79 protein-coding genes, 2 tRNA genes, 1 pseudogene and 1 riboswitch are annotated in these 81365 nt (G+C 60.9%); of the genes and pseudogenes, 42 read left to right on the top strand and 40 right to left on the bottom strand.

Features of this window, described 5'->3' with window-relative positions; translation table 11 throughout:
* Window positions 1-155: 155 nt before the first annotated feature.
* The 5 genes from B5G06_RS07080 (at window position 156) to B5G06_RS07060 (ending at window position 3765) form a co-directional block, all read left to right on the top strand.
* Window positions 156-590, top strand: coding sequence for a hypothetical protein (locus B5G06_RS07080; protein WP_087188385.1), 435 nt, complete (start codon window positions 156-158; stop codon window positions 588-590).
* Window positions 591-661: 71 nt separating this feature from the next.
* The gene (locus tag B5G06_RS07075; RefSeq protein ID WP_158094673.1) at window positions 662-1717 is read left to right on the top strand and encodes a helix-turn-helix transcriptional regulator; all 1056 of its coding nucleotides are present in this window, start codon (window positions 662-664) and stop codon (window positions 1715-1717) included.
* Between the two features lie 23 nt (window positions 1718-1740).
* The gene (locus B5G06_RS07070) at window positions 1741-2598 is read left to right on the top strand and encodes a hypothetical protein (RefSeq protein WP_087188383.1); all 858 of its coding nucleotides are present in this window, start codon (window positions 1741-1743) and stop codon (window positions 2596-2598) included.
* Window positions 2599-2661: 63 nt separating this feature from the next.
* The gene (locus tag B5G06_RS07065) at window positions 2662-3432 is read left to right on the top strand and encodes a hypothetical protein (protein ID WP_087188382.1); all 771 of its coding nucleotides are present in this window, start codon (window positions 2662-2664) and stop codon (window positions 3430-3432) included.
* Between the two features lie 132 nt (window positions 3433-3564).
* Complete coding sequence (locus B5G06_RS07060; RefSeq protein ID WP_242955390.1) at window positions 3565-3765, top strand: hypothetical protein; 201 nt, start codon at window positions 3565-3567, stop codon at window positions 3763-3765.
* 94 nt (window positions 3766-3859) lie between these two features.
* Here B5G06_RS07060 and B5G06_RS07055 read toward each other — a convergent pair whose 3' ends face one another.
* The 5 genes from B5G06_RS07055 to B5G06_RS07035 form a co-directional block, all read right to left on the bottom strand.
* Window positions 3860-5062, bottom strand: coding sequence for a leucine-rich repeat domain-containing protein (locus tag B5G06_RS07055; RefSeq protein WP_087188381.1), 1203 nt, complete (start codon window positions 5060-5062; stop codon window positions 3860-3862).
* Between the two features lie 8 nt (window positions 5063-5070).
* The gene (locus tag B5G06_RS07050) at window positions 5071-7002 is read right to left on the bottom strand and encodes an S-layer homology domain-containing protein (RefSeq protein ID WP_087188380.1); all 1932 of its coding nucleotides are present in this window, start codon (window positions 7000-7002) and stop codon (window positions 5071-5073) included.
* A gap of 309 nt (window positions 7003-7311) precedes the next feature.
* The gene (locus tag B5G06_RS07045; RefSeq protein WP_087188379.1) at window positions 7312-7638 is read right to left on the bottom strand and encodes a hypothetical protein; all 327 of its coding nucleotides are present in this window, start codon (window positions 7636-7638) and stop codon (window positions 7312-7314) included.
* A gap of 176 nt (window positions 7639-7814) precedes the next feature.
* Complete coding sequence (galU, locus tag B5G06_RS07040; protein ID WP_087188378.1) at window positions 7815-8687, bottom strand: UTP--glucose-1-phosphate uridylyltransferase GalU; 873 nt, start codon at window positions 8685-8687, stop codon at window positions 7815-7817.
* Window positions 8688-8729: 42 nt separating this feature from the next.
* Window positions 8730-9257: a QueT transporter family protein gene (locus B5G06_RS07035; RefSeq protein ID WP_087188377.1), complete on the bottom strand. Its 528-nt coding sequence runs from the start codon at window positions 9255-9257 to the stop codon at window positions 8730-8732.
* A gap of 215 nt (window positions 9258-9472) precedes the next feature.
* On the opposite strand from B5G06_RS07035, the gene B5G06_RS07030 reads away from it, so the two are divergent.
* The 3 genes from B5G06_RS07030 to B5G06_RS07020 all read left to right on the top strand — a co-directional run bounded on the left by B5G06_RS07030 (window position 9473) and on the right by B5G06_RS07020 (window position 13852).
* Entirely contained in the window at window positions 9473-9994 is a 522-nt protein-coding gene (locus B5G06_RS07030) for a transcription repressor NadR (protein ID WP_087188376.1), read from the top strand.
* A 140-nt stretch (window positions 9995-10134) separates the two neighbouring features.
* On the top strand, window positions 10135-11805 hold the full coding sequence (locus B5G06_RS07025) for a Na+/H+ antiporter NhaC family protein (protein ID WP_087188375.1): 1671 nt from the start codon (window positions 10135-10137) through the stop codon (window positions 11803-11805).
* Between the two features lie 382 nt (window positions 11806-12187).
* A complete protein-coding gene (locus B5G06_RS07020) occupies window positions 12188-13852 on the top strand; it encodes a Na+/H+ antiporter NhaC family protein (RefSeq protein WP_087188374.1) in 1665 nt (554 codons plus the stop codon).
* A gap of 69 nt (window positions 13853-13921) precedes the next feature.
* Here B5G06_RS07020 and B5G06_RS07015 read toward each other — a convergent pair whose 3' ends face one another.
* The 7 genes from B5G06_RS07015 to B5G06_RS06985 form a co-directional block, all read right to left on the bottom strand.
* Complete coding sequence (locus B5G06_RS07015; protein WP_087188373.1) at window positions 13922-15058, bottom strand: DHHW family protein; 1137 nt, start codon at window positions 15056-15058, stop codon at window positions 13922-13924.
* A gap of 15 nt (window positions 15059-15073) precedes the next feature.
* On the bottom strand, window positions 15074-16474 hold the full coding sequence (locus tag B5G06_RS07010) for an MBOAT family O-acyltransferase (RefSeq protein WP_087188372.1): 1401 nt from the start codon (window positions 16472-16474) through the stop codon (window positions 15074-15076).
* Window positions 16475-16597: 123 nt separating this feature from the next.
* Window positions 16598-17314, bottom strand: a complete 717-nt coding sequence (locus tag B5G06_RS07005) for a DUF4358 domain-containing protein (RefSeq protein WP_158094672.1) — start codon at window positions 17312-17314, stop codon at window positions 16598-16600.
* Window positions 17315-17434: 120 nt separating this feature from the next.
* Window positions 17435-18898: a sensor histidine kinase gene (locus tag B5G06_RS07000; RefSeq protein ID WP_087188370.1), complete on the bottom strand. Its 1464-nt coding sequence runs from the start codon at window positions 18896-18898 to the stop codon at window positions 17435-17437.
* A gap of 4 nt (window positions 18899-18902) precedes the next feature.
* Window positions 18903-19379, bottom strand: coding sequence for a hypothetical protein (locus tag B5G06_RS14030; protein ID WP_087188369.1), 477 nt, complete (start codon window positions 19377-19379; stop codon window positions 18903-18905).
* On the bottom strand, window positions 19376-20062 hold the full coding sequence (locus tag B5G06_RS06990; protein WP_087188368.1) for a response regulator transcription factor: 687 nt from the start codon (window positions 20060-20062) through the stop codon (window positions 19376-19378). Before B5G06_RS06990 ends, B5G06_RS14030 begins: the two co-directional genes overlap by 4 nt.
* Before the next feature lie 11 nt (window positions 20063-20073).
* Window positions 20074-20637, bottom strand: a complete 564-nt coding sequence (locus tag B5G06_RS06985; protein ID WP_087188367.1) for a hypothetical protein — start codon at window positions 20635-20637, stop codon at window positions 20074-20076.
* A 286-nt stretch (window positions 20638-20923) separates the two neighbouring features.
* Here B5G06_RS06985 and B5G06_RS06980 point away from each other — a divergent pair, with 286 nt between their 5' ends.
* The 3 genes from B5G06_RS06980 (at window position 20924) to B5G06_RS06970 (ending at window position 26073) form a co-directional block, all read left to right on the top strand.
* On the top strand, window positions 20924-22102 hold the full coding sequence (locus B5G06_RS06980) for a hypothetical protein (RefSeq protein WP_087188366.1): 1179 nt from the start codon (window positions 20924-20926) through the stop codon (window positions 22100-22102).
* Window positions 22103-22171: 69 nt separating this feature from the next.
* Entirely contained in the window at window positions 22172-23326 is a 1155-nt protein-coding gene (locus tag B5G06_RS06975; protein WP_087188365.1) for an aminotransferase class V-fold PLP-dependent enzyme, read from the top strand.
* A gap of 170 nt (window positions 23327-23496) precedes the next feature.
* Window positions 23497-26073 carry an S-layer homology domain-containing protein gene (locus B5G06_RS06970; protein WP_087188364.1) on the top strand — a complete coding sequence of 859 codons (2577 nt, stop codon included), beginning with the start codon at window positions 23497-23499 and terminating at the stop codon, window positions 26071-26073.
* A gap of 58 nt (window positions 26074-26131) precedes the next feature.
* Here B5G06_RS06970 and B5G06_RS06965 read toward each other — a convergent pair whose 3' ends face one another.
* The gene (locus B5G06_RS06965; RefSeq protein WP_087188363.1) at window positions 26132-26569 is read right to left on the bottom strand and encodes a hypothetical protein; all 438 of its coding nucleotides are present in this window, start codon (window positions 26567-26569) and stop codon (window positions 26132-26134) included.
* Window positions 26570-26770: 201 nt separating this feature from the next.
* Here B5G06_RS06965 and B5G06_RS06960 point away from each other — a divergent pair, with 201 nt between their 5' ends.
* Complete coding sequence (locus B5G06_RS06960) at window positions 26771-27865, top strand: aldose epimerase family protein (RefSeq protein WP_204220761.1); 1095 nt, start codon at window positions 26771-26773, stop codon at window positions 27863-27865.
* 60 nt (window positions 27866-27925) lie between these two features.
* On the opposite strand, the gene B5G06_RS06955 is transcribed toward B5G06_RS06960, so the two are convergent.
* Window positions 27926-28879, bottom strand: a complete 954-nt coding sequence (locus B5G06_RS06955; RefSeq protein ID WP_087188361.1) for a hypothetical protein — start codon at window positions 28877-28879, stop codon at window positions 27926-27928.
* Window positions 28880-29007: 128 nt separating this feature from the next.
* Between B5G06_RS06955 and B5G06_RS06950 the strand changes: the two genes are divergently transcribed.
* Window positions 29008-31179, top strand: coding sequence for a Tex family protein (locus tag B5G06_RS06950; protein ID WP_087188360.1), 2172 nt, complete (start codon window positions 29008-29010; stop codon window positions 31177-31179).
* Entirely contained in the window at window positions 31176-31544 is a 369-nt protein-coding gene (locus B5G06_RS06945; RefSeq protein ID WP_087188359.1) for a metallopeptidase family protein, read from the top strand. Before B5G06_RS06950 ends, B5G06_RS06945 begins: the two co-directional genes overlap by 4 nt.
* A 209-nt stretch (window positions 31545-31753) precedes the next feature.
* Here the strand turns inward: B5G06_RS06945 and B5G06_RS06940 are convergent, their stop codons facing one another.
* The 6 genes from B5G06_RS06940 to B5G06_RS06915 form a co-directional block, all read right to left on the bottom strand.
* Entirely contained in the window at window positions 31754-31942 is a 189-nt protein-coding gene (locus tag B5G06_RS06940; RefSeq protein WP_087188358.1) for a hypothetical protein, read from the bottom strand.
* 23 nt (window positions 31943-31965) lie between these two features.
* On the bottom strand, window positions 31966-32298 hold the full coding sequence (locus tag B5G06_RS06935; protein WP_087188357.1) for a cupin domain-containing protein: 333 nt from the start codon (window positions 32296-32298) through the stop codon (window positions 31966-31968).
* Window positions 32299-32311: 13 nt separating this feature from the next.
* Window positions 32312-32671, bottom strand: coding sequence for a DUF6483 family protein (locus B5G06_RS06930; protein ID WP_087188356.1), 360 nt, complete (start codon window positions 32669-32671; stop codon window positions 32312-32314).
* A gap of 15 nt (window positions 32672-32686) precedes the next feature.
* Window positions 32687-33316: a LexA family protein gene (locus tag B5G06_RS06925; RefSeq protein ID WP_087188355.1), complete on the bottom strand. Its 630-nt coding sequence runs from the start codon at window positions 33314-33316 to the stop codon at window positions 32687-32689.
* 278 nt (window positions 33317-33594) lie between these two features.
* Window positions 33595-33679 (bottom strand) — tRNA-Tyr (locus B5G06_RS06920).
* A 12-nt stretch (window positions 33680-33691) separates the two neighbouring features.
* Window positions 33692-33767, bottom strand: a tRNA-Thr gene (locus B5G06_RS06915).
* A gap of 257 nt (window positions 33768-34024) precedes the next feature.
* Here B5G06_RS06915 and B5G06_RS06910 point away from each other — a divergent pair.
* The 4 genes from B5G06_RS06910 to B5G06_RS06895 all read left to right on the top strand — a co-directional run bounded on the left by B5G06_RS06910 (window position 34025) and on the right by B5G06_RS06895 (window position 36689).
* Window positions 34025-34258, top strand: coding sequence for a hypothetical protein (locus B5G06_RS06910; protein ID WP_087188354.1), 234 nt, complete (start codon window positions 34025-34027; stop codon window positions 34256-34258).
* A complete protein-coding gene (locus B5G06_RS06905; RefSeq protein WP_242955389.1) occupies window positions 34239-34556 on the top strand; it encodes a sigma-70 family RNA polymerase sigma factor in 318 nt (105 codons plus the stop codon). Before B5G06_RS06910 ends, B5G06_RS06905 begins: the two co-directional genes overlap by 20 nt.
* A 97-nt stretch (window positions 34557-34653) precedes the next feature.
* Window positions 34654-36018: an RNA polymerase factor sigma-54 gene (rpoN, locus tag B5G06_RS06900; protein ID WP_087188352.1), complete on the top strand. Its 1365-nt coding sequence runs from the start codon at window positions 34654-34656 to the stop codon at window positions 36016-36018.
* Window positions 36015-36689 (top strand): HAD family hydrolase, encoded by a 675-nt coding sequence (locus B5G06_RS06895; protein WP_242955388.1) that lies wholly within the window; start codon window positions 36015-36017, stop codon window positions 36687-36689. Before rpoN ends, B5G06_RS06895 begins: the two co-directional genes overlap by 4 nt.
* Window positions 36690-36840: 151 nt before the next feature.
* Here the strand turns inward: B5G06_RS06895 and B5G06_RS06890 are convergent, their stop codons facing one another.
* The 8 genes from B5G06_RS06890 to rd all read right to left on the bottom strand — a co-directional run bounded on the left by B5G06_RS06890 (window position 36841) and on the right by rd (window position 46459).
* On the bottom strand, window positions 36841-37629 hold the full coding sequence (locus tag B5G06_RS06890; RefSeq protein WP_087188351.1) for an OAM dimerization domain-containing protein: 789 nt from the start codon (window positions 37627-37629) through the stop codon (window positions 36841-36843).
* Window positions 37626-39194, bottom strand: a complete 1569-nt coding sequence (locus B5G06_RS06885; RefSeq protein WP_087188350.1) for a lysine 5,6-aminomutase subunit alpha — start codon at window positions 39192-39194, stop codon at window positions 37626-37628. The genes B5G06_RS06890 and B5G06_RS06885 overlap by 4 nt, the downstream gene beginning before the upstream one ends.
* Window positions 39195-39277: 83 nt before the next feature.
* Window positions 39278-40531 (bottom strand): lysine 2,3-aminomutase, encoded by a 1254-nt coding sequence (ablA, locus tag B5G06_RS06880; protein WP_087188349.1) that lies wholly within the window; start codon window positions 40529-40531, stop codon window positions 39278-39280.
* 430 nt (window positions 40532-40961) lie between these two features.
* Window positions 40962-42002 carry an L-erythro-3,5-diaminohexanoate dehydrogenase gene (locus B5G06_RS06875; protein ID WP_087188348.1) on the bottom strand — a complete coding sequence of 347 codons (1041 nt, stop codon included), beginning with the start codon at window positions 42000-42002 and terminating at the stop codon, window positions 40962-40964.
* Window positions 42003-42081: 79 nt separating this feature from the next.
* Window positions 42082-42900, bottom strand: a complete 819-nt coding sequence (locus tag B5G06_RS06870; protein ID WP_087188347.1) for a 3-keto-5-aminohexanoate cleavage protein — start codon at window positions 42898-42900, stop codon at window positions 42082-42084.
* Between the two features lie 121 nt (window positions 42901-43021).
* Window positions 43022-43199, bottom strand: a riboswitch (Lysine riboswitch).
* Between the two features lie 204 nt (window positions 43200-43403).
* Window positions 43404-44900 carry a MutS-related protein gene (locus tag B5G06_RS06865; protein ID WP_087188346.1) on the bottom strand — a complete coding sequence of 499 codons (1497 nt, stop codon included), beginning with the start codon at window positions 44898-44900 and terminating at the stop codon, window positions 43404-43406.
* The gene (locus B5G06_RS06860) at window positions 44884-45900 is read right to left on the bottom strand and encodes a hypothetical protein (protein ID WP_087188345.1); all 1017 of its coding nucleotides are present in this window, start codon (window positions 45898-45900) and stop codon (window positions 44884-44886) included. Before B5G06_RS06860 ends, B5G06_RS06865 begins: the two co-directional genes overlap by 17 nt.
* 400 nt (window positions 45901-46300) lie before the next feature.
* Window positions 46301-46459 (bottom strand): rubredoxin, encoded by a 159-nt coding sequence (gene rd, locus B5G06_RS06855; RefSeq protein WP_087188344.1) that lies wholly within the window; start codon window positions 46457-46459, stop codon window positions 46301-46303.
* A gap of 132 nt (window positions 46460-46591) precedes the next feature.
* On the opposite strand from rd, the gene dusB reads away from it, so the two are divergent.
* From dusB to B5G06_RS14025, 6 genes are all read left to right on the top strand, one after another.
* A complete protein-coding gene (gene dusB, locus B5G06_RS06850; RefSeq protein ID WP_087188343.1) occupies window positions 46592-47590 on the top strand; it encodes a tRNA dihydrouridine synthase DusB in 999 nt (332 codons plus the stop codon).
* Between the two features lie 41 nt (window positions 47591-47631).
* Complete coding sequence (locus B5G06_RS06845; protein ID WP_087188342.1) at window positions 47632-48228, top strand: RNA polymerase sigma factor; 597 nt, start codon at window positions 47632-47634, stop codon at window positions 48226-48228.
* A gap of 41 nt (window positions 48229-48269) precedes the next feature.
* The gene (locus tag B5G06_RS06840) at window positions 48270-49229 is read left to right on the top strand and encodes an anti-sigma factor family protein (protein WP_087188341.1); all 960 of its coding nucleotides are present in this window, start codon (window positions 48270-48272) and stop codon (window positions 49227-49229) included.
* A gap of 120 nt (window positions 49230-49349) precedes the next feature.
* Entirely contained in the window at window positions 49350-49850 is a 501-nt protein-coding gene (locus tag B5G06_RS06835) for an RNA polymerase sigma factor (protein WP_242955387.1), read from the top strand.
* 319 nt (window positions 49851-50169) lie between these two features.
* Entirely contained in the window at window positions 50170-52248 is a 2079-nt protein-coding gene (locus tag B5G06_RS06830) for an elongation factor G (RefSeq protein ID WP_087188391.1), read from the top strand.
* Window positions 52249-52349: 101 nt separating this feature from the next.
* Complete coding sequence (locus tag B5G06_RS14025; protein WP_158094671.1) at window positions 52350-52493, top strand: hypothetical protein; 144 nt, start codon at window positions 52350-52352, stop codon at window positions 52491-52493.
* Window positions 52494-52574: 81 nt separating this feature from the next.
* Here B5G06_RS14025 and B5G06_RS06825 read toward each other — a convergent pair whose 3' ends face one another.
* Both B5G06_RS06825 and B5G06_RS06820 read right to left on the bottom strand, forming a co-directional pair.
* Window positions 52575-54047, bottom strand: a complete 1473-nt coding sequence (locus tag B5G06_RS06825) for a hypothetical protein (protein WP_087188340.1) — start codon at window positions 54045-54047, stop codon at window positions 52575-52577.
* Window positions 54034-54582 carry an RNA polymerase sigma factor gene (locus B5G06_RS06820; protein WP_087188339.1) on the bottom strand — a complete coding sequence of 183 codons (549 nt, stop codon included), beginning with the start codon at window positions 54580-54582 and terminating at the stop codon, window positions 54034-54036. The genes B5G06_RS06825 and B5G06_RS06820 overlap by 14 nt, the downstream gene beginning before the upstream one ends.
* Window positions 54583-54770: 188 nt before the next feature.
* Between B5G06_RS06820 and B5G06_RS06815 the strand changes: the two genes are divergently transcribed.
* Window positions 54771-55607: a DUF6612 family protein gene (locus B5G06_RS06815; RefSeq protein ID WP_087188338.1), complete on the top strand. Its 837-nt coding sequence runs from the start codon at window positions 54771-54773 to the stop codon at window positions 55605-55607.
* A 64-nt stretch (window positions 55608-55671) separates the two neighbouring features.
* On the opposite strand, the gene B5G06_RS06810 is transcribed toward B5G06_RS06815, so the two are convergent.
* The gene (locus B5G06_RS06810) at window positions 55672-57156 is read right to left on the bottom strand and encodes a DUF1846 domain-containing protein (protein WP_087188337.1); all 1485 of its coding nucleotides are present in this window, start codon (window positions 57154-57156) and stop codon (window positions 55672-55674) included.
* Between the two features lie 173 nt (window positions 57157-57329).
* On the opposite strand from B5G06_RS06810, the gene B5G06_RS06805 reads away from it, so the two are divergent.
* The 6 genes from B5G06_RS06805 to B5G06_RS14020 all read left to right on the top strand — a co-directional run bounded on the left by B5G06_RS06805 (window position 57330) and on the right by B5G06_RS14020 (window position 63524).
* Window positions 57330-57695, top strand: coding sequence for a BlaI/MecI/CopY family transcriptional regulator (locus tag B5G06_RS06805; RefSeq protein WP_087188336.1), 366 nt, complete (start codon window positions 57330-57332; stop codon window positions 57693-57695).
* A 3-nt stretch (window positions 57696-57698) separates the two neighbouring features.
* Window positions 57699-59633: a M56 family metallopeptidase gene (locus B5G06_RS06800; protein ID WP_087188335.1), complete on the top strand. Its 1935-nt coding sequence runs from the start codon at window positions 57699-57701 to the stop codon at window positions 59631-59633.
* Window positions 59630-60166, top strand: a complete 537-nt coding sequence (locus tag B5G06_RS06795) for a hypothetical protein (protein ID WP_087188334.1) — start codon at window positions 59630-59632, stop codon at window positions 60164-60166. Before B5G06_RS06800 ends, B5G06_RS06795 begins: the two co-directional genes overlap by 4 nt.
* Window positions 60167-60444: 278 nt before the next feature.
* On the top strand, window positions 60445-60804 hold the full coding sequence (locus B5G06_RS06790) for a BlaI/MecI/CopY family transcriptional regulator (protein WP_087188333.1): 360 nt from the start codon (window positions 60445-60447) through the stop codon (window positions 60802-60804).
* 6 nt (window positions 60805-60810) lie between these two features.
* A complete protein-coding gene (locus tag B5G06_RS06785; RefSeq protein WP_087188332.1) occupies window positions 60811-63366 on the top strand; it encodes a M56 family metallopeptidase in 2556 nt (851 codons plus the stop codon).
* Entirely contained in the window at window positions 63363-63524 is a 162-nt protein-coding gene (locus B5G06_RS14020) for a hypothetical protein (RefSeq protein ID WP_158094670.1), read from the top strand. The genes B5G06_RS06785 and B5G06_RS14020 overlap by 4 nt, the downstream gene beginning before the upstream one ends.
* Window positions 63525-63567: 43 nt before the next feature.
* On the opposite strand, the gene udk is transcribed toward B5G06_RS14020, so the two are convergent.
* The 5 genes from udk to selD form a co-directional block, all read right to left on the bottom strand.
* The gene (gene udk, locus B5G06_RS06780) at window positions 63568-64185 is read right to left on the bottom strand and encodes a uridine kinase (RefSeq protein WP_087188331.1); all 618 of its coding nucleotides are present in this window, start codon (window positions 64183-64185) and stop codon (window positions 63568-63570) included.
* Window positions 64186-64260: 75 nt separating this feature from the next.
* Window positions 64261-64521, bottom strand: a complete 261-nt coding sequence (locus tag B5G06_RS06775; RefSeq protein WP_087188330.1) for a DUF3343 domain-containing protein — start codon at window positions 64519-64521, stop codon at window positions 64261-64263.
* Window positions 64499-64702 carry a sulfurtransferase TusA family protein gene (locus B5G06_RS06770; protein ID WP_087188390.1) on the bottom strand — a complete coding sequence of 68 codons (204 nt, stop codon included), beginning with the start codon at window positions 64700-64702 and terminating at the stop codon, window positions 64499-64501. Before B5G06_RS06770 ends, B5G06_RS06775 begins: the two co-directional genes overlap by 23 nt.
* Before the next feature lie 10 nt (window positions 64703-64712).
* Window positions 64713-65786 carry a YedE family putative selenium transporter gene (gene yedE / locus B5G06_RS06765; protein ID WP_242955386.1) on the bottom strand — a complete coding sequence of 358 codons (1074 nt, stop codon included), beginning with the start codon at window positions 65784-65786 and terminating at the stop codon, window positions 64713-64715.
* Between the two features lie 198 nt (window positions 65787-65984).
* Window positions 65985-67028 (bottom strand): selenide, water dikinase SelD, encoded by a 1044-nt coding sequence (selD, locus tag B5G06_RS06760; RefSeq protein WP_087188329.1) that lies wholly within the window; start codon window positions 67026-67028, stop codon window positions 65985-65987.
* Between the two features lie 72 nt (window positions 67029-67100).
* Here selD and B5G06_RS06755 point away from each other — a divergent pair, with 72 nt between their 5' ends.
* Both B5G06_RS06755 and B5G06_RS06750 read left to right on the top strand, forming a co-directional pair.
* Entirely contained in the window at window positions 67101-68006 is a 906-nt protein-coding gene (locus B5G06_RS06755; protein WP_087269826.1) for a selenium metabolism-associated LysR family transcriptional regulator, read from the top strand.
* Between the two features lie 68 nt (window positions 68007-68074).
* Window positions 68075-69163 (top strand): hypothetical protein, encoded by a 1089-nt coding sequence (locus tag B5G06_RS06750; RefSeq protein ID WP_242955385.1) that lies wholly within the window; start codon window positions 68075-68077, stop codon window positions 69161-69163.
* Between the two features lie 36 nt (window positions 69164-69199).
* Here the strand turns inward: B5G06_RS06750 and B5G06_RS06745 are convergent, their stop codons facing one another.
* From B5G06_RS06745 to B5G06_RS06730, 4 genes are all read right to left on the bottom strand, one after another.
* Window positions 69200-69379: a hypothetical protein gene (locus B5G06_RS06745; RefSeq protein ID WP_087188327.1), complete on the bottom strand. Its 180-nt coding sequence runs from the start codon at window positions 69377-69379 to the stop codon at window positions 69200-69202.
* A 61-nt stretch (window positions 69380-69440) separates the two neighbouring features.
* Window positions 69441-69851, bottom strand: a complete 411-nt coding sequence (locus B5G06_RS06740) for a DUF3842 family protein (RefSeq protein WP_087188326.1) — start codon at window positions 69849-69851, stop codon at window positions 69441-69443.
* A 15-nt stretch (window positions 69852-69866) separates the two neighbouring features.
* Window positions 69867-70880: an aspartate--ammonia ligase gene (gene asnA / locus B5G06_RS06735; RefSeq protein WP_087188325.1), complete on the bottom strand. Its 1014-nt coding sequence runs from the start codon at window positions 70878-70880 to the stop codon at window positions 69867-69869.
* A gap of 75 nt (window positions 70881-70955) precedes the next feature.
* Window positions 70956-72275 carry an MATE family efflux transporter gene (locus B5G06_RS06730; RefSeq protein ID WP_087188324.1) on the bottom strand — a complete coding sequence of 440 codons (1320 nt, stop codon included), beginning with the start codon at window positions 72273-72275 and terminating at the stop codon, window positions 70956-70958.
* 171 nt (window positions 72276-72446) lie between these two features.
* Here B5G06_RS06730 and B5G06_RS06725 point away from each other — a divergent pair, with 171 nt between their 5' ends.
* The 9 genes and pseudogenes from B5G06_RS06725 to B5G06_RS14015 all read left to right on the top strand — a co-directional run.
* Window positions 72447-73661: an NADP-dependent isocitrate dehydrogenase gene (locus B5G06_RS06725; RefSeq protein ID WP_087188387.1), complete on the top strand. Its 1215-nt coding sequence runs from the start codon at window positions 72447-72449 to the stop codon at window positions 73659-73661.
* Window positions 73662-73754: 93 nt separating this feature from the next.
* On the top strand, window positions 73755-75158 hold the full coding sequence (locus B5G06_RS06720; protein ID WP_087188323.1) for a transglutaminase domain-containing protein: 1404 nt from the start codon (window positions 73755-73757) through the stop codon (window positions 75156-75158).
* Window positions 75159-75310: 152 nt separating this feature from the next.
* Window positions 75311-75508, top strand: a complete 198-nt coding sequence (gene thiS / locus B5G06_RS06715; RefSeq protein WP_087188322.1) for a sulfur carrier protein ThiS — start codon at window positions 75311-75313, stop codon at window positions 75506-75508.
* A 3-nt stretch (window positions 75509-75511) separates the two neighbouring features.
* Window positions 75512-76141 (top strand): sulfur carrier protein ThiS adenylyltransferase ThiF, encoded by a 630-nt coding sequence (gene thiF / locus B5G06_RS06710; protein ID WP_087188321.1) that lies wholly within the window; start codon window positions 75512-75514, stop codon window positions 76139-76141.
* A 26-nt stretch (window positions 76142-76167) separates the two neighbouring features.
* Window positions 76168-76932, top strand: coding sequence for a thiazole synthase (locus B5G06_RS06705; protein ID WP_087188320.1), 765 nt, complete (start codon window positions 76168-76170; stop codon window positions 76930-76932).
* Window positions 76933-76946: 14 nt separating this feature from the next.
* Window positions 76947-78134, top strand: a complete 1188-nt coding sequence (gene thiH, locus B5G06_RS06700; RefSeq protein WP_242955384.1) for a 2-iminoacetate synthase ThiH — start codon at window positions 76947-76949, stop codon at window positions 78132-78134.
* On the top strand, window positions 78121-78717 hold the full coding sequence (locus B5G06_RS06695) for a thiamine phosphate synthase (protein WP_242955383.1): 597 nt from the start codon (window positions 78121-78123) through the stop codon (window positions 78715-78717). Before thiH ends, B5G06_RS06695 begins: the two co-directional genes overlap by 14 nt.
* 165 nt (window positions 78718-78882) lie before the next feature.
* A complete protein-coding gene (locus B5G06_RS14575) occupies window positions 78883-81162 on the top strand; it encodes a VWA domain-containing protein (protein WP_087188318.1) in 2280 nt (759 codons plus the stop codon).
* 14 nt (window positions 81163-81176) lie between these two features.
* Window positions 81177-81365, top strand: a pseudogene (locus B5G06_RS14015) (hypothetical protein); the annotation flags it as partial.

The raw sequence follows: 81365 nt of genomic DNA, 5'->3' as shown, positions 1-81365 counted from the left end.
CCATTTCTTTCCAAAATAACACTCCTGTGGACTCGCGCCCGTGAACCTGGACCTGTTTCTCCCGTGAAGGTGGACTCACCCCTACCGTTTCCTTGGACTCAGAGGGGCGAAATATACACACAACATATTGTCTATGTCGAAAGAGGGGAGCATACTTGAATTTCCGGGGACTGAAAAAGGTTTGCCTGGTTCTGGAGAACTGTGAAGAGATCGTCCTGACACCGGATGAAGTTATAAGATTCCGGATCTGCGGTATCAAAAAGGAAGTCATCTATGCGTCTGGCAGCGTCATTGAACACCAGAGCTGCGAGGAACTGTTCCTGGAACTTTCCCCACGAGCAGACCGGCATTACGACTGGTACGGAGAGACAAGTGAGGAGCGTGCATTCCAGCGGTTGGCCCGTCCGGATCTGACAAATGTGGAACTTACCTATGAAGATGGTACCACCCTTTATGTGGCCATGCCCTGGGATAACGGTGAGAATGAGTGGACAAACCGCCTTCAGACCTCCTTCCGAACGAAAGCGGGAACAATGCAGATCTTGATAAGCAGGAGCGGCAATGTGTCTGAGCTCCTTCCGGAAGAATAAAGAATCATCCCAGCGCTCCCTTCTTGCCTGGGGCGAAGTAGTGTGTTATGCTGAGGCAAGGAGGGGTGGCTATGTATGCCAAACAGCCTAAAAAACTTCTGATTATAAATATTCTGGACATCCTGCAGAGGTATTCCGATGAGAAGCACCGACTCAGCCAGCGGGAGATCGGCGATCTGCTGCGCAGCCACTATGGGATGACGGCAGACCGCAAGGCCATCAAGCGCAACCTGATGGACCTTCTGGAGTATGGTTTCGGGATTGAATATACGGAGAAACCCCGCAGCCGCTTGAATCCCGGGACTGGACGGCTGGAGGAGAATGTGGTCCTGACGGACTTCTATCTGACGCGGGAATTTACAGACGCGGAATTGCGGTTGCTGATTGACAGCCTTCTGTTTTCCCAACATCTGCCCCGCAGTCAATGCAATGCGCTGGTAGAGAAGCTGAAAGGACTGTCCAGCCAGTATTTTCGCTCCCATATGAAGCATATGAGCAAAATACGGGAGGACCAGACTGATAACAGACAGTTATTTCTAAACATAGAATTACTGGACGAGGCAATTGAAAAGAGGAAAAAGGTCGCGTTTCATTATCTGGAGTATAGAACAGATAAGCGGCAGTATCCCCGTATCCGCTCTGACGGCAGTGTGAGAGAGTATGTGGTCAGCCCCTATCAGATGGCAGCCAAGGAGGGCAAATACTACCTCATTTGTAACTCCGACCAATATGATGATGTGGCCAATTACCGTATGGACCGCATCTGTGACCTGATCATTTTGGAGGAGAGCGCCCGAGCCTTTGAGACCCTGAAAGGTGCGGGCGGCTGTGCCCTGAATTTGGAAGACTATATGAAGCGCCACGTCTATATGTACGCCAGCGGTGACGGCATGGCCAGGCTGCGGATTGCCCCCTTCCTGGTCAGCGACGTGATCGATCTTTTCGGAAAGGATGTCACCTTCTCCGATGAAAATGATGACGGCATCACCGTCACGGTGTATGCCAATGAGATGTCGATAGAACAGTTCGCCAAGAGCTATGTTCCCCATGTGACCATCCTGGGCCCGGAGGCTCTGCGGGTAAAGGTAAAAGGGATGCTGGAACAGGCCCTGGAAGGGTATCGATAAAGTGCGGAAGAAGGGAAAGCAAAATGGATCTGGAGAAGTATTTTGATTGGGAAAAGATCAAAGAGGCAGAGCCTGCGCTGTGCCGTGACTGTGACAGTCTGGAAGAAGCCATTTCGAGGTGCGTCGAACTGCACGATCTGTTTTCCCTTTGGCGGTGGGCACAGGCGTATGAGCGGGGTGCTATGGAAGGTGCGGACGACCCCAGACATTCTACCTTCCCGGACTTGAAAAAATATCATGGAAGCTGTGTGCTTTCCAGCAAGAGCTACAACGGAAATCCCGCATTAAAAAAAGCCATGCGCGACCATTTCTGCCCGGATGGTTTTTTGGAAGGGGATGGATACGAGGCAGATACGCTCACCGTGCTGTTCGTGTTTCGGGAGTCCAACATCAGTGATGATGTAACATTGGAAGATGGTCAGATCACGCTAAAGCAAGCGGACGGCACTGATAAAGCCTGGTTGAAGAAACAATGGGACAAAGTCGAGGGATCTGAACGTAAAGATCCATATGTCAGTTTCATGGAACAATATGTCAGTTTCATAGAACAGCATATCCAATCAGCAAAAGCCGACTATACATCGATTGAACGCATCGCAGCCATGAACCTGAACAAACGAGGCGGATTCGGAACATGCGGGTATGCCCGCCTCCGTCACTACGCAGAAGTATATAAACTGTTCATCGGACGCGAGATTGCCATCATAGACCCCGGAGTCATCATCTGTGGCGGCACTTTTGGCACAGTCAAGGAGCTTTTGCCAAATGAACTGGCAAATCGCGTAAAAGTCTGGGACTGCTATCACCCCAGGTCCCGGAGGGATCAGGATGCAGGCCAGATCAAGAAATGGGTATTTGAGGGCAGCTGCAGAGACGCATAATAGGGAAAAATGCAGCATTTCCAAGAAATCTTAGAATAGTCCAAAGATGCAGGAGGCGTTTTTATGGATTGGGTGAATCAGTATTGGAGTCCGGAAGAGCGATATCTTGTTTCGTTGGACTGCCAAAACATCCCTGCATCGATTGCGCATGGATGGGTCGGGCATCAGTTTTCCTGTTATACGATCGATTGGGAACGCAAAGATTCTGTGGAGCTTTCGGTGGTTTTTACCGCACTCAATCAGGATAAACGACGTTCATGTGACTCCGGTATGTGCATACCAGTGCGTGTGGTCGGAAATCTGAATGTCACGGAAGAAACCATACCCAGTATCTTGGATCTCTGCCGGCAGTCTGAAGAATGTAAAGATTCGATATGGCTGGTCGTATGTGCCGATAGTCCCAGCACATTGGAGGATATATACCGCACTTGTTTTCTCTTCTATACCGGGACACTTAGTATCGCACCTTTTGATGCCATGGATATCCGTGAGGCTATGGGAGCCGCTCTTTCCTCCAAAATCCAAGTCCTCACTTCCGGACCATATTTAAGCTCAGAAAATGACCTGTCTCTTCCGGAAGATGGCCGCTTTGTTCTGTGCAATGCGCATACCGGAGATATCCCAGAGTCATGGGGACTGGAGGATCAGGGGAAACTCGTAGACACTCAGTACAGCAAGTTGGCTGTGGAACCTGCGTTTTTTCTCAATATGACGCTCTTTTGTTGTCCTTTTGAATATCATCGGATCATTTATACCAAAGAGATCCTTGGAGACGGGAGTGGTCTCTCCAACCAAGAGGATAAAGATCCTTCCGCTTTTGATGATATTTTCTGATACTTTCCATGGGCGCTCTGGATAGACAAGCAAGATTGAGCAGTGCAGTGTTAAACCAGCCTTGAAGCTGTTTGGGATGGTGACAGCCTGGACTGGAAGGAGATCCCGGCGGACGAGATCACCCAGCGGGTGGTGAGCCGGGTGTGCCCCGGGTCTATCGTGCTCTTCCACAATGCGGCCATCCACACGCCAGAGGCCCTGCCCGGGATCATCCAGTCCCTGCTTCAGGAGGGGTACACCTTTGTGCCCATCTCCCAGATCATCCTGCCGGGAACGTGCGGCACAGACTATACCATCGACCACACCGGCCGGCAGCAGCCCTGCCAGAGCTGAGCGGCGGATGGGCGGAACGTATGGGAGACAGAAAACAGGGGAGCTTGCTGCAATATGCAGCAAGCTCCCCTGTTTATAAACTGTGGGAGAGCTATTACGTCAAAGACCGGTCCATAATGTCTGATGAAATTTCAAACTGGATATCCTGGGCGGTCTGGCCGGCGGCGTTCTCAGTCTTGAGTTCAGGCGGAATCACAAGTCCCTCGTCAGGACCTCTTCCGTACAATTTATATGCCTCAAGGTTGGGGCATTGTGTCAAAGGCGTCAGGTCCAGGGGGCGGGACACGCCGTCCAGAGAGATGGCCCGCAGCTTGGAAAGGGTGCTGAGCGGGGTCAGATCTGCGCCGGCGGTATCCATAGACAGATATTCCAGATTGGGCAGATTGGTAATGGTGTCCAGGGAGGGGGAGAATGCTACGCCATCGCCGTCATAATCATGGAACTCCAACAATCTTAGGCTGGGCAGCGTGTTGTTGACCTCCAGAAGGGCGGTCCCATCGATGCTGACTACTCTGATCTCTTCCAGGTGCTTCAGCTGGGAGATGTCCAGAGTCATATTGCCCTGAGTGTAGAGGTTCAGAGAAACCAGAGATTCCTTTTGCTCCAGAAGGGTCAAGTCTGTGCCTGGAGCCACTTCTATATCCAAATACGTCAGATTGGGCATCTGATTTAAAAAGTCCACATGGTCCACAGAGGGAGAACTGTTTCCAAGATCATCAAAACTGAGCCACTGGAACTGGGAAGATGCTTCAAACGTATCCAGCAACGCGCCGTCCTCCACCACAGGCCCATCAGCGGTAGGGTCCCAGCTTTCGGAAATACCTTCTTCTGTTACATGGAGGAAGTGGATAAATTCCACATCGCTGGGGTGGATGGGGCCCTCCGGCTTGTCGATGATAATGCGGATATTCTGCTCAAAGACGGGGTCAATGAAGGTGAGGGTGGGCTCATGGAGGGCCAGTCCTACGCCGCCCACCAGCAGGCCGCCCGCCGCCAGCCCGGCAACCAGCTTGAGTTTGAAGGCCCCGGACGCAGCCGACTTGACGGCGGTCCCCGCCGCGGCCTTTCCGCCTGCTGCCGAGGCCGCCGCCGTTGTGCCTCCGGCTGTCTGGGTCCCGGCTGCCGCGGCGGCGGTGGCGCCTGCCGCCCCGGCGGTCCCCAACCCGGCGGTGACAGCCTGCCAGGTCTGGGAAAAGACGGTGGGGTCGGGCAGTTCCCCGGCAAGGCAGGGGAAGAGAAGTCCAATGGGGGCCAGGGTGTGGAGCCGGATGCCGTCCCGCTCCTCCAGCGCCAGCACGTCCTCCTTTATTTGGAAATATAGTGGTACAGCCGCATCAGGGTGGTGATGCACTGCTCCCGGCTGTAGGACAGGGAGGGGGCAAACCGTCCGCCGCCCACGCCGTTCATAACGCCGCACCCCTGAATGGCCCCTGTGGCCTCCAGTGCCCAGGGGGAGATCTCCGCCCGGTCGGTGAAGTTTGCTTCTGCCGCCGGCAGGTGTTTGGACATACTCTGAGCCAGTCGGGTGAGCATGACCGCCGCCTGCTCCCGGGTCAGCGGGTCATTGGGATGGAAGCTGCCGTCGCCCACGCCGTTTACAATGCCCAGGTAGGCGGCCTTCTCCACGTCCTCATCCTTGGTGTCGGAGAAGGAGACACGGCCCTGCACCGGGCTGCCGGTCACCGTCTCATAGAAGCGGACCACCAGGGCGCAGATCTCCTGACGGGTGGCAGTCTGGGTGTAGCCGGTCTGAAGCTCAAAGGGCACCACACCCAGCTGGATGGCCTCCTGGACAGAGGCTGCCGCCCAGTCGGATGGCTTGGAAGCGTTGTCGGGCTGGGAGAAAAAGTCCACCTGGTAGGTGAAGTCCACCGCCTTGCCGGAGCGGTCCTTCAGGCCGTCGATGGTGACCTGGTAAACACCCTCATACTTGGTCACCCCGTCGGGCCGGAAGATGATGCAGTTGCCCACGCCGGAGGTTTCCACATTGAGGTAGCGGCCGGAGGCGGCGGGGGTATAGCTGTCCTTGCCGTCCAGGGTCCAGGTCTTGCCGTCGCTCTGGCGCACCAGAGTGACTACAAGGCCGGATTGGGTGGGCACCTGATAATCATCGGGGTTAAGCACCACGCTCCAGGCGGTGTTGGCGTCAAAGCTGTCCAGGTAGTTGGGGAAGTTGCCCGAGGCGGGCCAGCCGATAAAGTCATAGTCGCAGCCGCTGCCGCTGGTGTCGGTGACCTTCTCGGTTACAAAGTCGCGGTAGATACTGTCCAGGTTCTGGGCGTAGCCGAAGCCCACCCGGCCCAGCTCGGGGTTGAGCTGCCAGCGGCGGTGTCCCACCCGGGCCACGTTGCTGGCATCGCTGTCCTGCATAAACATATCCACCGACTCCAGCAGATCCATGCCTGCCGCAATGTTGCTGGTGGAGGTGGCCTCATAGGCCTTTTGATAGAAGCTGTTGTCCATATCCGAAGGCTTGCTGGGGGTATGGTTCAGACTGCCCAGGTGGGCCAGCAGTACCGCGCCATACTGGGCGTTTTCGCTCAGACTGTCGTCCAGCTGAACCTGAGGTACACCGGCCAGCCGCCGCAGCACATTCAGACGCTGGGCAGCGGCCTCCAGGGCCTGGTGATCCACCGCGCCGGTGGCATAGGGAGCGTGGATGGAGGGTTCCTCCGTCAGAACGGGGTTGGGAAGAGTGCTGGAGGCCTGATTTAGCAGCTGGACGATCTCTTCCTTGCTCAGTTTTTCCAGCGTGGTGGAGCCGCTGTGCCGCAGTTCGGTCCGCTCCGGTTCCTCAGTGGGCTGGGAGACCGTTCCGTCAGGCAGCAGGACCTTTACCCCCTCCAGCCGGACCGGGGCCCACGCTTGATTGGCGTAGTCCATGTCCAGGCTGGTGTCGCCCCACACCCAGAGGGAGCCGTCCGACTGAATGGCGGCGCCGTTGTTGTTGAGGCCGCTGCTGACAAATACCACATTGTCCAGGATCTTCTCCGGAGTGCCGGTGGTGGAAGAGGTAGTGCCGTTGCCCACCCCTCCGGTCAGGCTATCCCCCCAGGACCACAGGCCGCCCTGGGCGTCAATGTAGGTAAAGACACCTGCGTTGGTGGCAATGCTCTGCTGCTGGATGGAAACTTGCTGAGTGCTTTCAGCTGCCAGCGCCCCGGGCATGGCCCCCACCAGGAGGGCTGCCGCGCAGAGGGCGGAGAGCAGCTTTTTGGGTAACTGGATCCGTTTCATCAAAATTCCTCTCTTTCTTTTTTAGGTAGCGCTGCGGTACAGGAAGGTGCCGGCGGCGGAGGGCAAGGCAGTCAGTTTGTTTGAATCTCCTGCCGGTCCGGCAACCAGATCCCATGGAAAGGAAGCGCCTGCGCCTCCGCCGCTCCAGCCTGTGCGAGCTTGCCGCTCACGACAGTAAGAGCATTGGGGGAGGGGCGCGGTTTTATTTTTTGCGATCTTTTTTTCAGAAAATTTGAAACCCGACTTTGCGCATAAAAAGAACCAGACTAGCGGATAACTGGCCTGGCTCTTAAGTTGAGAAAGGAAATTTTATTGCTGAATAGCGGCTCTCAGCTTTTCTATGGTTTTCTTGACGGATTTTTTGGGGATGGAGGCGGTGATGCCTTCCAGGTCCCGCTCCTTGCCGCCCACGGAGCCCACGCCGATCTGCACCCAGCCGGACACCACCAGGGTGCTGCCCTGGTACTCGATCTTGATGTAGTGCATGGCGGTCATGAGACCGGTTCCTTTTTTCCACACCACTTCCCGGTTGTAGTCGATCTCCCGGTAATCGTCGGCGATCAGGATATCGCGCACCATCTGGTCCACGACCTGAGGGGGCCGATGAAAGTCGATTCTCACAGTTGTTCTGGCCATACACGAAAACTCCTCTCTTTTTCCATTGCTTTTCGGCAGCAGCCGACAGACTTTCCATTATTATAGTACATCAGGAACAATGTGGCAAGGATGGAAGAGAGGACTAAATTAAAAACGGCCTGCGCCTCAGGGCGCAGGCCGAAGGAGTTGCGTACAGGAGCGGGGCAATCCACACATTACCGCAGGCTCTCTGCCTTTTCCTTAATAAAGTGGCTCAGCCAGGAAGCCGTCGCCTTGTTTTCCAGGGCGAAATCGATGGTGGCCTCCAGGAAGCCGCACAGGTTGCCGGTATCGTACCGGCGGCCCTCAAAGTCCACGGCTACCATCCGGCTCTTGCGGCAGAGCTCCCGCAGACCGTCGGTGAGCTGGATCTCGCCGCCGTAGCCCGGCTTCAGGTTCTCCAGAATGTCGAAGATCTGGGGGGTGAGCACATACCGGCCCAGGATGGCGTAATTGGAGAACATCTCCTGGGGGGTGGGCTTCTCGTTCATGTCGGACACGTCGAAGATCCGGTCCTCCAAAGCGGAGATCTTCACAGAGGAGTAGCGGGAGATGGCCTCGGTGGACACCTTCTGAACGCCCACGGCGGAGGCGCCATATTTCTCGGCTCCCTCGATCAGCTGGAGGGTCACCGGCTTTTTGGCCCGCATGATGTCGTCGCCCAGCAGCACGGCAAAGGGCTCGTCTCCCACAAAGCGCTTGGCCCGGTAAATGGCGTGGCCCAAACCCTTGGTCTCCTTCTGGCGGACATAGAAGATGTTGGCCAGATCGGCGGCCCGGCGGACCTCCACCAGCTCCCGCTCCTTGCCGGCCTGGAGCAGACGGGTCTCCAGTTCGGGATAGTAGTCGAAGTAATCGTCCATGGCGGACTTGGCCCGGTTGGTGACGATGAGGATGTCCTCGATACCGGAGGCCACCGCCTCCTCAATGATATACTGGATCACAGGTTTGTCCACCATGGGAAGCATTTCCTTGGGGACAGTCTTGGTGGCGGGGAGCATCCTTGTCCCCAGACCAGCGGCGGGGATGACGGCCTTGCGGACTTTCATGGGGAATCCTCCTTGTCTGTTTGTAAAACTGAGGGCGTCGCCTCAGCGGGCAGCCAGGCGGCGCTCCGGGATCATGGTGCGGAAGTAGCGGATCTTAGGCAGGGCCAGCAGCAGCACGGAGCCCAGCACATAGCAGGCCAGAGCCTCGCCCACCACAAAGGTCCACATATTGAAGGTATAGGCGGCCCAGAAAGCGCCGTTGAGGGCGCCCGCCTCCGCCCAGGCCCACATGGGTGGCAGCAGCAGGGCGTTCATCACGATGGGGGGCAGAGCGGCCAGATACCAGCGGGGCATCTTGGTGCTCAGAAAAGCGGCGATGGCAGTGGCCAGGGTGCCTACGATCATGTCAATGGGACCGTAGGGAGAGAGAATATTGGTCAGCAGACAGCCCAGCGCCAGACCCGGCGCGGTGGCCGGGAACAGGAACGGCAGCACGGTGAGGGCCTCTCCCAGACGGACCTGAACAGGCCCGAAGGTGAGCTGAAAGATGTTGCCGAAATAGCACAGGACGAAGTAGACGGCGGCCACCATAGCGGCCAGGGTAAGATCACGGGTGGTAGATTTGCGCATACTAAGTTGGAACCTCCATTTTCGTATTTAGAGAACGGCGGTGAGTCCCGCCGAACGAACGCGGCATTGCCGCGCTTGGACCGGGTGTGGAAACCAGTCGGTCACATTCTAGCACAATCCCTGTGGAAAGGCAAGGGAAGGCGGCCTTCCCGGCGCTGATTTACAGGACCGGAAGAACCTGCTATACTGGTCAAAAAGACAAAGGAGGAAGCAGAATGGAACGATCCGCCGCGCAGGACCGCCGGAAGGCGGTGGAGCAGATGCTGGAGGAAGCAGGAGGGCCGGTGAGCGCCACGGCGCTGGCCAGACGGTTCTCGGTGAGCCGCCAGATCATCGTGGGGGACGTGGCTCTGCTGCGGGCTGCCGGGGCGGATATCGTGGCCACCCCCCGGGGCTATGTGCTGGGACGCCGCCCTGCCGGAGTGGAACGGCGGGTAGCCTGCGTCCACGCTCCGGAGGAGATGGGGGCCGAACTCAACGCCATTGTGGACGCCGGGGGCGAGGTGGCCGACGTAATTGTGGAGCATCCGGTCTATGGCCAGCTCACAGGCATATTGGGGGTGCGTTCCCGATATGATGTACAGGAGTTTCTCCGCCGGGTGGCGGCGGACAGCGCCAGACCCCTGTCTGATCTGACGGGCGGTATCCATCTGCATACAATTCGGTGTAAGGATGAAAAAACGTTCCAAAGGATACAGAATTCCCTAGAAAAAGCGGGGTTTTTGCTGGATATGTAAATATAGAATAGATGTTAGACGAAAGTTATGTTAAATCTGCCGAAAAAGTATTGCCAAATTGTGAATAATGGTGTATCATAGGGTACGAATCCTAGGGTTGGGGAGGCTTTTGGGATTCGAAATTATAAGGGAGGGTTATTATGAACTCACCACGAATGCAACGCTTCGGAAGAATTCTGCTGGTCGTCTTTGCCTTGGCCTGTGTCCTGATGACGGTCGCCTGCGCAGAAGGCGAAGAGGTCCAGAGCAAATTCTTCGGCACCCCCTGGTCCCTGTTGCCGCCTGTTGTCGCAATTGTTCTGGCACTGATCACGAAGGAAGTCTACTCGTCCCTGTTCATCGGTATCGTGGTAGGTTTCCTGCTGCAGGCCGACTTCGATGTGGTGCTTACCATTGACCATCTGGTCAACGGATTTATTGGCAACATCGGCGGTAACGCAGGTATCCTCATCTTCCTGGTCATTCTGGGCACCATGGTGGCCCTGATGATCCGGGCCGGCGGCTCCAAGGCCTATGGCGACTGGGCCGTCAAGCACATCAAGACCAAATCCGGCGCTCTGTGGTCCACCTTCATCCTGGCCATCGTGCTGGGCGTGGACGACTACTTCAACAACCTGACCACCGGTAACGTGATGCGTCCCGTCGCCGATGGCCACCACATCTCCCGGGCCAAGCTGTCCTATATGTGCGACGCCACCGCCGCTCCCGTGTGTATCATGATGCCCGTCTCCTCCTGGGCCGCGGCTGTCACCGGCGTTATCAACAACGAGGAGCTGGGCTTCCAGATCTTCCTGCGGGCCATCCCCTACAACTACTATGCCATCCTTACCATGGTGTTTATCATCATGATGACCGCCCTGAATATCGACTACGGTCCCATGAAGAAGCATGAGGACAACGCCGCCAAGGGCGACCTGTATACCACCCCCGAGCGGCCCTATGCCGACACTGCCGAAATGAAGTTCAACCCCAACGGCATGGTGATTGACCTGGTGATCCCCGTGGTCATCCTCATCGTCTGCTGCGTGGGCGGCTTGCTTTATGCCGGCTGGCTGGGCGGCGGCGAGGGTATCTTGGATATGTTCGCCAACACCGATGCCTTCTTCGGCCTGCCCTTCGGCGCCACCATCGCTCTGGTCATCAATATGATCTACTTTGCTGTCCGCCGCTCCATGAAGTTTACCGAGTTGATGGACTGCCTGCCTGAAGGTTTCAAGCAGATGGTGCCTGCCATCCTGATCCTCTGCATGGCCTGGACCATCAGCGGCGTCACCCGGGATGGCCTGGGCGCCCCTGAGTTCGTGGCTGAGTTCGTGGAAACCCTTGGCCCCGGCCTGCATAACTTCCTGCCCGCCGTGGTCTTCCTCATTGCCTGCTTCCTGGGCTTCGCCACCGGCACCTCCTGGGGTACCTTCGGCATCCTGCTGCCCATCGTGCTGGAGATCTTCACCCCCGGCGGCTTCGACAACCTGACCGCCGAAACCCTGAACGAAGTGCCCATCCTGATGGTGGGCATCGGCGCCACTCTGGGCGGCGCGGTTATGGGCGACCACTGCTCTCCCATCTCCGACACCACCATTATGGCATCCACCGGTGCGCAGTGCTACCACCTGAATCACGTGGCTACCCAGATGCCTTACGCGGTCACCGTGGCCGCCATCGGCTTCGTCAACTACATTATCACCGGCCTGATTATCGATTATGTGCCTCAGGTCGTCTGCCTGCTCATTGCCGTGGCCTCCACTGTGGGCTTTATGCTGGTGGTAGGCAAGCTCAACCACTCCTTGAACCGTCACTCTCAGCGCGACTGAGCATGATGTCGGCAGACTAACTGAATCCGAAAAAATCACCCCCACCGTATGAGCGGCGGGGGTGATTTTTTGCTGCAAAAGACCAGAAAAACAAACCAAATAGGTTTAAAAGTGCAAACTGATGCGCGGTTCCGATCAAACACCCAAGAGGAAAGGATGTTTCTGCCCTTCAGAAAAGGATTTTATAGGAATAAAATGGAATAAAAAAGAAAAGTATATAGATTATATGCCCAAAAATACATACATCTTTCTGTGAGCCTCTACAAAAATATGCAAAATATCAAAAAAACATTGTCAATTTAATAACAATTTTGTTATGATACCTTTCGAGTCCTTGGGTTGGGGAGCTTTAGGATTCACCGATCTTATTAGGAGGGCTGATATGAATTCACCGCGTATCAAACGGTCTGGCAAGATTCTGCTGACCCTGTTTACCCTGATTTGCATCCTGGCAACGGCGGCTTTCGCCGAAGGCGATTCCACCGCTCAAATCGCGGCTTGGGGTACCATCGCATCCCTGCTGCCTCCCGTGGTAGCCATCATCCTGGCACTCATCACCAAGGAAGTGTATTCTTCTCTGTTCCTGGGCATCATCGTGGGCTGCCTGCTGTTCACCAACGGCAATCCCATTGACGCCATCCAGGATTTCGTGTCCCGCCTGTGCGGCAACGCCGGCGACAACATGGGTATCCTGATGTTCCTGGTCATCCTGGGCACCATGGTGGCCCTGATGATCCGGGCCGGCGGCTCCAAGGCCTACGGCGACTGGGCCGTCAAGCACATCAAGACGAAGTCGGGCGCTCTGTGGTCCACCTTCATCCTGGCCATCGTGCTGGGCGTGGACGACTACTTCAACAATCTGACTACCGGTAACGTGATGCGTCCCGTCACCGACGGCCACCACATCTCCCGGGCCAAGCTGTCCTATATGTGCGACGCCACTGCCGCTCCCGTGTGTATCATGATGCCCGTGTCCTCCTGGGCCGCGGCCGTCACCGGTATCATTGGCAACGACGAACTGGGCTTTCAGATTTTCCTGAAGGCCATTCCCTATAACTATTATGCCATTCTGACCCTGGTGTTTATCGTGGTTATGACCAGCCTGAACATCGACTACGGTCCCATGAAGAAGCACGAGGACAACGCCGCCAAGGGCGACCTGTACACCACCCCCGAGCGTCCTTTCGCCGGTGTGGAGGAAATGAAGTTCAATCCCAACGGAAAGGTCATCGACCTGGTGATCCCCGTGATCGTGCTGGTAGCCTGCTGCGTGGGCGCCATGATCTATGTGGGCTATCAGAGCGGCGGCACCGACCTTATCAGCGCTTTCGCCAACACCGATGCTTTCTCTGCTCTGCCTCTGGGTTCTCTGATTGCCCTGATCTTCACTATGATTTTCTTTATGGTGCGCCGCTCCATGAAGTTCACCGAACTGATGGACTGCCTGCCTGATGGCTTCAAGCAGATGGTGCCCGCCATCCTGATCCTCTGCCTGGCCTGGACCATCGGCGACGTGACCAAGGCTCTGGGCGCTCCCGACTTCGTGGCTGACATCGTCTCCGGCTTCGGCGACAGCCTGCACAACTTCCTGCCCGCCGTGGTGTTCATTATCGCCGCGTTCCTGGGCTTCGCTACCGGCACCTCCTGGGGTACCTTCACCATCCTGCTGCCCATCGTCATCCCGGTGTTCTCCGGCGGCGTGGCGGCTGCCGATCTAACTGCCGACCTGATCAACGGCAACGAGATGCTGATGATTGCCATCGCTGCCACTCTGGGCGGCGCGGTTATGGGCGACCACTGCTCTCCCATCTCCGATACCACCATCATGGCCTCCTCCGGTGCTCAGTGCTACCACCTGAATCACGTGGCCACTCAGCTGCCCTACGCGGTCACTGTGGCGGCGGTCTGCTTCGTCAACTATATCCTGGCTTCTTTCGTCCAGAACATGATCCTGAACCTGCTGATTGCTGTGGTTTCCATGGTGGTGGTGCTGGTCGTCATCGGCAAGGCCAACCACTCTATAAGTGTCCACTCTCAGCGCGACTGATTCCTTGCCAGTAGGCGGGAAGGAAGAAAAAAAGTCCGGCCCTCACAGAGGGCCGGACTTTTTGCTTACTTATCGGGTGATCCAGAAGAGATTGGAATCGGTGACAAAGTTGGGGACGCTGTAGAGGACCAGAGCCTGATCGATGCCGTTTTGCTGAATGTAGTCGGCAATGGACAGCTTGTAGTAACGCAGGTCGATCAGGTGGATCTCAGAGAAGTGGGGAGTCAGAAAGGGCACCAGGGAGTCGGCGTAGGAGTCCCGGATGATGAGCAGCTTAGGCTTGTCGGTATTGGGGGTCTTGACCACGCCAAGGGACTGGTTGCCGCCCAAAAACATAGAGTACTTGTCTTTGACGGAGAGGAAGGAGGTGTCGTACAGAGAGCGGGGCACCTCCACCTGATTGCCGGCGTTGTCATAGGTATAGCTGGTGACGGTAATACCGGTATCGGGCACATAGGTGGAGATGGTGTCGGGGCTCACCCAGCGCACGCCGGAGGAGGAGAATACCGTGCCGTAGAACTCAGTGGAGCGGATGGTCTCGGTGTAGGTGTCCAGGGGCACGGGAGTGAAGCCCAGGGCCTCTGCCAGGCCGGTGTAGCCGTAATAGGCGCCCAGGCTGGTCCAGTGGTGGTCAGTGCGGTAGAAGATGCTCTCATCCTTGTGCTCCCACAGGGGGCTGTACAGATCCGCCCAGGTGGCGCCGGGTACAGCCGCCTTGGCCTGGTCCAGCAGGTCGGTCTGGCTGGCATTGGGGGCCCCGTCGGGCAGCCGGCCGGCCCAGATGCAGGCCTGGGTGGGAATGAGAGAGAAAGTTACCGGGATATCCACATTTTCCACAAAGCTGTTCACATAATTTACATTCTCCGATACCTTGGCGGCGTCGGGCTGGTCAAGCCGGGTAATGAGGGTGTCCTGGTCGCAGAAATAGACATCGTTGTTCTCGTGCTTGCCCAGGATCCGCTCGCTGGAGGACTTCAGGGCAATCCACAGGTCCCGGCCCACAAACTGGTCGGTGGTGTAGGTCTCAAAGTCCTTCATGAACTGACCGCTCAACAAGCTGTCCACAGACAGCTTGGGCATCTGTTCCAGATTGCGGTTCTCCATTTCGGAGAACTCCCGGCTAGGAGTAGCGGCGTTGGCCACCAGGAACAGCCCGATAAAGGCACAGAACAGAGCGCTGATGAAGATGCAGTATTTTTTCGACATAATCAGAACCTCCAATCAGAAGCGGAAATAGAGGAAGGGATTGTAGGTGGCGTCCACCAGATAGGCGGTGGAAAGAATCAGACCGGCCAGCAACACCACCGGCAGCACCACTTTCATGGGCTTCTCCGGCAGCTTTTTCCACAGCTTGGTAGCCAGCGGAGTGGCGGCCACGGCGCCGATGATCAGCATGGGCAGGAAAGAGGTGAAGTAGTACGCCACGCTGGGGGAGGCCAGACCGGCTGGAGCAAAGCCAAACATGGCGGACAGGTAGGCGCCCATATGACCGAAATCCTCCACGGCAAAGATGGCCCAGCTGACCAGCACCAGGAACAGAGTGTAAATGTGCTGTACCACAGCGGGACACTTCTCCAGCAGCTTGCCCAGGAAGGCCTTCTCCAGAATGATGAGGGCGGCAAAGTAGAGGCCCCAGATCAGGAAATTCCAGCTGGCGCCGTGCCAGATGCCGGTGGCGGCCCAAACGACCAGCAGGTTGAAAAACAGCCGGGGCTTTTTCACCCGGTTGCCGCCCAGGGGGATATACAGGTACTCCCGGAACCAGGAGCCCAGGGAGATGTGCCACCGGCGCCAGAACTCGGTGACCGACTTGGAGATATAGGGGTAGTTGAAGTTCCGCAGGAACTCAAAGCCCAGCATCCGGCCCAGGCCCACGGCCATGTCGGAGTAGCCGGAGAAGTCAAAGTACAGCTGGAGGGAGAAGGCCACCACACCCAGCCAGGCGCCGGAGACGGTGAGCTGGTCGGTGGGCAGAGCCAGATAGACGTCCCACAGCTTGCCGATGTTGTTGGCCAGCAGCACCTTCTTGGCCAGACCCACCACAAACACCTGTACGCCGGAGGCAAACTGCTCCGGGGAGTGGGTGCGGTAGGTCATCTGGTCGGCCAGCTCTTTGTACTTGATAATGGGACCGGCAATGAGCTGGGGGAAGAGGGTAACGAAGGTACCGAAGCTGACAATGCTTTTCTGCACCTCCGCGTCTCCACGGTAGATGTCCACCGGGTAGGTCATGGTCTGGAAGGTGTAGAAGGAGATGCCGATGGGCAGCGTCAGGTTGAGCACCGGCATACCAACGCCGAAGTGCTGGAAGGTCGTGGCCACCAAATCCCAGTATTTAAAGAAAAACAGGATGGCCAGATTGAGGACCAGCGCCACCGCTACGGCGATCCGGGCGCCCTTGTCGTCGCCCTGCAATTTTCGCCGGGCCACGATCAGGCCGCAGAAGTAGTCCAGCACGATGGTGAAAATCATCAGCAGGATATACTTGGGTTCGCCCCAGCCGTAAAAGACCAGATTGACCACCAGCAGCCACAGGTTGCGCCATTTCAGAGGGGTAATGTAATAGACTAATAATACAATGGGTAGATATAGAAACAAGAAATACAAACTGGAAAAGACCAACTGCTCACCTTCTCTTTGTAGATTTCAGGAAAGACGCCCGGCAGGCTTGCCCTGCCGGGCGCTGAAATGATTATAATGGGTACGGCACCAGAGTGCAACTTCTATTCTACCCAAAAATGCGGATTATTTTGTGTAGCTGTTGAAAATGGTGACTGCGTCATCGGCGTACTCGCTGATGGCGAAGAGCACATAGTTGCCGTTGGTGACCAGCTTGTAGTTCTTCACCAGCTCATACTGCTCGGGCAGATACTGGGACCACTGGGCGTCCAGATCGGCCTGCCGCTTGGCAATACCGGCCTTCACGGTGTCCATCTTGCCGTCCTTCACCTCAGCGATAAAGAACTCGGTGGAGTGAACGCCCATCAGGGGCATCATGCACACATACTCCTCCAGGTCGGAGGCATTGATGCCGTACATGGCGAAGAGAGTGGCATCGTCCATGGCGGTCAGGTTGGGCAGGCTCAGCTTGGAGATGTCATTCCAGGTGGACTGGACGGCGCTGGTCTGGGGCTTGCTCTCCGGCGTGGGAGTGGGGTTCACCGTGGGCTTGGGGGTAGCGGTAGGCTTGGTGGTAGGCTTAGCAGTAGGCTGAGCAGAGGGCTCGGCGGAGGGCTCAGTGCTCTCCTCCACGGGAGCGGAGCTCTCGGGCAGAGCGTCGGGGCTCTCCTCGGTGACGGGGGCGGAGTCCTCGGGAGAGGGCATAACGCTCTCAGCCACGGGAGGGGTGGTGACGGTGTTGGGGGTCTCAGAAATGCCGTCGTTGCTGCCGCCGCCGCAGGCGGTCAGCATACCAAGGGTCAGCGTCCCGGCCAGAGCCAGGGCGAGAAAACGATGGTTCATAGGTGGATTCTCCTTTTCTGTTTTTTGTGATCGCTCTATTGGACGGCGGCGGCTGACAAAAAGTTCCCATGTTTCTGTAAAAAAACGCCCCCGCTCCGGCGGGGGCATTCGAGATTCCTTTCAGGCTGGGGCGGCGGGGGCGTCCATGGAATCCAGGGGCAGCACCAGCGTAAAGCGGGTGCCCACCCCCGGCCAGGACACCACCTCAAACCAGCCGCCGTGGCGGTCGGCGATCCACTTGGCAATGGACAGACCCAGCCCGGCGCCGCCGGTCTGCCGGGCCCGGCTCTCGTCGGTACGGTAGAAACGGTCAAAGATATGGGGCAGGCTTTGGGCGTCAATGCCCTGGCCCTGGTCGGCCACCGTCAGCCGGGCCAGGCCGTCCTTCCCCTGGACCGACAGGGTGATGCACCCCCCGGCGGGGGTGTATTTCAGTGCGTTGTCCACCAGGATGCGCAGGGCCTGCTTAATGAGCCCCTCGTCGGCCACCACCGGCACGGCACACAGCCATTTCCCCTCCAACTGATGGGTGTGGTCCAGCATCTGGGTCTCCCGCAGCACCTCGGCGGCCAGCTCGGACAGGTCGCACAGCTGGGGATGGAAGGGAACGGAGTCGTTGTCCCCCCGGGCCAGAAACAAAAGCTGTTCCACCAGCTGCTTCATGGAGTCAGCCTCCTGACGGATGGCATCGATGGCCTCCTGCCGGGTGGCAGGGTCGTCCTTGCCCCACCGGTCCAGCAGGCTGGCGTAGCCCTGGATCACGGCGATGGGGGTACGCAGCTCATGGCTGGCGTCGGAGACAAACCGGGTCTGGGAGCGGTAGGCCTCGTTGATCCGGTCCAGCATGGCGTTGATGGCCTGGGCCAGGGCTTTCAGCTCCTTTTGGGCGCCGGTCACCGGAATGCGCCGGTCCAGATGGCTGGCGTTGATTTCGTCCAGCTCTCCGGCCAGGGCCTGGAGCTCCTCCGGCGACATGGAGCCGCCCAGCCGGGTAGCTGCGGCGGCCAGATCCTGAATGGGCCGCAGGGTGCGGCGGATGGTGCCGGCGTTTTTGAACAGGTTGAGCACCAGGCTGACCAGCTGGCAGATCAGCACCACCCGCCCGGCAAAGACAAAGAGGGCGGCGGGGCGGGACAGATCCAGGGTGATAGCCAATTCCTGCCCCTGAACCTGGGTCACCAGGGTGTAGCTGGTGGGGCCGCCGGTGGAGAAAATCATCAGGGGAATGAGATGTACCGTTCCCGGATCAAACCAGCGCTGGTCCCCCTCAAGTGCCTGGGGGGAGGGAAGCCAGTGGGGGAGCAGGATACCGTTGGGGTCCCCTTCCGCTTCCGCTACGGAATAGCTGCCGGCGGACATCCATGCCGCGGCCTCCTCCGAGGGGGCGCCCTGCTCTTCCGCCAGAGCCTTCAGTTCCGCTGCCTGCCGGTCGGACCAGACAATGAGGCCGCCCCAGAACAACAGGATGAGCAGGATATCCAGCAGCAGATAGATCCCCAGCAGCCGGAAAAAGAGCCGGGCATTGAGCCGGGCCACGATGGAGGACTTGATGGGGCCGGTGGGCCGGGAAGTTCTGGCAGCCATGGCCTTAACCCCGGAGCCAGTTCAGCACTGGCTCCAGCTGGGGGGCGCTTACCCAGTCGGCGCCCCGTTTCATGGCCTCCAGGGCTTCACGGGACTGGGGATCGGTCTTTTTGGACAGAATGGCCTTCATCATGGCCATCATCATTTTATATTTTCCCCGGACTCGGGCGGGGGTATAGCCGCCCCGCAGATAGAAGAGAGGCAGTCCGTTACAGTGGTTGTCACCGGCCAGCTTGGCCGGATCGCACTCCGGCGCCATGCCCACAGCACAGACGGACTCCACCCGGAAGCGAGCGGCGGCCTTTTTCAGACCCTGGACCTTCCCGGCGCACAGCCAGCCCAAATAGAGTACCTGAGTCCCCTGGGGGAGCGTGCACGCCTTCAACTGGTGGAGGGGCAGGCCGGTCTGGTGGGAGAGCAGAGTGGCATACTGGGCGGTAAAGCCGGTGTTACTGGTATAGACGATGGCGGAAACCTTCATTCCAATCCCTCCCGAATGACATAGCCCACACCCCGGACGGTGTGGATCAGTTTAATGTGGAACGCTTCGTCCAGCTTAGTCCGCAGAAAGCGGATGTATACGTCCACGGTGTTGGTCTCGCCCATGAAGTCAAAGCCCCACACCTGCTCCAGCAGTTCCTCCCGGGAGAGGACCTTTTCCTTGTGCTCCAGCAGGCAGCGCAGCAGGTCAAACTCCCGGCGGGTGAGGGCCACGTTCTGGCCGTCCACGGCGACCAGATGCCGGTCCAGATCCATGACCAGAGGCCCGACAGACAGCCTGTTGTCCGGTTCGGTTCGAGCGGGCCGCTTCCGCAGGGCGGCCCGGATGCGGGCCAGCAGTTCCTCAGTGGCAAAGGGCTTGGTCACATAGTCATCCGCCCCCATGTCCAGGCCGGACACCTTGTCCACCACCGTGTCCCGGGCGGTGAGCATGATGACGGGCACCTGGCTCTCCCGGCGCAGGCGGCGGAGCACCTCCATGCCGGAGAGGGCGGGCAGCATGATGTCCAGCAGGATCAGGTCGAACCGCCCGGACAGAGCCAGCTCCAGTCCCCTCCGGCCGTCAAAGGCCTTTTCCACCTGGTAGCCCTCATAATTCAGCTCCAGCTCCACCATGCGGGCCAGCTTTTCTTCATCCTCTACCAGCAGGATGCGCTCCTCCATGGCCGTTCACCTCACTCTTTGGATTGCTTGCCGCGGGCGGCCTGTTCAGCCTGGGCCTTGGCCCGCCCCACCGCGTCGCTGACCGTGTCGGCGGCGTGGTTGACCGCCTGGCTCACCTCATTGCCGTCCAGATCGGGACCGGCAAACCGGTACCGGCAGCCCATAATGAGCCCTATAATAAGCAGGGGTACCGAGATCCAGAAGGCCAGCAGCACCAGAAGAATAAAAATCAGCAGCGGTATGGAGACGATGGGCTCTTCCCACCGCCATACCTCAAACCGGTTGGTGACGCAGCGCCGCAAGAAGCTGACAAAGGTCTCCCAGCCGCTTTGACCGGCGGCGGTTTCAGGCCGGGCGGGGCCCTCGTTGGGAGGGGGAGCGGCCTGCCCGCTGCCGGGCCGGGTGGAGTATCGGGCGCTCTGTCCGCCGTCCGAGCGGATCTTGCCCCGCTGCTCCAGCAGGATCAGAGCGGCCAGCAAATCGCCGCCCGTCTCCTCCAGCACCGCCCTGGCCTCCTCGTAGGACACATCGGCCCGTTTCCGCAGCTGTTCCACCAATTCCAATGTGACATCCATGGGAACACATCCTTTCAACAGTACCAGTATACCCCGGGGCCGGTAAAGAGGGTATTTAGGCTGTCTTAAAATCCCATTAAAACCGGCAACATTATACCAGCCCCGGCCTTTTGGCGCAAGCGGCGGCTTTACCGGGGGGAGAAACCATGTTATAATAAGCGCAAAAGCCGCAGGTGTGCGGCTGTGCATTTTATGCACCTGCCCTTTCTGCGGCGCGCAAGCCGGAGCGGCTTGCAGCCATGGTATAATGCCGTCAGAAGATACATACGGAAAGGAGGGGACGGACATGGGCTGGAAAAAGCGATTGCTTACCCTGCTGTGTGCGGCGGTACTGGTGCTGGGGCCGGGGCTGGTGAGCACCGCCAGGGCAGATACGGTGGAGATCTACCTGATGGCGGAGAACGACCAGATGCTTACCCTGCCGCTGGAGGCTATGCCCACCTGGATCGGCGGCTCCCTATACGTCCCCTATATCGCGTTTGACTGGACGGCCACCGGGGTCAACCTGGGGGTGTCCTACGGACAGATCCAGGGGGACAGTGGGAACAGCTTCATGCTGTACAGCCTCAGCGGTACCCTCACCTTTGACCTGAACGCCGGTACCTGCGTGGACCGGTCCGGCCAGCAGCTGGAGATGCGGGCTGTGTCCCGCAACGGCTGGATCTTTGTGCCGCTGGCGTCGGTGTGCTCCTACTTCGGCCTGCGCTACAGCTATACCCCCACCAATTACGGCACCCTGATCCGCATCACCAACGGACAGGAGCGGTTGGGCAGCGAGTTCATCCAGTATGCCCAGGACCCCATGCGCAGCCGATACAACGCCTATATGAAGCAGCTCTATCCCGATAACAATACCCCCCAGCCTTCTGTGCAGCCCACCCCCGCGCCAAGCCCCACTCCCAGTCCCGGGGAGGAGCCGGAGCGCGCACAGCTGACGGTGTATTTCGCCTTCCAGTGTACCGGAGGCGGCGGTGTGACCCAGATCCTGGACCAGTTGGATGGGGCGGGGGTGAAAGCCCTCTTCCTGTTCCGGCCTGAGGAGCTGGAGGCCAATGAGGAAAACCTCCGCCGTATCGTGGGCTCCGGCCACGCCGTGGGCCTGAGTGTGGAGGGGACCACTCTGAGCCAGGTGGAGGAGCAGCTGGATCAGGGCGAAGCCCTGCTGGACCGGCTGGTGCGGCTCAAGACCCACACCGTCTATCTGGAGCAGGCGGGACGGGATGTGTCCTCAGCGCTATCGGAGGAGGGCTGGGCCTGCTGGTCTCCCCAGCTGGATCAGACCGGGGATACCCGCTCAGCAGCCACCCGCAGCAATGCCCTGATGAACAGCTTTGACAGCCGTACCGGCTCGGTTCGGGTCATGCTGGATGACCGGCCCGGTACCGCCGATCTGCTGGACCGGCTGCTGCCACGGATGGAGCGGGAGGACTACCGGACCCGGCTGGCGCTGGAGACCTGGTTCTGAACCAAGGGGGCGGGCAGATGCCCGCCCCTTACCTTATATGTAATAATGTAGAGACAGGAGGAAACTGCCATGCGCAGCGTCTATCTGGACAACGGCGCCACGTCCTACCCCAAAGCCCCCGGTGTGGGGGAGGCCATGAGCGATTTTATCACCAACATCGGCTGCAATATCGCCCGGGGGGGCTATCAGCAGGCCTATGACGCCGCCGGCCGGGTGCTGGAGGTGCGGGAAAAACTCAATGCTCTGGTAAACGGCCCCGGCCCCCGCAATGTGGTCTTTACCTCCGGGGCCACCGCCGGCCTCAATCTGCTGCTCAAGGGTCTGCTCCGGCCGGGGGATAAGGTGCTCACCTCCCCCATGGAGCACAATGCGGTGCTTCGCCCCCTGGAGCAGCTGAAGAAGCAGGGCGTTGTGGTGGAGTACCTGCCCTGTACCCACCGGGGCGAACTGATCCTGGACGGACTGGCGGACAAGCTGACCCCCGACGTCCGGGCCGTCATGCTCTGTCACGGCTCCAACGTCTCGGGCACCCTCTTTCCTATTGATAAGGTGGGCCCCCTCTGCCGGGAGCGGGGGATCTTCTTCCTGGTGGATGGGGCCCAGACCCTGGGGGCCATCCCGGTGGATATGGCTTCCATGTGCATCGACGGCCTGGCCTTCCCCGGCCATAAGGGCCTGCTGGGGCCCCAGGGCATCGGCGGGGTGGTGGTGACCGACGCTCTGGCGGCGGAGCTGGACCCGCTGCTCTCCGGCGGCACCGGCAGTATGTCGGAATCTCTGGAGATGCCCGCGTTCCTGCCCGACCGCTTTGAGGCGGGCACCCTCAACCTGCCCGGCATCTTTGGTTTGGGTGCGGCCCTGGACTATCTGGAGCAGGAGGGGGAGACCCTCCGCGTCCGGGAGCACAGGCTGGCGGGACACCTGTGGGCCCGGCTTATGGAGCTGGAGGAGGACGGCATCCGGGTGCTGGGTACCGACGACCCCGCCAACCGCACCGGGGTGGTGTCCATTGACTTTCTGAAGGCGGACAATGGGGAAATGGCCTTCCGGCTGGAGCAGGAGTACGGCATCCAGACCCGCTGCGGCCTTCACTGTGCCCCGGTGGCCCACCAGACCCTGGGTACCTTCCCCCAGGGGGCGGTCCGCTTCTCCGTGGGCCCCTTTACCACCTTTGAAGAGATCGACTACGTCCAGGGAGCGGTATATGAGCTGCTGCTGGACTAACCCGCACCCCGTTCCTTTCCTCCGCCGGTACAGCCTGGCCGGAAGATTACGCTTGTGTTACAAAACCGTCAGGGGTGTTGACGGAACGGATTTGATGGATTATCATTATGCCAGACTCATGGAGAGGATGTCCCCTCCTCATGGTCAAATAAAATAAGGAGGAATTCCAAATGAGAAACCTCAAGCGTGTTCTCAGCCTGGGTCTGGCTTCCGTTATGCTCATGGGCATGATGGTCGTGGGCGCCGGCGCTGCGAGCAAGGATTTCACCGATGCGGATGAAATCAAGAATGTTGAGGCTGTCGACGTTATGGTCGCTCTGGGCGTGCTTCAGGGCGGCGATAAGGGCGACTTCCAGCCCAACTCCATCCTGACCCGTGAGCAGGCTGCTAAGATCATCTGCTACATGCTCCTGGGCACCGAGAACGCTGAGAAGCTGGCTGCCAGCGGCGCCATCTTCTCCGACGTGGCTGCCGACCGCTGGTCCGCTCCCTACATCGGCTACTGCGTGAACCTGGGCATCCTGGCCGGCGACGGTGCTGGCCACTTCTTCCCCGAGGGCAAGCTGACTGGCGCTGCCTTCGCCAAGATGCTGCTGGTTGCTCTGGGCTACGATCCCAAGATCGAGAACTACACCGGCAACTCCTGGACCATCAACGTGGCTTCCGACGCCATCGAGGCTGGCATCTCCCCCAAGGGTATGGTGCTGACCAACGAGCTGTCCCGTCAGGACGCCGCTCAGATGGCCTTCCAGACTCTGACCGCTGACATGGTCAAGTACGACAACAAGGGCATCGACATCGACTTCGGCACCGGCAGCGGTTCCGTCAGCGTGGGCGCCTCCACTGCTGAGGTTGTCCCTCAGGGCAGCTACGATGACAACATGAACGCTGATAACCTGCAGTTTGCTGAGAAGTACTTTGCCGATCTGAAGCTCATCGACACTGCCAGCACCATCGACAAGTATGGCCGTCCCGCTCATGCTTGGAAGAATGACAAGGATACCGTCGGTACCTATGCTGACAAGGCTGACGCTGTTTACACTGAGGACTTCGATAAGGCTGAGATCGCCAAGGACTACAACTTCGTCACTTCCGGCGACAATGCCACTCAGTTCTACAACAACGGTGTGATCGACGCTTCTCTGAACGCTGACGTTCTCACCAGCCGCGACTATAAGGGCACCGTGATCGAGCTGTACGCCGACAAGAACGACAACCTGACTCAGGTTGTTCTGGTTCAGGCTTACGCTGCTGAGGTCACCACTCTGACCAAGACCACCATCACCCTGAAGGTCTACAATCCCTGGCACGCCAGCAAGTATATCTCCGTTTCCTTCAAGGACGACACCGACAAGAAGGACGATACCTTCGACACCCTGACCGCTTCCTATGAGAAGGGCGACTACCTGCTGACCTACTTCAAGGGCTCCGATGTCAACGCTGCCAACTTCATCGAGGCTACCGACATTGATTCCTTTGATGCCACTGTCACCACCAAGAAGATTACTTCTGTTTCTGACGGCTACAATGGCTACTTCACCGTTGACGGCACCAAGTACACCCTGGCTTCCGCTTACAACGAGGTTGCCATCAACGCTGGCAGCGCCTACACCTTCTACACTGACGACAACGGCTACGTGATCGCCGCTGTTGCCGATACCGAGAAGGCTGCTACCATTGATGATGTGTACTACATCGCCAAGGTTTGGAAGAACACCGAAGCCAGCTATGGCGGCAGCGTTTACACCCAGTTTGCCCAGGTGGTTGCTCTGGACGGCACCGTTCAGGAAGTCGAGCTGGAGAGCAAGAACAATGGTCAGGCTCCCTATGACGCCGATGCTGTTGCCGGCAAGCTGGTCACCCTGTCCGACAAGGCTGTGAAGTCTGGCGACACCGTGGTCTGCAAGGCCAACAACGACAAGTTCAACGTCACCGAGTGGGCTCCCACCGAGGATTGGACCAAGGTTCCCAACGTGACCGGCACCTTCACCAAGGACGCCACCCGCATCACTGTTGGCGGCGAGACCTATCGTCTGAACAGCGACACCAAGTATGTGATGATCAGCGAGTCCGGTAAGGACCTGGCTGCCACCGTCAAGACTGGCGGCATCGCTTACACCGTGAAGACTTCCGGCACTCCCGACGTTGCCTACTTCATCACCGCTGAGGATTCCAGCGTTGTGAAGTATGTGGTGATCGGCTCTGCCAGCGAGATCTCTGAGGGCCAGACCTACAGCAAGGACACTGTGTACCTGGCTGATATCGATGCTTACGAAGAGGGCGACGGCTACTATGCCCGTAAGGTCTACTTCGCTGATGGCACCGAGGAGACCTGGCAGCTGGATTCCAACGCCTACGGCGCTGGCTTCTACACCTACGACAAGAACAGCGACGGCTACTACACCCTGAAGGATGCCAACGCCATGTCCACCAGCGTCACTGGCGTGTGGGATGAGCAGGAGGGTGTTGTCACCGGTAACTTCAAGTCCCTGTTCGAGAACCTGCTGACCATCGACGGTGTCCAGACTGGCAACCGTACCATCGAGGACATCAAGATCGGCGATGCTGTGGTGGTTGACGTTCACGATACCGATGCGGCTGGCAACTACGATGCTACCGTGTCCTCCATCGATGAGCTGAACTCCCTGAAGAAGGACAACGTCATTACCAATGCTGTTCTGACCATGAATGTGTCTAAGGACGGCGCTGTGGTGATCTTCATCACTGACATTGACGCCGCTCCCTAACGGATCAGCATTATCCAAACACTGAAGAAGGGTCCTGCCTCTGGCAGGACCCTTCTTTTTATCCGATTATAATATACTGATAGGTCTGACCGCTCTTGTTGAACTGATAAAAGGGACCGTCGCTGTGTGAGTCAGTATAGTACCAGGATACCGCGCTGTCACTCCAGGTCAATACATTAGAACCATTAGAGGTATCGTCCGGCATAAATTCTGCTGCCTGCCGGAACAAAAAGTAATATTCGGGTGTAGAATTAAAATTGTGGCAGGTAGATACATCCAACAAGACGATCTGGGCCGGGAACGGCAGCTGAATGGTATTGGGATGAGATTTACCGTATTCCCCTGTACCTGCATAGCTTCCGGTAGCGATCCGGCAGTTTCCTTTGTCCTCCAACGCAGCATCGATCTTCTCCAAATCCTCATTAAAATCTGTCCGCAGAAATGCGTCCCCCGGTTCCCACTGGTGAAGCTGATAATGTTCCGTATAGTTTGCCATGCACATTCCTCCTTGTTTTTGCTTGGACCGTTATGATCCATAAACAGCGCCAGATGGCGATCTGTTGCACAGGCAAAAAACAACTGGCAGACTGCCGGCAAGGAGTGCCCTTGCGGAGCGTCTGGCTATTGGCATGGGACGCAAAATATGTTATCATTTCCTGTAAGGCTGTCCCGGGAACGGGACCGGATATGGAGTGGAATGATCAGTCGGAGCGGGCTGTGCTCACAGGAAGGGGAGGCCCGCTTCGGCCGGGAGAAAGGTGGAACCATGGCAGACTGGACAAGAGAACCTTTCGGCGTCACCGCCGGGGGCAAGGAAGTGGAACAGTGGACCGCTCAGGCGGGCAGCTATACGGCCAAGATCCTCACCTATGGCGGCATCCTCCGCAGCTTTATGGTGGAGGACAGAGACGTGGTGCTGGGGTGCGACACGCTGGCCGACTATGAGAAGCAGGACAAATACTTCGGCGCCCTGGTGGGCCGGGTGGCCAACCGCATCGGCGGCGCCTCCTTTGACCTGAACGGGGTCCATTACCCCCTGGCCGCCAACAACGGCCCCAACTGCCTCCATGGCGGCGTTCACGGCTTTCATGAGGCCGTGTGGGAGGCGGCGGTCCGGGAGGGCAGGCTGGTGCTCTCCCACACCAGCCCCGACGGGGAGGAGGGCTTCCCCGGCACCCTGGAGGTGCGGGTGAGCTACGACCTCACCGCCGACGGCGTACTCTCCCTGGACTACTGGGCCAAGAGCGACAAGGATACCCTGTGTAACCTGACCAACCACAGCTACTTCAATTTGATGGGCCACAACTTTGGGTCCCTGGAGGGCCAGCGGGTCCAGGTGTATGCCAGCGCCATCACCGAAAACGACGCCGACAGCACCCCCACCGGGTCCCTGCTGGCGGTGGAGGGCACTCCCTTTGACCTCCGTTTCCCCCGGGCGTTCCTGCAGGGGCTGGCCATGCAGCATCCCCAGCTGACGGTGGGCAACGGCTACGACCACAACTTCGTGCTGCGGACCCAGCCCAATGCCCCTCTGGGGCTGGCGGCCCGGGTGATGGGCGGCGGGCTGTGCCTGGAGTGCTACACCACCCAGTGCGGCCTCCAGCTCTACACCGCCAACTATCTGGACGGCGTGCCCGGCAAGGATGGGGCGGTGTACGGGCCCCGGTCGGCCTTCTGCCTGGAGACCCAGGGCTGGCCCGACGCCATCCACCACCAGGGCTTCCCCAGCCCCATCCTGCGGGCGGGGGAGGAGTACCGCCACACCACCACCTACCGGCTGGCTACCATATAAGCCGGGCGAACGCAAGCAAAGAGCCGGCCTGCCCCATTGGCAGGCCGGCTCTTTTGCGCTTTAAGATGAGACCGAATCCAGCAGATCTTCCCGCTCCCGCTTTAGAGAAGCCTGCTGGTCGTTCAGGTCCTGGGAGGCGGCCTCCAGATCCCGGAGTGCGGCGGTCAGCTTCATGTGGACCTCCGATACCCCCTCCTGGGCCTTTTTGATGCTGGACTGGACGTACCAGTCGGAGAAAATGCCGTCAAAGAAGTAATCGGCAAAGGTGGCAAACTCCCCGATCTGGATGCTGGGCACCTGGAGCTGACTCACATCGGCCAGCTCGGTGCGGAAGTCGCTCAGGGCCCGCTGAGCCGCCCGGATGCTGGACTGGGCGCTGTCCAGCCGGTCGTACTTGGCCATGGTGGCGATCAGTCCGCCACCCAGCATATCCCAGGTGCCCCAGCTGCGGGCGCTGTCCAGATCGTCCTGGACCTGGCCCAGCAGCCGCTTGGCGTTCTCGCCGGCGGAGAGTGCCTCCTGCACCTCCTTTTGCTGGTGGGTCACGCCGGACAGCTGCCGGTCCAGCTCCACCAGCCGGGCCCCTGTCTGGCCGCCCATGGTCTTCACCAGCTCCGCCTTCTCCGTCCACAGTGCCTCCAGCTGCTCAGGGGCGTCCCGCAGGCCGTCCCGCTCCCGGATCAGGCCGTTGAGCTTGTTCTCCAGATATTCCAGGTCCGACCTGGCCTGGTCGTACTGGAGTTTGGCGGCCAGAGCCTCCCGGCGCTCCTTGTCCAGCCGCTCCTCCTTATGACCAATCAGGGTAAGGAGAAAGGCGTGCACGCCGCTCTTCTCCAGCTTGTCCACGTCGTCCTGCTCCTTGCGGAAGCTTTGGGCGGTCTCGTCCACTTTGGCCTGCCGCTCTCCACGCTGGCGGTGGAGCTCCTCGATCTGGGCATCCAGCTGCTTGCGGCGGGCCTGGGCGGCGGTCAGGGCATCGATGGCCTGGTCGATCTCATAAAGGCGTTGGTTCATAACATCTCTCCCCCTTCTTTCCCCTTGATTTTACACACAACGACGGGGGAAAGCAAGGAGATACCCTGGACTTGCGGTCCAAAACCGGGTAAAATATTGATTACAAGCCCGCTGCAAAGGAGAACACTATGGATACCATCATTCAGATCCTGGCCAGGGAACTGGGCCAGAAGGAGACATACATTCAGAACGTGGTGAACCTCATCGACGAGGGCAACACCATTCCCTTTATCGCCCGCTACCGCAAGGAGCTCCACGGCGCCATGGACGACACCACCCTGCGCACCCTGGCCGACCGGCTGCAATACCTGCGGAACCTGGACAAGCGGCGGGAGGAGGTCAAGGGAGCCATTGAGGCTCAGGGCAAGCTGACGGAGGAACTCTCCGCCGCCATTGACTCCGCCGCCACCCTGGCGGAGGTGGAGGACCTGTACCGCCCCTACAAGCAGAAGCGGCGCACCCGGGCCACCATGGCAAAGGAGAAGGGGCTGGAGCCCCTGGCCGATCTGCTCTTCGCTCAGGCCATGGACGGCCCTGTGCCGGAAGAAGCTGCCGCCGGGTATGTTGACCCGGAGAAGGGCGTGGAGACGGTACAGGACGCCCTCCAGGGCGCCAACGACATCATTGCAGAGCGGATCTCCGACGACGCCGACATCCGCAAGATGCTGCGGGAGCTGGTGTGGAAGAAGGGCTATCTGGTGTCCGCTGCCGCCGCCAAGGACCCGGAGGACACGGTGTACCGGCTGTACTATGAATTCCGATCTCCCATCCACCGGCTGCAGGGTCACCAGGTGCTGGCCATCAACCGGGGCGAGCGGGAAGAGGTGCTGAAGGTAAACGTGGAGATGGACCGGGAGGGAGCCCTCATCCCCATCCGGCGGCGGGTGCTCAACCCCGGCGCCCCCGCCATGGCCTTTGTGCGCGCCGCCGCCGAGGACGCCTACGACCGGCTTATCTTCCCCTCGGTGGAGCGGGAGATGCGCAACCTGCTCACCGAACAGGCCGACGAGGGAGCCATCAAAATGTTCGGCCTCAACCTGAAGCCCCTGCTGATGCAGCCGCCGGTGAAGGGCTTTGTCACCATGGGCCTGGACCCGGGCTACCGCAACGGCTGCAAGGTGGCGGTGGTGGACGCCACAGGCAAGGTGCTGGACACGGCGGTGGTCTATCCCACCTTCAATGAAAAGAAGAAGCAAGAGGCCATTGACATCCTGTCCAGGCTCATCCGCAAGCACGGTGTGGCCCACATCGCCATCGGCAACGGCACCGCCAGCCGGGAGACCGAGCAGATGGCAGTAGAGATGATCCGCAAGCTGGGGGGCGGGGTGAGCTATATGATCGTCAACGAGGCGGGCGCATCGGTATATTCCGCCTCCAAGCTGGCCGCCGAGGAGTTCCCCGACTACGACGTGAATCTGCGCTCCGCCGTGTCCATCGCCCGGCGGCTCCAGGACCCCCTGGCCGAGCTGGTGAAGATCGATCCCAAGTCCATCGGCGTGGGCCAGTACCAGCACGATATGCCCCAGGCCCGGCTGGACGAGACCCTGGGCGGCGTGGTGGAGGACTGCGTCAATGCGGTGGGCGTGGACCTGAACACCGCTTCGGCTCCTCTGCTGGCCTATGTGGCGGGCCTCAATAACACCACCGCCAAGAACATCGTCAAGTACCGGGAGGAGAATGGCGCCTTTACCACCCGGAAGGGGGTACTCAAGGTGCCCAAGCTGGGCCCCAAGGCCTTTGAGCAGTGCGCCGGCTTTTTGCGGGTGCCGGAGAGCAAGAACGTGCTGGACCACACCGGCGTCCACCCGGAGAGCTATGAGGCGGCCCAGAAGCTGCTGGAGCTGTGCGGCTACACCCTGAAGGATGTGGGGGCCGGGAACATCGCTGACCTGGACCAGCGGGTGCAGGCCTATGGCCGGGAGAAGGCGGCCCAGGACTGCAGCGTGGGCCTGCCCACCCTGGATGACATCGTGAAGGAGCTGCTCAAGCCGGGCCGGGACCCCCGTGACGAGCTGCCCAAGCCCATTCTGCGCACCGACGTGATGGAGATGAAGGACCTGAAGCCGGGGATGGAGCTCACCGGCACGGTGCGCAACGTTATCGACTTTGGTGTGTTTGTGGACATCGGCGTCCACCAGGACGGACTGGTCCACATCTCCCAGCTGTCCAACCGCCGGGTGCGCCACCCCAGCGAGGTGTGCGCCGTGGGGGACATCGTCACCGTCTGGGTGCTGGAGGTGGATGAGAAAAAGAAGCGCATCTCTCTCACCATGAAAAAGCCCAAGGAGGGAGCGGTATGATCCTCAGCTTTGACCAGGTGGGGGACCTGCTGGACGAAATGGCGGAGGAATTCCCGGAGGAGTTCTATCAGGACCTGAACGGGGGCATCTCCCTGCTGCCCGAGGCGGTGGAGGACCCGGCAGGGGAGGACCTCTACATCATGGGGGAGTACTGCAACGACATGATGGGGCGGTATATCAACCTCTACTACGGCTCCTTTGCCGCCCTGGCGGAGCAGGAGAACTGGACCGAGGAGGACTGGGAGGACGAGCTGTACACCACCCTGTCCCACGAATTTACCCACCATGTGGAGGGCCTGGCCGGAGAGCGGGGCCTGGAGATCAAGGATGAGCTGGAACTGGAGCAGTACCGGCGGGAGCAATAAGAAAAGGGCCTGTTGCAAAATGTGCAGCTCGTACAAAGACCCGTCATTCCGAGAAAAACGGCCGCCCACCGGGCGGCCGTTTTTCGTGGGAATCCGCCCCTTTTGCCGGGGAAACGGATTGCCACGCCAGTGTGCGCACTGGCTCGCAATGACAGGTTTGTGCAAAACAGCTATTTTGCAACAGGCCCTTTTGTAGATACGCTATCCTCTTATTTTTGTTGGTTTTCGCGTTGAATGAGGAAGCGGATGCTCAATGCTACACCGCATCCATACCCTAAAATAACGATCAGATAAATGGCCGTGCAGCTGCGTAATTGGGGGAAAAGCAACAGCAATAAATTACATACCACCGCAATCACTTGCGCAAGGAGCAGGATATAATTGATGGCTTTCTTCATGCCTCTATACCCCCTTTTTCTGCTCAGCCGTGCTGAGGCACCACGGCAAAGAAGACTAGGTCCTCAGTGCCGTCGTTGATCAGGGTATGGGAGTGGCCCTGAGGACAGTAGTGGCAGTCGCCGGGGCCCAGACGCTCCTCCACGCCGTCGCAGATGGCTTTTCCGGTGCCGGAAAGGATGTACATGACCTCGCTGTTGCCGATGTGGGTGTGCAGGCCGATGGAGGCGCCGGGCTCCAGACGGTTCACCATGATGCGGTTGACACAGTCGTCCACAAACCGGCTGTAGGTGGTCTTTTCGCCCCCCTTGAACTGAGGCATGGGGGTCTCTTCCATCTGGGAAAAACAGAGTTTCATAGGGGTATCCTCCTTACAGAATCACACCGTAACGGGCCGCCAGCTCCTGCAGGCCCTCCTGCAGCTCCTGCCGGTCAAAGCCGGCCTGGTCCAGCTGGTCGTCGGTGAGGGTGTTGGCGCGGGCATAGAAGTCCACTGCCACCTCCAGGTAGCGCAGGTCGTCCCAGTCGCTCTCCTGAAAGAGCAGATCTTCTCCGCCGCCCACATCGCCGGCGGCCAGCCGCTCCACCAGTCGGAGATGGAGGGCATCCAGCGCTGCGTCCTCCTCCGCACCGGTGGGCAGATAGTCGGCGGAGTCCTTCTTCAAAACCAGCTTGGCCAGGGAACGGGCCAGCCCGTCCACCTGCCGCAGCATCCAGTCGTCTGTCAGCATGGTATCGCTCCTTTGTTATAATTCCCGCACCAGTTTGACGGCTATGCCCACGATGCGGGCCAACCCCTGCTCGAAGTCCCGCAGGGGAATGATTTTGGGCTCATAGCAGGGATTTTCCGGCTGAAGGATTACCATACCCTTCTGGCAGCGGAACCGCTTCAGGGTGGCGTCCTCGCCGTCCACCAGACAGGCCACGATCTGACCGTTCTCCGCCGTGGATTGCCGCCGGATGAGCACCAGGTCGCCGTCCCTGATACCGGCGTTGATCATGCTGTCGCCGGCCACCCGAAGATAAAAGTGCTCCTCTGGGTCAGACACGTCGGCGGCAGCGTAGCCCTCGATCTGTTGACTGGCCAAAATAGGGGTGCCCGCCCGGATGACACCGAGTATGGGTACCACCGGCTCCCGGCGAGCAGGGCAGGGGGGCTGGCGGGGGACGTTGAAACCCTGCAGCCACAGCGGGTCCACCCCAAGGGAGCGGGCAATGGCGGCGGCGGTGCCGATTTTGGGCTCACGCTGGCCCAGGACATAGCGGTTCAGAGTCTGGGGATTCATATTCAGCCGGTCCCCCAGCTGTTCATAGCTGAGGCCGGACTCTTCCATCAGGCTGCGCAGACGGGCGCCGAAGGTGCTCTCCTGCTCCATACCATGTTCCCTCCTGTCCAATTTGTGGGTCTATTCTATCACATTTTATCACCAAACGCAATATACTTCGACAAAAAATGATTGACTTTTATCTCCGTTTGGTGTTATTATGGCTATGTGATGGAACGAAAGTTCCATATTTGGATAAGTTCATCACCAATCGGAGATTTATTTCGGAGAGGGGAGAAACGCAGGGGAAGAAAAAAGCCCCGCCGTCCGGCGAGGGATCCGATTGGGGAGGAAAATAAAAAATGCCCCGCCTTCTGGCGAGACATTTTTGGTGGAGGAGGGTGGATTCGAACCACCGAAGCGAATCGCAACAGATTTACAGTCTGCCCCCTTTGGCCACTCGGGAACTCCTCCATATGAACTTGTTGGAGCTGGTGGACGGACTCGAACCCCCGACCGGTTGATTACAAATCAACTGCTCTACCAACTGAGCTACACCAGCAGACCAGCTCGTCCACAGCGAATGTTATTTTATCAGGGAGAGGAGGATTTGTCAAGAGAAAGAACAAAATTTTTAAAAAATTTTTGGAGGAGGAATGGGTATCCGGCCACGGGTGTGGACAGACCCGCTGCGGGATGTGCAGCGGGTACCGCCGGCAGAGTGGTGCCGCCTTTGCGGCGCGGAGCTGTATGGCCAGGAGCGGGAGCTTTGCCCGCTCTGCCGGGCGGAGCTTATCGACAGAGAGAAGGGGACTAGGCATGACATTACAGGAGTTATCGATTCAATATCGGGCAGGTGCGGAGACCCTGCGGCAGCGGGTGCGGCTGCTGGAGAGCCGAAGGACGGCCGCGGTGGACGAGCACGGACGCCGGCTGCTGGAACAGCGCATTCGCCATCTGGAGGCCATGTGGCGAGAGGCCCGGGACCTGGCGGTCCTGTGTGAGCGCTATTACGACAGGGGGTATCACTGCAATGTCCGGTACACGATATAGGAGAGGGAAAGAGTTTGCCGCCGATATGGCAGTCTATGCTCAGGTCATGGCGGAGGATAACTCCGAGCAGATGGGGCGGCTGCGCCGCAATGTGATGCGGGCCCTCCAGGAGGATGTGACCCCCCGGCAGCGGGAGTGTATGCTGCTCTATTATGAAAAAGGGCTCAATATGCGGCAGATTGCCGAGCTGACCGGCGTGGATAAATCCACCGTGTCCCGCAACATCAAGCGGGGAGAGTCCCGGCTGCGCCGCTGCCTGCGCTATGGAGCCGAGCAGCTGCTGGCGCCTCGGGAGTGAAGTATTTTCTACCGGGCGAGATGTTGAAATGTGAGGGGGTTCCATGATATACTTTCTTCCGAAAAACCACGAAAATGGGCGAAGGGAGGAAGTTACCTTGGAATTGAACCTGACACAAAAGCAGACACAGACCCTCTCTCCCCAGATGATGCAGTCCATGGAGATCCTTCAGATGGGATCTCAGGAGCTGCTGGAATACATTGAGGAGGCCGTGCAGGAGAATCCGGTGCTGGAGCCGGAGGAGCGGTACGACAAGGCGGATGAGAGCGATCAGCTCCGCCGCAAGCTGGAGTGGCTGGAATCCACCGACCCTCAGAACCGTTACTATCACCAGCAGGATACCGAAGAGGAGGACGACCGGCTGGGCAATTACGGCACCATGGAGGACCGGGAGGACAACCTGTATTACTATGTGCTCTCCCAGCTCAAGGTGCTGGATCTGCCGCCGGAGGTCATGGAGGCCGGTACCTTCCTGGTGGAGAGCCTCAACGCCAACGGCTGGCTGGATGAGCCTCTGGATGCCCTGGCTGCCGATTACGGCTGCCCGGTGGAGGTGCTGGAGCAGGCGCTGGCCGCCGTCCAGTCTCTGGAGCCCGCCGGCGTGGTGGCCCGGGACCTGTCCGAATGCCTGCGGCTCCAGCTGGTGCGCCGTACGCCGGTGGACGAGCTGGCAGTGCGTATTGTGGAGAGCCAGCTGGACGCCCTGTCCAAGAGCCGCTACGGCCTCATTGCCCGGGAGCTGAAGGCAACCCCCGAGGAGGTGCGGGCCTCCTGCGAGTTGATCCGCACCCTGAATCCCCGGCCGGGCACCGGCTTTGCCGCCAGAGAGAACCTGACCTACATCAATCCCGATATCATCGTGGTCAGCTTTCCCGATCACTTCGAGCTGCTGACCAACGACTACTATTTCCCCACTCTGGGGATCAGCGGGTACTATACCCGTCTGCTGAAGGAGAGCGATGACCAGCAGGTGAAGGATTACCTCACCGGAAAGGTCAAGCAGGCCAAGTGGATGGTCCATGCCATTGAGCAGCGCCGATCCACCCTCATGTCCTGCGCCGGGTGCATCCTGGAATTGCAGGAGGCCTTCTTTCGGCAGGGACCGGGCCATCTGGTGCCCATGTCTCTGGCCGATGTGGCCGGGCGCATCGGGGTCCACGAGTCCACGGTGAGCCGGGCGGTAAAGGACAAGTACATCCAGTGCTCCATGGGGGTGTATCCCCTGAGCTACTTCTTCTCCCGCAGCCTGGGGACCAGCAGTGAGGACGCCGCCTCTCCCGACGCGGCCAAGGCCTTGCTGAAAAAGCTCATCGCCGGAGAGGACAAGAAAAAGCCTCTGTCCGACCAGAAGTTGTGTGAGATGATGACCGCCCAGGGCTGCCCTCTGTCCCGGCGCACCGTAGCCAAATACCGGGATGAGCTGCACATCCCCAGCACCACGGGGCGGAAGCAATACGAATGATTTTTGGAGGAACCATGGGTTTTCAAGGGGTATTTTTTGATTTTGACTATACACTGGGGGATGCCACCGAGGCCATTGTGGCCGGTTTCCGGTACGGCTTTGAGCAGATGGGTCTGCCGGAGCCGGAGCGGGAGGCGGTGCGCCGCACCATCGGTATGACTCTGGAGGACGGCTATACCACCCTCACCGGAGACCAGCGGCCCGAGCAGCGGGCCCTGTTTCGGAAGCTGTACACCGAGAAGGCCGCACCCCTCCAGGTGCAGGTGACCCGCCTTTTCCCCGGTGCGGCGGAGCTGCTTACCGCGCTCAGGGAGGCGGAAATCCCGGTGGGTGTGGTAAGTACCAAGCGCACCGACACACTGACGGCAGTGCTGGAGGCCAGAGGCGTACGGCAGAGCCTGGTTTCCATCACCGGCGGCGACAAGGTGGACCGGCCCAAGCCGGACCCCCAGGGGCTGCTGGCAGCCCTGGCAGAGCTGGGCCTGAAGCCGGAGAATGTGCTCTACTGCGGGGATACCCTCATTGATGCGGAGACCGCCCACCGGGCCGGGGCCCATTTCTGCGCCGTTCTCAACGGTACCACCACCCGGCAGGACTTTGAAGCCAGCGGCCTGCCGCTGGATCATGTGGCGGAGGACCTTGGGGATCTGAAGGCCTGGCTGGGGCTGTAATTCTATTAATATAAGGTAGCAAAAAACGCCGGGGCAGCAGCCCCGGCGTTTTTTTACGCAAAACGGACAACGGGGCCCCGTCTGGGGCCCCGTTGTCCTACAGAGAAAAAGAGGGGAAAAAGAGGAAAAATCGAAACAATAGAGATTTGGGTTACTTACCCAGGCGGCGGACCATTTCCTTGGCGCAGAAGGTGGCCACGTCGTCAGCATAGGTACCGGCACCGAAGCCAGCGTCATAGCCCAGCTCCTTGGCCAGAGCGTGGGTGATACGGGCGCCGCCGCAGCAGAAGATGTACTTCTCGCGGACACCCTCGGCCTCGGCCAGCTCGATGAGCTCGGTGAGGTTCTGGATGTGGACGTCCTTCTGGGTCACGGTCTGGGACACCAGCAGCACGTCGGCGTTGACCTCGGCAGCCTTCTTGAGGAACTCCTCGTTGGGCACCTGGGAACCCAGGTTGTAGGCCTCGATCATCTCATAGCGCTCCAGGCCGTAGTGGCCGGCAAAGCCCTTGCGGTTCATGATGGCGTCGATGCCCACGGTGTGAGCGTCGGTGCCGGTGGAGGCACCCACCACCACCAGCTTGCGGCCCAGCCGCTCCTTCAGGAACTCATCGGTCTCGTCCATGCTCATGGCCTCGTCAGCCACGGTCTGCACCACGATCTCGTTGTAGTTGATGGAGTGGGTGAGGGAGCCGTACACCACATAGAAGGTGAAGGCCTCGTCCAGCTTCTGGCGGAGAGCCACGTTGGGATCGGCCAGGCCCATCTTCTGAGCCATGAGCACGGCAGCCGCGGCGCCCTTGTCGTCGTCCTTAACGGGCAGGGTAAAGGAGAGCTGCACCTTGCCGTCGTTCATGGTGTCGCCATAGGGTTTCAGCCGGGTCAGGTCCAGCGTGGTGTCAAGGTCCTTATCGCGAATCTGATACAGTCCGGAACTCATTTGCCGGCACCCCCTTTCATCATGGGCTCAAGGAAGGGGTTGAAGTACCCGGCGGCCTTGGTCACAACGCCGTCCAGGCCCTTGCCGCCGTCGCGAGGACGCTTGATGTCGGCAAAGATGCCCCGCTCCAGGGTCTCGAAAATGCCCAGCTGCTCGATCTGGCCCAGCAGATCGGTAGCCTTGTGCAGCACGTCGGCAGCACGGTTCTGCATGATGCCGCCTTCCTTGAAGACGATCTCGCTGCCCAGGTCGTGCATGGTGCGGAAGATGTACTGGGCGTTCTGGATGGCCAGGAAGCGGTCGGACAGGAAGGGAGTATGAATGGCCTCGGTCATCATGCCCAGCAGGTGGATCTTCTGGTTGGTCAGGATGGTCACCATGTTGAACAGGGCGTCCTGAACGTGGCCGCGGAAGATGTTGCCGGTCATGAACTTGGTGGGAGGCATATACTTCAGGGGAGCGTTGGGGAAGATCTCCCGGGCCATCTCGGCCTGGGCCAGCTCATACAGGAAGCCGTTCTCCACGTCGGGGTCAATCTCAAAGGCATGACCCAGACCCATCTGCTCCTCGGGCAGGCCGGCCCGCAGGGCGAAGGCCTCGTTGAGGAACTGGGAGGCCAGCACGGTGTGAGCCTCTTCCACAGCGTCGGCGGTGGTCAGGTAGTTGTCCTCGCCGGTGTTGATGACCACGCCGGCATAGGCGTTGATGGCGCGGGAGAAGGACTGGTCCACCAGGGTACGCTGCATATTGATGTCGCGGAACAGGATGCCGTACAGAGCGTCGTTCAGCATCACGTCCAGACCCTCGAAGGCGCCCATGGCGGCGATCTCGGGCATACACAGGCCGGAGCAGTAGTTACACACGCGGATGTAACGGCCCAGCTCCTCGCCCACCTTGTCCATGGCCTCGCGCATCAGGCGGAAGTTCTCCTGAGTGGCGTAGGTGCCGCCGAAGCCCTCAGTGGTGGCGCCGTAAGGCACATAGTCCAGCAGGGACTGGCCGGTGGTACGGATCACGGCGATAACGTCGGCACCCTGGCGGGCGGCGGCGGTAGCCTGCACAACGTCCTCATAGATGTTGCCGGTGGCCACGATCAGGTAGATCCAGGGACCCTGCTTCTCGCCGCCGTGGGTCGCAATGAAGTCCTCGCGGCGCTTGCGGCGGGCGCGGATCTTGGCCAGGCTGGCCTCCACAATGGGATCCAGAGCGGCGTGGATCTCGGCCTCGCTGTGGGTGGGCAGAGCGGTCAGGTCCAGCTTGTCGTTGGCCACGTCCTCGGCGATGGCCTGGGGATCCTTACCGGTCTCCACCATGGCGTTGCCGATCCAGAAAGCGGCGCCCTGAGGCAGAGCGCCCTTGTCCATCAGGTGCTCCACAACCACGTTGGGCAGAGGCACGTCGCCGGCGTCCACACCGTCGATGCCCAGCAGGCGGCAGATGGTACGCTCCACGGCCACGGTGGTGCAGCCGTCGATGAAACGCTGGGTGTCGTCCGCCACGCGGGAAGCGTGAGCGCGGGCCTGTTCCACCAGCTTAAAATCAAGGTTCAGCTTGGATTCCAACATCGATCACTTCCATTCTTTTTCAGTTCAAAACGGGGGGCAGCGGATCGCCGCGGTTGGGCGGCGATCCGCTGTATTTATCTGGATTACTCCTCGTGGTGGGAGCGCTTATGACGCTCCAGGTTGGCGGGCTCCATGGAGAGCGCCTGGCCGCGCTCCAGGCCGGCCACACCCATGAGCTCCTTCTTCTTCTTGCCGGTGCAGTAGTCGCACTGACAATCGGTGTAGTGGTCGGGCTCGGTGTAAGTGGTGATAACGCCCTCGTAGTTGCGCAGGATGACCTTCTTGGGGGTCTGGGAGATGACGTACTGAGGCATGACGGGAGTCTTGCCGCCGCCGCCGGGGGCGTCCACCACGAAGGTGGGCACGCAGAAGCCGGAGGTATGACCGCGCAGGCCCTCGATGATCTCGATGCCCTTGCTGACGGGAGTACGGAAGTGCTCCAGGCCCATGGACAGGTCGCACTGATAGATGTAGTAGGGGCGCACCCGGATTCTGACCAGCTCGTTGACCAGCTTCTTCATGGTGTAGACGCAGTCGTTGATGCCGGCCAGCAGCACGCTCTGGTTGCCCAGAGGGATACCGGCGTCAGCCAGCATGGCGCAGGCCTTGGCGGACTCGGGGGTGATCTCGTTGGGATGGTTGAAGTGGGTGTTCAGCCAGATGGGATGATACTTCTTCAGCATATTGCACAGCTCGGGAGTGATACGCTGAGGCAGCACCACGGGGGTACGGGAGCCGATGCGGACGATCTCCACGTGGGGGATCTCACGCAGCTTGGCGATGATGTACTCCAGACGCTCGTCGGAGCAGAGCAGAGCGTCGCCGCCGGAGAGCAGCACGTCACGGATGACGGGAGTGTTGCGGATGTACTCGATGGCCTGATCCACCTGATCCACGGGCAGGCCGGCGTCGTTCTGACCGGCGAAGCGGCGGCGGGTGCAGTGACGGCAGTACATGGAGCACTGGTCGGTGATCAGCAGCAGGCAGCGGTCAGGATAGCGGTGGGTCAGACCGGGAGCGGGGGAGTCCTCATCCTCGTGCAGGGGGTCCAGCAGGTCGGCGGCGGACTGATGCAGCTCCTTGGCGGTGGGGACGGCCTGCAGCCGGACGGGATCGTGAGGATCGCCGGGCTGAATCAGGGACAGATAATAAGGAGTGATGGCCATGCGGAGGGTGCCGAGGCAGGCCTTAACGCCTTCCTCTTCCTCGGGGGTCAGATCCACATACTTCTTCAGGTCCTCCAGAGTCTCGATGCGGTTCTTGACTTGCCAATGCCAGTCGTTCCACTGCTCGTCAGTCACATCGGGGAACAGGATCTTACGGCGGGACTCTACCATAACAAGGTCATCCTTTCTAAATCAGTGTGGGGATGTGCCATTCACAGGCGTCAGGGACCGGGAACCGGAACGGGGGGAGAAAGGGTTGGGGAGGAGAGTTTCTCCAGCGGGACCGGGGCCGGAATCATCGGCCGCAGAACGATCACATCAATCAGCTCATCTGTCGATGGGACAGGTAAGTCACAAAATAAATGGGAAATAATCTGGAAATCGGTAAAACAGGAACTTACAGGTACTTCTTTTCGAAGTAGGCCTTCAGCTGGGGATTCTCTCGCAGCGCCCCACGCAATGTTCCATTGCGCGGGGACCCCGTGATTTGACATCCTCGGGGCAACTGAATTGCCCCTGCGGGAACGCTGCGCGTTCTGCGCGCCAAAAGGCGCGGCCAGCTGGCGCTGGCGTCCGAGCTGCACAGACAGCTCAGAATATCTTACAGATATTTCTTCTCGAAGTAGGCCTTCAGCTGGGGATTCTCACGCAGCTCGGACAGAGTGATCTCGGCGTGGTCCTTGGTGTAGCCGTTGCCGACGATCATGGTGACGTCCTTGCCGCAGCCCTCGGCGCCCAGAGCAGCCTTGGCGAAATCGGTGGCCATGGAGAAGAAGTACACCACGCCGTTGTCATGGACGGGCAGGATGGCGGCCATCTCGCAGGCGGGCACGTTCACGATCAGGATGGAGACATCGTACTCCTTGCCGTTGTTGACGGCCAGGGACTTCTCCAGCACCTCGGTGGGGTTGGTGGCGGAGCCAACGATGGCGTGGTGGCACAGGTTCATGCTCTTCAGCAGGTCGGCGTCCTCCTGGCAGATGACCAGGGCAACCACGTTGCCGGTGGGGCCAACGCGCTTCATGGCCTCGTAGCAGCACATCATGCCGCCCTTGCCGGCGCCGCCCAGGATGAGCACGGAGTCACCGGGCTTCACCAGCTTAGCGGTCTGGGCAGGAGCACCAGCCACGTCCAGAGCGGCCAGGGCCAGCTCCTCGCTCATGTCGTCGGGCAGCTTGGCATACAGGCCGGACTCAAACAGGATAGCCTGGGCATCCACGTCCACGCGGTCGATCTCGGGGTGGATGGCCTTGATCTTGTTGATCTTCAGGGGAGTCAGGGACAGGGAGACCAGAGAAGCGATCTTGTCGCCCACCTTCAGATCGATCTTGCCCTGCAGGTCCTCGCCGATCTCACGGACGGTGCCGATGAACATACCGCCGGAACCGGTGACGGGGTTCTGCATCTTGCCGCGCTCATTGACGATATCCAGGATCATCTGCTCGGTCTTGGCCAGGTCCTTCTCGCAGGCCTCATAGATCTGGGTGAAGGAAGCGGAGTCAATGTTCAGAGCGGAAACGTCGCACAGGATCTCATTGGAGTAGCACTCCATGGTGTTGTCGATCTTCTTGGCAGCCTGGGTCAGCAGGCCCTTGGGCTCGATGACGCGGTGAGTGCCGTACTTGTTGCCTTTCTTCTGCATAGAAAGTTCCTCCTGTTTCGTTTAATGTTTGGTTGGGGAGATATATGGTTGGGGAGATAAGTAAAACAAAGGAATGGGATCAGGCCAGGGACAGGATCTTCCGGGCCTCATCGGGAGTGGCGATCTCGCGGCCCAGCTCCTTGGCCAGGCGGACCACCTTGGCGACCAGCTCGCCGTTGGAGGCGGCCTTGTGGCCCTTCTCCAGGTAGATGTTGTCCTCAAAGCCCACGCGGACGTTGCCGCCCATCACGATGCCGGCGGCAACCATGGGCCAGGCGCCCCGGCCGATGCCGGTGACGGTCCAGGTGGAACCGGCGGGGATCTGCTTCACCAGGTAGTCCAGGTTGCCCACGGTGGCGGGGGTGCAGCCGGACACGCCCAGCACGAAGTTGAACTGCATGGGAGCGCCGGGGACCAGACCCTTGTTGGCCATGTTCACGATGGTGTCCAGGTGGCCGATCTCGAAGCACTCATACTCGGGCTTGATGTTGTTTTCGATCATGCGCTTGCCGAAGGCCCGCATGGTGGGCATATCGTTGACGAAGATGTCGTCGCCGAAGTTGCAGGTGCCGCAGTCCAGAGTGGCCATCTCGGGGCACAGCTCGGTGGGCTGGAGCCGCTCCTCAGGAGTCATGCCGGTGGCGCCGCCGGTGGAGGGGATCAGGATCACGCCAGGGCAGGCCTCCTTGATGGCGTCCAGGATCACCCGGAACCGCTCCCGGTCCTGAGTGGGGGTACCATCGTCCTCGCGGACGTGGACGTGGATGACAGCGGCGCCGGCATCAAAGGCGCTCTTGGCCTCGCGGACCATTTCCTCCACAGTGTAGGGGACAGCGGGATTGTGCTCTTTGGTGACCTCTGCGCCGCAGATGGCCGCGGTGATAATAAGCTTTTCCATGACACGCCTCCTCGAAAAAATAAAGCTACCTCGCCGGTAGGAGATCCATTCCTCCGGCGAGATAGCGCTTCATGAACAAAAAAACACTACTCATGTCCGCGGGAGGGGAGACTCTCGTTCAGACACAAATAGCGCTTCATGTGACTCATGACAATCCGTAAGCACTGGGCCCACGGCTCAGGGGGAGGGCTGTACGATTCACGTCCCCCTTCGGCGGAGCGGACATTCACAGAGTACATCGGGCTCGCCTGCCCTTATCATTGCTCTGCTACCTTGCGCTCCGCGCCTCTATCCATGCGTGTTATTCACTTTTGACAAATTCACTATAACTCAGGCCATTTGGTTTGTCAACTATTTTTTGAAAAATTAGGCTCACAAAATTTTTCTCCGTTCTGTAGACTTTTGTACGCTACAGCGGGATAGTGCTTACCAAATGGTAACCAGAACTGGAAGGGCAAAAACTCCGGCAGGCGGCGTGAACCGCCTGCCGGAGCAGGGAAAATTTACAGGTCGGCCTGGAAGAGTTCCATGAGGGTATCGTCCAGTTTGAGCAGTCGGCACACCCGGAGGGCGTCCCGGGGACAGGGGGCTCCGGGAGGGGCGGGAAGGAGCCGATAGTCCATCCGGCGGGCGATCCGCTTGCGGGGATCGTCCCCCTCGTCGCCCTGGATGTCCCGTACCAGACCGGCCACCTGGTAGTGGGCGGCGGCCACGTCGGACACCCCGTCATAGTGGGTGGTCATGAGAGCAACGCAGTCCAGACTGCTCAGGTGACGCACCAGAGCACGGGCCAGGGCCGCGCCCTCCTGGGGGTTGGTGCCCCGGGCAAATTCGTCCAGAGCCACGAAGAAGAACTGGCCGTGGGTTTCCCGCAGCAGCTTGTCCAGCAGATGGACTTCCTTGCCGAAGGAGGACAGGCCGCCGGTGCCGGGGCCGCTGTCGGCCAGGATGAGCTCCACCCGGTGGAACAGGGGAAGGGTGGCGGACTGGGCAAAGACGAAGAAGCCGCACTGGCACAGAAGCAGGGAGAGCACGGTGGAGCGGAGAGACACCGTTTTGCCGCCCATGTTGGCGCCGGTGATGACGGTGCAGCCCGGCTTCAGGTCCAGATCCAACAGGGTAAACTGTTCGCCACGCTCAGCCAGATCCTCCTCCACCTGGGGATGGCGCACCCCCCGGAGGGTGATGGATTTGTCGGTGCTGAGTGCGGGCCGCACGCAGTTGTACCGCAGAGCCAGCTTGGCCTTGGCCACGATGAGATCCAGCCGGCCCAGAGTCTCCATGTTGTCCAGGAAAGCCTGCTTGTAGGCCATCAGCTTGCCGGTGAGCATCCGGCGGACCTCCAGCTCCAGCTTATCCTCCTCCACCGCCAGGACACGGCGCTTTTCCATCAGGGGCCCCCGTTTGTCCTCCATGGTCATGCGGATAGCCTTCTCCAGCTTGGCCTTCTCCGCACGCAGAGGAGCCAGGTCGTTGTGGTAGGAATTGACAACAGAGAAGGTGGGCAGACGGCGGCCCTCCGGGTCCATCAGCTCCAGGGCGTCGGCCAGGGAGGGGAAGGACAGCCCGGCCATGGGGGGCAGAGCGGCGTAGGCCTGGACCAGCTGCTCCAGGGTGACCAGGAAATGCTTGATCTCAAAGAGCTCCACCAGATCGAAGGGGGCGCCGGGGTCCCGGTCGAAAGAGCCCCGGATGTCGTGAAACAGGGGCAGGCAGCGGGTCACGCCCCGCAGGGCAGCGGCGGCGTCCTTGCGCTCGGCCTCGGTGAGCCGCACCGGGCCGCAGCCGCAGCCCTCGGTCTGAGGGGCGGTGGTGCCTGCGTTCCAAAGCTCCATGGCCAGAGCCACATTGTCCAGCTCCTCCTCCAGGGCGGCTTCCTCTCCGGGGCCGTACCACCGCAGGGAGCGGGCGGCCGCCTTGCCGAACGGCGACATGGGACTCAGCCGGTTCAGTACCCACTGAAACCCTGCGTTTTCCCGCAGTTCATGCGTCAGTTCCATCATGATCCTCCTTCACGTTGACCACCGGCAGGTGGATGGCCTGCCGCAGGGCGGAGATGAATTTATCCGGTTCAAAGTGCCAGCCGTAGGCAGACCAGGGGTTGGCCGCCACAGCGGCGATGGTCAGCTCCCGGCGGACAGCCAGTTGGCCGCCGTTGCGCTGGAACAGCTCCAGGGCGGCCCGGCCTGCCAGCAGGTGGGTGGCGTCCTGAGTGACCAGGGTAGTGGGAGCGCCCCGGCGGGCCAGGGTTTTGAGCAGGGGGTCGGTAACCCCTCCCGCCGCCCACACCGCCAGGGGGCGGCGGGGCAGCTTGTTCCACTTGGGGCTGCCGCCTTCGTCCAGGGGCAGCTCCAGAGGGGTGCCGTCCAGCTCAAACAGAGCAAAGCGGTCCTCCACGCCCTCCAGGGCAGAACGCAGGCCGGCGTGCTCCGGCACTTTCCGGTCAAAGAGCCAGCAGGTGTGGGCGGTCTCCGATACCACCAGGTCCATATCCCGGTCCAGAGAGGCACCGGTACACAGCAGGGCCACGCCCTCCACACCGGCGCCAGCCAGAGACTTCCGTCCGGCGGCCCCGTCGATGAGGACCCGCTGGGCCCCCAATTCCATGAAGCGAGCGGTGAGGGGGCGCAGCTGTCCGGCGGCAGAGGGTCCGGCCAGCTGCACATAGCCGTCAGACAGGGTGCGGAAAATAGCCACCGGTCCCAGGGGGGTCATCACGTCGGTCAGGTCCACCACCTCCAGGGTGGCGTCGCACAGCGTGATCATGCCCCGGGCAGTGGCGAACAGATCGCCGGCTTTCAGGTACAGATCGGGCTTCTCGGTCCCGGTGACCAGGTCGGTGCGTTCTCCGTCCCGGCCCACCGAGGTGAGGGCCAGCCGCTCGTCCCCCAACTCGGCCATCAGGCGGCGCATGGCGGTGGTCTTGCCCGCGTTCTTGCACAGGCCGATCACGGTCACGGGGGAGGCATCCCCCACCAGCGGCGCTAACAGATGTTCCAAAATAGGGCCTCCCTTCCATAGGAAAATTGGGTCATTTTTGAGTTCGTCGAGGCCATTATAAGAGGCCCCCATCGGTTCTGTCAATGGGGAGAAGCAGAATTCCAGCCGCCTGAAATCAGATGCGAGGAGTAGCAGAAAATGAAAAAAGCATATATCAATCATGCAGAGCCGGGGAACGGACGAAAGAAATATATAGCATAATGGCAGGATAAATGATTACTTTTTGGAATATAAAAAATAGAATTTACAAAATAACCGGGGAAAACCAAACGAAAATCATTTGACAGAAAAGAGGAACGCTTTTGCGTATGAAATTTTGGAATGGAATTGATGCAAAAAAAGAAAACCGCCTGTCCGACGGAACAACCGTCAGACAGGCGGAATGCGGTGGGGGAAAAGCTTACTGCTTGGAGAACTGGTCCTTGCCGGCGCCGCACAGGGGGCACACCCAGTCAGCGGGAACCTGCTCCCAGGCAGTGCCGGGGGCCACGCCGTTATCGGGGTCGCCCTCAGCGGGGTCGTAGATATAGCCGCAGAGATCGCAGACGTACTTATCCATGTTGGAACACTCCTTGTTTTCAATCAAAATCAAGCGGCAGATACCGGACGGGGGAAACAACCTTGCCGGATGTCCTGTCCTGTGGTATGATACGCTTGTTACGCTACTATTTATAACACATCGGGGGACACTGTGAAAATTGGCAATATCACGATAAATTCGGCTCTGGCGCTGGCTCCTATGGCGGGAGTGACAGACCTGGCCTTCCGGACCATCTGCCGGGAGCTGGGGGCGGGCTATACCATTACGGAGATGGTGAGCGCCAAGGCCCTGTGCTATCAGGACAAAAAGTCGGTTCCGCTCCTTCAGCTGGGGGAGGGGGAACATCCGGCGGCGGTGCAGATCTTCGGCAGCGACCCGGCCTGTATGGAGCAGGCAGCGGGTATGGCCGCGGAGCGCTCCGGCGCCGATATCATCGACATCAATATGGGCTGCCCGGTGCCCAAGGTGGCCAATTCCGGCGACGGCTCGGGGCTGATGAAGAACCCGGAACTGGCTGTGAAGGTGGCGGAGGCGGTGATCCGGGGGGCTGGCGGCAGGCCGGTGACGGTGAAGTTCCGTCTGGGCTGGGACAAGGGCTCCATCAACTGCGTGGAGTTTGCCAAAGCCATGGAGGAGGCCGGAGTGGCTGCCGTGGCGGTCCACGGCCGCACCCGGACCCAGATGTACTCCGGCACCGCCAACTGGGACTACATCCGGGCGGTAAAAGAGACGGTTTCCATTCCGGTGATCGCCAACGGCGATGTATTTGAGCCCAAGGACGCGGTGCGCATCCTCAAGTACACCGGGGCGGATATGGCCATGATCGGCCGGGGCTGCTTCGGCAATCCCTGGCTGTTCCAGCGGGCCCAGGCGGCTCTGGCGGGGGAGGAGATCCCGCCCCTGCCGTCCCTGGCTGTGCGGTGTGACACCGCAGTGCGGCAGTTTGAGCTGTCGGCGGCCCAGAAGGGGGAGCACATTGCCTGCCTGGAGGCCCGGAAGCACTACGCCTGGTACCTGAAGGGGGTGCCCCACGCAGGGTACTATAAGGAGCAGATCAGCCATGTGTCCACCCTGGAGGATATCTACAAGGTGACGGCGGGCATCAAACGGGACCTTTCTGACAGAGTGGAGATAGAAGATAGAAGATAGGAGATACGGCGGCCGCAAGTGGGAAGTGAGGTGAGAAAGGCATGAAAGCGGAATGGGAACTGGTCCAGCGGGCCAGGCAGGGGGACGAGGAGTCCTTTGCCGCCCTGGTGGAGCAGAATCAGGGACGGATTTACAATCTGGCCCTGCGGATGACGGGCAACCCGGACGATGCCCTGGAGCTGAGTCAGGAGGCCTTTCTCAACGCCTGGAAGGGGCTGGGCAAATTCCAGGGGGACAGCTCCTTTGCCACCTGGCTGTACCGGCTGACCAGCAACGTTTGCATTGATTTTCTCCGCCGGGAGAAGAGGCGCAGCGCCCTGTCCATGACCATTTCTCTGGACGATGAGGAGGAGGCCAGGCAGGCCGAACTGCCCGACGAGCGGTTCTCCCCCCATGTGGAAGCTGAGCGCCGGGAGCGGCAGGAGACGCTCCGGGCGGGCCTCAGCACCCTGTCGGCGGAGCACCGGCGGGTGCTGATCCTGCGGGAGCTGGAAGGGCTGTCTTACGGCGAGATCGCCCAGGTACTGGGTCTGGAGGAGGGCACGGTGAAATCCCGCATTGCCCGTGCCCGGCTGGCCCTGCGGAACTATTTGAAAAAACAGGGGAACTTTTTTGATTCGTCCACGTCTATACCTTGAACAACGGGGGACCTACCCCCGAATGGAGAGGAGGGAACGATATGCTGAGCTGTGACGAGGCGCTGGAACTAATCAGCGCCCGGTTGGACGGACCTCTGACCCAGGAAGAGACTGCCCGGCTGGAGGAGCACCTGTCGGCGTGCCCGGCGTGCCGGACCCTTGCGGAGGATCTGAAGGAGCTCCATGAGGAATTACCCCAGCTGGCCGCTCAGCCCCCTGCCGGGCTGAAGGAGGGGGTTATGGACCAGATCCACACCTCCAAGGTCACCCCCTTCCAGAGCAAGAAGCGTCAGTGGCGCTGGCGGAGCCTGGCCTCCCTGGCGGCGGTGGCCGCCCTGGTGCTGGTGGGCGCGGGCGTTATGGACAAGTGGCGGACCGGCGGCTTCCGGGGCGGCGAGCAGGCCCCCGGCAGCATTTCCGTGGCGGTGGAGAGCAACCTGCCTGCCGGAGGCGATGAGGAGGGACCAATGACCCGAGAGATCGCGCCCCAGCCCACTCAGGCCCAGACAGAGAGCGGCAATCAGGAGGATCAGACTGCCGGCGGTAGCTCCGGTCAGGGGACAGACAGCCAGCAGGGCGGTCAGAGCTATTCCGGAGAGGGCAGCACAAAGACCACGGAGCCTGCTGCTGCGTCCCAGACACCTGCTGAAACTGGAGCTGAACCCTACAGCGTGACCCCGGACGACCGGGGCGTCCAGACGACCCAGGCCACCGTGAATCCCACGCTTACCCAGATCGGTCTTACCCAGACGGAAGCCCTGTACAAGCTGGCCGCCTGGCTGGGCTGGAACACCGACGAGCTGACGGTGGGTGAGGACGGTACCATGACCGGCCCCACTGCTCAGGACGGCACTACCACCAAGCTGATGTGTGCCGGACTGAACCAGGAGGGTACCGGCTGGCTGTGCCAGCTGGAGCAGGTCACCCCTGGCCCTGACGGTACCGCCAGCTGCACCACCTACACCGTGCCGCTGGACGGCAGCGAGATCGTGCAACCGTAATTATTTTGAGAAAGCGCAGGCCGCGGGCCTGCGCTTTTTCTATTTGGATGTGAAGAAACAGAGGGCTGGCGCGTAGTTCAGGTGAAAGGCCTTTTCAAACACCTGGAGAGGAGGGGTCATGTGAAGAAGGATGCCGACGGGTTCAATGCCCGGGCGGAGGAGCTGCTGGAGCGGTACGCCGGGCTGGTCTACCGACTGGCCTTTGCCCGTACCCGCCGCCGGGATGCGGCGGACGATATTTTTCAGGAGGTCTTTCTCCGCTATGTGGCCAAGGGGCCGGACTTTGAGAGCGAGGAGCACGCCCGCGCCTGGTTCTGCCGGGTGACGGTGAACTGCGCCAACTCATACTGGCGCAATCCCTTCCGCCGGCGCACTGAGCCGCTGGAGGCGGCGGAGCACCTCCCGGCCCCGGAGACGGCGGAGAGCGGATTGGACGCCTGCCTGGACAGGCTGTTCCCCGAGCTGCGGGTAGTGGTCCATCTCTACTACTACGAGGGGTACTCCACCCCTGAGATTGCCGGGCTGCTGGGCAAGAAGGAGTCCGCCGTGCGGATGCGCCTGATGCGGGTCCGGCGGCAGCTGCGGGACTATCTGGAAGAAGGAGGGGATTCCTGTGTTTGAGCATGACTATCGCGCCAAATTTGACGAGATTGCTCCGGACCGGGCGCTGGTGGAGGGTACCCGGGACCGGATGAGAAAAGCGTTGTCCGGGGAGAAGGCCCGGCCCCGCCGCCTTACCCGCCGGGGGCTTGTGGCGGCAGCCGCTGCCGCCGTCCTCACGGTTTCGGCCCTGGCGGCGGGGCCTTCCTCTGCCTTACCCGGGAGTTTGCGCGATTTTTCTAAAGTTTTAGTTGTAACTGACGGAACTTTCATGTATAATGGACAACAGCAGTTTACCATGCTGCTCCGCGATTCCAAATGTAAGGAGAGGAAACAAGTTATGAGCTATTCCGTACAAAATATCCGCAACGTCTGTCTGCTGGGACACGGTGGCAACGGAAAGACCTCCCTGGCCGAGAGTATGCTGTTTTTGACCGGTGGTACCCCCCGTCTGGGCAATCCTGCCGACGGAAACACCGTTTGTGATTATGATCCCGAAGAGACCCGCCGCCAGATTTCCATCTCCACCGCGGTGGCCCCCATTGAGTACAATGGCTGTAAGATCAACGTGCTGGACACTCCCGGCTACTTCGACTTCTCCGGTGAGGTCATGGAGGCCATGCAGGTTTCCGACGCCGCCATCATCGTCTGCTCCGCCAAGGGCGGCATGAGCGTGGGCGCCGAGAAGGCCTGGAAGCTGTGCCAGCGCCGCAATATGCCCCGTCTGCTCTACATCTCCAAGACCGACGAGGATAACTCCGATTACAACGCCGCCTTCGATACCCTGCGGGAGCGCTTCGGCAAGAACATCGCCCCCGTGGTGGCCCCCATCTGGGACGCCGATAAGAAGGTCATCGGCTTCATCGACGTGCTCCATAAGCGTGCCTTTGAGGCGGGCCCCAAGGGCGAGCGCGTGGAGATCGACGTGCCCGAAGAGAAGCTGCCCGTGCTGGACGAGCTGTACGACGCCCTGAAGGAGTCCGTGGCCGAGACCAGCGAGGAGCTGATGGACAAGTATTTCTCCGGCGAGGACTTCACCTACGCCGAGATGATCCAGGGCCTGCGCCAGGGCGTGAAGGACCTGTCCCTCTTCCCCGTGGTGTGCGGCTCCGCCATCACCGGCCTGGGCACCCGTATGCTGCTGGATATCATCGTGGAGCTGCTGCCCTCTCCCCTGGAGGGTCATCCCCTCATGGGCGAGAACGAGAAGGGCGAACTGGACGAGTTCGTGGCCTTCCCCGGCGCTCTGCCCTGCGCCTTTGTGTGGAAGACCGTGTCCGACCAGTACGGCAAGTACTCCTATGTGAAGGTGCTCTCCGGTAACCTGAAGCCCGATATGCAGGTGGTCAACGCCCGCACCGGCGCGACCGAGAAGCTGGGCCGCCTGTACGTCATGAAGGGCAAGAAGGCTGAGGAGGTCAAGGAGCTGGAGTGCGGCGACATCGGCGCCATCGGCAAGATGGACAAGGTCAAGACCGGCGACACCCTGTCCGACCCCCGTAAGGTGGTCAAGATCGAGCCCATCCCCTTCCCCGAGCCCTGCTATTCCGTGGCCATCAGCCCCAAGACCAAGGGCCAGGAGGACAAGATCGCTGCCGGTCTTACCCGCCTGAACGAAGAGGATCTCACCTTCAACTGGGTGAACAACGCCGAGACCCACCAGATGGTGGTTTCCGGTACCGGCGATATGCAGATGGACGTCATCGTCTCCCGCCTGAAGAGCCGCTTCGGCGTGGACGCCGAGCTCTCCGAGCCCCGTGTGGCTTACCGTGAGAAGATCCGCAAGAAGGTGGAGGTCCAGGGCCGCCACAAGAAGCAGACCGGCGGTCACGGCCAGTTCGGCGACGTGTGGATGCGCTTTGAGCCCGGCGACACCGAGGAGCTCCAGTTCTGCGAGGAGGTCGTGGGCGGCGCTGTGCCCAAGAACTACTTCCCCGCTGTTGAGAAGGGTATGCGTGAAGCCGTGGTCCACGGCGTGTTGGCGGGCTATCCCGTGGTGTACCTGAAGGCCACCCTGTTCGACGGCTCCTATCACCCCGTTGACTCCTCCGAAATGGCCTTTAAGACCGCCGTGCAGCTGGCTTACAAGGCCGGTATGCCCCAGGCCAGCCCCGTGCTGCTGGAGCCCATCGGCGAGCTGAAGGTCACCATCCCCGACAGCTACATGGGCGACGTCATCGGCGACCTGAACAAGCGCCGCGGCCGCGTGATGGGTATGAACCCCGACGGCGAGGGCAACCAGGTGGTGGAGGCCGAGGTGCCTATGGCGGAGATGAGCCGCTATGCCATCGACCTTCGGTCCATGACTCAGGGCCGCGGTTCCTTCACCTTCCACTTTGTCCGCTACGAGGACGCTCCTCCCGCCGCCCAGGAGAAGGCCATTGAGGCCGCCAAGGCGATGCAGGAAGAGGCAGACTAATAAGAGCACAAGGGCCGGGCTGAAATCAGCCCGGCCCGTTTTATACGGCGGCAGGAGGACGCGTCCTCGTTCAAGCGTTTTGCCCTAAGGGCAAAACCTTGATGCCGGGGCAATTCACTTGCCCCGAGCAGATAAAAAGAAATGGGGTCCCCGGCGGGGCTTGCTCCGTTGGGGCGGACGCACCTCCCGCCGCCCAGGAGAAGGCCATCGAGGCCGCCAAGGCGATGCAGGACGAGGCAGACTAATCAGATGCACAAGGACCGGGCTGAAATCAGCCCGGTCCTTTTTTGCGGAAGAACAGCTATTATGTGCCGTAGGGGCGATTCCTACGAAAGAAGATCTGCACTTTCTGCTGTGGGGTAGAACTGAAGCGCGTCCTGAACGGTGTAGAAGGGACCGTACCAGTTCAGACCGTTGCTCATTCTGGCCTCCATAGCGGTCATGGCGGGGTACTGGAGGGCGGTGCGCTGGTGGGTGTAATTGAACCAGCTGTCAAGGATATAGCCGTCCTGGAGTGCTGCAACGGGATAGGCCAGATAACCCCGCTTGTTTTCGCCCGTCTCAGGCATGGAGAAGGCGGCGAATATGTCGGTGCTGGTCTGCTCTCCCCAGAAGATGCTGTCTGAGGTAAAGGTCTGCTCGCCCAGATAGTAGTAAGGAGCGGAGTAGGTTTGCCCGTTCTTGTCGTACAGCACCCGACCGGAGACAGTTCCCGCAGACCTCCATCCCTCCGAAAGGTGCTGGGCGGGCCAGAGCTGGATAGACTCGGTGCCGTAGAAACCGGGGTCCTCGGTCCAGAGGAAGTGGTGGAAAATCATCCATCGACCTTGTTCGCCGGGCAGCTCCACCGCCACACCAGTGATGCGCAGGGGTTCGTTCGCGCTGTTATTCACAGAATGATTGTGGACATCTGTTACCACCCGCAGGGCGCCGTCGCAGGCGGCGATGTCCTCGGTAGTCAGATCTTGGAGCACATAGTCGGGGAAGCCCAGTTCCAGCAGCTGTGCCTCGATCTCCTCCACACCGCTGTGCTCGGCAGGGCCTGTCGCCTGCCAGTCCATGGGATACTTGCACCCCAGCAGCCAGCCCAAAAAGCAGCCGGCCACCAGCAGGATGGCAATGGCCAGGGCCGCGGTTCCGTCCTCGATGCGCACCGGCGCGGGGCGGATGGCATAGCCCGCCTGATCCAGCTCTTTGGACAGCTTCCACAGGCTGCGGAGGATACAGATATAGCTCACCAACAAGATGACAAGAAGGATGAATCCAACATACTGCACCAGGGCCAGCAGGAAAATGACGCCATACCATACCATCAGAGCCACGGCGCCCCCTGCACGAGCGGGAAGCCCCGCCTTTTGCTGCACCGCCCGAAATCCGCGCCACAGGCAGAAGAATTGGGCGAATGTAAGGAGCAGATTCACTCCGGTCAATCCATAGACCACGGGAGAGGGGAATATGGTGCTGTGCCAAATGGTGCTGTTGGAGATCAGTCCGGCATACAGATAGACGGCACGGAACACCGTGATGCCGAAGCAGAGACCCAGCCACCGATTTTCCCGCCGCAGGGCCCGGAAGCCCAGCAGCATCAGCGCCATACCTATGGCGGGGAGAAGGTAGTTGAGCCACCAGAAATTCAAAGTGACGGTGGTGAGGGCGATGCCGGTGAGGATGCGCTTGGTGGCCAGCCGCCAGGGGGTGACCTCCGCTACCACTTCTTCCGGTGGGGGCTGGATGACGCTGCTTTCCAGTAGAGCTTCAAATTCCTGCTCATCCATGGCCTCCCAATCAGGGTCCCGCATATCCCTCACCTCCCAACAGTTTCCGCAGACGCTTTTTCAGCCGGTAGAGCTTGCCCTCCACCGCCCGCTCCGTGGTGCCCAGTTCGGCGGCAATCTGAGCCGTGGGCTGTAAGTAGTAATATTTTCGGTAAAAGAGGGTCTGCTCGTCGGGGGAGAGCAGGAGTAAGGCCCGATTGACGGCGGCCTGCCGCTCCTGCCGCAGAAGCAGCTCCTCCGGGGTGGGCTGGGTGGAGGGGGTGTTTTCGTCCAGGTCCTGGGTGCTGTGGTGGGGTTGAACGGCCCGCCGGTGATTTCGGGCGGTATTGCGGACCACCGCAGTCAGCCAGGCAGTCCAGCTGCCCCGCTGGGGATCGAACTGGTCCACCCGGTCCCATACCCGCATGGCCGCCTCTGACAGACAGTCCTCCTGGTCGTGGGGGTCTGTCACGATGGGCGCGATGATATAGCGCATCAGGGGACCGTAATAGCGCAGCAGATCATGCAGCCCGGTCTCATCCCGCCCCAGCAGCCGCTCTATGATGTCCCGCTCCTCCACGCCAGCACCCCCTTTCCACGTTGCCTTTCTGTTTCATTATACACGGGGTGGTGGGAAAACCCACGGACAATTTTCAGAAAACTTTCAGAAAAAAGGGGAGACAAGGGAAGAAAACTATGGTAGACTTGAATACACCCGAGTCGTGCCTGCATAAGAATGTTAGACACAATTACAAGGAGGAAACTTTTATGCGTACAGGAAAGAGAGTTGCGGCCCTTGCGCTGGGCGCCGCGTTGACCCTGTCCATGACTGCCTGCGGCAACGGAACTGCCAACAAGGAGGATGCCACCGAGAAGATCCGGGCGGCCACAGAGAAAGTCAACGCTGCGGAGAGCATGGAGGCCACCATGGTCATGGAGATGGATATGTCCGCCATGGGCCAGAGCGTCCAGACCGACACCACCATGGATATGGTGTGCTTCAACGACCCCATGAAGATGAAGGCCGATATGACCATGGATATGGGCGCTCTGGGCTCCGTGTCCATGAGCATTTTCGCCCAGGCCGACGGGGATACCTACAATATGTATCTCTATGACGGCAACACCTGGACCAGCCAGACCGCCGCCGTCAATGCGCTGGAGCAGTATGACGCCCAGCAGAGCGTGAACCTCTATCTGGACAGCGGCGCGGAGTACATCAGCGTGGGCACTGAGGAGATCAACGGCGTGACCACCGACAAGTATACCGGCGTGATCCGGGGCGACGCCATGGAAGAGGTGCTTAAGGCCAGCGGCGCCACCACCAATCTGGAGTCCAGCCTGGGCGGCATGGTGGATGTCTCCGAGCTGTACAGCGGCCTGGGCGATATGCCCATCACCGTGTGGATCGACCCGGAGAGCGGCTACCCCGTGCGCTACTTCATGGATATGACCGACGTGATGCAGTCCATGATGAGCAAGGCCATGTCCGGCATCGAGGGCGGCGATACGCTGACCATCGACAAGGTGGAGGTCACCATGGATTGCTCCAACTACAACAACGCCACCGACTTTGAGATTCCGGCGGAGGCTCTGGGCGCCTGATCCAGGCCACAGCCATCAAAAATGGGTGCTGTCAGCAGACAGCACCCATTTTTTGTTGGAAAACTCATTTGTGATACAGCTTGTTGGTCTCATACTGGGGCTCGCAGGTGAGGCGCAGGCCCAGACGGCTGTAGGTGTGGGAGTCCACGGGAGAGAGAATGACGGAGGAGTGGGCCTCACACCCCCGCAGGGCGGAGAGCTGATCCAGCGCCTGCTTGGCCAGAGGATTGGTGGTGGCGGAGATGGCCAGGGCAATGAGAATCTCGTCAGAGTGGAGCCGGGGGTTCACCGAGCCCAGGTGGTGGACCTTCACCTGCTGGATGGGCTCCAGAGCCTCACGGGAGATCAGGTGGTGCTCGTGGTCGATGCCTGCCAGCCGCTTGAGGGCGTTGAGCAGGGTGGCGGAGGAGGCGCCCATCAGATCGGTGGTCTTGCCGGTGACTACCTCGCCGTCGGGCAGCTCGATGGCTCCGGCGGGGTTGCCGGTCTCCTCGGCCACCTGGGCGGCGGCGGCCACCACAGACCGGATGGACACATCCACATGGGCCTGCTGCATAACGGTCTCTAGCTTGTACACCAGATCGTCGGTGGCGGTGCCGATGCGGCGGTCGCACAGGGCGGTGTAATACCGGCGGACGATCTCCTGCCGGGCGGCGGCACACACCGCGTCGTCGTCCACAATGCACTTGCCGGCCATATTCACGCCCATATCGGTGGGGGACTTGTAGGGACACTCGCCCATGATCTTCTCAAATATGGCGGAGAGGACGGGGAAGATCTCCACGTCCCGGTTGTAGTTCACCGTGGTCTCCCCGTAGGCGGCCAGGTGGAAGGGGTCGATCATGTTCACATCCCCCAGGTCGGCGGTGGCGGCCTCGTAGGCCAGGTTCACCGGATGCTGGAGGGGCAGGTTCCAGATGGGGAAGGTCTCAAACTTGGCGTAGCCCGCCTTCACGCCCCGCTTGTACTCGTGGTACAGCTGGGACAGGCACACCGCCATCTTGCCGCTGCCGGGGCCGGGGGCGGTGACCACCACCAGAGGCCGCTGGGTCTCGATATAGTCGTTTTTGCCGTAGCCCTCGTCGCTGACGATGAGGGTGGTGTTGTGGGGATAACCGGCAATGGGATAGTGCAGATAGGTCTTGACGCCCAGGTGTTCCATCCGGCGCTGGAAGGCGTCGGCGGCGGGCTGGCCGGCATACTGGGTGATGACCACGCTGCCCACCAGCAGGCCCTGGCCCCGGAAAGCGTCGATGAGCCGCAGCACGTCCACATCGTAGGTAATACCCAGGTCGCCCCGGACCTTATTTTTCTCAATGTCATTGGCGCAGATGGCGATGACCACCTCTACCGAATCCCGCAGCTCCTTCAGCATCCGGATCTTGCTGTCCGGCTCAAAGCCGGGCAGTACCCGGGAGGCGTGATAATCGTCAAACAGCTTGCCGCCAAATTCCAGGTAGAGCTTGTTGTCGAACTTGCGAATCCGCTCCCGGATGTGCGCCGACTGGAGTTCCAGATATTTTTGATTGTCAAACCCGATTTTGTCCATTTCCGGTCTCCGTCCCTTCTCATATCATTTTTCACTCAACGGCTATTGTACCACAATTCCGGGACGGTCTGTAGGCTTTTTTTCTGTTTGCGGAAAATTTGGCGAAAGTGTTGACATTATACTCCGACAGCTGTAGTATCTATGTAAATACTACAGCTGTAGGAGGGGTGGAGATGAAGCTGAGTGACAAGGAGTGGCGGGTGCTGGAGGCCCTGTGGCCGTCGCCGGAGGGGCTGGCCCTGGGCGAGGTGGTGGAGGCGCTGCGGCCCGCCACCGGATGGAGCCGCAACACGGTGCTGACCTATCTGACCCGGATGGAGGTCAAGGGGCTGGTGACCATCGACAAGACCCAGGCGCCTCATCGCTACCGGTCAGCGATGGACCGGGAGGCCTGTGCCGCCCAGGAGCGGCGGGGGCTGCTGGACCGGGTGTATCAGGGCTCGGCGGGTAAGCTGGTGGCCGCCTTTTTGAAGGAGGAGAAGCTGACTGCCCAGGAGCGGGAGGAGCTGCGGAAGCTGCTGGACGACATGGAGGTGTGATCCATGGAAAACATCTGGGCCTTTTTGATGCAGACCCTTACCGCCTCGGTGGCGGCGGCGATGCTGCTCATTGCCAAGCGGCTCTTTTTGGACAAATTGTCTCCCCGGTGGCAGTATGGAGTGTGGGTCATTCTGGCCCTGCGGGTATTGCTGCCTGCCGGGCTGCTGGGCCGATCCCTCCTGCCGGAGGGGCGGATGGTGCTGGAGACCGCCAGACTGACGGTGGAGGCCAACCTGTCCTCTGCGCTCACTCAGCCCTATACCGGGACGGAGGTGGTGGCCCCGGTCCCGCTGCTCCGGCCTGTCATGCCCACCAGTGTGACCGACTGGCTTTTTATCATTTATGTGGCCGGGGTGGTCCTTACTCTGCTATGGTTTTTGCTGACCTATGTGGCTCTGCGCCGGAAGGTGGCCCGGGGAAGGGCCCCCGCACCTGAGGTGACAGCCCAGCTGGAGCGGGTGGCGGTGAGGTACGGCCTGAAGGTGCCCAAGCGAGTGGTTGTGCTGGCGGCGGCGGAGAGCGCTTTTGTGTGCGGGCCGCTCTCCCCGGTGCTGGTGCTGCCGGAGCGGGCGGTGGATGACAAGGTGCTCCTCCACGAGCTGCTCCACCTGAAATATGGGGATTTGTGGTCCGGCGTGGGGATCTGCCTGCTGCGCTGCCTCCACTGGTGCAACCCCCTGCTGTGGTACTGCTGGAACCGGGCCCAGAATGACAGCGAGGCACTGTGCGACCAGCGGGTGCTGGAACGGCTGGAGGGGGAGCAGCGGCGGGAATATGGCGTGATCCTCCTGTCCATGGCGGAGGACAAATATGCCCGGGCGCCGGGTACCACCTCCATGGCCAACGGGGGCCGCAACATCAAGGACCGTATCGGGGCCATTGCCCGGTTCAAGCGTTACCCCAGAGGGGTGGCTTTAGGGGCCCGGTGCGTGGCGGTGGTGCTGGCGGTGACCTGTCTGGCGGGCACCGGCGGGGCGGTGGCGGTGCCTGAGTATGACCAGCGGGGGAGTTTTGCAATGACCGCCGCCATGCTCAACCGGCCCACCACCGTGGCCGGAGCGCTGGACACCTACGCTAAGGCGGTGCTGTGCGACAGTCCGGTATATTTTGCTATGGTGACCCCGGAGAAGGAACGGGCCCAGGTGGTTCAGGCGGTGGAGGCACCCTTTGAGGAGGTGGACCTGAATGACTCCCTGTTCTGGGAGTTGAATTTTCACTGGTCCCGGCCTGCCTGGCAGGCGGAGTGGTCGGTGATGAACCTGCTGGCCGATGGAGCGGGTGGCTACACCGGCACCCTGTTTTTTGTCCCACTGGAGGGAGATGAGACCAAAGGCGTGGCCGTCCAGCAGGTGGCGGTCCGTCCGGAGGGAGAATTCTGGACGGTAACTCCCCTGGGGGAACTGGAGAGCTGGATGGGATTCGCCGAGGACGGGGCGCCCCGGTGGCTCCCCCGGAATTTGAACACCCCCGGCACCACCTACGTGGCGGAGACAGCCACCCTTCGGGTGGAGGTGGACCTGCGGATGCAGCTGGGCATTGACCGCACCGTATCCTCCTACAGGCCGCAGCAACTGGTCGGTTATCTCTCCAGCGGCTGGGTCGAGCCGGCTCCCCGCCCCAATACCCCGTTTACTTTGATGCAGGACGGCTTTGCCCTCCGAGTCACTGTGAGACAGACGGAGGAGCCTGTGGAAGTGCCGGTGGAGCTGGCCTTCATGTCCCGGTCCGCCGATCCGGAGCGCGCCCTTTCCCAGGCGGACTACCGGTATACCCTGTATCCGGTGGGGCCGGATGAGGACCCAGTGCGGAAGAGCACCGGCTTATACAGCGGCGAGAATATGACCCTGACCGCCATGCCAGAGGCCCTGGCGGTGGCCGTTGAGGACGGGGATCGAACCTACATCTGCGTGGCTCTGCCGGAGGAGGTGGTCCCATGAGCAGTACCTATCGTGGCCTGACCAAAATTGCCTGGGGCTATGTATTTCTCCATCTGAATCTGAACCTGGGTACCCTGAACGTTCTGCCCAACTGGGTGGGCTATCTGCTGTTTTTCTCCGCCATCACCCTGCTGGGGGATCAGCTGCGGGACCTGACCCTGCTCAAACCCTTCTGCATCCTGCTGGGAGCGAGGGAGCTGGCCGACTGGCTGGCGGTGTTTGCCACCGGACAGACACTGATGGGGCAGTTTTTCCTGCTGGATGCGCTGCTTACCTGCATCGGCCTCTATTTCCACTTCCAGCTGCTCACCGACCTGGCCCTTCTGGCGGAGGCGGCGGGGGAGAGCGGAGGCGGCCTGCGGACCTGCCGCAACGTGGACGCGGTGCTGCGTACCCTCATGTGCCTGCCCCTGCCCTGGGAGGAATGGGATACCCTGGGCACGCTTATTCTGATGGGTGTGCTGGTGGTATGGATCATCGTCATGTTCTGCATCATCTGGCAGCTCTTCCGCCTGCGGAAGAAATTTGCCTGAAAAGGGCCTGTTGCAAAATAGCTGTTTTGCACAAACCTGTCATTGCGAGCCAGTGCGCACACTGGCGTGGCAATCCGTTTCCCCGGCAAAAGGGGCGGATTCCCACGAAAAACGGCCGCCCGGTGGGCGGCCGTTTTTCTCGGAATGACGGGTCTTTGTACGAGCTGCACATTTTGCAACAGCCCCTTTTTTGTAACCGGATTGTCATTGACAGAATGGTCTATAGACTGTAGACTACAGGTGAGGACGACAAGTAGTAGACCAAAGGAGGCGATCCTATGAGCGATTGGAAACTGGGGGCGGTGGAGTCCCGTTTTGCCGGTCTCATCTGGCAGGGGGAACCCATGACCTCCACCCAGCTGGTGCGCCAGGCGGAGGAGGCCCTGGGCTGGAAAAAGTCCACCACCTATACGGTGCTCAAGCGGCTGTGCCAGCGGGGCATTTTTCAAAATCAGGACGGGGTGGTGACCGCCCTGGTATCCAAAGAGGAGTTCTACGCCCGGCAGAGCGAGGAATTTGTGGAGGAGACTTTTTCCGGGTCCCTGCCTGCCTTCCTCACCGCCTTCACCCGCCGGAAAAAACTGTCCCAGGAGGAGATCACGCAGTTACAGCAGCTCATCGATGAGAACAGGGGGTGACCTAAGATGACGGCATTCTTATCTCAGACGCTGTTTCCGACCCTTTTGAACATGGGCCTCACGGCGGGTATCGTGATCCTGTGTGTGATAGCGGCCCGACTGGCCCTGAAGCGGGCCCCAAAGGTCTTTTCCTATGCCCTGTGGGCGGTGGTGCTCTTCCGGCTTCTGTGTCCGGTGTCCCTGCCCTCCGGCATCTCCCTGCTGGGGGCCCTGGATGCCCCGGCCAGACAGGCAAGCCCGGTGGTGAGCACCGTCACCTATGTGCAGCCCCAGCGGCAGCCGGAGGCTATCCAGCCCCAGACCGAGCAGGTGCCGGTGGAGCCCCAAACACCCGCCTCTGATTCCTTGGCTCCTGTAGTCCCGGAACAGCAGGCTACTTCCACTGTGGACTGGGCCGCTGTGGCGGCCTGGGTGTGGTTGGCCGGCGTGCTGGGCATGGCGGGGTTCAGCATCTTCGCCCTGCTCCGGCTGCGGCGCAGGCTGGTGGGCAGCCTGCGTTTGCGAGACAACATCTATCTGGCCGACCACATCTCCACCCCATTTGTGCTGGGATTGGTGCGGCCCCGGATCTATCTGCCCTCCACCCTGACCCAGGGGGAGATGGGCTACATCATCCGCCATGAGCAGTACCACATCCGCCACGGGGATCATGTGGTGAAGGTGCTGGCCTTTGCCGCCCTGTGCCTCCACTGGTTCAACCCCCTGGTGTGGGCGGCCTTCATTCTGGCGGGCAAGGACATGGAGATGCGGTGCGACGAAGCGGTGGTGCGGCAGCTGGGCGAGCGGGTCAAGGCCGACTACTCGGCCTCCCTGCTGGCGCTGGCCACCGGGCGGCTCACCATCGCGGGTACTCCTCTGGCTTTCGGCGAGGGAGACCCCAAGGGGCGTATCCGCAACCTGCTGCGGTGGAAGCGGCCCCGTATGTGGCTGTCCCTGGTGGCGGGGGTGGCCTGTGTGGCGGTCATCGCCGCCTGCGCCTCCAACCCCGCTGGGCAGAACACCGGCGGCAGCGGGCAGTATCAGAGCATGGAGGACTTTGCCCAGAAGACGATGGACAACGCCAAAGAGGTGACCTACTACTCCTACGCGAATCAGGAGGCCACCGCCCAGGTCACGAGTACCAAGCTGGCCTGGTTGGACAAGCAGGGAGAGTTGGAGGGGCTGGCTCCCGAGGGCACCCTGGAGGCCTGGACCTTCAACTATCTGGTGCAGATCGACGCCCCTGCGGAGGATATCGCCCTGGTGGGTGGGATGTACGAGGAGGACGGCTGGTTTGACCTGGAGGGCCAGGGGGGCCACAACATCGTCTCCCTGCGCTACCCGGACGGCACCTACGATATTCTCTACAACCAGATCGTCAACGACGACATAGAGTTTTTGGGCCACCACAACAGCTATGAGGAGGCTATCTACGACTGGTATGTGACGGACCAGGGTCTGGACCTGCCCCTCCATGTAAAGGACTGGAACGTTTTGATGCTCGGCCCGGATGGGGAACAGGAGATCAATGTCCCGGTCCGCCGCTACGACGGGGACGGCTGGTATCTCTATGTTCCTGTGATGGCCTGGACCCAGTGGTCGGCAGACCCGGTCCACAGTGTATGGGTATCTGGCTACAACACCGGCTCGGCCATCACGGTGGACTATACCAAGACCAACCTGGCTGACTATCTGGCGGGGGATACCGGGGGCATGACCCCTGCCGGTGACAGCGGACGGGTCTTTGAGGCCCAGTGGTACGGCTGGAACTACCGCTACTACTATGTGGAGGGGACAGAGGGCTGCTGGAGGATCACCATCCAGTGGCAGGACGACGCCATTACCGACTACCCCTACATCGCCATTGAGCCCCAGGTGATGGCCCTTATGGCGGAGAGCTTCACCCCGGACAGCCGGATCACCCTGTCGGGACAAGGGCTGGCGATGGAGTCTGTGCTGAAGAATGCCAGCGGACTGACCAGCCGTCTGGTGTGGGTAGATGGAAACCAGGAGACCGAGCTGGCCCGCACCGGAGCTGAGACCGAGGCGATGGGAGCAGCGGCAGCCAGGCTGGTGCCCATTAAGGACCCGGAGTCTTATATGGACGCTGACGGCGGGCTGTGCCTGTACCTGAATGGTCCGGGGAATTCCCATATCAGCGTCTACGCCATCCAGTCCCAGCCCTATACGGTGCTGCTGCGCTATGTGGGAGATATGGTCAACGAATCGGCCATCGTGGAGGACCCGCAGCTCTATCTCTACCTGATGGCCGCCGGGGAGAACACCAATGTGGAGCTCTACGACCTGGACGACGATGGATTCCAGGAGGCACTAGTCTGGCCTGCGGATGAAGAAAGAAAGCTGATGATCTATGACTATTACGAGGATGAGCTCCACAAGATTGACGTGGCCTGGGAACTGGGCGCGGACTTTGCCGACTCCACGACCCTCATCGGCAATATCCAGCGGGAATACAGCGATTTGGTGCTGGCCAGAGTGGATGGAGAAGAGGGCGTATACCAGTACAAGGACGGAACGCTGACCTATGTCTGCACCCTGGAGGAGGCGCTGCTGAAAACATGATGGTAACAGAGAGGGTTCACCGGCTGTGGCTGGAGGATGAGGCCCGCATCGTCTCCTTCCACCCCATGGAGGGCTGGCGGCTGCTGGACTTTTGGGATCACAGGCATTTCATGGGCTTTCTCCAGAATTTGCAGCAAAAGGGCTACCGATTTCAATGATAAAAGGGGACCTGCCATGAGGCAGGTCCCCTTTTGCTGTCTGTCAATCCAAAGAAATATGGCTGCGGATGCGCTGAATGATCATCTCCATGGCCACCTGGTTGCGGCCGCCCTCGGGTACGATCAGGTCGGCGTACCGCTTGGAGGGCTCCACAAACTGCTCGTGCATGGGCTTGACGGTGGTGAGGTACTGCTGCACCACCGAGTCCAGGGAGCGGCCCCGCTGTTTTACGTCCCGCATGATGCGGCGGAGGATACGCACGTCGGCGTCGGTGTCCACAAAGAGCTTGATGTCCATCCGCTCTCGCAGGGCGGGCTCCACGAAGATGAGGATGCCCTCCACCAGGATGACTTTGGCGGGGCGGACCTCCACCGTCTCGGCGGCCCGGTTGTGCATGGTATAGTCGTAGGTGGGGCTGTACACCGTCTCCCCCCGGCGCAGAGCGTCCAGATCTTCCACCAGACGCTGGGTATCGAAGGCGTCCGGGTGGTCATAGTTCAGCTTGCACCGCTCCTCATAGGGCATCTCGTCGTGCTGCTTGTAGTAGTTGTCGTGGTAGAGGATGGAGACCGCGTCCCCAAAGCGCTCCTTCAGACCCAGAGTCAGGGTGGTTTTGCCCGAGCCGGTGCCCCCGGCGATGCCGATGATCATGGTGTCCATTGCGTCCGCTCCCCCATTTTTTTATTTAGTATAGCATAATCCCCCCGGATGCTACAAGACATCCGGGGGGATTTCTCAGGTTTCCTCGTTCTCGAAGAGCAGCCGGTAGTCCCCCTCTTCATGGAGGTAGACCGCCTCCAGATCCTCATCGGCCCAGGCGTGGTCGAAGGGAAGGGAGAACTTCACGCAGGTGCCGCAGGAGGCGGACAGCTTGCGGGGCACCGGCATCATCACCGCGTTGTCTCCCAGGGCTTTCAGCTTCTTGTGGAAGGTGAGGGCCCCGAAGTGGGTGTGGAAGGTGGCGATGTGCTCCTTACTTGGTGATGGTGAGTTCATAGTCCTCCCCCACCTCTTTCCAGGTCACCTGGTAGCCATTGTTGGTGGCAAACCGGCGCACGTTCTGGAGAGGAGTCTCACTGTCCACCAGCACCACCAGGGGGGTGCCGTTTTGCAGGGCCTTCTTGGTCATGAGCACCGGCTCAGGACAGGAGTAGCCTCTGGCGTCCACTTGATTCATACCGTTCACCTCACGCTTTCTTGGTATTGCCCGCGCCGATGGCGCAGACCAGGACCAGACCGATGATGACGGCCACCTTGCCGGCAAAGCTGGGGCCGTCGGTGGAGGAGGCCAGGCCGAAGTTATGGCAGAAGGCGGCGCCCACCACCATGCCCAGCACGGCCACGGAGGAGTCGCTGTTGCCGCTGCCGGAGAGGATGAGCTGACGCAGGGGGCAGCCGCCCAGCAGCACGGAGCCCAGACCCACCAGCACCATGCCCAGCAGGTTCCACAGCCCGTCGGTGTGGGCCACGGCCTGACCGGCGAAGCCGGGGTTAAAGCCGCCCTTGAGGCCCATGCCGCCCACGATCAGGTTGCCCACCAGCACGGCCACGAAGATGGCCACGAAGCCCATCAGCAGGTGGAAGTCCTTCAGCATCATGGCGTCCCGGATGCCGCCGGCCATGCACAGACGGCTGCGCTGGGCGATGGCGCCCACCACCAGACCGGCGATGAGGGCGGCGGCGATGGGAGCCCGCATGGAGCCGGGGCCCTCAGTGGAGAAGAAGATGAAGGCGGGAGCGGCGATCACCAGGATGAGCAGGCCCACGTTGACGGCGGGCATGAGCACACCCTCAATCTTGGGCTGAGGCTGGGACTTCTTGAGGGAGAAGCCTGCCTTCAGGAACAGGGTGCCCACGAAGATGCCGATGATGAAGCCAATGAGGCCCAGGATGGCGTTTCCGTCGCCGCCGCCCAGGCGGATGACCATCCGCAGGGGGCAGCCCAGGAACATGAGGGCGCCCACCATGACGCAGAAGCCCAGCACGAACCGGGTCATGGGGGAGGAGCCGCCCCGCACCTTGAACTCCTTGCCTGCCAGGGCCATGATCATGGCGCCCAGCACCAGGCCAATGATCTCGGGCCGGATGTACTGCACAATGGCGGCCCGGTGCATCCCCACGCCGCCGGCGATGTCCCGCAGGAAGCAGGCGATACAGAAGCCCATGTTTACCGGGTTGCCCAGAGCAACCAGCACCACCGAGGCGATGCCTACCACCAGTCCGGCCAGAATAACCGGCAGGTGTCCTTTGAGCTTTGTCACACACAACACCTCTCTAACTTTTTTTCAGGAAAGCAAACAAACTTTCTCTCAAGCAGATTATAGCGCCGGGGTACAAAAATTTGAAATACGAATTTTCCATAAATGAAATGAAAGATATAGAAAAAATCAATAAAGAGAGGTATAATGGGAAAACGCACAAAGGGCTGCCGCACAACGTGCGGCAGCCCTTTTGTCTGCTTATGGCTTGATGTGGACCAGCTTTTCCCCTCTGGGACGCACCGCGCCCACGGCCACGGCGGGCACCCCGGCGTCCATCATCCGGCCCATGAGGGCGTGGAGCTGGCGCTCGGGTACGCTGAACAGCAGGCCTCCGGCGGTCTGGGGGTCGTAGAGACAGTCCAGCACCTCCCGGGGAACGGCGGAGTCCTCCAGGGTGTCGCCGGCGGTAAAGTCCATGTTGCGGTAGGCGCCGGCGGGGATGATGCCGTCCCGTGCCAGCTCAAGAGCCTTGGGCACGATGGGCACCTTGCCCGCCCACAGTTCCATGGTGGTACCGCTGCCCTCCGCCATTTCCTTCACATGGCCCACCAGGCCGAAGCCGGTGACGTCGGTGCAGGCGCTGAGGGAAATAGACCCAACCGCCTGGGCGGCGTACTTATTGAGGGTGGTCATCAGTTCCACCATCTGCTTGTAGTCGGCCTCTTCCAGCAGCTCGGCCTTGGCGGCGGTGGACAGCACACCGGTGCCCAGCGCCTTGGTCAGCACCAGGATATCCCCCACCTTTGCCCCGCTGTTGGTGAGGATGCGGCGGGGATGGACCAGCCCGGTGACGCACAGGCCGTACTTGGGCTCCTGATCTTCAATACTGTGGCCGCCGGCGATGACCGCCCCGGCCTCAGTTACCTTGGAAGCGCCCCCTGCCAGAATATCTCCCACCGCCTCCACCGGCAGGCAGGAGGGGAAGGCCAGCAGATTCATGGCCAGCCGGGGCTCGCCCCCCATGGCGTACACGTCGGAGAGGGCGTTGGTGGCGGCGATCTGCCCGAAGGTATAGGGGTCGTCCACCACCGGAGGGAAGAAGTCCACCGTCTGGATCATAGCCACGTCGGGACTGACCTTGTAGACGGCGGCGTCGTCGCTGGAGTCATAACCCACCAGCAGGTTGGGGTCCGCCGCTTTGGGCAGGCCCGCCAATACATTCCTTAGGACACCCGGCCCTATTTTGGCCCCTCACCCACCGGCCGTGGTCATGGCGGTCAGGCGCAGCTTCTCATACGGCATCTCATCACCCCCTGAATGTTTGTTAGCAACAGTGTATCTTATTTCAACGAAAAAAGCAATCGGAGGCTTACCATGCAATTCAAACAACTGGAGGCATTTTTACAGGTGGCGCGCCAGCGCAGCTTTTCCAAGGCGGCGGAGGCCCTCTATCTCACCCAGCCTACCGTCAGCGCCCATGTAGCCGCTCTGGAGGACGAGCTGGGGACCCAGCTGGTGGTGCGCTCCACCCGGGAACTGCGGCTCACCGCCGCCGGGCGGGTGCTCAGCCGGTACGCCGCCGAGATTTTGGGCCTGTGCCAGCGGGCGGCCCAGGATGTGCGCACCGCCGCCTCCTCCATCTCGGGGACTTTGTCGGTGGCGGCCTCCACCGTGCCCTCTCAGTACCTGCTGCCCCAGATTCTGCCCCTGCTGCGCCAGCGCTACCCCGACGTGTTTTTCCAGGTCCGGCAGGGGGACAGCGGCCAGGTGGTCCAGTGGATGGTGGAAAATGGGGCGGAGCTGGGGCTGGTGGGGGCTCCGGTCCAGCGAGCGGGACTGCTGTGCGTCCCCTTCTTCGCGGAACAGCTGGTGATTGCCACCCCCAACACCCCGGAGTATCAGGCCCTGGGAGGCCAGATGACGCCGGAGATCCTGAGACACGCCCCCTTCCTGATGCGGGAGCCCGGCTCCGGTACCCGCAAGCAGGCCGAGCAGTATCTCAAGGGCATCGGCCTGGAGGTAAAGAGCCTGACCATGGCCGCCCAGCTGGAGAGCACCGAGAGTATCCTCCAGGGGGTGAAGAACGGCTTGGGCATCTCCATCCTGTCGGGCTGCGCCGCCAAAGAGGCGGCTCAGGAGGGCAAAATCCTGGTGTTTGCCCCGGAGAGTCCCCTGCTGGAGCGGCAGTTCTATTTGCTCTACCGGCGCTCCAGCCCCCTGTCCCCGGCGGCGGCCATGCTGGTGGAGGAATTACTCTACTTTTACCGGGACAAGATGTGACCGGCGCACCGTCCAACCTGCCCACGCATACCCTGAGAGTGAGAAACTTACTCTTGGAGGGTCTTTTTATGGAAGCAGAGGCAAGGATCTGTTATTACTTAGGGGCCAATGCCCCCACCGGCTTTTATTCCCTTTACGATCAGATGCTGGACCCGGAGAAGGCCCGGGACATCCGCATTTTGAAGGGCGGGCCGGGCTGCGGCAAATCCACCCTGATGAAGCAGGTGGGGCGGGCCATGGAGGAGGCGGGCCATTCGGTGGAGTACATCTACTGCTCCGGCGATCCCGACTCCCTGGATGCGGTCATCATCCCCGCCCTGGGTGCGGCGGTGGTGGACGGCACTGCCCCCCATGTGGTGGAGCCCAAATATCCCGGCCTGGTGGAGAGCTATGTGGATCTGGGGGCCTGCTATGACCGGGCCGCCCTTCAGGCGGTGGGGACTGAACTGAAAGGGTGCATGAAGGGCTATAAGGCCTGCTACGCCCGGGCCTACCGCTGCCTCACCGCCGCCGCCCAGCTGGAGGAGGACGGGCGGGCCCTGCTGCTCACCCCTGCCCTGGAGGCCAAGATGGCCAAGCGGGCCAAGGGCATCCTGTCCCGGGAACTGAAGCGGGAAGGGGAGCAGGCGGGCCGGTCGGTTCAGCGGTTTTTGGGGGCGGTGACCTGGCAGGGGGTGCTGCGGGAGTACGGCACGGTGGAAGCCCAGTGCAGCAGGGTATATGAGTTGAGCGATACCTATGGCCTGGCCCACACCATGCTCACCTGCCTGGCCGCCGGGGCCATGGCAGCGGGCCACGATGTGGTGGCCTGCCCCGATCCCATGTTCCCAGACCGGATGGCCCATCTGATTGTCCCCGATCTGTCTCTGGCCTTTGTGAGCACCACCCCCGAGCAGCCCTGGCCCCGCCGGCCCTACCGCCGTATCCGGCTGGAGGCCATGGTGGACACCGAACTGCTACGGCGCAGCCGGGCCCGGCTGCGCTTTGCCCGGAAGGTGACTGCCGCCCTCATGGAGGAGGCGGTGGACGCCCTGGCTCAGGCCAAGGCCATGCACGATGAGCTGGAGGCCATCTATAATCCCCATGTGGACTTTGACCGGGTACACGCTCGGGGGGAGGAGATCATAGAGAATTTTCTGGCCCTGGAGCAGGCGTAAAGAAGAGAAACGGCCGCCGAAAGGCGGCCGCTTCTCTTATGCAGACTGATTTTTCTGTGCCTGACTGCCAAAATAGAAGGCGATCACCACCGAGAAGATGGTGAGAAACTGATCGGCAGCCACCTTGCCGGTGATGGCCAGGTGGAGAAAGGCAATGGTCAAAATCAGGGTGACCAGATTTTGGACCTGCATAATGCAGTGCAGGATCTGCTTCACGGTGAGCACCTCACAAAAAAGGATCGCGGAGCGTGGCTCCGCGATCCATTCTATGCAAGATTCAGCCCTTCAGCAGCAGGTCCAGCTCCTCCAGGGCACTGTCCAGCAGCTTGCTTACCGGCATATCTTCTACGCCGGCCACGATGTTGTCGCACTGATTCATGGGAACCAGGATCTTTTTGGCGGGCGACTGGCCCACCGCCACCGCCATAGCCGGGGAGATCTCTCCCAGCAGGGCGTCGGCAATGACAATGCCCAGAGGGCCCAGGATCACGTCCGCCCGGCGGCAAGCTACCAGCAGGGCGTTCTCCCCAGTGGCGCCCTGAGAGGCGCCGCCTTTTAACATGGCCGCCGTGGCCAGGCTGTTGGTGCCTACGGCAAAGACCTGCAATTTGGGGTGACGGGCCATAATGCCCCGCACCAGCTGCTGGCCGATCCGGCCGCCCTGGCCGTCCACTACCAGAAGTTCCATGGCCGTCCCTCCGTCTTACAGCAGGATGACGCCGGCGTCCTGGCAGGCCTGGATGGTCTGCTCATCCCAGACGCTGGCCTGGACTTCGCCGATGTGGGCCTTGCCCAGCAGCAGCATACACAGCCGGGACTGGCCGATACCGCCGCCGATGGTCAGGGGCAGCTTGCCCTCCAGCAGCATCTTGTGGAAGGGCAGCTCCCGGCGGCTGTCGCAGCCGGCGATGGTGAGCTGGCGGTCCATGGCGGCGGGGTCCACCCGGATGCCCATGGAGGACACCTCAAAGGCCCGCTCCAGCACCGGGTTCCACACCAAAATATCGCCGTTCAGGTTCCAGTCGTCGTAGTCGGGGGCACGACCGTCGTGGGGCTTACCCGACTTGAGGGCGCCGCCGATGCCCATGAGGAAGGTGGTGGGATGCTCCTTGACCCAGGCGTCCTCCCGCTCCTTGGGGGACAGGTCGGGCCAGCGGTCCTCCAGTTCCTGGGTGGTGACAAAGGACACGTCGGTGTCCAGGGGGGGCAGCGCGGTGAGCTGGGGGAACACCGAGCGCAGGGTGGACTGGGTCTCCGCCATGGCCTTCACGATGGTGGACACGGTGGCCTTCAGATAATCCACCGTCCGGTCCCGGGGGGCAATGACCTTCTCCCAGTCCCACTGGTCCACATACACCGAGTGGAGGTTATCCAGCTCCTCGTCCCGGCGGATGGCGTTCATGTCGGTGTACAGGCCCTCGCCCACCGAGAACTGATAGCGGTACAGGGCCATGCGCTTCCACTTGGCCAGGGAGTGGACCACCTGGGCGTCCCGGCCGGCATCGGGGATGTCGAAGGACACGGGGCGCTCCACCCCGTTCAGGTCATCGTTCAGGCCGGTGGAGGCCTCCACAAACAGAGGGGCGGACACCCGGCGCAGGTGGAGGGCGCCGCCCAGCGTGTCCTCAAAAAGACGCTTGAGCAGGCCGATGGCCTTCTGGGTATCATACAGATTCAGACAGGGGGCGTACCCCTGGGGGATCACGGTTTGCAGCATGGCGCAGCACTCCTTTTCACACAGATGGATACAATGTAACACATTATACAGGAAAAGCGAACAGGACACAAGCCCTCAACGGTGCTCCAGCCACAGCTTTTGCCGGGCCCGGAGCACAAAGAAGAAGATCCGCACGATCCAGTCTCCCACCATGGCGATCCACACGCCGATGACCCCCAGGCCAAAGTGGTCCCCCAGGATGTAGCTGCATCCCAGCCGCACCAGCAGCATGGAGCAGATGGAGATGACCATGGGCACCTTCACGTCGCCGGTGGCCCGCAGGGCGTTGGGCATGGTGAAGGCCATGGGCCAGAAGAGCATGGCGCAGCCGTTGTGGATGAAGATGAGCACCGTGGCATACCACTGGGTCTCAGGTGTAAGACTGTACAGCATGAGGATCAGGGGCAGGCCCAGCAGCAGAATGCCGTTGAGGACCCAGGTAAAGAGGTAGGTCATTTTCACCAGTCTGACGGTGTAGGCGCGGACCTGATCCCAGGCCTCGGCCCCCACGCACTGGCCCACCACCGTGATAAGGGCCAGGCCCATGGCGGTGCCGGGGATGACACCGAAGTTGTCAATGTTGTTGGCCACCGCGTTGGCGGCGGTCTGGGCGGTGCCGAAGGTGGAGATCAGGCTCACCAGCAGCACCCGGCCCAGCTGGAAGAAGCAGTTCTCCAGCCCGTTGGGCACGCCGATGCGGAGGATGCGGCCCATCATGTTCGGCTCAAACCGGAACTTGAGCAGGCCGGACACCCGCACCGGATTGTGGCGGCTGTGGAGGAGCACCAGCATAATGCCGGCGGCCACGATGCGGGAGAACAGGGAGGACAGAGCCACGCCGTCCACACCCCGGTGAAAGACAAATACAAAGATGGCATTGCCCACCACGTTCTGTCCGTTCATCCAGGCGGAGACGTACATGGAGGCCTTGGAGTTGCCCATGGACCGCAGCAGGGCGGCGCAACCGTTGTACAGGGCGATGAAGGGGTAGGACAGGGCGGAGATGATGAAATAGGTCACCGCACCCTCCATGACGGCGGGCTCCACCTGGCCGAAGAGCAGCCCCAGCAGGGGACGGCACAGGGTCAGGGACAGGGCCATGATGATGAGGGCGGCGGCGGTGACGATGTACATCAGCTGATTGGCGGCCCGGTTGGCCCGGTCCAGGTTTTCCGCCCCGATGGACTGGGCACACACTACCGCCCCGCCGGTGGCCAGGGCGGAAAAGACGTTGATGATGAGCACGTTGATCAGGTCCACCAGCGCCACGCTGGACACGGCGGCCTCACCGGCGGAGGACACCATCATGATGTCGGCCATGCCCACCATGACGGCCAGGAACTGCTCGATGATCAGGGGAATGATGAGTTTTTTCAGGGCTTGCTTGTTAAACACGGGGGTTCCCTCTCTCTGGTTGGGTTACATACCAAAAAAGTATACTACCGGCGGCAACAGGGCCGCAATGGGCAAAACCCACAGGATTGCGGGGGATATGCCGCTTGCCTTTTCGCCGGATTGGAGGTATAATTTTCTGCGAAATTGGATCAAAAGTATAAGGAGGAGACCATGGAAAAGATTCAGATGACCACCCCCCTGGTGGAGATGGACGGCGACGAAATGACCCGGGTGCTGTGGCAGCAGATCAAGGACGAGCTGCTCCTGCCCTTTATCGACCTGAAAACCGAGTATTACGACCTGGGCCTGCCCTACCGGGAGCAGACCGGCGACCAGGTGACCGTGGACTCCGCCGAGGCCACCAAGAAGTACGGCGTGGCGGTGAAGTGCGCCACCATCACCCCCAACGCCCAGCGTGTGGAGGAGTATAAGCTCTCCCAGATGTGGAAGTCCCCCAACGGCACCATCCGTGCTATCCTGGACGGCACTGTGTTCCGTGCCCCCATCATGGTCAAGGGCATCTCCCCGGTGGTCAAGACCTGGAAGAAGCCCATCACCATCGCCCGTCACGCCTACGGCGACGTGTATAAGTCCACCGAGTACCGTGTGCCCGGCCCCGGCAAGGCCGAGCTGGTGTTCACCGGCGAGGACGGCAAGGAGCAGTTCCGCCAGACCATCTATGACTTCGAGTGCGGCGGCGTGCTCCAGGGCCAGTACAACAAGGACAGCTCCATCTCCTCCTTTGCCCGCTCCTGCTTCCAGTACGCCATCGATACCAAGCAGGACCTGTGGTTTGCCACCAAGGACACCATCTCCAAGAAGTATGACCACACCTTCAAGGACATCTTCCAGGAGATCTTTGACGCCGAGTACAAGGCCAAGTTTGACGAGCTGGGCATTGAGTACTTCTACACCCTCATTGACGACGCCGTGGCCCGTGTGGTTCGGTCCCAGGGCGGCTTTATCTGGGCCTGCAAGAACTACGACGGCGACGTGATGAGCGACATGGTGTCCACCGCCTTCGGTTCCCTGGCCATGATGACCTCCGTGCTGGTGAGCCCCGACGGCAAGTACGAGTACGAGGCCGCCCACGGTACCGTCACCCGCCACTATTACAAGTACCTGAAGGGGGAGGAGACCTCCACCAACCCGGTGGCCACCCTCTTCGCCTGGAGCGGCGCCCTCCGCAAGCGGGGCGAGCTGGACGGCATCCAGGCTCTGGTGGACTTTGCCGACAAGCTGGAGAAGGCCACCATCGACACCATCGAGGGCGGCGTCATGACCCGGGACCTGGTGGGCCTGTGGGAGGGTGAGACCCCCGCTCAGGGCGTCAACTCCCTGGACTTCCTGAAGGCCATCCGGGCTAAGCTGGAGGCCAGCCTGTAACAGCCAAAGAGCAACTCTGACCAACAGGGGCAGCGGAGCGGCGGTCTGCCGTGCCGCTGCCCTTCTTTGATCCGGGAAGAAAGGAGGATCTCCATGAAAAAGCAGCTTCTGGCGGGAGCTCTGTCCCTGGCCCTCCTGGCCGGGCTGGTACCGGCGGCGGGGGCGGATTCCACCCAACAGGCCCAACAGGCGGCGGAGCACCTGTACTGCCTGGGCCTGCTGGACGGCGCGGGTACCGGCAGCGACGGGATGCCCAACTTCAACCTGGGGGGCACTATGACCCGGGGGGAGGCCATCACCATGGTGGTGCGGCTCACCGGCGGAAAGGAGGCCGCCCTCACCGGCGGAAGCACCCACCCCTTCACCGATGTGGACGGCTGGGGGGAGCCCTATGTGGCCTACGCCTATGCAAACGGTATCACCACCGGGGTGAGCGATACGACCTTCGGCTTCCACAGTACCATCACTCAGGAGGAATACCTGACCCTGCTGCTGCGGGCCATGGACTATACCGATGTGGACTGGCGTGATCCCTATGCCGCCGCCGACCGGCTGGGCCTGCGGGAAGGGGAGGACTATGTCCGGGACCAGACCTTCCAGCGCAGTGATATGGTCCTGCTGTCCGACCGGATGCTGGAGGTAACGCTGGCGGGAGAGGAGGTCACCCTCTATGAAAAGCTGGATCTCCAGGGCGCGCTGGAGCGGCGGGAACTGCCTGTCCCCAAGCTGCAGCCCGGGCCTACCGTAACGGTGGAGAGCACCTTTGCAGTCAGCAGCGTGGAGGATATGATCCGCCGGATGGCAGTCCAGGTGGATGCCCGCAACACTGCCCTCACCATCTACACCCCGGTGGGGCAGGAGGGGGCGTACAGCCAGGCCCTGCTTACCGAGGATACCATCGACCGCTTCCCGGACGTGGATTCCATGGCCACCCGGTATTATCCCGATCAGGGCTACTTCACCGTGGAGATCCGCTACCGGGACTCCGCCCGGGTGATGGCCTATGTGGAGGGAAAGACGGATCACCTGTCCGCCCAGGACATGGCCCTCTACGAGGAGACGGTGCGGGTCCACGACAGTCTGGTGGACAGCACCATGAGCCAGTATGAACGGGTGAAGGCCTTCCACGACTACCTGTGCGACACCGTCACCTATCGAAAGACCGGGCCGGAGAGCCACACCGCCTACGGCGCGCTGGTGAACCACGCCGCCGTGTGCCAGGGGTATACCCAGGCCATGGACCTGCTGTGTTTCCTCAGCGGCATCGACTGCGAGCATATCTTCGGTCAGGCCACCGCCAACGGCGTGACGGAATATCACGCCTGGGTGCGGGTGAACATCGACGGGAACTGGTACAATGTGGACCCCACCTGGGACGATCAGGTGACCTATATCTCCTACGACTATTTTCTGGTGTCCGACGGGCATATGGACGGCCATATCTGGACCGCCTACCCCAACTGGCCCGTCTGCCCCGGCGACTATCCCCGACCCTGAGGGCACGGTGGAAAACTGTGCCTTGACAAGTGAAAAGACCAGTGCTATGGTATAGCACAGAGTGAAGCTGAAAGAAGGCGTCACGAAGGGGTACACCACCGCGGGTGTAGTTCTTTCGTGACGCCTTTTTTGCGTTTGGAAGGAGGCAAATTATGCTGCAAGTCAACGGTCAGCCCATGGACCGGACAGGTCTGCATACCGTGCAGGACCTGCTGGACAAGCAGGGCTGGAAGGCCGCCCAGGTGGCGGTGGAGCACAACGGCGCCATTCTCCGCCGGGAGGACTTTTCCACAACCGCCCTGTCTGATGGGGACAAGCTGGAGGTAGTGCGGTTCGTGGGGGGAGGCTGACCCATGGACCGGGAAACGCTGGAACAGGCCCTCATCGCCCGCCACGGGGCGGAGAATCAGAAAAAATTTGCCGCCGCCTCGGTGGGCATCGCGGGCCTGGGGGGCCTGGGCTCCCACATTGCCGTCCACCTGGCCCGGCTGGGAGTGGGGCGGCTGGTGCTGGCCGACTTCGACCGGGTGGACGTGACCAACCTCCACCGGCAGCACTATTTCATTCCCCATCTGGGGCGGTACAAGACCGAGGCCCTGGCGGAGCAGCTCAGGGGGATCAACCCCTGGCTGGACTATGAGATCCACACCTGTAAAGTGACGGCGGACAACGCCTGCACCCTGTTTCAGGGCTGCCAGGTGGTGTGCGAGGCCTTCGACCAGGCCGACCAGAAGGCCATGCTGGTGCAGACGGTACTCACCGGCCTGCCGGACACCCTGCTGGTAGCCGGCTCCGGCATGGCGGGAAGCGGCTCGGCCAACGCCATCCACACCCGCAAGGCCATGGGCCGCCTCTGGCTCTGCGGCGACGGGGAGAGCGATATCTCCCAGGGTCAGGGGCTTATGGCCCCACGGGTGGCGGTATGCGCGGCACACCAGGCCACCATGGTCATGCGGCTGCTGCTGGGACAAATGGAACCGTAAAACATCAAAGAAAGGAACGAACAACTATGGCAGATCAACTGATTTTGGGCGGACACGCCTTTACCTCCCGGTTCATTCTGGGCTCGGGCAAATATTCTCTGGACCTGATCCGGGCGGCGGTGGAGCACGCCGGGGCCCAGATCATCACCCTGGCCCTTCGCCGGGCCAACTCGGACACCGACAGCATTCTGGATCATATCCCGGAGGGGGTCACCCTGCTGCCCAACACCTCCGGCGCCCGCAACGCCGACGAGGCGGTGCGGATCGCCCGGCTGGCCCGGGCCTGCGGCTGCGGCGACTTTGTGAAGATCGAGATCATGCGGGACAGCAAGTATCTGCTGCCCGACAACTACGAGACCATCAAGGCCACCGAGATCCTGGCCAAGGAGGGCTTTGTGGTCATGCCCTATATGTACCCCGACCTGAACGTGGCCCGGGATCTGGTGGACGCGGGGGCGGCCTGCGTCATGCCTCTGGGCGCTCCCATTGGCTCCAACAAGGGACTGGCTACCAAAGAATTCATCCGCATTCTCATCGACGAGATCGATTTGCCCGTCATTGTGGACGCCGGCATCGGCCGGCCCTCCCAGGCCTGCGAGGCCATGGAGATGGGCGCCGCTGCCGTGATGGCCAACACCGCCATTGCCACCGCCGGGGACATCGCCGCCATGGCGGGGGCCTTCAAATCCGCCATCGAGGCGGGCCGGGCCGCCTATCTGGCCGGGCTGGGCCGGGTGCTGGACCACGGGGCGGCAGCTTCCTCCCCCCTCACCGGATTTCTGGCGGACTGAGAGGAGGAAGAGACATGGATCAGCCTATGGAAGGCATTACCGTGGTGGAGGTCAAGGACAAGATTGACCACATGACCTATCTGCCCGGCATGGAACAGATCGACCCCACCGTCCGACTCCAGGTGACGGCGGCCCGGGACGGCTATGACGAGACTATTTACACCGCCAAGGACGTGCGGGCCGCCCTGGACGCCGATGTGCGTACCCCGGAGCACTTTGCCGCCCTGCTGTCCCCGGCGGCCGAGCCCTTCCTGGAGAAGATGGCCCAAAAGGCCCGGATGGAAAAGCGGCGGTACTTCGGCGACAACGTGTACCTCTTTACCCCCATCTACATCTCCAACTACTGCGAGAACTACTGCATCTACTGCGGCTTCAACTGCCACAACAAGATCCGCCGGGCCAAGCTGGACATGGCGGGCATTGAGGCGGAAATGGCCGCCATTGCCAAAACCGGCCTTGAGGAGATTTTGATCCTCACCGGTGAGAGCCGGAAGATGAGCGACGTGCAGTACATCGGTGAGGCCTGCAAGATCGCCCGGAAGTATTTTAAAATGGTGGGCATCGAGGTCTATCCCATGAACTCCGATGAGTACGCCTACCTCCACCAGTGCGGGGTGGACTATGTGACGGTGTTTCAGGAGACCTACCATGCCGATCGGTATGAGCAGCTCCATCTGGCGGGCCACAAGCGGATCTTCCCCTACCGCATGGAGGCCCAGGAGCGGGCCCTCATGGGCGGGATGCGGGGGGTGGCCTTCGCCGCCCTGCTGGGACTGGACGACTTCCGGAGGGACGCCTTCGCCACCGGGATGCACGCCTGGCTCCTCCAGCGCAAGTATCCCCACGCCGAGATCTCCTTCTCCTGCCCCCGGCTGCGGCCCATCGTCAACAACGACAAGATCAACCCCAAGGACGTTCACGAGCGGCAGCTGCTCCAGGTCATGTGTGCCTACCGCCTGTTCATGCCCTTTGCCGGCATGACCATCTCCACCCGGGAGCGAGCGGGCTTCCGGGACCGGGTCATCGACATTGCCGCCACCAAGATTTCCGCCGGGGTATCCACCGGCATCGGCGGCCACTCCGGCGAGGAGGAGGGGGACGACCAGTTTGAGATCGCCGACAACCGGGACGTGGAACAGGTGGCCCAGGCCATCCGGGACCAGGGCCTCCAGCCGGTGATGAACGACTATGTCTATGTTTGAACTGGTGTGCGTGACCCACCGGGGATTGTGTGCCGACGACCTGCCCCAGCGGGTGGCCGTCCTGTGCCGGGGCGGCGTGAGCAAAGTCATCCTGCGGGAGAAGGATCTGCCTGAGGAGGAATATGAGGCCCTGGCCCGGCAGGTGCTGGCCGCCGGGGGAGACAAGGTGGTGCTCCACCATTTTCCCCGGGTGTGTCAAAGGTTGGGCGTGCCCCGGCTCCACCTGTCCCTGGGGCAGCTGGAGGCCGATCCTGCCCTGCGGGAGCAGGTGAAGCTGCTGGGTGTGTCCATCCATGCCCCTGAGGAGGCCGTCCGGGCCCAGAAGCTGGGGGCGGACTATGTGACGGCGGGCCACGTCTTTGCCACCGACTGCAAAAAGGGTCTGCCCGGCCGGGGGCTTCCCTGGCTGGAGGGGGTGGTGAAAGCGGTGTCCATCCCGGTGTATGCCATCGGCGGCATTGCTCCGGACAATCTGGCTGCCGTGGCCCGAACCGGGGCGGCGGGAGCCTGCTTCATGAGCGCTTTTATGGCTTGTCCAGACCCGCAGACCTATGTGGAAGGACTGCGGCAAATAACAGATTGAACGCAAAAGGCGCGGGACTACCCGCGCCTTTTTTATTGCCTCCATATTCGGAAGATGTTTCTAGCCAAGGAATACCTTGACAGAGTTAGCGGGGGTGAGTAAACTGGAAATGACATCCGTCGAATTCCCCCGAAATGGGGGCGCGGACGAGAGAGGAAGATGGGTATGTTTTGTTATCGATGCGGCGCCCAGCTGACCGGAACAGAAAAATTCTGCGGGCACTGCGGTGCACCGCTGGAAGAGGCCTTGAAGTCTGTGGGCCAGGACCAGACCTCGCCGCCTCAGGATCAGACTCCTCCGGCAGCGGAGCAGCCGGTTCATGAGCCGGAGCCCGCTCCTGTGGAGGAACAGCCTGTCCAGCAGCCTACGGCGCAAGAGCCGGGTCCTGCTCCGGCGCAGGAGCCCCCCATACAGGAGCCGGGAACCCCGCCCGGATGGGGTGTGCCTCCTACCCAACCGCCCCAGCCGGGGCCTGTTTATGCGCCCGGACCCGGCGGACCTGGGAATGGTCAGCCCTCCGCCCCCAAGGGCGGCAAAAAGAAGTGGCTGCTGCCCGTCGTCATTGTGGCGGCCCTGGCGGTGGGCATAGGCGGCTTTTTGCTGTACCGGAATATCAGCACCAATCAGGCCTATCAGCAGGCGGTGGAGCAGGGACGGGCCGCCCTGAACCGGGGCAGCTACGCCCAGGCGGTGGAGTATTATGAGCAGGCCCGGAATCTGCGGGGCCTGGAGAACGCCGACCGGCTGGCCCTGGCGGAGGCCTATCTGGCCCAGGACAACCGGACAGCGGCGGCCCGGCTGCTGGAGGAGGGCCCTCTCCAGGAGGGGGACGAGCAGTATGCCCTCTACCAGAAGCTGTATGCCATGTGCATTCTCTCCCCTGAAGTGGACGATGTGGACACCGACAACTTCCCGGTGGTCACCCTGAAGCTGGACTGCGATCAGCCCTTCCCTCTGGAACTGTCCGAGGTGGGTATCCGGGAGGATGGCCAGGACTGTGAGGTGCAGGAGGTGACCCAGGAGGATGGCCAGGTGGAGATCACCTACCTGACCTTTGACGCCGAGTACAGCGAGGAGCACCGCCAGCCTGTACTCACCTTCTCGGTGGACGGCATCTCCATGGAGCGGGAAGGAGACTACTATACCCCCTACTTTGTGCCCGCCCGGCTGCGTCTGGTGTCCACCGACGTCAGCGAATATCCTGTGGTCCGGGCCTATTTCCAGGTGGTGGACGACTACAGCGGCGAGACGGTGGAGGGCCTGGATTCCAACGCCTTCCGCATCATGGAGCGGGTGGAAGGCGGCGAGTATCTGGCTCGTGAGGTCAAGTCGGTGCTTCCTCTGGAGGGCAACGACGGCCTGAAGATCGATCTGGTGGCTGACAAGAGCGACAGCATCACCGAGTACGACATGGGCAAGATCAAGACCGTTATGACCGAGTTTGTGCAGGAGCTGGACTTCGCCCTGGGCGACCGGGCGGAGGTGCTGGCCTTTGACTCCATCGTGCAGCAGATGTGCTACTACACCGACGACGTGGGCCTCTTGGTCAACGGCATCAACAATATGTCCACCGACGGCCTCACCGCCTTCTATGACGCGGTGTACGACGGTGTGACCAACGCCACCCTTCAGGGCGGCGCCCGCTGCGTCATCGCCTTTACCGACGGCATGGACAACCGCAGCCGCCACACCCCTGAGGAGCTCATCCGCTACGCTAACACCCAGCAGACCCCGGTGTACATCATCGGCGTAGGCAACTCGGTGGAGACCAGCACCCTGCGCCATATTGCCGAGAGTACCGGCGGCCGCTACTGGTACATTGACGATCTCTACGACCTGGAGGCCATCTTCCAGCAGATCTATGACGAGCAGATGGACTACTATATCGTGGAGTACGAGAGCGACAGCGCCGCCGACAGCTACGCCACCCGTGACCTGCAGGTCAAAGTGTCCGGCCAGGGCTACCGGGGAGAGAGCGAACTGACCGTTACCCCGGTACGCAGCATCCGGGACGACGGCGGCGTGGGCGGCGGACACCGCTACGAGCTGTTCAAAGAGAGCCTGACCTGGGAGGAGGCCTCCCGCCGCTGCCAGGAGATGGGCGGCCATCTGGCCACCATTACCTCTCAAGAGGAGATGGACCAGATCACTGCCATGGCGGAGGCCCAGGACGTGAAGTATATCTGGCTGGGCGGCTACACCTCCTATGACGACGCCGGCAATGTGTTTGGCCACTGGGTTACCGGTGAGGCATTTAACTTCCAGGCTTGGTCTGCCAACGAGCCCTCCCGTCAGGACCAGGATGGCACCGAGGAGTGGTACATCATGCTGTGGAACATCAAGGCGGTGGGCGGCTGGTGCTGGAACGACCAGCGCAATGATCCGGTCTCTGCTGTGCCCACCATGGCCGACGGCATGGGATTTGTATGCGAATTTGAAGAGTAGGAGTATCGGCTGCCATGAAAGGAAAACGATGTGCCAAATCTTCAGGAGGGCGGATTGCTCTGGTGATTGTGCTCCTGGTTGTTGTGGCGGCAGCAGGCGGGATTGCCTGGTGGCTGCTGGGCTCCGGCGGTCCGGCCCCGGCGGCGGAGAGCGCCGCCCCGACTGCCTCCGTCCAGCCCACGCCTTCTCCCACCCCTGTGCCC

This window comes from Flavonifractor sp. An52 (assembly GCF_002159385.1).
Taxonomy (GTDB): Bacteria; Bacillota; Clostridia; order Oscillospirales; family Oscillospiraceae; genus Flavonifractor; species Flavonifractor avicola.
Note: the sequence above shows the minus strand (reverse complement) of the source record. Positions and strands in the feature narration are given on the sequence as shown.

Excerpts from the sequence above, each read along its gene's own strand:
- B5G06_RS06975 (WP_087188365.1), top strand. The coding sequence starts at position 22,172 with ATGCGCAGCGTCTATCTGGACAACGGCGCCACGTCCTACCCCAAAGCC.
- B5G06_RS07045 (WP_087188379.1), bottom strand. The coding sequence starts at position 7,638 with ATGGCCAGAACAACTGTGAGAATCGACTTTCATCGGCCCCCTCAGGTC.
- B5G06_RS06940 (WP_087188358.1), bottom strand. The coding sequence starts at position 31,942 with ATGAAGAAAGCCATCAATTATATCCTGCTCCTTGCGCAAGTGATTGCG.
- B5G06_RS07050 (WP_087188380.1), bottom strand. The coding sequence starts at position 7,002 with ATGAAACGGATCCAGTTACCCAAAAAGCTGCTCTCCGCCCTCTGCGCG.
- B5G06_RS06800 (WP_087188335.1), top strand. The coding sequence starts at position 57,699 with ATGGAAAACATCTGGGCCTTTTTGATGCAGACCCTTACCGCCTCGGTG.
- B5G06_RS07015 (WP_087188373.1), bottom strand. The coding sequence starts at position 15,058 with ATGTCGAAAAAATACTGCATCTTCATCAGCGCTCTGTTCTGTGCCTTT.
- B5G06_RS06830 (WP_087188391.1), top strand. The coding sequence starts at position 50,170 with ATGAGCTATTCCGTACAAAATATCCGCAACGTCTGTCTGCTGGGACAC.
- B5G06_RS07075 (WP_158094673.1), top strand. The coding sequence starts at position 662 with ATGTATGCCAAACAGCCTAAAAAACTTCTGATTATAAATATTCTGGAC.
- B5G06_RS06910 (WP_087188354.1), top strand. The coding sequence starts at position 34,025 with ATGACATTACAGGAGTTATCGATTCAATATCGGGCAGGTGCGGAGACC.
- B5G06_RS06990 (WP_087188368.1), bottom strand. The coding sequence starts at position 20,062 with ATGGAGGAGCGCATCCTGCTGGTAGAGGATGAAGAAAAGCTGGCCCGC.
- B5G06_RS06965 (WP_087188363.1), bottom strand. The coding sequence starts at position 26,569 with ATGGCAAACTATACGGAACATTATCAGCTTCACCAGTGGGAACCGGGG.
- B5G06_RS06945 (WP_087188359.1), top strand. The coding sequence starts at position 31,176 with ATGATCCTCAGCTTTGACCAGGTGGGGGACCTGCTGGACGAAATGGCG.
- B5G06_RS06865 (WP_087188346.1), bottom strand. The coding sequence starts at position 44,900 with ATGGAACTGACGCATGAACTGCGGGAAAACGCAGGGTTTCAGTGGGTA.
- galU (WP_087188378.1), bottom strand. The coding sequence starts at position 8,687 with ATGAAAGTCCGCAAGGCCGTCATCCCCGCCGCTGGTCTGGGGACAAGG.
- B5G06_RS06720 (WP_087188323.1), top strand. The coding sequence starts at position 73,755 with ATGAAAAAGCAGCTTCTGGCGGGAGCTCTGTCCCTGGCCCTCCTGGCC.
- B5G06_RS06795 (WP_087188334.1), top strand. The coding sequence starts at position 59,630 with ATGAGCAGTACCTATCGTGGCCTGACCAAAATTGCCTGGGGCTATGTA.
- B5G06_RS07020 (WP_087188374.1), top strand. The coding sequence starts at position 12,188 with ATGAATTCACCGCGTATCAAACGGTCTGGCAAGATTCTGCTGACCCTG.
- B5G06_RS14030 (WP_087188369.1), bottom strand. The coding sequence starts at position 19,379 with ATGAAGGTTTCCGCCATCGTCTATACCAGTAACACCGGCTTTACCGCC.
- asnA (WP_087188325.1), bottom strand. The coding sequence starts at position 70,880 with ATGCTGCAAACCGTGATCCCCCAGGGGTACGCCCCCTGTCTGAATCTG.
- B5G06_RS06755 (WP_087269826.1), top strand. The coding sequence starts at position 67,101 with ATGCAATTCAAACAACTGGAGGCATTTTTACAGGTGGCGCGCCAGCGC.
- B5G06_RS06935 (WP_087188357.1), bottom strand. The coding sequence starts at position 32,298 with ATGAAACTCTGTTTTTCCCAGATGGAAGAGACCCCCATGCCTCAGTTC.
- thiH (WP_242955384.1), top strand. The coding sequence starts at position 76,947 with ATGGATCAGCCTATGGAAGGCATTACCGTGGTGGAGGTCAAGGACAAG.
- B5G06_RS06815 (WP_087188338.1), top strand. The coding sequence starts at position 54,771 with ATGCGTACAGGAAAGAGAGTTGCGGCCCTTGCGCTGGGCGCCGCGTTG.
- B5G06_RS06845 (WP_087188342.1), top strand. The coding sequence starts at position 47,632 with ATGAAAGCGGAATGGGAACTGGTCCAGCGGGCCAGGCAGGGGGACGAG.
- thiS (WP_087188322.1), top strand. The coding sequence starts at position 75,311 with ATGCTGCAAGTCAACGGTCAGCCCATGGACCGGACAGGTCTGCATACC.
- B5G06_RS06925 (WP_087188355.1), bottom strand. The coding sequence starts at position 33,316 with ATGGAGCAGGAGAGCACCTTCGGCGCCCGTCTGCGCAGCCTGATGGAA.
- B5G06_RS06955 (WP_087188361.1), bottom strand. The coding sequence starts at position 28,879 with ATGAACCAACGCCTTTATGAGATCGACCAGGCCATCGATGCCCTGACC.
- B5G06_RS06750 (WP_242955385.1), top strand. The coding sequence starts at position 68,075 with ATGGAAGCAGAGGCAAGGATCTGTTATTACTTAGGGGCCAATGCCCCC.
- udk (WP_087188331.1), bottom strand. The coding sequence starts at position 64,185 with ATGGACACCATGATCATCGGCATCGCCGGGGGCACCGGCTCGGGCAAA.
- B5G06_RS06695 (WP_242955383.1), top strand. The coding sequence starts at position 78,121 with ATGTCTATGTTTGAACTGGTGTGCGTGACCCACCGGGGATTGTGTGCC.
- B5G06_RS14025 (WP_158094671.1), top strand. The coding sequence starts at position 52,350 with ATGCCGGGGCAATTCACTTGCCCCGAGCAGATAAAAAGAAATGGGGTC.
- B5G06_RS06895 (WP_242955388.1), top strand. The coding sequence starts at position 36,015 with ATGATTTTTGGAGGAACCATGGGTTTTCAAGGGGTATTTTTTGATTTT.
- B5G06_RS06770 (WP_087188390.1), bottom strand. The coding sequence starts at position 64,702 with ATGAATCAAGTGGACGCCAGAGGCTACTCCTGTCCTGAGCCGGTGCTC.
- B5G06_RS07065 (WP_087188382.1), top strand. The coding sequence starts at position 2,662 with ATGGATTGGGTGAATCAGTATTGGAGTCCGGAAGAGCGATATCTTGTT.
- thiF (WP_087188321.1), top strand. The coding sequence starts at position 75,512 with ATGGACCGGGAAACGCTGGAACAGGCCCTCATCGCCCGCCACGGGGCG.
- B5G06_RS07000 (WP_087188370.1), bottom strand. The coding sequence starts at position 18,898 with ATGGCTGCCAGAACTTCCCGGCCCACCGGCCCCATCAAGTCCTCCATC.
- B5G06_RS06785 (WP_087188332.1), top strand. The coding sequence starts at position 60,811 with ATGACGGCATTCTTATCTCAGACGCTGTTTCCGACCCTTTTGAACATG.
- B5G06_RS06790 (WP_087188333.1), top strand. The coding sequence starts at position 60,445 with ATGAGCGATTGGAAACTGGGGGCGGTGGAGTCCCGTTTTGCCGGTCTC.
- B5G06_RS06825 (WP_087188340.1), bottom strand. The coding sequence starts at position 54,047 with ATGCGGGACCCTGATTGGGAGGCCATGGATGAGCAGGAATTTGAAGCT.
- B5G06_RS14020 (WP_158094670.1), top strand. The coding sequence starts at position 63,363 with ATGATGGTAACAGAGAGGGTTCACCGGCTGTGGCTGGAGGATGAGGCC.
- B5G06_RS06930 (WP_087188356.1), bottom strand. The coding sequence starts at position 32,671 with ATGCTGACAGACGACTGGATGCTGCGGCAGGTGGACGGGCTGGCCCGT.
- rd (WP_087188344.1), bottom strand. The coding sequence starts at position 46,459 with ATGGATAAGTACGTCTGCGATCTCTGCGGCTATATCTACGACCCCGCT.
- B5G06_RS06875 (WP_087188348.1), bottom strand. The coding sequence starts at position 42,002 with ATGCAGAAGAAAGGCAACAAGTACGGCACTCACCGCGTCATCGAGCCC.
- B5G06_RS06885 (WP_087188350.1), bottom strand. The coding sequence starts at position 39,194 with ATGTTGGAATCCAAGCTGAACCTTGATTTTAAGCTGGTGGAACAGGCC.
- B5G06_RS14575 (WP_087188318.1), top strand. The coding sequence starts at position 78,883 with ATGTTTTGTTATCGATGCGGCGCCCAGCTGACCGGAACAGAAAAATTC.
- B5G06_RS06890 (WP_087188351.1), bottom strand. The coding sequence starts at position 37,629 with ATGAGTTCCGGACTGTATCAGATTCGCGATAAGGACCTTGACACCACG.
- B5G06_RS06870 (WP_087188347.1), bottom strand. The coding sequence starts at position 42,900 with ATGGAAAAGCTTATTATCACCGCGGCCATCTGCGGCGCAGAGGTCACC.
- B5G06_RS06980 (WP_087188366.1), top strand. The coding sequence starts at position 20,924 with ATGGGCTGGAAAAAGCGATTGCTTACCCTGCTGTGTGCGGCGGTACTG.
- B5G06_RS06905 (WP_242955389.1), top strand. The coding sequence starts at position 34,239 with ATGTCCGGTACACGATATAGGAGAGGGAAAGAGTTTGCCGCCGATATG.
- B5G06_RS07070 (WP_087188383.1), top strand. The coding sequence starts at position 1,741 with ATGGATCTGGAGAAGTATTTTGATTGGGAAAAGATCAAAGAGGCAGAG.
- B5G06_RS06985 (WP_087188367.1), bottom strand. The coding sequence starts at position 20,637 with ATGGATGTCACATTGGAATTGGTGGAACAGCTGCGGAAACGGGCCGAT.
- B5G06_RS07025 (WP_087188375.1), top strand. The coding sequence starts at position 10,135 with ATGAACTCACCACGAATGCAACGCTTCGGAAGAATTCTGCTGGTCGTC.
- B5G06_RS06950 (WP_087188360.1), top strand. The coding sequence starts at position 29,008 with ATGGATACCATCATTCAGATCCTGGCCAGGGAACTGGGCCAGAAGGAG.
- B5G06_RS06970 (WP_087188364.1), top strand. The coding sequence starts at position 23,497 with ATGAGAAACCTCAAGCGTGTTCTCAGCCTGGGTCTGGCTTCCGTTATG.
- B5G06_RS07030 (WP_087188376.1), top strand. The coding sequence starts at position 9,473 with ATGGAACGATCCGCCGCGCAGGACCGCCGGAAGGCGGTGGAGCAGATG.
- B5G06_RS06775 (WP_087188330.1), bottom strand. The coding sequence starts at position 64,521 with ATGAACTCACCATCACCAAGTAAGGAGCACATCGCCACCTTCCACACC.
- ablA (WP_087188349.1), bottom strand. The coding sequence starts at position 40,531 with ATGGTAGAGTCCCGCCGTAAGATCCTGTTCCCCGATGTGACTGACGAG.
- B5G06_RS06725 (WP_087188387.1), top strand. The coding sequence starts at position 72,447 with ATGGAAAAGATTCAGATGACCACCCCCCTGGTGGAGATGGACGGCGAC.
- B5G06_RS06810 (WP_087188337.1), bottom strand. The coding sequence starts at position 57,156 with ATGGACAAAATCGGGTTTGACAATCAAAAATATCTGGAACTCCAGTCG.
- B5G06_RS06840 (WP_087188341.1), top strand. The coding sequence starts at position 48,270 with ATGCTGAGCTGTGACGAGGCGCTGGAACTAATCAGCGCCCGGTTGGAC.
- B5G06_RS06740 (WP_087188326.1), bottom strand. The coding sequence starts at position 69,851 with ATGGAACTTCTGGTAGTGGACGGCCAGGGCGGCCGGATCGGCCAGCAG.
- B5G06_RS07035 (WP_087188377.1), bottom strand. The coding sequence starts at position 9,257 with ATGCGCAAATCTACCACCCGTGATCTTACCCTGGCCGCTATGGTGGCC.
- B5G06_RS06960 (WP_204220761.1), top strand. The coding sequence starts at position 26,771 with ATGATCAGTCGGAGCGGGCTGTGCTCACAGGAAGGGGAGGCCCGCTTC.
- B5G06_RS06705 (WP_087188320.1), top strand. The coding sequence starts at position 76,168 with ATGGCAGATCAACTGATTTTGGGCGGACACGCCTTTACCTCCCGGTTC.
- B5G06_RS06805 (WP_087188336.1), top strand. The coding sequence starts at position 57,330 with ATGAAGCTGAGTGACAAGGAGTGGCGGGTGCTGGAGGCCCTGTGGCCG.
- B5G06_RS07005 (WP_158094672.1), bottom strand. The coding sequence starts at position 17,314 with ATGAACCATCGTTTTCTCGCCCTGGCTCTGGCCGGGACGCTGACCCTT.